Here is a 115,343-nt window from a genome sequence, read left to right as displayed (position 1 = left end):
TCGGCCACGCCCTTGTAGGTAGCGGCGTCTTTGCCGTTCATCACCCACAGGCTGGCCCCGCCGATGATGGCGTTCTGCGGCGCGTTTTTGGCGTCGGCGTCGTACGGCATCATGCCCACGCCGTAGTTGAACTTGGCGTAGTGCTTGATATCCGCCAGCGAACCGGACGACGCGGTAGTGATGGCGCAGTCGCCGCTGTAGAACTTCTCGGTGGACTCGTCTTTGCGGCCGAAGTAGGTGAAATCACCCTTCTTGTTCATGTCTTCCAGCAGCTGAATGTGCTTCACCTGCAGCGGCTGATTGAATTCCAGCTTGGCGTTGGCGCCGCCGAAGCCGTTGTTTTCGGTGGCGAACGGCACGCCGTGCCAGGCGCTGAAGTTCTCCAGCTGGATCCAGCCCTGCCAGCCGCTGGCATAGCCGCACTTCATGCCGGCCGCGCGCAGCCTGGCGGTATCCGCCGCCAGCTCCTGCCAGGTTTTCGGCGGTTGTTCCGGGTTCAGGCCGGCCTTCCTGAAGGCGTCCTTGTTGTAGTACAACACCGGGGTAGAGCTGTTGAACGGTTGAGACAGCAGGTGGCCGCTCTTGTTGTCGGTGTAATAGCCGGCCACCGTCGGCACGAACACCGACTCGTCGAAGTTGATGCCGGCGTCTTTAAACACCTCATACACCGGTTTGATCGCTTTGCTCGCCATCATGGTGGCGGTGCCCACTTCGTACACCTGTAGGATCGCCGGCGCCTTGCCGGAGCGGTAAGCGGCAATGCCCGCCGCCAGGCTCTGTTCGTAGTTGCCCTTATAAACCGGTACGATCTTGACGTCGCTGTGGGTCTGGTTGAAGCGGTCCGCCAGGGAATCCACTTCCTTACCCAGTTCGCCTTCCATTGAGTGCCAGAACGGGATCTCGGTCGCCGCCAGTGCCTGGGTGCTGACCGCCAGGGTCAACGCGACGCACAGCGTGGTTTTGCGAATAGCGTAGGTGAGCATGCCTAACTCCTGAAAAAAGCTGGTGTATCCCCTGCATCTCTCAAGCCGCAGCCGCCTTGCTGCAACGTGAAATCTATTGGGGCAATAAGCGCGTGAGCGAAAAGAATCAGTTTTTTGTTCGGAAGCTAACATGCCATGCGCGGATGACAGAAAAATAACCGTTAGATGACAGCCGGATGACGGGAGAGTGAAGTGCAGATTGCGTTTTGATGTCGACGGCGAGGCAGTGCGCCCCGCCGCCGTGGAAATTACAGCGAACGACGCAGGCGAGCGACCGCTTCCTGCATTTGCTGCTCGGTCGCGGTGGCGAACGACAGGCGGAAGGTCGAACGATCCGGGTTATCGGAGAAGAAATATTCCCCCGGCACGAACACTACGCCCTGCTGCAGAGTGGTGTTCAGCCACTCGGTGGCGTTGAACGGCTGACGGAAGCGCGCCCACAGGAACATGCCGCCCTTCGGCTGATCGAAGGTGATGTAGTCGCCCAGCTCTTTTTCTACCAGCCCGGCCAGGATCTCGCCTTTATGCTTGTAAGCGGCGCGGATCTTTTCGATCTGCGCCGGCAGGCGATCCAGCCCCAGGTAACATTCGACGATGCTCTGCGACAGCGCGCTGGCATGCAGATCCGCCGCCTGCTTGATGATCGCCACCTTGTGCAACAGGAACTCGGGCAGGATAGCCCAACCCAGGCGCAGGCCCGGCGCCAGGATCTTGGAGAAGGTCGAGGTGTAGATAATGTTATCGGTGTGGCCCAGCACCCGCTGCGAAACCTGATGCAGCGTGGCGTGGCGCTCATCGGTAAAGCGCAGCTCGCCGTACGGGTCGTCTTCGATGATCAGGAAGTTGTGCTCGGCCGCCAGCTTCACCAGCAGTTCGCGCCGCGCCGCGCTCAGGGTGATGCCGCTCGGGTTGCCGAAGTTCGGCACCACGTACACGCCCTTGATGCGCTGGGTTTTCAACAGCTCGGCCAGTTCTTCCACCACCATGCCGTCGCTGTCGGAGGAGACCGACAGGATGTTGGCTTCCGCCAGCTCCAGCGTCTGCAGCGCCGCCAGGTAGGTCGGGCGCTCCACCACAAACACGTCGCCCGGGTTGACGATGGCGCGCATCACCAGATCCAGCGCCTGCTGAGAGCCGGCGGTCACCATCACCTCTTCCGCGCGGGCGGAAACGCCGCGCTCGGCGCACAGCGCGCAGATACGCTCGCGCAGCAGCGGGCTGCCTTCGGTCAGGCCATACTGAAAGGCGCTTTTCGGCTGCTCGGTGATCGCCTGCTGGGTGGCGATGCTCAACCCTTCGAAGTCAAACAGGGCATCAGAGGGGATGCCGCCCGCCAGCGAAATGACGTTTTCCATCTTACTGTGCTTGAGCAATTCACGGATTGCCGAGCTTTTTACATTGACGATGCGCTGCGCGAGTAACCCTTCTGTCTTCATTTCTTATTCTCGTACCTGATTATTTTTTAATTCGTAGGGGGGCGGTTCACCCGCCCAGATACGCCGACCGTACTGCTTCGTTTGCTAACAATGCGGCACCCGTATCTTCCAACACCACGCGGCCGTTTTCCAGCACATAACCGCGATCCGCCAGTTTCAGCGCCTGATTGGCGTTTTGCTCCACCAGGAAGATGGTCATGCCCTCTTCCCGCAGCTGCTGGATGATGTCGAAGATCTGCTGAATGATGATCGGCGCCAGCCCCAGCGAGGGTTCGTCGAGCAGCAGCAGCTTCGGTTGGCTCATCAGCGCGCGGCCGATCGCCAGCATCTGCTGTTCGCCGCCGGACATGGTGCCGGAGCGCTGATTGCGGCGTTCCAGCAGGCGCGGGAACAGGTTAAATACCCGCTCGATGCGCTGCTGATACTGCTGACGATCGGCGAAGAAACCGCCCATCGCCAGGTTTTCTTCCACCGTCATGCGCGAGAACACCCGCCGCCCTTCCGGCACGATCGCCACCGCTTCGCGCATGATGCGCGAGGTTTGCCACTGGGTGATCTCCCGATCGAGGAAGGTGATGCTGCCTTCGGTAGCGCGCGGTTCGCCGCACAGCGTGCCGAGCAGCGTGGTTTTACCGGCGCCGTTGGCGCCGATCAGGGTGACTATTTCGCCCTGCTTGATGTTCAGGCTAACCTGATGCAACGCCTGAATTTTGCCGTAATGGGCGGAGACCTGATTAAATGACAGCATAAAGACTGTGCCCCATCATTGTGCGTGAGCATCGCTGGTGGTTATTTCGCTGCGCAGCAAGGCGCGAGCCGTGAGGTTTGGTGGGCCAAATAAACGGTGAGTAACGCAGCGGCGCGGCGAAATAGCCCCAGCCCAGTGGGTCGCGCCCCAAAAAACCCGCTCTCTGCGTTGTCAGATTTGAACATAGTCCCGCTATGTTCTTCATCTTCCGCCTTGATAGCGGGCTTTTGGGTCTGCGACGATGCCACGAACAATGATGGGACACAGTCTTAAGCCTCGCCCAGATAGGCCCGGATCACGTCCGGGTTGTTGCGGATTTCGTCCGGCGTGCCCTGCGCCAGCGGCGTTCCCTGATTCACCACGTAGATGCGGTCCGAAATGCCCATCACCAGCTTCATGTCGTGCTCAATCAACAGCACCGAAACCCGGTGCCGGTCGCGCAGCTCGACGATCAAATGGTCCAGCTCGTCGGTTTCTTTCGGGTTCAGGCCGGCGGCCGGTTCGTCCAGCATCAGCAGCTCCGGGCGGGTCACCATGCAGCGGGCGATCTCCAGCCGCCGCTGCTGGCCATAGGCCAGGTTGCCCGCCGAGCGGTTGGCCATCGCCAGCAGGCCGACGCGCTCCAGCCACACCGCCGCGCGCTCCAGCGCATCGGCTTCGGCGCGGCGGAAGGCCGGGGTTTTCAACAGCCCGGCGAACAGACCGCTTTTCAGGTGCTGGTGCTGCGCCACCAGCAGGTTCTCGATCACCGTCATTTCGCGGAACAGCCGCACGTGCTGGAAGGTGCGCACCACCCCCATGCGGGCGATGGCCTGCCCCGTCAGCCCTTCAAGGTGGCGATCGCGCAGCCTGATGGTGCCGCCGGTCGGGCGATAAAAACCGGTCAGGCAGTTGAACACCGTGGTCTTGCCGGCGCCGTTCGGGCCGATCAAAGAGACTATTTCGCCTTCGTTCAGCTGCAGCGCCACCTTGTTGACCGCCAGCAGCCCGCCGAAGCGCATCGACAGCCCTTCGACCTGCAGTAAAGGTTGAGCGCTCATGCCTGTTCTCCCTTGCCTGCATGGATATCCGCCGCCTTCAGCTTGAGCTGCGGCCGTTTCATCGGCAGCAGCCCCTGCGGCCGCCAGATCATCATCAGCACCATCAGCGCGCCCAGCAGCAACATGCTGTATTCGTTCAGGTCACGCATCAGCTCGCGCGACACCACCAGCAGGATCGCCGCCAGGATCACCGCAAACTGCGAGCCCATCCCCCCCAGCACCACGATCGCCAGCACGAAGGCCGACTCGACGAAGGTAAAGGATTCCGGGCTGACGAAGCCCTGGCGCGCGGCGAACAGCGTGCCGGCAAAGCCGGCGAAGGCGGCGCTGATGGTAAAGGCGGTCAGCTTGATGCGGGTCGGGCTAAGGCCCAGCGAACGGCAGGCGATTTCGTCTTCGCGCAGCGCTTCCCAGGCGCGCCCCAGCGGCATGCGCAGCAGGCGGTTGATGACGAACAGCGTCAGCACCACCAGCAGCAGCGCCACCAGGTAGAGGAACACGATGCGATCGCTCGGATCGTATTTCAGGCCAAAGAAGTTGTGGAAGGTGTCCCAGCCGCCGTCGCGCGCGCTGCGGTTGAACTCCAGGCCGAAGAAGGTCGGTTTCGGGATCTGGCTGATGCCGTTCGGCCCGCCGGTGATCTCGGTGTTGTTCAGCAACAGGATGCGCACGATTTCGCCGAAGCCGAGCGTGACTATCGCCAGGTAGTCGCCGCGCAACCGCAGCACCGGGAAACCGAGCAGGAAACCGAAAGCGGCGGTGACGATGCCCGCCAGCGGCAGGCTTTCCCAGAAGCCGAGGCCGTAATAGTGGTTCAGCAGCGCATAGGTGTAGGCGCCGATGGCGTAGAAGCCGCCGTAGCCCAGCACCAGCAGGCCGGACAGCCCGACCACCACGTTCAGGCCGAGGCCCAGCATCACGTAGATCAGCGTCAGGGTAGCGATATCCACCGTACCGCGCGACACCAGAAACGGCCAGGCGACCGCCGCCGCGATCAGCGCCGCCGCCAGCAGCTTTTGCCGCGGGGTGGTGCCGTCGAAGCTCGGCAGCACGAAAGCGGGGCCGGAAACCTTTTTCAGCCCCTGTTGCAGCAGCGGCCGCAGCAGCTGGAAGAAGAAGACGATGACGCAGCCGATGCCGATCCACATCCAGCGCACTTCCGCCGCGCCGTGCACCACCAGTTTGGTGCCGTCCAGGCTGAGCTGCATGCCCATCAGGAACGACGCCATCACGAACAGCACCGCGGTGGCGATCAATGCGTTAAGCAGATTGAGTTTCATACCTTCTCAACCTCCGGGCGCCCGAGAATGCCGGTCGGCATGATCAGCAGCACCACTATCAGCAGGGCGAACGACACCACGTCTTTATATTCGGTGCTCAGATAGGCCGAGGTCAGCGCCTCCGCCACGCCCAGCACCAGCCCGCCGATCATCGCGCCGGGGATGCTGCCGATGCCGCCCAGCACCGCGGCGGTGAAGGCTTTCATGCCGGCCATAAAGCCGATATAGGGATTGATGACGCCGTAGAACTGGCCGAGCAGCACGCCGGCCACCGCCGCCATCACCGCGCCGATCACGAAGGTCAGCGAGATCACCCGATCGGTGTTGATGCCCAGCAGGCTGGCCATCTTCAGATCTTCCGCGCAGGCGCGGCAGGCGCGGCCCATGCGCGAGTAACGAATGAACAGCGTCAGCGCCAGCATCGCCAGGAAGGTAACGCCCCAGATGATCAGCTGCATGGTGCTGATGGTGGCGGCGAAGCCGTTGCTTTCGCCCAGCACCCACTGGCCGGTGACCAGGCTGGGCAGCGCCAGATCGCGCGAACCCTGCGTCAGGCTGACGTAGTTTTGCAGGAATATCGACATGCCGATGGCGGAAATCAGCGCAATCAGGCGTTTGGAATTGCGCACCGGCTTGTAGGCCACCCGTTCGATGCTCCAGCCGTAGGCGCTGGCCATCACGATCGACACCAGGAAGGCGGCGCCGATCAGCAGCCAGCCGACGTCGATGCCCAGCATCATCAGGGCGGCGATCACGATAAAGGAGACATAGCTGCTGATCATGTACACCTCGCCGTGGGCGAAGTTGATCATGCCGATGATGCCGTAAACCATGGTGTAACCGATGGCGATCAAGGCATAGGTGCTGCCCAACGTCACGCCGTTGAACATCTGCTGCAGAAAATAGAGAACCTGCTCTGACATACTCTGACCCTTGGCTGCGAAACCTGAACGCAAAGCGCCTTCAGGTAAAGGGATACGGGGCCGGCAAGCCGGCCCGCGGGCGCAGAGGACTGCGCCCTACCCTGATGATTATGGCTTATTTAATCGGTGTTGATGTGCCGTTGGCATGCCATTCGAATACGCCGAACTCGAAGCCTTTCAGATCGCCCTTGTCATCCCAGCTCAGCGGCCCCATTACGGTGTCGACCGGCTTGCCGGTTTTCAGATCCTTGACGATATCTTCCGGTTCCTGGCTGCCGCTGCGTTCCATGCCGGTGGTCAGCGACTGCAGCGCGGCATAGGTGGTCCAGACGAAAGGCCCGGTCGGATCCAGCTTCTTGGCCTTCAGCGCGTCGACGATCGGCTGGTTGGCCGGCACCTGATCGTAGCGTTTCGGCAGGGTCACCAGCATGCCTTCAGAGGCGGCGCCGGCGATGTTGGACAGCGAGGAGTTGCCCACGCCTTCCGGCCCCATAAAGCGGGTGGTCAGGCCGGCCTGCTTGGCCTGGCGCAGGATTTGGCCCATTTCCGGGTAGTAGCCGCCGAAATAGACGAAGTCGATATTCTCTTTCTTCAGGCGCGCCACCAGGGTGGAGAAGTCCTTATCGCCGGCGGTGATGCCTTCAAACATCGCCACCTCGGTGCCCTGCTGCTTCAGGCTGTCGCGCACCGAGCGCGCCAGGCCTTCGCCATACTGTTGCTTGTCGTGCACCACGGCGATGCGCTTGGGCTTGATCTCGCCGAGGATGTATTTGGCGGCGGTCGGGCCCTGATCGGAATCCAGACCCGTGGTGCGCATAATCATTTTGTAGCCGCGGGTGGTCAGATCGGCGTTGGTGGCCGCCGGGGTAATCATGATCACCCCTTCATCCTCATAAATATCGGATGCCGGCTGGGTGGATGAGGAACACAGGTGGCCGATCACGTAGCGAATGCCGTCGTTGATCACCTTGTTGGCGACCGCCACCGCTTGTTTCGGGTCGCAGGCGTCGTCGTATTCCACGCCGACCAGCTTGTCGCCCTTGATGCCGCCCTTGGCGTTGATGTCGGCGATCGCCTGGCGCGCGCCGGTAAACTCCATATCGCCATACTGCGCGACCGGGCCGGACATCGCCCCGACGATCGCCACCTTGATGTCTTTCGCCATGGCCGAATGGCCGATAGCCATCGCGATACAACCCGCCAGCAATGCCTTACCTGTTGTTAATTTCATCCGCAAATTCCCCATCTGTCGTTGTGAACGTACCTGTTGTGTTTGCCTGCACCCGAGCGTTATTTACTGCTTTTATTCATAAGTAATAATGATTTAGGTGTTTTGATGGCAATATTTTCTAATAAGACTTTATTTTTCATGCCATTAAACAGGAATATTCTGCTGCAAATCAACTTCATCACTCAGAAACAAGCGGTGTAAACAGGATAAAACTCGGATTAAATCTGCGATGTTTGCCATCAGGCGTAGCGCGTTATGCTGGTTAACAATGCGTTTACTAACTGTTTGCTCGGAAAATGACCCATGCAAAAAACATTTTGCGCAGTAATCGTACAGAAAAACTTACACAACGCTCTGCGCAAGATCTATTACACTGTCGGCATCATTTAGCTGCGCGGAAATTCTGCATGAAATTGACCATCGAGCGCTTGAGTACGCTATCCCCGCAAGACCTTATCGACCTCGGCAAAATCTGGCCGCATCAGCAACCTGCGCAGTGGCAAAGCTGGCTGAGCGGCGGCAAAGCGCTGTTCGCCGCCCGTTTCAACGAGCGGCTGCTGGGCGCGGTGAAGGTGGTTTTGCAGGACGACCAGGCCGAATTGCAGGACCTGCTGGTGCGCGAAGTGACGCGCCGCCGCGGCGTCGGGCTGTATCTGGTGCAGGACACGCAGCGCCAGCTGCCGCAGGTGGCCCACTGGCGGCTGTCGACCGCCGGCCTGGCGCCGCGCGAACGCGGCGAGGTCGACAACTTTATGCGCGCCTGCGGCTTCGCGCCCCAGGGCGAACTCTGGCAGAAATGAAACGCCGGCTGGCGGCGCTGCTGCTGATCGCGCTGGCGCTGGCGGCCTGGTTCGCCGGGCGCCAGCAGGCTCTGCGGCTGCAGCAACCCTGGGATCGTCAGATCTACGTGTGGCAGCGGGTCTGGACGCCGCAGCACGCCGAGGCGCTGGCCGACAGCCGCGACCTGTTCTCCAGCCTGCGGGTGCTGGCGCTGCAGGTGCACCCGCGCGAGGGCTGGCGGGAAATTCCGATCAATCTCCCCTTGTTGCAACAGGATGGCCGCCCGCTGTGGCTGGTGGCGCGCCTCGACGGGCAACTGCCGCAGCGGGATCAAACCGCCATCGTTCAGCGCCTGCTGACGCTGGCGCAACGCTGGCAAGACGCCGGGCTGCAGGTCAGCGGCGTGGAAATCGACCACGACGCCGCCACCGCCCGGCTGCCGGACTACCAACGCTTCCTGCACCAGCTGCGCCAACGGCTGCCCGCCTCGCTGCAGCTCGGCATAACCGCCCTGCCGGCCTGGATCGGTTCACCGGCGCTGCCCGGCGTGCTGCAACAGGCCGACAGCTCGGTGCTGCAGGTGCACGCCGTACTCTCTCCTCGTCAGGGGCTGTTCGACGGCGCGCAGGCGCTGCGCTGGGTGCGGCAATATGCCGCCATCACCCCGAAGCCGTTCCGCGTGGCGCTGCCGGCCTACGGCATGGGGTTATTGGGGTTCGATGCGCAGGGCGCGCAGGTGGAAAGCGAATCGCCGCTGCGCGTGGCGGGCGGCGGGCGCGAACTGACGGTGGCGCCGCAGCGAATTGCCGACTTTCTGCAGCAGTTGGCCAGCCAGGCCACACCGCGGCTGCGCGGCATCATCTGGTTCCGCCTGCCGCTGGCGACCGATCGCCGCGCCTGGTCGCTCGCCACGCTGCGGGCGGTTATCGAGCGCCGGCCGCTGACCGTCGACTGGCAGGTAAAATTCAGGCCTCAGCCACGGCAAAACGGGTTGTATGATCTGACAATTCATAATAACGGGCCGGTTGACGCCCCGCTGCCCCGGGAGATCGTCATCACCGCCGGCGATTGCCTGGCGGCGGATGCGGTGGGCAATTACCGGCTGGAAACCACCCCTCAACGGCAGCGTTTTACCCGCATTGACGGTGACCAGCTGCGCGCCGGACAATCCCGGCCGCTCGGTTGGCTGCGCTGCAAAAACCTGACGCCAGGAGGCACCCTTGTCACACCTTGATACGCGCGCCGCACGGGACCCCCGCCGGTATCTTCCGCTGGCCGCGCTGATTGGCGCCGCGCTGGCGCTGCCGCTGAACGGCTACGCCTGCGGGCCGGATTTCCCCAATCGTTTGCTGACCGATCGCAACGGCACCCTGCTGTACATGCCGGAAGGCAACTTCGCCTTTGAGGCCGGCCGCCTGGTGGCGCCGGACAAACAGCTGCCGCAGTGGCAAGCGCCGCCGCCGCCAATGCCGCCGAAACCGATGCCGCTGTCGCCGGAGACCCTGATCATCGGCAAAATGCGCGCCGCCAAAACCGTCGAAGAAGCCGATGCGGTCAATACTCAGGGGCTGTCCGACGCCGCACGCCTGTATCAGTTGGGCGCCGTCGCCTTCGCCGTCGACGATCCGCGCGCGGCGGAATATTTCCGGCAGGTGCTGGCGCTGCCTGCGGCGCAACAGGCCGACTGGGGGCTGCGGGCGCAATATTCGCTCGGCAGGCTGCTGATGGGCGATCGCGGCACGCCGGAAAACGCATCCGGCGAACCGGCCCCGGCGGTGGAACATCCGCCCAAAGCGCAGCTCGAACAGGCGCGGGCGGCGTTTCAGCAGGCGATCGATCGGGTTAAGGGCGGCGCAGCCGATCCCGATCGGCTGGCGCTGAGCAGCCTCGGGCAGCAGGCGCGCATTGATCTGTGGCTGGGTGACGTCGCCGCGGCGGCGCGGCTGTATGCGCAGCAGGCGGCACAGGGCGACCCGGGCGGTGGCCTGTCGCTGCAGTACGTCTCCAGCTATCTGGTCAATCCTGACCATGTCGAAACCCTCAAGCAGGCTATCGACAATCCGCTCATTCAGCAGTTGGTCACCATCGAGCTGTTCGCCCGCAGCAGCAACCTGCAGCTGGCCGATACCGACGGCAGCGGCAGCCGCTCCGCGCAAACCATCAGTCAGATCCTGACGCTGCTGAACGCCTCGGTGAAGAGCGGCTTCGCCGGCAGCGATCGGCTGGCGGCGCTGGCTTACCGCGCCGGGCAATACCCGATGACGGCCAGCCTGCTGAAAAACGCCGGCGACAGCGGCCTGGCCTGGTGGCTGCGCGCCAAAATGGCGCTGCGCGACGGCGACGTCAAGGCCGCCACCGCCGCCTACGCCAAGGCGGCGAGCGCCTTCCCCGCCAACGAAAGCTGGGGCGAACAGCGCAATGCCGACTTTGTGGCGGAAACCATAGTGCCGGAGTGCCGGGTAGCCGGCGAGCAGGCGATACTGGCGCTGAACCGCGGCGATTATCTGCAGGCGATGGATCTGCTGTATCGCGGCAAGGCGCTCTACTGGGCCGACGTGGCGGACGTGGCCGAGCGGGTGCTGACCGTCGATGAGCTGAAAGGCTTCGTCGACCGCCATGCGCCGGCGCCGGCCACGCCGCTGCAGCCGGTCAATCCGGACGAATACGGCGGCCAGCAGATGACGCCGGAAGTGCAGCTGCGCGAGCTGCTGGCGCGGCGGCTGATGCGCGCCGGACGCGAACAGGAAGCGCTGGCCTATTTCGACATCCCCAACTACCGCCAGGCGGCCCAGCAGTACGCCGATGCGCTGAAAGCGGCGCAGGATAAAACCGCCAAGCCGCTGGCCCGCGCCACTGCCTACTACCGGGCCGCGAGCCTGCTGCGCGCCCAGGGGCTGACGTTCACCGGCTATGAAATGACGCCGGACTACGCCATTTACGGCGCCGGTTATTCTTATCTGGGGGATGCGTTCGATACCCGCGAGCTGAAGCACAAAAGCTGGATCGGCGGCGCGGAAGCGGCGCGCGCCAAGGCGGCGCTGCCGCCGCAGGACAACCGCTTCCTGCACTACCGCTGGCAGGCGGTCGATCTGGCCCGGCAGGCGGCCGATTTGCTGCCGCCGAAGAGCCAGGCCTACGCCGCGGTATTGTGCAACGCCGCCGGCTGGGTGATTAAACGCGACGCCAAAACCGGCCAGGCGCTGTACCAGCGCTACCTCAATACCGGCACCCGCTACGCCTGGGCCAGCAAGTTTGGCTATGACTGCCCGGCACCGGACTTCGCCGCTGTCACGCGATAACGGCGAATCGCAGGCACAAAAAAGCCCGGCTCGCCGGGCTTTTCTTCTTATGAAATGAACTTAGGCTTCGATCGCCATCTTCAGCTTCTTCATGGCGTTCTTTTCCAGCTGACGCACGCGCTCGGCGGAAACGCCGTACCGATCGGCCAGTTCCTGCAGCGTGGATTTGTTGTCGTCGTCCAGCCAGCGGGCGCGGATGATATGCTGGCTGCGTTCGTCCAGACCTTCCAGCGCATAGGCCAGTTTGTCCGCGGCGTTGCTTTCCCAGTTATCTTCCTCAATGCCTTCGGCGAAGTCGGAGCTTTTATCCTGCAGATACAGCACCGGCGCCATCGACTGACCGTCACGGGCTTCGTCGTCCGGGGTCGGGTCAAAGGTCATGTCCTGCGCCGCCATGCGGGACTCCATCTCGCGCACGTCTTTGCTGGTCACCCCCAGCTCGCGGGCCACCAGTTCCACTTCGTCCTGATTGAACCAGCCCAGACGCTGCTTGGTTTTGCGCAGGTTAAAGAACAGTTTGCGCTGCGCCTTGGTGGTGGCAACCTTGACGATGCGCCAGTTGCGCAGCACGTATTCGTGAATTTCCGCCTTAATCCAATGCACCGCAAAGGACACCAGACGCACGCCAACCTCCGGGTTGAAACGGCGAACGGCTTTCATCAGGCCGATGTTACCTTCCTGGATCAGATCCGCCTGCGGCAGACCATAGCCTGAATAGTTGCGGGCAATATGAGCGACAAAGCGCAGGTGAGACAGGATAAGCTGCTTAGCTGCTTCCAGATCGCCCTGATAATGCAGCCGTTCAGCCAGCTCCCGCTCTTCCTCTGCCGTCAGCATCGGATAGGCGTTGGCGGCCCGAATATAGGCTTCCAAGCTGCCTTGGGGTACTAAGGCTAAAGTTTGCATTTCTTTGGTCATTCAAACCCTCTCTATGAGAAAACAGATCATGCAGGTGATAATTACAGCGGGGAAATGATTGATTCTACGGCAGTTGCTGTTGCAAAAGCGGTTCCACACGCCGGGCACCTTAACATTTGCTGCAATTTTGGACCCTGTTCCGCCCTAAAAGTTCACTGTTTTTCGACAGCATTGCATCTGACAATACGTGATGAAAGTTAAGGCTGATAGGGAATTTGTGCGCTAAGCGAAGAGGAGCGGTGCTTGCTGTACTTAAGGTCACTCTTCTCCCGCAACGCGTTCAGAGCAGCAGGAGAAGAGTATACCAAAAAAATCTTACTGTGGTGTAAATCGGCGTAAATGTTGCACCGTCGCCAGCCAGGCGGCGATCCAGCCGATCATCGCCGAGATGAGCAGCAGCAGCAGCGCCTCGTCCCAGCCCAGGCCGTGCAGGGTGAAGGTGGTGCCGAACACCCTGGCCACGTCGGTCACCACCGACTCCAGCTTCCACACCAGGGCCCCGGACAACGCCAGCGACAGCAGCGCGCCGGTAAAGCCGAGCATCGCCCCGCCGTTGAGGAACGGCCGCAGGATAAAGCCGTCGGTGGCGCCGATCAGCTTCATCACGTTGATGGTGTCGCGGCGGCTGAAGATGCTCAGGCGCACGCTGTTGCCGATCACCAGGAACACCGCCACCACCATCAGCACGCCGATGATCGCCGCGACCTGGCCCACCAGCCCGGTCAGCGCCGCCAGGCGGGCAAACCAGCTGTCATCCATGCGCACTTCGTCCACGCCCTGCACCGCCGCCACGCGATCGCGCAGGGTGTTGAGGGTTTCGGAACTCTGGAAGCTCATCTTCGGCGTGATGATCGCCACCGCCGGCAGCGGGTTTTCTTCCAGCATGTCCAGCGCGCCGCCGAAGCCTGACCAGTTGCGGAATTCGCCCCGGGCCTCTTCGCGCGACAGGTAGTTCACCTTCTCTACGCCGGCTTCCGCCTTGATGGCGTCGAGCACTTTCACCGCGGCGTCGTCGTCCAGCGACTTGTCCAGGTAGACCGTCAGCTGCGGCGTCGGGTACCACTGGGTGGCCGCGGTGCTGACGTTTTTCCACACGATGTAGCACAGGCTAGGCAGCGTCAGGGAGATGGCGATCACCATCACCGTCAGCAGCGTCGCCAACGGCTGGCGCAGCATATCCTTGATGGCGTTCGCCCAGGCGTAGCGCCACTGTTCGCGCCAGCCGCCGCGCAGCGCCTTGCTCTTGGCGGTTTTTGCATTATTCGCCATGGTGCGCTCCTCCCAGCATGCGGCCCTGGCTCAGCGTCAGGATACGGTAATTGCGGCGGGCGATCAGCCCGGTGTCGTGGGTCGCCATCAGTACGGTGACGCCGACGCGGTTGAACTCTTCAAACAGGCGCAGGATGCCTTCCGACAGCGCGTCATCCAGGTTGCCGGTCGGCTCGTCCGCCAGCAGCACCGCCGGTTTGTTCACCACCGCGCGGGCGATGCCCACGCGCTGTTGCTCGCCGCCGGACAGCTGAATCGGGAAGTTTTTCGCTTTATCCAGCAGCCCGACCTTGTCCAGCGCGGCGGAAACGCGGCGGCGGATGTCTTCGGTGCTGGCGCCGGCGATGATCAACGGCATCGCCACGTTGTCATACACGGTGCGGTCCAGCAGCAGGTGGTGATCCTGGAAAATCATGCCGATCTGACGGCGCAGGAACGGCACCTCGCCGTTTTTCAGGCGGCTGATGTCGTGGCCGCCGAACCAGATATGGCCGGCGCTGGGGCGTTCAATGCCGCAAATCAGTTTCAGCAGGGTACTCTTACCCGCGCCGGAATGGCCGGTCAGAAACGCCATCTCCGCCGGGCGCAGATGGAAATCTACCCCCTGCAGCGCCTGCCGTCCGCCCAGATAAGCTTTACTGACCTGTTCAAAGCGAATCATCCGTTTTAATCCTCTCGGGCAAAAAGTGCCTCAATAAAATCGTCAGCCTTAAACGGCCGCAAATCTTCGATGCCTTCCCCGACGCCGATATAGCGAATCGGGATACCGAACTGATCGGCGATGGCGAAGATCACCCCGCCCTTGGCGGTACCGTCCAGTTTAGTCAGCGTGATGCCGGTTAAGCCCACGGCTTCATTAAACAATTTCGCCTGGCTGACCGCATTCTGGCCGGTGCTGGCATCAAGAGTCAGCATAACCTCATGGGGGGCCTGGTCGTCCAGTTTTTTCATGACGCGGACGATCTTCTTCAGCTCTTCCATCAGGTGCGCCTTGTTCTGCAGGCGGCCGGCGGTGTCGGCGATCAGCACGTCAACGCCGCGCGCCTTGGCGGCTTGCACCGCATCGAAAATCACCGAGGCGGAATCCGCGCCGGTATGCTGCGCCACCACCGGAATGCGGTTGCGTTCGCCCCACACCTGCAGCTGCTCGACCGCCGCCGCGCGGAAAGTATCCCCCGCGGCGAGCATCACCGATTTGCCTTCGGCCTGGAACTGGCGGGCCAGCTTGCCGATGGTGGTGGTCTTGCCCACGCCGTTGACGCCCACCATCAGGATGACATACGGGGTTTTGCCGCCAACATCCAGCGGTTGGTCAACCTTGGCCAGAATTTCGGACATTTCCTCCTTCAGTTTGCCGTACAGCGCTTCGGCGTCTTTCAGCTGTTTGCGGCTGGCGTGCTGAGTGAGGGAGGTAATGATCTTGCGCGTGGTTTCCACGCCGACGTCGGCGATCAACAGCTGCTCTTCCAGCTCGTCAAACAGATCGTCATCGATTTTCTTGCCGCGGAACAGGCCGATAAAGCCGGAGCCGAGGTTTTGTTTGGTCTTCACCAGGCTGCGCTTCAGGCGGGCGAAGAAGCCCTCTTTGGTCGGACGTTCCTGCTCTTGAGTGACCGCAGGCGCGGCCAGCTCGGCGGCGGCGTCTTCCTGCGCCGCAGCGATGACAATCGGTTCCAGCGCTACGCTGGCCGGCAGAACCTCAGGTTCTGGCTCAACCACTTCCGGCTCGGGTTCGACTACCGGCTCGGGTTCGACTACCGGCTCGGGTTCGACTACCGGCTCGGGTTCGACTTCCGGCTCGGGTTCGGCTACCGGCTCGGGTTCGGCTACCGGCTCGGGTTCGGCTACCGGCTCGGGTTCGACTTCCGGCTCGGGTTCGGCTACCGGCTCGGGTTCGGCTACCGGCTCGGGTTCGGCTACCGGCTCGGGTTCGGCTACCGGCTCGGGTTCGGCTACCGGCTCGGGTTCGGCTACCGGCTCGGCGATGTCTTCCTCCGCCGGGCGCTCGGCAACCGCCGGCACGCTTTCCGCAATCTGCTCGCCGGTCAGGCTGCTGTCCCATTCTCCCGGGGTGTCAACGGAGGCGGCAGGTTCAGATTCCTGGGTGGGGAGCTTATCGTCCAGCGTGGGGGCCGCCGGTTCAGCCGGTGTCTCCACGGCCTGATTTTCCGTCTGTTCTACCGACGGTTCAGGTTGCTGTTGCTCTTCTTCCTTCTGGCCGAAGCCCAGCCAGGAGAAAAACCCACGTTTCTTATCTTTTGCCATGTGATGACTCTACTCCGTACCTAAGGCTTGCTTGCCCTTCATACTTGAAGCTGCAATCAGCGTTGGCTGCGGGCGCTCGCCCCGGCCACTGACTTAAGTAAGCGCCTGAGGCCTCCCACTCTTGCCGCCTTGCTGCAACTCCAATTATTTTGGGTATATGCTGACAATTAATCCGCCGAGTCTATCACTTTCCCTCGCGCAGCAACACGCATCCGGCATGCTTTCCAGTGTGAAATCAGGCAACAAAGTTTTACCGTTTCCCCCGGAGCCCGTCACCGGTAGAATAGGGCAACTTTTCGTTAACCTGTGCGGCCCGCGCCGCAGAAAGAAATCAAGCAAAGCATATGACAAGACTATCGCCACGGGCGGCGGCAAAAAAACCGGCTCAGGCCGCAGCCGGGCAGATCCGCATCATCGGCGGCCAATGGCGTGGGCGCAAGCTGCCGGTGCCGAGCAGCCCGGGGCTGCGCCCGACCACCGATCGGGTGCGTGAAACCCTGTTCAACTGGCTGGCGCCGGTGATCCAGGGGGCGCGTTGCCTGGACTGTTTCGCCGGCAGCGGCGCGCTGGGGCTGGAGGCGCTGTCGCGCTATGCCGGCAGCGCCACGCTGCTGGAATATGAACGGCCGGTGGCGCAACAGCTGGAAAAAAACCTGGCGCTGCTGCAGGGCAAAGGAACGGTGGTCAATACCAATACGCTAAGCTGGCTGGCGGGCGGCGGCCAGCCGTTTGACGTGGTGTTTCTCGATCCGCCGTTCCGCAAAGGGCTGCTGGCGGAAACCGTCACGCTGCTGGAGCAGCGGGGCTGGCTGGCCGACGAGGCCTGGATCTACGTGGAGGCCGAAGCGGAAAGCGCCGCGGCCGATGTGCCGGCCAACTGGCAGTTGCACCGTGAGAAAGTCGCCGGTCAGGTGGCTTACCGTCTTTATATTCGTTCGCAAGAGAAAACCAATCATGCTGATTAACCTGGGCCGCCTGCTGATGCTGTGCGTATGGGGCTTCCTGCTCTCCAATCTGTTCCACCCGTTTCCCAAGCCGCTGAAATATTTCATCGACGTGGCGCTGTTCTTCATGGTGGTGATGCACGGCCTGCAGCTGGTGCTGCTGAAATCCACCCAGCCGAAAGATCAACCGATCAGCTACTGGCAGGAAGCCAAGATCTTCGTCTTTGGCGTGTTTGAGCTGCTGGCCTGGCAGAAAAAGCAGCCGCCGATCAAAAAGAAATAGCTTACCGGGCGGTAAAGGAGACGAAGCGCGCGCCCTGCATGTTCAACGTGCCCTGCGCGCCTTTTTCGATCGGGTTGTACTGCCACTGCTTCACCCGCAGCCGAATGTCCTCGCCGCCACCCTGCGGGCTGAATACCACCTCATAATGCATCGGCTCATTGGCCCAGTGTTCGCGCTGGCGCGAACGGGTGGCGGCGACGGGAAACTCGCGCTTGTCGCTGACCTTGACCTGCAGGCTGCGCAGCGGCGCGCGGTCGTTCTCCGCATCCATCCGGCGTTGGTTGAAATAGCGATGCGTCGCCAGCACGGCGATAAGCGCAATAACGGCGATAAAAAACAGCGGTGGTTTGCTCATCTTGGCTCCCTGGTATGCAGGATTTAACGCGGCCGGGCGTCTGTCGCAGCATCGCCGGCGGATTAAGATCGTTCAGCCGACTCGCACCGATCGCCACGTCGCACTGCCTCATTACTCTTTTTTATCAGAATGTTACTGTCTGTGCGAACCGAGTCAAAACGCTATCCCCGGGATGTTCTTTTTCTGTCGCCGAGTCTAAACATCATTACCGGTAAATAAAAGTCCGCGGCCGACTTAACCTGGCCGCCGGGCAACTAAAGTCCCTTTCTTGCCGCCGCAAATAGGTTACAGTCCATGCTGGCGTAAAGCATTGTCGATTGCCGACAGGCTACCTACACTGAAATCAAGAAGTGACGTTGGTGACAACTTGGAGCCGATTGCTGCGGCTCCCCTCATGAATAAGGAAGACATATGAGTTGGCCGTTCCTTGCCGTATTCTTTTCCGGTTGGCTGTTCGTCGACGCCTCCTACCGCGGGCCGCGCTGGCAGCGTTGGGTGTTCAAACCGCTGACGCTGCTGTTGCTGCTGTTGCTGGCCTGGCAGGCCCCGGTGCTCGGCCCCGCCGGCTATTTGATCGTGCTCGGCCTGCTGGCGACGCTGATCGCCGACGCCCTGCTGCTGCTGCCCCGCGAGCGAGTGCTGTATGCGCTCGGCGCATTTTTCCTTTCCCATCTGCTGTATACCCTGAGCTTCGCCAGCCAGATGACCTTCAGCCTGTTTTGGCCGCTGCCGCTGGCATTGCTGGCGATCGGCCTGCTGCTGCTGGCGACCGTCTGGACGCGGCTGGAGGAAATGCGCTGGCCGATCGCCACCTACGTGGCGATGACCCTGCTGATGGTCTGGCTGGCGGGTGAACAGTATTTCATGCGCAGCACCGACTTCGGCTTCTCGTTGCTGGCGGGCACTTCGCTGCTGCTGTTGGCCAACGTGGTGTGGTTGATCAACCGCTACCGCTTCACCTTCCGCGCGGCGGACGCCGTGGTGGCGTTTTGCTACTTCTCCGGCCACTTTCTGATCGTGCGCTCACTGTATCTGTAACGACGCGACGGGTTCGGGGTGCCGAACCCGTTGGTTCTAGGCCAAGGCTTTCAGCGTCAGGCCGTCATCGGCGCCAAGGCGGTTGCGGTACACCTCGCCGTCGCGCGAGAAGAACGCCAGCGTGCTGCCGTCCGCCTGCAGGAGGGCGATGCCGTCGGGCGCCGGGCGCCAGCCGACCACCTCGGCCGCAAACAGCTTGTTCAGGCAGCGTTGCCGATCCACCAGCCGGTAGCCGTTGGCTGCGCTCTGCTCGCTGGCCAGAAATTCGATCCGGCACTGCCGCTCGCGATCGGCAACCTGCCATTGTCCCGCCAGTGACTGCGCGGTGGGAAGAACCAGACTGCTGGCCATCACTGCCCCCGTAACCATCATGCCTCCCGCCGTCATGGCGGTGCGCGCTAACGTGTTTTTCATCTCGGCTCCCGCATAACGCCCGGCCAGGCTGCGCCGGGCGTTATGATGCTTTCAGTTACACGATAAAGTCGGTGGCGACGTCCACCTGACCGACAATTTTCACCAGGAAGTCCGGCGCCTGATGGCCGCCGATGTTCAGCGCCAGATCGCTGACGTTGCTCGATGCGTCATAGCTCAACAGCGCCTCGCCCACTGCGCCGCTGAAGTGATCGACGAAGTGGATCTGGTCGCCGGCCTGCGCGCCCTTGTTGAAGTAAGACAGATCGATCTTGTCGGTGCCCTTCTGGAAGTCGCGGATCCAGTCCGATGCGCCCGGCGCGGAATCGCTGACGGCGGAGAACACGAAGGTGTCCTTGCCGGCGCCGCCCCACAGCTCGTCCGCCCCGCCGCCACCGAACAGCACGTCGTTGCCCGCGCCGCCTTTCAGCACGTTGTTGGCCGCGTTGCCGACGATAACGTCGTCGCCGGAACCGCCAATGGCGTTTTCGATGGTCACGCCCGCCGCGATCGACACGTTGCCCTTCAGCCCGCCAACGTCGGAGAACGATTTCTCGTTCAGGTTGATGCGCTGGTTAGCGGTGTAGCCGGAGAAGTCGAAGGTGTCGTTGCCGCCCGCATCCCAGGCCGCAAAGATCACTTTCTGCGAGTTGCTGGCGGTGCTGAGGAAGTCGCGATCGGTATTGGAGTTGAAGCCATACACGGTATCGCCGGTGCGGGTGGACAGGTTGGCGCCGTACAGATGCTGAATGGCGGAAATGTCATCCAGCAGCGGGGCCGCGGCGTAGTGGCCGCCGTTGTCGCCGCCGGTGTTGGTTTCACTCCAGTAGCTCATCAGGCTGAACTCGCGGGTGTCTTCCGCATAGCTGGCGTCGCGATAGGTCGGGTTGCCTTCACCGGCGTTGTAGTCGCCCGGGTGGCTCAGGCCCAGCGCATGGCCAATCTCGTGAGTGAACGTCTGGCGGCCGTAATCTTCGGATGCCGGATGTTCCACGTTGGATTGGTTGACGTTGTACCAGGTCTGGCCGCCCAGATTCTGGCCCTGATAAATGGTGTTCGGCAGGAAAGCGTAAGCCTGGGTGTCGTAGTCATAATGACCGGGACGATCCTGGCTGTAGTTGCCGAAGGTGATGTTGGCCTTCTGGTTGGCCGCCACCTCGGTAAAGGTGATATTGGCCACGTCAGACCAGGATTGCAGCGACAGTTTGGCCTGCTGCTGCTGTTCCGCGCTGAATTTGCTCAGCCCGGTGTCGCCGGCGACGTTGGTGGAAGAGAACTTATAGTCCGGGAAGGAGAATGTCAGCTTGGCCGGCTGGCCAAAAACATTATGCCCATTCCAGGTTTGGTTCTCACGGGTAATAAACAGCCCAGCTTGTTCGGTAGAAAATGAATCCTTGCCATTAACCTGAATACCGTTGCCGCGCTCGTGATAATGCAACAGATCGTCTACAGCATCGTAGCCGGTCGTTGCAGCCGCGAGGCTGGATTCAGTAACTTCAATTGCCTTTTTAGTAGATTGCATTGGTTCGATTCCACTCATTACCTGATTGTTATCAATCAGACAGATAGACATAACCTCCCCGTAAGCGGCGGCCAACGTGACCCAGCGCTTGCTGGAAGGGGCTTATGCGCCGTTAACGGCAGTGTGTTAGATAGAATTAATGCATATATATCAGCAAATAAGATCACCACCAAAAATGGTAATCGATTCCAATTATAGGCAGGACCTTAAAACTGCACATAAAATAATCAACTATTTATTATCGTAACGAAAGATTGTTATGCTGCTTTTTTGGCAATCTTACAAAACAAAGGGAAGTCGCCTCCGATAAGTTGGCAACAAACTTCAACCGGAATGCGGCCTGCAGGCCCAAGCGAATCATGCTGGCTGTTTCGGGTAAAAAAGTTAAATTTGGTTAAAGCGTTATAGGTTAATAACTCTTTATTATTAGCCGGCGGGACTTTTTAGCTTCTATAGGAATAATATTTTCTTATTTCGACTAACGGTTATTCGCCATAGTGGCGAAATAGGTAATAAGGAAATTAAATAGATTTAATTTCTTATTATTAGCATCTGAATAAGTCATGCCTTTTCCCGTTAGCAATAATTCTCATCGCGCACTTGACTCTGGAGTTGACTCCAGGGTGTAGAGTCGGGCCATAAAGCTCATTAACTGCCCGGAGGGGGACGTTATGCATAACCATCAAAACCCTAATCATCAAGAACATAACCATACGGAAGGCGGCGGCTGCGGCTGCAATCACAGCCACGGTAAAACCCAGCACGGCTGCAGCAGCGACAAGCGAGAGCTTGCCGCACCTGCGGAACAGGCCCATGCGCACGATCATGGCGCCAGCTGCTGCAGCGCCGTCGACACTGACGATCCGGATGAGGAAAGCGACAGGCTGGCCGCCGCCCCTCCTTCCGGCAGCCGGCGCTTCAGCTGGAAAGTCACCGGCATGGATTGCCCCAGCTGCGCCAAGAAAATTGAGAATGCCGTCACCTCGATCCCCGGCGTCGACAGCGCGCGCGTGTTGTTCGCCACCGAAAAACTGGTGGTGGACGCACGGTCCGACGTCAGCCTGCGCATTCAGGATGCGGTCAAACAGGCCGGCTTCACCCTGCTCGGCGCTCAGGCCGCCAAAACCGCGCCGCAGGCTGCGCGTTTCGGTGAATTCGGCCCGCTGCTGCTGCTGACTACGCTCATGATCGTCAGCTGGGTGCTGGATCGCGTTAACCCGGAGCTGGGCCGCATCGCCTTTATCGCCACCACCCTGGTGGGCCTGGCGCCGGTCGCCACCAAGGCGCTGCGTCTGATCCGCTCAGGTACCCCGTTCGCCATTGAAACCCTGATGAGCGTAGCCGCCATCGGCGCGCTGTTTATCGGCGCCACCGCCGAGGCGGCGATGGTGCTGCTGCTGTTTATGGTCGGCGAGCTGCTGGAATCCTACGCCGCCAACCGGGCCAGACGCGGCGTGACCGCGCTGATGGCGCTGGTGCCGGAAGATGCGCTGCTGCTGCAGGGGACCACGCGCAAGCGCGTACCGGTCGCCGCTCTGCGCCCCGGCGACGTGATTGAAATCGTTCCCGGCGGCCGTTTGCCGGCCGATGCCGAGCTGCTCAACCCGTTCGCCAGCTTCGACGAAAGCGCCCTCACCGGCGAATCGCTGCCGGTTGAGCGCCAACAGGGCGAGAAAGTGGCCGCCGGCAGCCTGTCCGTCGATCAGGCGGCGCAGATGAAGGTGATGTCCGAACCCGGCAAGAACGCCATCGACCGCATTCTGCAGCTGATCGAAGAGGCCGAAGAGCGCCGCGCGCCGATCGAGCGTTTTCTCGACCGTTTCAGCCGCTACTACACCCCGGCCATCATGCTGCTGGCGGTGGCGGTGATCCTGGTGCCGCCGCTGCTGTTTTCGCAGCCGTGGGATACCTGGATCTATCGCGGCCTGACCCTGCTGCTGATCGGCTGCCCGTGCGCGCTGGTGATCTCTACCCCGGCGGCCATTACCTCCGGGCTGGCGGCGGCGACGCGGCGCGGCGCGTTGATTAAAGGCGGCGCGGCGCTGGAACAACTCGGCCAGGTGCAAACCATCGCCTTCGATAAAACCGGTACCCTGACGGAAGGCAAACCGACGGTGACCGACGTGCTGCCAATCGGCGACATCGACGAACGGCGGTTGTTGACGCTCGCCGCGGCGGTTGAGGCCGGCTCCCACCATCCGCTGGCGCAGGCGATCATCAACCGCGCCGCACAATACGGGCCGGACCTGCCGCTGGCGCAGGGGCGCCGCGCGCTGGCCGGGGTTGGCGTAGAAGGCAAGGTCGACGGCAAAACCCTGCTGATCAGCGCGCCGGGCAAGCTGGCGCCGGGGCTGCTGGGCGGCAAATGGCAGAGCCAGGTGGACAGCCTGGAAAGCGCCGGTAAAACGGCGGTGGTGGTGCTGGAGGACGGTGCGCCAATCGGCCTGCTGGCGCTGCGCGATACGCTGCGCAGCGACGCCAAACAGGCGATCGCCGAGCTGAACGCGCTGGGGATCCGCGGCGTAATGCTGACCGGCGACAACCCGCGCGCGGCGGCGGCGATCGCCAGTGAGCTGGGCCTGGATTATCGCGCCGGCCTGCTGCCGGAAGACAAGGTAAAGGCGATCACCGAGCTGAGCGAGCTGCGGCCGACGGCGATGATCGGCGACGGCATCAACGACGCTCCGGCGATGAAAGCCTCGAGCATCGGCATCGCCATGGGCAGCGGCACCGACGTGGCGCTGGAAACCGCAGACGCGGCCCTGACCCACAACCGGCTGCTGGGCGTGGCGGAGATGATCCGCATCTCGCGCGCCACCCACGCCAATATCCGGCAGAACATCACCATCGCGCTGGGGCTGAAGGGGGTATTTCTGGTAACCAGCCTGATGGGGTTGACCGGCCTGTGGCTGGCGGTGCTGGCGGATTCCGGCGCCACCGCGCTGGTGACCGCCAACGCGCTGCGCCTGTTGAAAAAACGCAGCTAGGCAACGGCATGCCAGGGGTGAAGGATTTGCCCCTGGTATCCATTTCAGCGGCTATACGCCCTTGCGCAACAGATAACGGTAAGGCGCCTGCTCGGTGTCCTGCGCCACCAGCGTATGCTCCATAAAGCGGCAGAACCCCGGGATATCGCGGGTAGTGGCCGGATCGTCGGCGATAATCAGCAGCGTTTCGCCGTTATCCATGTGGCGCACGGTTTTGCGCACCATCATCACCGGTTCAGGGCAGCGCAGCCCCAGCGCGTCGAGCGTCTGGTCTGCCTGGGCAAATAAGTCAGTCATGCAATTTTCTCGAAAAAAACGATCGGCGAACGCTCGCCGCATCTCATTAGCGCCTAGTTTACGCCGGTAGTTTTTCTGCGCAAGATGCGTTAACGTTTGCTCCAAATTTAACCGTTGCATTGGTTGCGCAAACGCGTATCATGCCGCCGCGCAGTCAATTCGGCTGCTCTGACAAGAATCAATGGGTTCCCTCACCCCACGACCAAAAAGGCTACATCATGTATTCGTTTACCGCTCAGCAGCGCTTCACCGCGTTGGTCTGGCTATCGTTGTTCCATATCGCCATCATTACCTCCAGCAACTATCTGGTGCAGCTGCCGATCACCGTTTTCGGCTTCCATACCACCTGGGGCGCCTTCACCTTCCCGTTTATCTTTCTGGCGACCGATCTGACGGTGCGCATTTTCGGCGCGCCGCTGGCGCGACGCATCATTTTGTCCGTCATGGTGCCGGCGCTGTTCATTTCCTACGTGATTTCCACCGTCACCTACCAGGGAGAGTGGCAGGGCTTCGCCGCGCTGGGCAGCTTTAACCTGTTTGTGGCGCGCATCGCCATCGCCAGCTTTATGGCCTACGTGCTCGGCCAGATCCTCGATGTGCACGTCTTCAACCGCCTGCGCCAGCGCAGCGCCTGGTGGGTGGCGCCCGCGGCGGCGATGTTCCTCGGCAACATCAGCGATACGCTGTCGTTCTTCTTCATCGCCTTCTACAAGAGCAGCGACGCCTTTATGGCCAACAACTGGGTGGAGATCGCCCTGGTGGATTACAGCTTCAAAGTGCTGATCTGCATGTTGTTCTTCCTGCCGATGTACGGCGTGTTGCTGAACATGCTGCTCAAGCGCATCGCGGCGCGCGCCGGCGGCCTGCAGCCGGGCTAAGCCGTGCTATCATTGGCGGCCCGCACCCTTTCGGAGGCCGCCGATGAGCTTGACCACCCGCAACGCCACCCTCGAAGAAATCCACCGTCTGTACCGCTGCATTCCCGAATTCGGCGGCCTGCACAGCCTGGCCGACCTGCGGCAGCGCATCGGCTCCGCGCCCGCCAGCCTGCTGATCGCCGAGATCGACGGCCGGCCGGCCGGTTTCAAACTGGGCTATCAACTGCGGGAAGGGGCATTTTACAGCTGGCTGGGCGGCGTGCTGCCGGCGTTTCGCCGCCACGGCGTGGCGCAGGCGCTGCTGACCGAACAGGAGCGCTGGGCGCGGGCGCAGGGCTACCGGCAACTGAGGGTAAAAACCCGCAATCGGTTCCGCGCCATGCTGATGATGCTGATCGTCAATCACTATCAGATTGTTCGACTGGAAAATAAAGGCGAAGTGGCTGATTATCGGCTATTACTTGAAAAAACCTTGTGACAACATCCGCCTTGCATTTCAACCTGGAATAGGTTGCGATACGGCAGTGAAATCCTACCGGAAAGGAAGAAGGAAGCCCGATGCGTAAAGTAGCAAAATTGATGGGTATCAGCCTGCTGGTGCTTGGCCTGGCGGCCTGCGACGGCGACACCAAAGACACCAAGGCGCCGGCGGACGGCGCGGCGGCCAGCGCCTCGGCCGGGCAACAGGTCAGCCTGCTCGACGGCAAGCTGGCGTTTACCCTGCCGGCCGGCATGGCGGATCAGAGCGGCAAGCTGGGCAACCAGGCGAACAACATGCACGTTTATGCGGACAGCACCGGCCAGCGCGCGGTGATCGTGATCCTCGGCGACAAGACCGCCGACAGCCTGGAAACCCTGGCCAAGCGCCTGGAAGACACCCAGCGCGCGCGTGACGCCAACCTGCAGGTGATCACCAACAAAGCCATCGACGTCAACGGCGTGCCGCTGCGTCAGCTGGACAGCATCATCACCAGCGGCGGCGAGAAAGCCTACTCGTCGATCCTGATCGGCACCCTGGACAACAACATGTTGACCATTCAGGTGACGCTGCCGGCGGACAACCAGCAGCAGGCGCAGAGCGAAGCCGAAGGCATCATCAGCACCCTGAAGCTGGGCAAGTAAGCCACCGGGGGCGCAGCTCGCTGCGCCCTACGCCAACGCCTGCGCCAGCAGGGCGATCGGATGTTCGCAGCGCTTGCCGGTCGACATTTCAATCTGCCATTTGCAGGTCTCGCAGTCGGTCACCACCAAATCCGCCCCGCTCTCTTCAATCTGCCGGAACAGCGCGGCGCCGATGCCCTGTGAGGTGGCGTAATTCTCCGTTTTGAAGCCGTAGGTGCCGGCGATGCCGCAGCACTGCGGATCCAGCGCCACCAGCTCCAGCCCCGGTATCTGTCGCAGCAGTTCCAGCGTGTAGGCGGTCCAGCCCATTTTCTCCATATGGCAAGGCGTATGATAGGCCACGCGCAGCGGCGTGCGCTTTAGCGGCAGGCTGCACCCCTGGTTGATCAGCCGATAAAGATAGCGCGTCGCCAGCTCCACCCGATCGCGCACCGCCGAGGTGTCCACCTCCAGCAGATGCGGATACTCGTCGCGCAGGGTAAAGGTGCAGCTCGACGAGGTGGCCACCACCGGGATGCCGCGTTCCAGCACGGCGTGACTCAGGGATCCGGCGTTGACCCTGGCCTGCTTTTTGGCCTGTGCGATAAAGCCGTTGGCGATCAGGGGCACGCCGCAGCATTTCTCGCGCTTCAGCAGCTGCACGCCGATATCCAGCGCGTTGAACACCCGAATCAAATCCTTGCCCAGCTGCGGATGGTTGTAATTGACGAAGCAGCCGTGGAAAAACGCCACCTGCTCGGCATAGCGCTGCTGGGCCTGCGCCTGCTGGCGATACCAGCGGCGGAAGGTGCCGAACGAATACTTCGGCAGCGCGCGGCGGTGATCGATTTTCAGCGCCTTATCCAGCAAGGCGCGCACCGGCTTCAGGCCGGTGGCGGCGTTGACCACCGGCGCAAACGGCGTCGACAGCGTCCCCATTATGTCGGTATGGCTGAGGATGGCGTCGCGCAGCGTGGGCTTGCTCTGGGCGTAGTCGGCGCGCGCGCGTTGAATGATGTCGCCGATTTTAACCTCGGACGGGCAGGCGACCTCGCAGCGCTTGCAGTTGGTGCAATACTTCAGCGCCTCGTCGTACAGCGCCGGATCCTTCAGCCGCAGGCGTTCGCCGTCCGGCCCCGCCTGCTTCGGCCCCGGGTACAGGGGGTTCACTCTGGCTACCGGGCAATAGGTGGTGCAGACGGTGCACTTGATGCAGCTCTCGAAGCTGTGGTCTTTATGCAGGCTCATGCGTTTTCCTCCGCGGCTATCTGCCGGGCGACGTACAGCGCTCCGATCAATGACACCCCGGCGCCGCAGCCCTGCTGCAGCGGATCGTAGCCGCCGGTCACCGCGCCGATGGCGTACAGGTTGTCAAACGCCTCCCCTTGCCGCAGCGCGCGCAGGCGGCCGTCGGTGCGCACGCCGAACTGCAGGTAAGGCTGCGGGGCGAACAGGTCAGGGTGGCTCCAGTCGGCGCGCTCCGCCCGGCTGTCGACATCCAGCCCAAACACCGGCTCGCGCACGCCGTCGAACCTCGCCGTCAGCCCGTTGCTGAAGAAGCTGCCGCTGGCCAGCACCACCTGCTGCGCGTTCAGCGGAATGTCGCCATGGTTGCGGGTATACAGACCGGCGACGCGGCCGCCGGCGATTTCCGCCCGCAGCACGCTGTCGCCCGGCATAAACACCCCGCCCAGCTGCTGAAAACGCCGACGCAGCGCCTGGTGCAGGCGCATGCCGGGCACCGAAGGCGGCAGCGTCGGCAGCAGGCGGATCGGTTTGCCGACCGCCGCCTGCAGCGCCGCCAGCGGCGCATCGTCCTCCAGCCCCAGGCAGGCCGGCAGGAATATCGCTTCGGCCTCGCCCGCCAGCCGTTGCAGCTCAGCGGCCATCGGCGCCAGGTTCTCCGCCAGATCCAGCACCCGGGCGATATTCACCGCGCGGAACTCGCTGGGGTTGTTGCGCAGCCGGTCCAGCGCCGGCAGGTGCAGCTCAGCCACCTCGGCCTGCACGCCCAGCTCACGCGCCAGAGAACTGGCGGCCAACTGCGGCTGAAAATCGAGGAAGCCTTCGATGCCGATCGCCGCGATGCGCCGCCACGGCAGCGCGCCGGCCAGCGGCAGCGTCGGCACCGCCTGCGGGCTGAGCCAGGTGGCGCGGCGCGTGCCGAGCGGCGTCACCCGCAGATGGTTGCGTTCGCCGTCGCCCTGCAGGTTGAGGCCGCAGCGTTGCAGCAGCCGCTGCGCCTCGGCCGACAAGGCCGCCACGCGCTCGGCGCCGATCAGCGCGTAGGGATGCCGCGGCGCCTGGCGCGCCAGTTCGGGCAGCGCCGCCAGCGGTGCGCCAACCGCGCTACCGTCGGGCAACTGCGCCAGCAAATCCAGCGAGCCGGACGAAAAATAGAGCGCGCTCTGGCCGGCGCTGACCACCGCGCAACGCTTGCCCCGTTCGGCCACCGCTATCGCGCAGCTCAGGCCAGCCAGGCCGCCGCCAATCACCACCACGTCATAGCGCATCATCCGCCTCCTGCTCCTGGTCGCCGCGGGCGTCGAGCCCGCACAGGCCCTGATAAACCCAACGGGTGAATTCACTTTCGCGCAGCGCATCGCCCCAGGCGATCGGCCGCACGCCTTTCCAGCGTTCGTTGAGGAAATGCGACAGCTGATCGAGAGATTGCTGCGGCGTGCTGACCCTGAAACGCGTCAGCAGACCGGCGGCGCGGCAGGCGCACAGCTCCCCCTGGCAGGGGCCCATGCCGACCCGGGTGCGCCGGCGCAGATCAACCAGGTTGTTGACGGTCAGCGAATTGACCGCATAGCACACCTCACCGACGGTCACCGCTTCGCATTCGCACACCAGGCCGTTGTCGAGCCGATCGCCGGCCGGCACCTGGCTAGCGAGATCGCCGTGGCGATATACCGCCGAACCGCGAATGCTGGCGGGCAGAGAAACCACGCGGCGCGCCGTTTCTTCCGCCGTCTGACGCGAACCGGGCAGCGCCGCCTGCGCGGTGGTGCAGGGGCTGTTCAGGCCCAATTTTTCACACAGCTTGTCGGTGGCCCACTGCGCCATCAGCCGATAGGTCATCAGCTTGCCGCCGGTAATGGTGATAAACCCCTCCAGCCCGTCGCGTTCGGCGTGGTCGAGCAGCACGATGCCGCGGCTGACGTTGCGCCCGTTCGGGTCGTCGTCGCTGGCCACCAGCGGCCGTACGCCGGCATAGGCGCGCAGAATGCGGGTCTGCGCCAGCTCGGGCGCCAGCAGCGCACCCTCGCGGATCAGGATGTCCACCTCCTGCGGCGTCACCTGCATGTTGTCGATCTGGTCGTAGTCGATATGGGTGGAGGTGGTGCCAATCAGCGAGATGGTGTCGCCCGGCACCAGAATGTCGGCGTCCGCCGGTTTGCGGCAGCGGTTGATCACCCGGTTGTTGATGCGATGGCCGAGGATCAGCAACGCCCCCTTGGCCGGGAACATGCGCACCCGCAGATCGGCGTATTCGGCAATCTGCTGGCCCCAAATGCCCGCCGCGTTGACCACCATGGCGGCGTGCAAATCGTACCTTCTCCGGTTTTGATGGTCGAAAACGCGCACGCCGGTCACGCGATCGCCCGCGCGCAACAAACCGACCACCTGATGATAGGTGAGGCTCCGCGCGCCGTGCTCACGGGCGTCCAGCATGTTGGCGGCGGTCAGGCGGAACGGATCGACGGTGCCGTCCGGCACGCGCACCGCGCCGATCAGCGCCGGATTGGCCGCCGGCTCCAGGCGCAGGGCCAGCTGTGGATCGATCGCCTCGGCGTCGATGCCCGCCGCGCGGCAGGCGGCGATAAACGGCTGCTGATAGTCCAGCGGATCCTGCGGCAGGGTGATGAACAGCCCCTCTGTCGCTTCGATGCAATGGTGGGCGATGCGTTTCAGGATGCGATTTTCTTCGATGCATTCACGCGCCGACTCGCCGTCGGTGACCGCATAGCGCGCGCCGCTGTGCAGCAGGCCATGATTGCGGCCGGTGGCGCCGGTGGCGATATCGTGGCGCTCCAGCAGGATGCAGCGCAGCCCCCGGCGCGCGCAGTCGCGCGCAATGCCGGCGCCGGTCGCGCCGCCGCCGATGATGATCACATCCGTTTCGTCGTCCGCCGAATGGCTGCTCATAACGTTCCCCCAGGATCCGTGGTGATGCTCCCTATTGGGCCACGGTTACTGAGGGTTTTGTTTGATAAGGAACAATAACGAACCTTAAACGAAAGAAAAATGTCCACAAAAAACCATGAATGTGATCATTGTCACGATTTTTGGCCCTTTTTCTATTTCATAACGTTAACGAATCGCTCAAAATCCGCCGTAGTTTCATAAAAGTGTAACATTTGCGCCATTCATCACAGCGACACCAGGCGTATTTGACTAGGATGGCGCTCGTTATGGAACAAAAAAACACCACATTCGATATCCGCTCAATCATCAAATGAACGTAAAAGGTCATATTGATGTGATAACAGATAAAGCCATCGGAGGCGCTCATGTTGAGTATTTTTAAGCCGGCAGCACACATTTCCCGTGTGCCGGTCGACAAGGTCGACCCGCTCTACCGTAAATTGCGCTGGCAAATTTTTATGGGGATCTTCTTCGGTTATGCCGCCTACTATCTGGTGCGCAAGAACTTCACCCTGGCAATGCCGTACCTGATCGATCAGGGTTTCAGCCGCGGCGACCTCGGTTTCGCGCTGTCGGGCATTTCCATCGCCTACGGTTTTTCCAAATTCATCATGGGTTCGGTCTCCGACCGCTCCAACCCGCGGGTATTCCTGCCCGCCGGCCTGATCCTCGCCGCGGCGGTGATGCTGTTCATGGGCTTCGTGCCATGGGCCACCTCCAGCATCGCGGTGATGTTCGTGCTGCTGTTCCTGTGCGGCTGGTTCCAGGGCATGGGTTGGCCGCCGTGCGGCCGCACCATGGTGCACTGGTGGTCGCAGAAAGAACGCGGCAGCATCGTTTCGGTGTGGAACTGCGCCCACAACGTGGGTGGCGGCCTGCCGCCGCTGCTGTTCCTGCTGGGCATGGCCTGGTTCAACGACTGGCACGCGGCGCTGTACATGCCGGCCTTCGGCGCCATTCTGGTGGCCCTGATCGCCTTCGGCCTGATGCGCGATACTCCGCAGTCCTGCGGCCTGCCGCCGATTGAAGAGTACAAGAACGACTATCCGGACGACTACAGCGAGAAAGCCGAAGAAGAGCTGACCGCCAAGCAGATCTTCATGCAGTACATCCTGCCGAACAAGCTGCTGTGGTACATCGCGGTCGCCAACGTGTTCGTTTACCTGCTGCGTTACGGCATCCTCGACTGGTCGCCGACCTACCTGAAAGAAGTGAAGCACTTCGCGCTGGACAAGTCCTCCTGGGCTTACTTCCTGTACGAATACGCCGGTATCCCGGGCACCCTGCTGTGCGGCTGGATGTCGGATAAAGTGTTCAAGGGCAACCGCGGCGCCACCGGTGTGTTCTTCATGACCCTGGTGACCATCGCCACCGTCGTTTACTGGCTCAACCCGGTCGGCAACCCTGGCATCGACATGGCCTGCATGATCACCATCGGCTTCCTGATTTACGGTCCGGTGATGCTGATCGGCCTGCACGCGCTGGAGCTGGCGCCGAAGAAAGCCGCCGGCACCGCCGCGGGCTTTACCGGCCTGTTCGGTTACCTGGGCGGCTCGGTCGCCGCCAGCGCCATCGTCGGCTACACCGTGGACTACTTCGGTTGGGACGGCGGCTTTATGGTGATGATCGGCGGCAGCGTCGGCGCAGTACTGCTGCTGTTGCTGACCATGCTGAGCGAGAAAAAACACCACGCGGAAATCGCCGCCGGCAAACGCGGCTAAGCATTATCGCATCATCTTTACCCTATGAATTTCGAGTTGCAGCTAGGCGGCCAGCTCACTCATCCCCAGGCGCTTACTTTAGTAAGTAACTGGGGTGAGTGAGCGCAGGTAACAACGCTGCAACTTGAAAGGCGACGGGTAAAAAGGCCGCACTGCGGCCTTTTTACTACCCTGCCCCCAACAACATGGAGAACCACAGAATGCGGACTCAAGTTAAAGCCCTGCTGACAGGGATTATCCTCGCCACCTCAATGGCCGGCGCCGCCCATGCCGCCGATGACAAGGTGGTGATCGCCCACCGCGGCGCCAGCGGCTACCTGCCGGAACACAGCCTGCCGGCGAAGGCGATGGCCTACGCGCAGGGTGCCGACTTCCTCGAGCAGGATCTGGTGATGACCAAGGATAACGAGCTGGTGGTGCTGCACGATCACTATCTCGATCGCGTGACCGACGTGGCCGAACGCTTCCCGGACCGCGCGCGCAAGGATGGCCGCTACTACGCCATCGACTTTACGCTGGCGGAAATCAAATCGCTGAAGTTCACCGAAGGCTTCGAGATTGAAAACGGCAAGAAGGTGCAGGGCTACCCTGGCCGCTTCCCGATGGGCAAATCCGACTTCCGCGTGCACACCTTCCAGGAAGAGATCGAGTTCGTGCAGGGCCTGAACCACTCGACCGGCAAGAACATCGGCATCTATCCGGAAATCAAGGCGCCGTGGTTCCATAAGCAGGAAGGCAAGGATATCTCCAGCAAGGTGCTGGCGGTGCTGAAACAGTACGGCTATACCGGCAAGGGCGACAATGTCTACCTGCAGTGCTTCGACGCCAACGAACTGAAGCGCATCAAAACCGAGCTGGAACCGAAAATGGGCATGGATCTGAAGCTGATCCAATTGATCGCCTATAACGACTGGCAGGAAACCTACGAGCAGAAGGCCGACGGCAAGTGGGTGGAATACGACTATGACTGGATGTTCAAGCCGGGCGCGATGAAGAAAATCGCGGCATACGCCGACGGCATCGGGCCGGACTACCACATGCTGGTGGCGGCGGACCAATCCAAGCCGGGCCACGTCGTGCTGACCGACATGGTGAAAGAGGCGCATGCCAGCAAGCTGGCGGTGCACCCGTTCACCATCCGCGCCGATGCGCTGCCGAAATACGTCACCGACGTGAATCAGCTGTATGACGTGATTTACAACCAGGCGGGCGTCGACGGCGTGTTCACCGACTTCCCTGACAAGGGCGTGCAGTTCCTGCAAAAGCAGGGCCAGCACAAGTAACGACAAGGGCGCCGCAGGGCGCCCCGATTCACCCACTGCTAACGCATCTTCTGCGCCAGCGCAGCAATAGACACCGCGTCAAAACCGTGGTGCTGACGCAGCCAGCTGCGATCGGCCGCCGCCGCATATTCGCCATCGGGAATACCCAGACGCCTAAGCGGAATGCCGACACTCGCTTCGGCCAGCACTTCCGCAACCAGGCTTCCCAACCCGCCATTGACGTTATGTTCTTCAACCGTTATCACCGCTTTGCAGGACTTCAACGCCACCAGCAACGCTGCGGTATCGCAAGGACGAATTGAAGGGACGCTGACCACTTTGGCCTGAATCCCCACGTCGACAAGCCTTTGCGCAGCATCGACAACTTCATGTACCGTCGATCCGGTTGCTACCAGCGCAATGTCTTCACCTTCGCGCAGCGTCACCACCGCCCCCGGCACAAACTGATAGCTTTCATCATACAACTCCGGCAGCGCCTTGCCATCCAGGCGAATATAAACCGGCCCCTGATAGCCAATGGCATAATCGATAATCTGCCGACATTCTCGCGGTGAAGAGGGCGCAAAAATCTGAATATTGCCGAAGCCGCGCATCACCGCCAGATCATCGATCGCATGGTGGGTACTCGCCAGCGGGCCATAGCTGGCCCCTGCGTTGAGACCGAACAGTTTGACGTTGGTATTGTTGTAACAAACGTCCACTTTAATTTGCTCATTGGCGCGGGAGATGAGGAAGGGCGCGGCGTTACAGGTCACCGCCACTTTCCCGCCCAACGCCAGACCGGCAGCCGTTCCGACCATGCTTTGCTCGGCGATCCCTACGTTAACCAAGCGGCCTGGGAATTGTTTAATGAAGGGGGCAATTTTTGCCGTCGACGTTGAGTCAGCCACCACCGGCACCAGATCAACACCGCTTTCAACTGCATCAATAAACGCTTGAACCATTACGCTCGCCAGGTGTTCTGCATTACTCATCTTTCAGTTCCTCCAGTGCCAGTGCAATTTCTTCGCCTTTCGGTACCCGGTGATGCCATTCCGGGCGCCCCTGGATAAAGGAAATACCGGCACCTTTCGTGGTGTTGGCGATAATAACGTTGGGTTTACCTTCCTGTTTTAGCCCTTCCAACGTCGCAACCACCGACGCCATGTCATTTCCCCGACACTCGGTTACCCTCATACCGAAGGCTTTCCATTTATCGGCCAGCGGATCGGTGTTCATAATTTCGTGGGTCGGCCCTGCCAACTGGAGGTTGTTCTTGTCATTTATGATGACGAGGTTATCTAGCCCGTAGTGCGCCGCAGCCAACGCAGCTTCCCAGTTACTGCCTTCTGTCAGTTCGCCATCGCCGGTAATTAGAAAGATACGGCGGGCGCTATTGCTTTTTTTCGCAGCCAGCGCCAACCCCACAGCAACAGGCAAACCGTGGCCCAGCGCTCCGGTGTTGAGTTCGATACCCGGGGTTTTCTGCCGTACCGGGTGGCCAGGAAGATGAGAGTTTGCATGCTGATAAGTCTCCAGCCAGTCAACGGGGAAGAAACCCGCTTCGGCCAGCACGCAGTAGTAGCAGCCCACCGCATGGCCTTTGGACTGGATGTAGATGTCGCGCTGGTCGTCAGCGATACGATCCGGCGCAACATTCAGAATGCGAAAGTAGAGTGCGGTGATCAGTTCAACCTGAGAAAGGTCGGCTCCGGTATGCCCACCGGCAGGGCTGTTGGCATTCAATCTGACGATGTGGCGACGTATCGCGCGAGCTTTACGCTCAAGTGCCTGGACATCATAGCTATAGGGATTCATTTAATACCTCTGAATTTATTTTCAAATCGGAATATTTATTCCAACAGGGACTAAAAAACCAGACATCCCCAGAAAAGGCATCGCAAGGCTTCCGCCGCTGCATCATACTCAGGAACATTCAGCCTCCTTACCACCAAGCCTATCTGCGCCTGGATACTTTTTCAGTTGACCTGAAAGCATCAATGAATATATATTCACTAATGACTCTTTATTCAATTATGCAATCGCTGCTCTGTTTTTGTCCATAGCTGATTTGGAGTATTGGCGAAAGTTAGATATCCATCACACTTAAATGTCTGTTCTTTTCGCGTATGATAAATGGCTCTAACATAATGGCTGCACGTAAATGATTTTCGGGGAAATATATGGCTAGGCAGGATGAACAACGGCTATTGATTAAGATTGCCACGCTCTACTATCTTGAAGGACGAAAGCAGTCCGATATTGCTCAACTTCTCTCGCTTTCTCAGTCATTTATCTCCCGCGCGATTACGCGTTGCCAAAAGGAAGGCGTGGTCAAAATTAGCGTTGTTCAGCCATCGAATATTTTCCTGAATCTTGAAAAAGGCCTGGAAGATCGCTACGGAATTAAACAGGCCATCGTGGTGGATACCGAAGAGGACGCCAGTGATCACACCATTAAGCGCGCCATCGGTTCCGCCGCCGCCCACTATCTGGAAACTCGCTTACGGCCGAAAGATCTGATTGGCGTCTCTTCGTGGAGCTCAACAATCCGCGCCATGGTTGATGAGGTTCACGCCCAGAATCTGAAGGCTAACGGCGTTATTCAACTGCTGGGCGGTGTGGGGCCTAACGGTAACGTGCAGGCAACCATACTCACCCAAACCCTGGCGCAACATCTGAACTGTGAAGCCTGGCTGCTGCCTTCCCAAAGCATTGAAGGTTCGACGGAGGAAAAGAATCGTCTCGTTGCCAGTAAAGATGTCGCCAATGTGATTGCTCGCTTCGATGAAGTCGATATTGCCATCGTCGGTATTGGCATCCTCGAACCCTCGCAACTGCTCAAAACGTCAGGAAACTACTACCACGAAGATATGCTTCAGGTGTTGGCGGAACGCGGAGCGGTCGGCGACATTTGTCTGCACTACTACGATAAAAACGGCCAGGCTGTGTTGCGCGATGATGAAGATCCTGTTATCGGCATGGCGCTGGAGAAAGTGAAAAAGTGCCCTAATGTGGTTGCCCTTGCCGGTGGCGCCGATAAGGTCGCCGCTATCAAAGGCGCGCTATCGGGTGGTTACATCGATGTTTTAATCACGGATTACCCAACCGCGCGCCTGCTTGTCGCCCGTTAACTCTCCCCAGCCAAACACTTTCTAAAAACCTTTACGCTTCACCCCGAGCGTAAAGGAATAAAAACAAATGTATTTCAATCAGATAGTCACGACCTCCTTCACTCTTTTTCACCAACATCCGTAAACTTCATCGATCGGATAAGTGTGATTGCCAGCACAATTGATGACTTTTCCTGTAGCCCGACGTGAAGTTTCTGGCTAAGGTGTTAAATAAATAATCACTATCGAATATATATTCAGTGATTAAATAAGTGAAAATGAATTGTCACATCATGGCCTGCCAGGCAGCAATGCGAGAAAGAGGAACACCTCCCCTTCCCCCCTCCGCGCCAGGACAAAGTGTGACTCAGGAGACGACCTAATGCAGGCAACACGTAAAGAGTTCATCATTGCACTGGACGAAGGCACCACTAACGCCAAAGCCGTCGTACTCGATAGCTGCGGCCACATTGTGGTGAAATTCTCTCAACCGCTGGCAATTCAAACGCCGCGCGACGGCTGGGTCGAACAGTCGGGCGAGCTATTGGTCGAAGCCTCCCTTGACGTTATCGCAAAAGCAGTCGAACACGTTGGCGCCGAAAACGTTGCCGCATTAGCTATCAGCAACCAGCGCGAGACCGCCATTGGCTGGTATCGCCAGAGCGGTAAACCGATTAACGCCGCCATCTCTTGGCAATGTACCCGCAGTGCCGCTTTTTGCGATGAACTGCGTCGCGAGAACAAAGAAGCGCAAATTAAAGCCACCACCGGACTGCCAATTGCTCCCCTGTTCTCTGCCTCAAAAATGCGCTGGTTGCTGGGGTCTGTTCCTGAAGGCCACCGGCTCGCAGAACGCGGTGAAATTTGCCTCGGCACCATTGATAGCTGGCTGCTGTGGAATTTAACCCAGGGCAAGGCATTCTATTGCGATCACTCTAATGCCGCACGCACCCAGTTGCTGAACCTGCAAACCGGGCAATGGGACAACGAGATGCTGGCGCTATTCCAGATCCCTCGCGCTGCGCTGCCGGATATTAAACCTTCCTGTGGACTATTTGGTTATACCCGCGGGCTAAACGCGATCCCGGATGGTATTCCGGTGATGGCGATGGTGGGGGATTCCCATGCCGCGCTGTTTGGTCACGCCCTCGGGGAATTAGGCTGCGTTAAAGCCACCTACGGGACAGGCTCCTCGGTGATGGCACCGGTGCAATCGGCAAAATGCGATATTGACGCACTGGCCACCACCATTGCCTGGCACGATGGCGATCGCATCACCTATGGGCTGGAGGGCAATATCCCACATACCGGTGATGCCGTTTCGTGGATGGCGGACAGCACGGGCTTAAGCGAACTTTCCGATGCCGAACTGGCTCATGAACTCAACACCCTGCCCGCCTCCGTGGGATCTACATTGAGCGTCTATTTTGTGCCCGCGTTAACCGGCCTTGGCGCTCCCTGGTGGGATGACAGCGCCCGCGGCGTTATTTGCGGCCTGAGCCGAGGTGTCAAACGTGCGCATCTGATCCGTGCGGCACTGGAGTCAATTACCTATCAAATCGCCGATGTGGTTGTCGCCATGCGCCAGCAGGATGATTTTCACTTAACGGCATTAATGGTCGACGGTGGGCCGACGAAAAACGACTGGTTAATGCAGTATCAGGCTGACCTGCTGGGTTGCCCGGTGATGCGCAGCGATGTTGCCGAACTTTCGGCGATTGGTGCCGCCCTGCTCGCCCGCAAAGCCCTCACTCCAGGATCGATTAGCGACCTGAAGGGCTTTTTAACCGAACACAGTGAATTTATCCCCGACATGGTCCGCCACCAGCGCCTGCAAAAAAGATGGCAGGAGTGGCGCCATGCGGTGAACAGAACATTATGGAAACCGGCATCGTCCACCTGACGCCCACCAGGGAATCTTCGTGCGCGACGAACCTTAATCATCAACCAAAGGAGCTCCTCGCCCATAAACTTGATATTCAGGTCATACGTTGTTTCACCGTACCCGACAATAACAACCAAGAGAGAACATTGTCATGAAATTACGTTTAACGCTTTTAACTGTCGCTGCCCTGACCGCTTTTTCTTTTACTGCTCAGGCCGTGGAAAAAGGTACCATAATGATCATGGTAAATTCGCTGGATAATCCGTATTACGCTTCTGAAGCCAAAGGCGCCAGCGATAAAGCAAAAGAACTGGGGTACCGAACCACAATCCTGTCACATGGTGAAGATGTAAAAAAACAGAATGAGCTGATTGATACCGCCATCGGTAAAAAAGTTCAGGGGATTATTCTTGATAATGCCGACTCAACCGCCAGCGTAGCGGCAATTGAGAAGGCGAAGAAAGCAGGCATTCCCGTGATCTTGATTAACAGGGAAATTCCCGTTGATGACATCGCTCTTGAACAAATTACCCATAATAACTTTCAGGCCGGTTCTGAAGTTGCCAACGTATTTGTTGAGAAGATGACGGAAAAAGGAAAATATGCCGAACTGACCTGTAACCTGGCAGATAAAAACTGTGTTACCCGCTCTAAATCTTTCCATCAGGTCATCGACCAATATCCGGATATGATCAGCGTCGCGAAACAAGATGCCAAAGGAACGTTAATCGACGGCAAACGCATTATGGACAGCATTTTGCAGGCGCATCCTGATGTGAAAGGCGTGATTTGCGGCAACGGCCCTGTCGCTCTGGGCGTTATTGCCGCGCTGAAAGCAGCGAATCGCACCGATGTTGTAGTTGTTGGTATTGATGGCAGCAACGATGAACGCGATGCCGTTAAAGCCGGAACCCTGCAGGCCACAGTGATGCTCCAGGCTCAGGCTATTGCCGCTCAGGGTGTTACCGACCTCGATAACTACCTGCAAAAAGGTGAAAAACCAGCGAAACAACGCGTTATGTTCCGCGGCATTCTGATCACCAAAGACAATGCAGACAAAGTTCAGGACTTCAATATCAAATCCTGAGTTCGGGTTGTTGCGCCTCTTCGGGGGCGTATAGGAGAGTTTATGTATAAAAAAACCTGGCTGGCACTGGCCGTTCTTGCGCTTGGAGGCTGTCGCATTGTCTCTGAGCAAGAGCTGGCCGATCTTAAATCCCCGCCCAATCCGCATATGGCGAATATCGATCAGACGTGGCAAGACAAAGTGGTTCCACAGGTCGTTTCTCAGGCCCGTTCCGTTGCCGAGCTAATGGCCGCCTTCCGCGCGGCGAAAGATATTGATAGCGCATGCAAAACATTGGGCTACCGCGCTCAGGATGAGAGTCCATGCGTTTTTTACGTCAAGGTTGAGGGCAATATCACCCATATTGACTCTGCTTCCCGTAGCGGAAAAATGACGATTCAGGATACCGGCGGCAGCAATGTTGTGGTGCAAATTGGCCCAACGCTGCGCGGTACGCTCTTACGCGACGCCTACCAGGGTACCAGTTATCAAGACTTTAACGACCAGGTTCTGTTTGGCGAATATGGCCAGGCCATTAACGAGCATGCGGTAAAAATGATTCAAGCGGCACAAATTAAAACGGGCGAAGTTACGCAAGTGTATGGCGTATTCTCGGCTTGGGATATTCCGCAAGCCATTCCTGATATTACGCCAGCGAAAATTGTCAGTTTGGGAGGGAAATAACATGCAACAGCAAGAACTCGTCACTCCCCAACCAGTCGAATCTGAAGTTATTATCGAAACCCGTGAGTTGTCGCGCATCTATCCAGGAGTCGTGGCCTTGGATAACGTGAACTATCGGGTCTATCGAAATAAAGTAAACGTTCTGATCGGAGAGAATGGTGCGGGTAAATCCACCATGATGAAAATGCTTGCTGGCGTTGAAACACCGTCCTCCGGTCAAATTATTCTTGATGGCACCCCGGTTATCCTCAGTTCGACTCACCAGGCCGAAAAGAAGGGGATAAGCATCATTTTTCAGGAATTGAATTTATTCCCGAACATGAACATCATGGATAACATATTTATGGCTAACGAATTCTTTCAGAAAGGGAAGATCAACGAAAAATATCAATATGAGTTAGCAAAAAAACTATTGGAAAGACTCGAGCTCAATGTCGATCCCTATACTCAGCTTGGCGAGTTAGGTATCGGCCACCAGCAGCTGGTCGAAATTGCACGTGCGCTTTCAAAGGATACTCGCGTATTAATCATGGATGAACCTACTTCTGCACTGAGCCAGTCGGAAGTCAAAATTTTGTTTAACGTTATTGAGCAACTTAAACGTCGCGGCATCACCATTATTTATATTTCCCATCGTCTGGAAGAGCTAATGGAAATTGGCGACCACATTACCATTTTCCGCGATGGGCGCTTTATCAGTGAACGCAATGTCAGTGATACCAGCATTCCCTGGATTATCGAACAAATGGTTGGCGATAAGAAAAAACATTTCGACTATCAGCCCGCGCAAAAGGGCGAAGCGGTACTGGCCGTTGAAGGTTTGACGGCGCTGCACCACAGCGGCGGATATAGGCTCAACAATGTGAGCTTCACGCTGAGTAAAGGGGAAGTGATTGGTATTTACGGCCTGCTGGGTGCCGGGCGCACGGAGCTGTTTAAAGGCCTGATAGGCCTGATGCCCTGCCAGAATGGCAGCGTCCATCTTGGTGGCGAGAATATTGGCAAAGCCCAGTTTCAAACCCGCCTTAAAAAAGGCCTGGCGTTAGTTCCCGAAGACCGACAGGGCGAAGGCGTGGTGCAGATTATGTCGATTCAATCGAATATGACCTTATCGGATTTTAGCCTGAAAGGTTTTCGCCAGGCTTGGAAATGGCTGAACACGCAAAAAGAACACGCCAGCGTCAAAGAGATGATTCGCGAGCTCGCTATCAAAGTCAGCGACCCTGAACTGCCGATTACGTCCTTAAGCGGTGGCAATCAACAAAAAGTGGTGTTAGGCAAAGCCCTGATGACACAACCAAAGGTTGTTTTTCTCGATGAACCCACTCGCGGCATCGACGTCGGCGCCAAAACTGACGTTTATCACCTGATTGGCAAAATGGCCCAACAGGGTCTGGCAGTGATGTTCTCTTCATCGGAACTCGATGAAGTCATGGCGCTGGCGGATCGAATTTTGGTGATGGCCGATGGCCGTATTACCGCCGATTTACCGCGTCATGCGGTTACCCGCGAAAAATTAATCGCGGCTTCAACACCTCAAGATTAATCAGGCTGGAATCCATCATGAACCAGAAATATATGATTTATATGTACCTGTTGAAGGCCAGAACTTTCATCGCTCTGCTGCTGGTTATCGCGTTCTTCAGCGTGATGGTACCGAATTTCCTGACCACATCTAACCTGCTGATTATGACTCAGCACGTGGCCATCACCGGCCTGCTGGCCATCGGCATGACGCTGGTTATCCTGACTGGCGGGATTGACCTTTCTGTCGGTGCCGTCGCCGGGATCTGCGGAATGGTCGCAGGGGCATTATTGACCAACGGTCTGCCCTTATGGAACGGCAACGTCATCTTCTTCAACGTCCCTGAAGTTATTCTGTGCGTGGCCATCTTCGGCATCGTCGTCGGCTTTATCAACGGTGCCGTGATCACCCGTTTCGGCGTGGCACCCTTTATCTGCACGCTGGGCATGATGTATGTCGCCAGGGGTTCTGCCTTGCTGTTCAATGACGGCAGCACCTATCCCAACCTCAACGGTATAGAAGCCCTGGGCAATACCGGTTTCGCCACGCTGGGTTCCGGTACGCTGATGGGTATTTATCTGCCTATCTGGCTGATGATCGGGTTCCTGCTGCTGGGCTACTGGCTGACGACAAAAACACCACTTGGTCGCTATATCTACGCTATTGGTGGTAACGAATCCGCTGCTCGCCTGGCAGGCGTCCCCATCGTTAAAGCAAAAGTATTCGTTTACGCCTTCTCTGGCCTGTGCTCCGCATTTGTTGGCCTGATCGTCGCTTCACAGCTGCAAACGGCCCACCCAATGACCGGCAATATGTTCGAAATGGACGCCATCGGAGCCACCGTGCTGGGCGGAACCGCGCTGGCGGGTGGGCGTGGGCGGGTGACGGGTTCAATTATTGGGGCTTTCGTCATCGTCTTCCTTGCTGACGGCATGGTGATGATGGGTGTCAGCGACTTCTGGCAAATGGTCATTAAGGGCGTGGTCATTGTCACCGCCGTCGTCGTCGACCAATTCCAACAGAAATTACAGAACAAAGTCATCCTGATGCGTCGCCATGAGGAAAAACATGCCGCAGCTCAGGTTGCCAGTTAATAGGCTTTCATTACCCCGCCGCACGCGTTTGCGTCCGGCATATAAAAGGGAAAAAACATGCAAAGAAATTTCCATAACAAAACGGTCGTTATCACCGGTGCATGCCGCGGGATCGGTGCGGGTATTGCTGAGCGCTTTGCTCGCGATGGTGCCAATCTGGTGATGGTCTCCAACGCCGAGCGCGTTCACGAAACGGCAGAAACCTTGTCCCGGAGTCACCAGACCGAGATCCTGTCATTGCAGGTGGATGTCACTGATGAAGCGCAGGTGCAATCGCTGTACGAACAAGCCGCAACCCGTTTCGGCACTATCGATGTCTCGATCCAGAACGCGGGCGTCATCACCATCGATTATTACGATCGCATGCCGAAAGCCGACTTTGAGAAAGTGTTGGCGGTTAACACCACCGGCGTCTGGCTCTGCTGTCGTGAAGCTGCCAAATACATGGTGAAGCAAAATCACGGTAGCCTGATTAATACGTCGTCAGGTCAGGGTCGTCAGGGCTTTATCTACACCCCGCATTACGCTGCCAGCAAAATGGGCGTGATCGGTATTACGCAAAGCCTGGCCCACGAACTGGCGCCGTGGAATATCACCGTCAACGCCTTCTGCCCAGGCATTATCGAAAGCGATATGTGGGATTACAACGATCGTGTGTGGGGTGAAGCCCTGAGCACCGAACAAAAACGCTATGGCAAAGGTGAACTGATGGCTGAATGGGTCGAAGGCATTCCGATGAAGCGCGCCGGTAAACCAGAGGATGTCGCCGGGTTGGTGGCCTTTCTCGCTTCAGACGATGCACGCTATCTTACCGGGCAAACCATCAACATCGACGGTGGCCTGATTATGTCGTAATGCCCGTCAGGGACGACAAAATCAGAATCGTAACCCGGATGGCGTTAACGTAATCGGGGCATCCCTTCCCGTCGGTTTACAGCGCACTGTGCCACGGGATACTAATTCAGAGAGTGATGGTTATGATCACAAAACATTTTGCTCAGCGGCTATTTAACCTGCAGGACCGCGTGGCCTTTGTGACCGGTGCAGGCAGCGGCATCGGTCAGATGATTGCTTACGGGCTCGCCAGCGCAGGGGCTCGGGTAGTCTGCTTTGATCTACGCGAAGACGGTGGCCTTACTGAAACCGTTAAAAATATCGAGGCGATTGGCGGGCAGGCCTGCTTTTATACCGGGGATGTGCGTCAGCTCAGCGATCTGCGTGCTGGCGTCGCCTTGGCCAAAAGCCGCTTCGGTCGACTCGATATCGCCGTTAACGCAGCCGGCATTGCCAATGCCAATCCGGCGCTTGAGATGGAAACTGAACAATGGCAGCGGGTTATCGATATTAACCTCACTGGCGTGTGGAACTCCTGTAAAGCGGAAGCCGAACTGATGCAGGAGTCAGGTGGAGGCTCGATTATTAATATCGCCTCCATGTCCGGCCTTATTGTTAATCGCGGTCTCGAGCAGGCGCATTATAACTGCTCCAAAGCGGGTGTTATTCACCTATCCAAAAGCCTTGCAATGGAGTGGGTCAGCAAAGGGATCCGCGTCAATTCCATCAGCCCGGGATACACCGCCACGCCTATGAACACACGCCCTGAGATGGTCCATCAGACCCGTGAATTTGAAAACCAGACGCCGATTCAGCGAATGGCAAAAGTGGAAGAGATGGCTGGCCCGGCACTCTTCCTCGCCAGTGATGCCGCGTCGTTCTGTACCGGTGTTGATCTGGTCGTCGATGGCGGTTTTGTCTGCTGGTAAAGCTTCATGTACTACATTAATGCAGGGCGCCAAAGGCGCCCTATTCAAATCAACCCAGGAACATCTTGCGCAGGTAGTGCGGCACCGCGTCGTCGACGTTGGAGCCGATCACTTCCAGGTTCGGCAGCTTGTCCTTCAGGCGCTGGTGGGCGTCGCGCATGATGCAGCCCTTGCCGGCCATCGACAGCATTTCCAGATCGTTCATGCCGTCGCCGAAGGCGATGCACTCTTTCAGCGTATAGCCGATGATCTTGGCCACTTCTTCCAGCGCATGCCCCTTCGACACCCCGCCGGCCATCACTTCCAGACAGGTCGGGAACGAGAAGCTGACGTTGACCCGGTCGCCCCAGCGCGCGTTGATGGCGTCTTCCAGCGGCAGCAGCTTTTCGTGGTCGTCGCAGGTGAAGTACACCTTGCAGACGCCGTCGGTTTCCAGCAGGCCCGGCTCGAACAGCCGGTACTGGAAGACGGATTCCTGGAAAAACTCTTTCTGCTCGGGGCTTTCACGGTTGATGAACCAGTCGTCGTTGCGGTAGACGTTGGTGGTGATGTCCGCATCGTCGTGCATCATGCCGTACAGGTCGCGGGCGATGTCCGCGTCGAGGTTGTGGCTGAAGATCAGCTCGCCGGCGGTGTTGTGCACCCGGGCGCCGTTGGAGGTGATCATGAAGGCGCTGATCTCCAGGTTGTCGCGGATCTGCGAAACGTCGATATGGTGGCGGCCGGTGGCGAAAACGAAGTGCACGTCGCGCTGGGTCAGCAGCTTCAACGTTGCTTTGGCGTACGGCGACAGAGTGTGGTCGGGAGACAGCAGCGTGCCATCTAAATCGGAAGCGACGACGTGATACATAGCGTTATGTTCTAACCTCTGATGGAGTTGTCGGCGGTAGGGTTACCACCTAAGTGTTGAGCAAAGAAGCGCAGGATTGCGTTCAGTGCTTCGGCGCGCATCGCGTCCCGCTCGAACAGGATCTCATGGCGTGCGCCTTCGATAACCCGCGGTTTTCCCCCTTCACAGGGATGCCCCGCGTCTGACAGTGCCTGACAAAAAGCCTGATGCGAACGGTTGTCGACCACCCGTTCCTCACCGGCCTGCAATAATAACAGCGGCGTGTTGATGTCGGCGGCCTGAGCGACGATCTCCCGCCCGGCCCGAATGCTTTCCCGCACCCAGTGGTAGGTCGGCCCGCCCACCTGCAGCTCGGGGTAATCGGCGTAATAACGCAGACAGCGGCGATAGCGCTCGCGGCTGTGGGTCAGTATGTTGACCACGTAGGGCAGCGGCCGCCACTGGCCGGTTCCCACCGCATAGTAATCTCGCATCAACGGGCGTTTCTCCGCCCAATCCAGAATGCGCTTGGCCATCCAGCCCGGCATCGGCAAATAGATGCCGAACATCGGCGCGCAAAACGCCGCCGCGTCGAACGCCTGCGGCTGCCGCAGCAGGAACTGCGCCAGGATCGCGCCGCCCATCGAATGCGCCAGCGCATAACGCTGCCGATAGCCGCGCGGCGCCACTTCGCGCTGATAGAACTGCTCGAAATCGTCAACGTAGTCGGCAAAGTTTACCACATGACCGCGGTGCGTATCTGCCAGTAAACGGCCCGAGCGCCCCTGGCCGCGGTGATCGACGATCATCACGTCGTAGCCGCAATGGAACAGATCGTAGGCCACCTCGGGGTATTTCACGTAGCTTTCGATGCGGCCGGGGCTGATCACCACCACCCGCCGGTGGCGCGTCGAAGTGAAACGCACGAAGCGGATCGGCACGCCGTCCACCCCGCTGAACTCGCCCTCTTCGCGCTGCCGCCAAAAAGCCAGCAGCGGCCCGGTGGCGAAGGCAGCGAACTGCGTTTCACGCGTTAACCAGTCATCGGTGCTGAGAGTGAACGAGGTCATCGAGAGCCTTTTCCCTGAGTGGCCGGCGGCAAAATGTGACCGCTGGCACAAGAAATAATACTAGCGTATGGTGATTCAATTCTGACAAAAATGGCGCCATAACGGCGCATTGTGGCACAAAACGACGCTTTCAGGGAGCTGTGCGATGACCTTGGACTGGTGGTTAACCTATCTGCTGACAACCCTCATTCTCAGCCTGTCCCCCGGCTCAGGCGCCATCAACACCATGAGCACCGGCATCAGCCACGGCTATCGCGGCGCGGCGGCGTCGATAGCCGGCCTGCAGCTCGGGCTGAGCCTGCATATCGTGCTGGTCGGCATTGGCCTCGGCGCGCTGGTTTCCCAATCGCTGCTGGCGTTCGAACTGCTGAAGTGGCTGGGCGCCGCCTATCTGGTGTGGCTCGGCATCCAGCAGTGGCGCGCCGCCGGGGCGCTGGATCTGCACGCGCTGGCGGGCAGCATGCCGCGCCGCCGTTTGTTCCGCCGCGCGGTGTTGGTCAACCTGACCAACCCGAAAAGCATCGTGTTCCTGGCCGCGCTGTTCCCGCAGTTCATCCTGCCCAATCAGCCGCAGGCCGAGCAGTATCTGGTGCTCGGCGCCACCACGGTGGCGGTGGATATCCTGGTGATGATCGGTTACGCCACGCTGGCCACGCGCATTGCCGGCTGGCTGAAGACCCCGCGCCAAATGCGGTTGCTGAACCGCATCTTCGGTTCGCTGTTTATTCTGGTGGCGGGGCTGTTGGCGACGGCCAGAAGGGCCTGAGAATTTGGTTTTGGCTGCCCGTGTGCGCCCGGGCAACCAAAATAGCCTAACGGGTAAAGATCAGGTGCAAACCGAACCCGGTGAACAGCACCCCCGCCAGCCCGTCGATCCATTTCGCCAACCGCCGGTAGCCGCGGCGCATCGCCGGCAAGGCGAAGACCATCGCCACCAGGCTGAACCAGACGAAGGTCTCGGCGACGATCAGCAGGAACAACCCCCAGCGCGCGCCGGCGCCGACGTCGTCGCCGACGAACAGCGAGAACACGCTGCCGAAGTAAATCACCGCTTTAGGGTTGGAGAGGTTGGTCAAGAAACCGCGGATAAAGCTGCGGCCGGCCTGCGGCAAGGCGACCTTCGCTTCCGCCTCCGGCGCCGGCCGAGCATGCTGCGCCCGCGCCGAGCGCAGCAGCTGCCAGCCCATCCAGCACAGGTAAATCCCGCCGCCGACCATGATCACCTGGTGCAGCCAGGCCATCTTCTGCAGGATCAGGTGCAGCCCCATCAGCGCCACGCCGGCCCATACCACGATGCCGAGCGAAATGCCGATCACCCCCATCATCGCCTCGCGGCGCGAACGGCTGGCGGCGGTTTGCGACACAAAAAAGAAGTCCGGCCCCGGGCTCATCAGCGCAATCAGGTGCACCAGCGCCACGGTCAAAAACAGCATCAGCATGATTTATTGCCCTTAGTCTTCATCATTGTCCAGGTGGTCGCGGATCATCGCCATAAAGGGCGCGCCGAAACGCTCCAGTTTGCGCTGGCCGACGCCGTTGACGCTCAGCAGATCGCCGGCCTTGATCGGCATCTGTTCGGCCATTTCCAGCAGCGTGGCGTCGTTGAACACCACGTATGGCGGAATGTTTTCTTCGTCGGCGATCGATTTACGCAGCTTGCGCAGCTTGGCGAACAGCTTGCGATCGTAATTGCCGCCGTAGGATTTCTGGTTGGCGCCGCTGCGCGGCTTCAGGCTCTGGATACGCGGCACCGCCAGCTGCAGCGCCACTTCGCCGCGCAATACCGGCCGCGCCGCCTCGGTCAGCTGCAGCGCCGAGTGCATGGCGATATTCTGGGTGATAAAGCCCAGGTGGATCAGCTGGCGCAGCACGCTGGTCCAGAATTCGGTGGTCTGATCGCGGCCGATGCCGTACACCGGCAGCTTGTCGTGGCCGTATTCGCGGATGCGCTGGTTATTGGAGCCGCGCAGCACCTCGACGATATAACCCAGGCCGAAACGCTGCCCGACGCGGTACACGCAGGACAGCGCCTTGCGCGCGTCCTCCAGCCCGTCATAACGCTTGGGCGGATCCAGACAGATGTCGCAGTTGCCGCAGTTCTCGTGCTTGCCCTCGCCGAAATAGTTGAGCAGCACCAGCCGGCGGCAGGTTTGCGCCTCGGCGAAGGCGCCCATGGCGTTCAGCTTGTGGCGTTCGATATCCAGCTGCTGCCCGGCGGGCTTCTCCTCCAGGCAACGGCGCAACCAGGCCATATCGGCCGGGTCGTACAGCAGTATGGCTTCGGCCGGCAGGCCGTCGCGCCCGGCGCGGCCGGTTTCCTGATAGTAGGACTCGATATTGCGCGGGATGTCGAAGTGCACCACAAACCGCACGTTGGGTTTGTTGATGCCCATGCCGAAGGCGACGGTAGCCACCACCACCTGCAGATCGTCGCGCTGGAACGCTTCCTGCACCTGCGCGCGCCGGTCGTTATCCAACCCGGCGTGATAGGCGCCTACGCTCAGCCCGCGGCTTTGCAGACGCGCCGCGGTATCTTCCACCTTGGCGCGGCTGTTGCAGTAAATAATGCCGCTCTTGCCGCGCTGGTCCTGCACGAAGCGCCACAGCTGGTCGAGCGGTTTGAATTTTTCCACCAGGGTATAGCGGATGTTCGGCCGGTCGAAGCTGCTGACCTGCACCAGCGGATCCTGCAGCGCCAGCAGGCGCACGATGTCGCCGCGGGTGGATTCGTCGGCGGTGGCGGTCAGGGCGATCACCGGCATGCGAGGGAAACGCTGCTTCAGCTGGCCCAGGGCGCGGTATTCCGGCCGGAAATCGTGGCCCCATTGCGAAATGCAGTGCGCCTCATCCACCGCCAGCATCGCCGGCGGACAGTGGTCGAGCAGGTCGAGGAAGCTGTCCATCATCAGCCGTTCCGGGGCGATGTACAGCATCTTGATCTGGCCGCTGCGGCAGCCCGCCATCACTTCCAGCTGCTGCTCGCGGCTCTGCGTCGAGTTGTAGCAGGCGGCGGAAACGCCGTAGGCCAGCAGCTGATCGACCTGATCCTTCATCAGCGAGATCAAGGGGGAAACCACCAGGGTCAGGCCATCCATCACCAGCGCCGGGATTTGATAGCACAACGATTTACCGCCGCCGGTCGGCATCACCACCAGGCAATCCTGCCCGCCGATCGCTGCGTTGATAATCGTTTGTTGGCCCGGACGGAACTGCTGGTAGCCGAAGGTATCGCGTAATACCTGCTCTGCCAGCAACTCTCGGTTTATCACTGCTGCGGTTGACACACACTTCCCCATTTTTTATTGGCACAAACCCACGAAGCGGCGACCGGCACGGCCGCCGCTGCACATAGCCGGGATATGATTACATAATATCGTTAAGCATGACACCAACACCCACCCGTGTCTGCCGGAAGTTGTAATCGATCAACGATTCACCGTAGCCGCTGAACACCTGGGTGTAGAAGCGCACGTGTTTGGTGATCGGATAACTCCAGCCCAACTCGGCGCCGCCGAAGCCGCTGTTCCAGTTGTAATGGCCGTCGACGCTGAACACGCTGTCGCCCCAGGCATAGCCGACCTTCAGCCGGTAATAGCCCATGTACTTGGTGATGTCCGGATTATCGTCGCTGCTGGCGCTTTCCGAGAAGCGGAACCAGGGTTTCAGATCCACCTGCCAGTTGCCGTTTTGCGCCATAAAGCGCGCGTAGCCGCGATTCCAGCTGCGCGACGTCGGCTCCGAGCGGCCGTTGGACTGGTGATTAAGGCCGACTTCGACATCGCGCAGCGTCCAGCCGGCGAAGCGGTAATCGGTCGCCCAGCCCAGGAACACCTGCGGCTCGTAGTTGGTTTCGCGAAACGGCGACGATTCGCCATGGTTGGACAGCTGCCACCAGGAGCGCTGAGTATAAGACGCGCCGAGCACCGAGTTGTCGCCAACGATGCCGCGCCACAGCGGGAACGCCAGGCTGAGCTGGAACTTCACCTCGTCCTTGCGCGCCTTGTCCGCCCAGTTGTAGCTGCTGATGGCCTCTTTATTGAGATCGCTGGTATCGGTATACAGCACATAGTTGGTTTCATAGGGATACAGCGTGAACGGATTGTCGTGATCCTGCAGCATGTTGGCGATAATGCTGCCGCGCACCGCCGGATTATCATGAATGTGCTGCTCTTTGGCCTCTTCAGCCAGCGCCAGCGCCGGCATCAGCAGCGTGGCAGAAACGAGCCCTGACAAAATGCGCATAACCTTTCCTCACTCCAAAAAAGACTAACCCCGAAATAAAAACAGGCCATTTTACACACAAAGCCCGGTTTACAGCAGCGCGCAGCGCTTTTATTGGAATAGTCTGGAAAGCAACAAAGGTTAAGCATAAAATCAACAACTCATTAACCTGGACTGACCAGTACGTTACCCTCAAGAAGAAGAACGAAAACTATGTCTACCGCACCGCTGACTCTTGCAGTCGCCCGCCAAAAGATTGGCGAAATCTTTGTTTATCACATGCCGTTTAACCGCGAACTGGGGCTGGAGCTGCGTCGCTTTGACGACGACTACGTCGAGCTGAGCTTCACCAATCAGCAGAAGCTGGTGGGCAACGCCGCGCAACAAATCCTGCACGGCGGGGTGATCGCCTCGGTGCTGGACGTCGCCGCCGGCCTGGCGTGCGCCGGCAGCGTGCTGATGCGTCTGGAGCCGCTTCTCGAAGAGGAAATCGCTTCGCGCCTGTCGCGCATGGGCACCATCGATCTGCGCGTCGACTACCTGCGCCCCGGCCGCGGCGAGCATTTCGTCGCCTCCGCCAGCGTGCTGCGCAGCGGCAATAAGGTCGCGGTGGCGCGCGCCGAGCTGCATAATCACGACGGCCTGCACCTCGCCAGCGCCACCGCCGCCTATCTGGTCGGGTGATTGTGCGCGGTGAGCGTCTTAAGTACACTCACCGCATCTTCTATTTCCCCATCAGAGTAACGTCATGGACGCACAACAAACGCGGCAGGGCATTTTCTTTGCCCTGGCGGCCTATTTCATTTGGGGCATCGCCCCGGCCTATTTCAAACTGATCCAGCAGGTGCCTGCGGATGAAATCCTCACCCACCGGGTGATTTGGTCATTCTTCTTCATGCTGGCGCTGATTTCGCTGGGCCGCAACTGGCCGCAGGTGCGCGCCGCCTGCCAGAACCGCAAACGGCTGCTGCTGCTGGCGGTCACCGCGCTGCTGGTGGGCGGCAACTGGCTGCTGTTTATCTGGGCGGTGAATAATCACCATATGCTGGAGGCCAGCCTGGGTTATTTCATCAACCCGCTGGTTAACGTGCTGTTGGGGATGCTGTTCCTGGGCGAACGTTTTCGCCGCATGCAGTGGCTGGCGGTGGCGCTGGCGTTCGCCGGCGTGCTGATCCAGCTGTGGCAGTTCGGTTCGCTGCCGATTATCGGCCTGGGGCTGGCGTTCAGCTTCGCCTTCTACGGCCTGCTGCGTAAAAAGATCGCCATCGACGCCCAGACCGGCATGCTGATCGAGACCCTGTGGCTGCTGCCGGTCGCGGCGGCTTATCTGTTCCTGATCGCCGACAGCCCGACCAGCCACCTGAGCGCCAATCCCTGGTCGCTGAACCTGCTGCTGATTGCCGCCGGCGTCGTCACTACCGTGCCGCTGCTGTTCTTCACCGCCGCGGCCACTCGCCTGCGCCTGTCGACGCTCGGCTTTTTCCAGTACCTCGGCCCGACGCTGATGTTCCTGTTGGCGGTCACCTTCTACGGCGAAACCGTCGGCCAGGACAAGCTGGTGACCTTCGGCTTTATCTGGGCGGCGCTGGTGCTGTTTACCCTCGACGCGCTCTACACCCAGCGCAAGCTACGTTGACGCCGGCGAGGCGCGGTTGGAAATAAACCGCGCCATCGCCGGGCCGGTCAGCAGGATGGTGAACAGCCGCAGCGTCTGCATCGCCATCACGAACGACATGTCCACCCGGCTGCCCGCCGCGATGATCGCCACGGTATCCAGCCCGCCCGGGCTGGTCGCCAGGTAGGCGGTCATCATATCCACCGGCAGGAAATGGGTCAGCATCCACGCCAGCAGCCCGCAGAACGCCATCAGCGCCACGATGGACACCAGCATCTGCGGCAAGGTGCGCAACGCCAGCAGGAAGATTGGCCGGGTGAAACGCAGCCCCACGCTCCAGCCGATCAGGGTGTAAGCCAGCGCCAGCAGCCATTCCGGCACCTGCAGCGCCATGGCGCCGCTCGAATGCAGCGCCGCGCCGAGGATCATCGGCAGCAGCAGCGCGCCGGAGGGGATGCGCAGCCGCGGCCCGAGCCAGGCGCCGGCGGCGGCGACGCCGAGGGTGGCGAGAAAGCGCCAGTCCAGCGGCGGAAACCACTGCAGCGCCGCGCTGCCCTGGCCGGCTTCATCCCCCAGGCCGATCCGCGCCACCACGGCGGCGGCGGTGGCGACAAACAGCACCCGCAGATACTGCATGAACGCCACCAGCCGCACGTCGGCGCCGAAGTCGCCGGCCATCGCCACCATGGCGGAAGCGCCGCCGGGCGAAGAACCCCAGGCGCCGGTCGGGCCGGGCAATCGGCTGAAGCGCACCAGGCACCAGCCGGAAATGCCGCTGGCCAACAGCGTGGCAGCCAGCACCAGCAGCACCAGCGGCCAGTCGTCGAGCAACGGGGTGAGAATCGAGGGGGAAAGGCTTTGGGCTATCATGCAGCCCAGCACCGCCTGTGCGGCGATAAACAGCGGTTTGGCAATGCGCACCGTGGCGCCCAGCAGCCCCATGGCGACGCCGACGATCATCGGCCCCAGCAGCAGCGCCGCCGGTATATGGAAGCTCTGCAGGCCAAATCCCAGCGCCAGCGAAGCCAGCAACAGAATCGACCATTGAATCAAACGGGGCAACCTCTCCATCAACACGCGCGCCTTACCAACAGAATGAGCCGAGGGGCTATTCTACCTCTAAGTTGGCAAAGCGCGTTTCGTTTAAAGCCAGTTCTTGCGTTTGAAGTACAGATAGGGCGCCAGCCCCGCCAGGATCATCAGGCTGATGGCGCCCGGGTAGCCGAACGACCACTTCAGCTCCGGCATAAACTCAAAGTTCATCCCGTAGCTGGACGCCACCAGCGTCGGCGGCAGGAACACCACCGACACCACCGAGAAGATCTTGATGATGCGGTTCTGTTCGATGTTGATAAAGCCCATCGCCGCCTGCATCAGGAAGTTCACCTTCTGGAACAGCGATTCGTTGTGCGGCAGCAGGGATTCGATGTCGCGCAGCACTTCGCGCGCCTGCTCCAGCTGGCCGGTCGGCAGGCGCGCCTTGCGCACCAGGAAGTTCAGCGCGCGCTGGGTATCCATCAGGCACAGGCGCACCTTCCAGCCGATATCCTCCAGCTCCGCCAGCGTCGACAGCGCTTCGTCGTATTCGTCGCCCTGGTGCCCTTCCATGATCACCCGGCTGAGCTTTTCCAGATCGCTGTAGATGTTTTCGATCTCGTCGGCCAGCTGTTCGATTTTGGTCTCGAACAGGTCCAGCAACAGCTCGTAGGCGTTGCCGTCGACCATGGTCAGGTTGCGGGCGCGCATGCGGTACAGCCGGAAGGCCGGCAGTTCGCGTTCGCGCAGGGTATACAGCCGGCCGTCGCGGATGGTGAATGCCACCGTCGAGTTGCCGGCGTGATCTTCCGCATCTTCAAAGTAGAAGAAGGAGTGAATATGCAGGCCGTCTTCGTCTTCGAAGAAGCGGGCGGAGGCTTCGATGTCGTCCAGTTCCGGACGCGTCGCCAGGCTTTGGCCCAGCTCGTTTTGCACGCGCTCGCGCTCGCCTTCTTCCGGCTCAACCAGGTCGACCCACAGCGACGTGGTGAGATCATCTGAGTCATCCAGCTCCAGACGGGACAAGCGGCTGTTATCTAATTTAAAAGCGCTTAGCATGTGCCAAAACTCCCTAATGGTGACGGGTGCAGACAACGCGTTGAAGCACAGAAACAGAGGGGGTGCGTATCACCGGCTTGTTTCAGACCATGAAGAGATCTGACTCATAGCGACACTTTGCGGAGTCGCCGACAACCACGAAGGCTATCAGCAGAATGGGATAGCCTTAGAAGTTGTACCTGCGGCGCAGGTCAGTGAGCCAGCATCTACTGGGTGTGTCCAAGGCGTATGTCCTCATTGATAATAGTGCGCGCATGTTACGCCGAGACGAAAAAGTCTGTCAACACGTTAGACAGGATAATTGCGCAACAATTCATCACCATGACAAATGGTGAAAAATGCGCGTAATCCGCGGGCGAGAAGACAGAAAAAGTCGCGGCGATCTCTGACCGCGGCGGCGAATATTGCTAAGCTTACGCCACCCCAAGGGACAATAAACATGCGGACTTTACCGATGAAACAGATTACCGCCCATGAACTGAGCGCGATGAGCGAACAGGCCGCCAACGTCGCCCGCCTGCGCGCGCACCGCACCCTGCACGACGAGTTAAGCGACCCGGTACAACGCCTGGCGATCGCCATGGAGCCCGGCACCTACATCCGCCCGCACCGCCACCCGCAGACCTGGGAGCTGCTGACGCCGCTGCGCGGCCGCTTTGTGGTGCTGCAATTCAACGATGACGGCATGGTGACGCAGCGCACCCTGCTCGGCGAAGAAACCAAAGTGCTGGAGATGCCGGCATTTACCTGGCATGCGGTGCTGTCGGTCGATCCGGGCGGCGTGGTGTTCGAGGTGAAACAGGGCCCTTATCAGGCGCTGACGGAAGAAGACTGCATGCACTGGGCGCCGCAGGAAGGCGGCGAAGGCACCGAAGCGGTGATGCGCTGGTATGCCACCGCGCAGATCGGCGACCGATTCCCTCACTGATCATGAACGATTGCAGGGGCTTGCCCCTGCAACTCACCCTCTTATACCGTTTCCAAACGAGCGTAGGCCGCCACCAGCCACTTGATGCCTTCGCCCGGGAAGGCTACCTGCAGCCGGCTGTGTTCGCCGCTGCCTTCCAGATTCACGATGGTGCCTTCGCCGAACTTGGCATGGCGCACGCGCTGGCCCAGCTTGTAGCCGGTGTCGTTTTCACTGATTGGCGTGCCCATGCGGCGGTGATTCACCGGGCGCGAAACGCTGGCGCGCAGGCGCACCTCTTCCACGCAGTCTTCCGGCAGCTCGCCGATAAAGCGCGACGGCCGGTGATACACCTCTTTGCCGTACAAACGGCGCGTTTCGGCGTAGGTCAGCGTCAGCTTCTGCATGGCGCGCGTCAGGCCCACGTAGGCCAGGCGGCGTTCCTCTTCCAGCCGGCCGCCTTCATCCAGCGACATCTGGCTCGGGAACATGCCCTCTTCCATGCCGACGATAAACACCAGCGGGAACTCCAGCCCCTTGGCGGAGTGCAGGGTCATCAGCTGCACCGCGTCCTGATAGGCGTCGGCCTGGCCTTCGCCCGCCTCCAGCGCCGCGTGCGACAGGAACGCCTGCAGCGGCATCAGATCCTGATCTTCTTCCTGATAGCTGAACTGGCGCGTCGCCGTCACCAGCTCCTCCAGGTTTTCGATGCGCGCCTGGCCCTTCTCGCCCTTCTCCTGCTCATACATGATGAACAGCCCGGAATCGCGGATCACCCGGTCGGTCTGCACGTGCAGCGGCATCTCGGCGGTTTCGTGCGCCAGCGAATCGACCAGTTCGGTAAAGCGCTGCAGCGCCGACGCGGCGCGGCCGGCCAGCACCTTGTCCTGCAGCAGCGCGCGGGTGGCCTGCCACAGCGTCAACTGACGGTCGCGCGCCGCCTGGCGCACCACGTCGAGGGTGCGATCGCCGATACCACGCGTCGGGGTGTTGACCACCCGCTCAAAGGCCGCGTCGTCGTTGCGGTTGGAGATCAACCGCAAATAGGCCAGCGCATCCTTGATTTCCTGACGCTCGAAGAAGCGTTGGCCGCCGTAGATGCGATACGGCATCGCGGTCTGCAGCAGCGCCTCTTCCAGCACCCGCGACTGGGCGTTGCTGCGGTACAGGATGGCGCAGTCGTTGAGCGCGCCGCCGTTGTCCTGCCAGGTTTTGATGCGGTTGACCACGAAGCGCGACTCGTCGAGCTCGTTGAAGGCGCAGTAGATCGAGATAGGCTCGCCTTCGCCGCCCTCGGTCCACAGGTTTTTGCCCATGCGCCCGTCGTTGTTGGCGATCAGAGTGTTGGCCGCCTTCAGAATGTTGCTGGTCGAACGGTAGTTCTGCTCCAGGCGGATGGTCTCCGCACCGGGGAAATCCTTCAGGAAGCGCTGGATGTTTTCCACCTGCGCACCGCGCCAGCCGTAGATCGACTGGTCATCGTCGCCGACGATCATCACGTTGCTGTTGTTGCCCGCCAGCAGGCGGATCCAGGCGTACTGGATGCTGTTGGTGTCCTGGAATTCGTCCACCAGCACGTTGGTGAAGCGCTCGCGGTAATGGTTGAGGATATGCGGTTTGTTCAGCCACAGTTCGTGGGCGCGCAGCAGCAGCTCGGCGAAGTCCACCAGCCCGGCGCGATCGCAGGCCTCCTGATAGGCCTGGTAGATGCGCAACCAGGTGGCTTCCACCGGGTTGTTGTAGGTTTCGACGTGCTGCGGGCGCAGGCCTTCGTCTTTCTTGCCGTTGATGTACCACATCGCCTGGCGCGGCGGCCACTGCTTCTCGTCGATGTTCAGCGCCTTGACGATGCGCTTGAGCAGCCGCAGCTGGTCGTCGCTGTCGAGGATCTGGAAGTCCTGCGGCAGGTTGGCTTCCATGTGGTGCGCGCGCAGCAGGCGGTGCGCCAGCCCGTGGAAGGTGCCGATCCACATGCCGCCCTGGCTGGTGCCGATCAGGTGCTCGATGCGGTGGCGCATTTCCGCCGCCGCCTTGTTGGTGAAGGTCACCGCCATGATCGAATACGGCGAGCAGTTCTCTACCGACAGCAGCCAGGCGATGCGATGCACCAGCACCCGGGTTTTGCCGCTGCCCGCACCGGCCAGAACCAACAGGTTGCAGCGCGGCGCCGCCACGGCTTCGCGTTGTTTTTCATTCAGGCTGTCGAGCAGATCGGAAACGTCCATAGGCACCATCATCGGTAAGGGAAAACGCAACCAAAACGCGTTTCCACTGGGAATTTATACAGAGTTCTGGCAGGGATTATAACAATGCTGTCAGCGATGCCAACTGCGAAATCTCAATATGCGGCAACAGGCGGCCGTCGGCGGCCTGCATCAGATCTCGCTGGCGATCGTTGATCCAGCAGGCCTGCAGGCCCGCGCGCAGCGCGCCGGCCACGTCCGTGGTCAGGTCGTCGCCCACGTGCAGGATCTGCCCGGGCGCCACGCCCAGCCGTTCGACGGCCAGCCGATACATGTCCTGATAGGGCTTGGCGCGCCCGTCCGGCCCGGAGCGCAGCACGAACTGGAAGTATCCGTCCAGCCCGCACAGCGCCGGATCGGCATTGCCGTTGGTGATCGCCACCAGCGGATAACGTTCACCCAGCGCTTTCAGGGTGGCATGGGTCGCTTCCGGCACGTCGATGCGGCTGCGCCACAGCGCAAAGTTCTGCATCGCCGCGTCGGCGCCGATCGCGGCCTCGGCGTCGCGCAGCCCCTGGCGGCTCAGCGCCAGATGGATGGCGCGCCAACGCCACTGGGTAACGTCGTGGTAAATCTCCGGATCCTGTTCGCGCAGCTCCTGCCGCAGGCGGTGAAAGTCCGCCGACTGGAAGCAGCTCAGTCCGGGATGGTAGCTTTGCAAAAAAGCCACCGACTGCTGCTCGGTTTGCCGGATCACCGGGCGGTTGTCGTACAGCGTATCGTCCAGATCGAAGGTCAGCGCCGCCAGCGGGCGCAGCGGGCGGTAAAAATGCATCAGGATTTTCCTCGTTTGGCGCGCGGATGCGCGGCATCGTACACGTTCGCCAGGTGTTGAAAGTCGAGGTGGGTATAAATTTGGGTGGTGGTCAGGTTGGCGTGGCCTAGCAACTCTTGCACCGCGCGCAGATCGCCGCTGGACTCCAGCATGTGGGTGGCGAACGAATGGCGCAGCTTGTGCGGGTGAATGTGGCTGTTGACGCCCTGCTTCACGCCCCACTCGGCGAAGCGTTTTTGCACGTTGCGGGTCGAAATGCGCCGCCCCTGATTGGACAGGAACATCGCGTCGTCCTCCGGCCCGAACAGCTCGCGCATCGCCAGCCAGTGCTCCAGCCAGGTGACGGCGGTGCGCCCCACCGGCAGCTTGCGTTCCTTGCTGCCTTTCCCCATCACCCAGATTTCACCGGCGGCCAGATCGACGTGGCGGCAGTCCAGCCCCACCAGTTCGGACAAGCGCAAACCGGCGCCGTACATCACCTCCAGCATGGCGCGATCGCGCACCGCCAGCGGATCGTTGAGGTCGATCTCCAGCAGCTGGTTCATTTCGTCGACGTCGATATTTTTCGGCAGGTGGCGGCCGCTGCGCGGCGTGCGAATGCCTTTGGCCGGATTGGCGTGCAGCACGCCCTGGCTGACCAGCCAATCGAGAAAGCTGCGCAGCGACGACAGCCGCAGCGCCAGGCTGGCGGATTGCAGGCCGGCGCGTTTGCTGCGCGCCGCCAGCATGCGCACCCGGGCGGCGTCTAGCGCCGTCCATTCGGTGACGCCGATGTCCTGCGCCAGCAGCATCAGCGCCTGCAGCTGGCGCGAATAGCTGATTTGCGTCAGCGGGCTAAGCTGGCGCTCCACCTTCAGATAACGCAGAAAAGCGTCCACCGGCTGCTGCAGGCTGGCCGCTATCGGGGTCATGCGCGTTCGATCCAGCGTTCCAGCAGCTCCGGCAGCATGCGCGCCAGCTGGTTGAGCATCACCGTGCCCATGCCCTGCTGATAGTGTTGCGTGTCGCGGCTGCTGAAGATCACCATGCCCAGTTCGCCTTCGTCGCCCAGCATCGACAGCGCCACCGAGCCGACCTGCTTGGCCTGCGGCAACAGCAGCAGCAGCTCGGGCCCATTCAGGCTGCCGAGAAAATGCTGCTCATTGCCCAGGCGCTGAATGCGCAGCGGCTCAAACGCCGAACGCGCCAGCGCCAGATGGGTAAAGTCGGAAGGCGCGCCGATGTTCCAGCGATCGGAAAACAGGCGGATATTGGCGCCGGCCAGGCCGAAGCCGCGCGCCCAGCGCTGCAGACGGTTGAGCATGTCTTGCAGGCTGTCGGCGGTGGCCAGGCTGGCCTGCAGGTGCAGCAGGCTGGCGAACAGCGTTTCATTGGCGCTGGCCTGCTCCATCAGCAGGGTGATTTCTTCTTCCAGTCGATTGATGTGGTTGCGCTGGCGGGCCAGGTGCCACTCAACCAGCGAAACGGTGCCGCGAACGGGATGAGGTACGCGCATCTGCTCAACCCTGCGCGCGTTGCGAATAAAGAAATCCGGGTTTTGCAGCAGATACTGCATTACGGTGTCGTCATCCAGCTCGACGCCTGCGACGCTCTGTTCTTCTACGCTTTTCATAGGTGAATAAATCCGTCATATACATGGGTTGCCGGACCGGTCATAAACAGCGGGCTGCCCGGTCCTTTCCAGCGAATATGCAGGCTGCCGCCCGGCAGTTCTACATGCACCTCTTCTGACAGCAATTCCTGTTGAATGCCCACCGCCACCGCCGCGCAGGCGCCGCTGCCGCAGGCCTGCGTCTCGCCGGCGCCGCGCTCGTAGACGCGCAGCTTGATATGCTCGCGGCTGACGATCTGCATAAAGCCGATGTTGGCCCGCTCCGGGAAGCGATCGTGCCCTTCCAGCACCGGGCCAAGCAGCTCTACCTTGGCGGTTTTTACATCATCTACCTGTAAAACACAATGCGGGTTGCCCATCGACACCACGCCGCACAGCACGGTATGTTCGGCGGCGCGCATGATGTACGTCTTCTCCGCCTTGGCGGCGCGGAACGGCACCGCCTGCGGATCGAAATTCGGCTCACCCATATTGACGCACACCAGGTCATCGTCGGTGACGCTGAGCACCATGCGCCCGGTTTGGGTACTGACGCGAATGTCGCGTTTGTTGGTCAGCCCTTTCAGCCGCACAAAGCGGGCGAAGCAGCGCGCGCCGTTGCCGCACTGCGCCACCTCGCTGCCGTCGGCGTTGAAGATGCGATAGTGGAAATCCAACTCGGGATCGTAAGGCGGTTCTACCACCAGCAGTTGGTCAAAGCCGATGCCCAGGTGCCGATCGGACAGCCTGCGGATCAGCTCAGGTGAAAAATAGACATTCTGTGTAACGGCATCGACCACCATAAAGTCGTTGCCCAGACCGTGCATTTTGGAGAACTGCATATCATACTCCGCTATCTGGACGCGCTACCCCCTTCATCCTTCAAGCTGCGCGCCGTTGGCGGCAACTTGAAATCTATTGGGTTCATCCGTCTTGGTTTTGCGGCGGCGCCCGCCACCGCAAACAAGGGGTTACTGGTCGGTCATCGACGGTTTCTGCTGAATGGCAGAAGGCTGCTGCTGATTTTTCTGCACCTGCTCCGTTTGCACCGGCGTCGCGGCCGGTTTTTTATCGGCGGGATCGGCGGGCGGGAAGTACAGCGGGCCCTTCAGGCCGCAGCCGGCAAGGCCGGTGAGCATAACGGTCAGCAGCGCATAGCGTAGTTTTTTTTTCATTTGCATTAATGCCTGTAATTCATGCGTCCAAGGTCTCTATAATCGCAGGTGGATCATGAAAAGCAATAGGAATTGAATATGAACGACAGTGAGTTTCACCAGTTGGCTGACCAGCTGATGCTGAATATTGAACAGACGCTGGACGATTTTGACGGCGATTCTGACATCGATTACGAAACCAATGGCGGCGTGATGACGCTAAGCTTCGAGAACGGCACAAAAATTGTCATCAACCGCCAGGAGCCGCTGCATCAGGTCTGGCTGGCCACCAAAACCGGCGGCTATCACTTCAACTACCGCGACGGCGTCTGGCTGTGCGATCGCAGCGGGCAGGCTTTTTACCCGTTGCTCAGCGAAGCGGCCAGCGCGCAGGCCGGCGAGGACGTCGTTTTTTCCTGAGGCGTTGCGGGGCTCGGTGCGCTGAGCCCCTGCGGCGTCAATGCAGCTGGAACTGCTGTTTCAGCGGCTGAGCGGCGCCATCGGCCAGGGTGACGCACAGGCTCGACAGCACGTTGCTGCGGAACGGGATCACCTGGGTGCGGCCGTCGAGCTGCACGATTTGGTAGAACTGCGGCAGGTTGAAGTTGATAAAGCTGGAGCCGTAGGTGAAGCGGTCGTGCGAAGAAGAGTAGAAGCGGCTGACGTCGCGCACCAGTTCCTCTTTGCTGCCCTCGCAATGGTGATAAACCTCGACCCGGTTCGACTCGTCCAGAATATAGATGTTGAAGCCCTTGTCGTCCGAGGTGTCTTCGAAGAAGAACTGAATAATCCCTTCGCTGGCGAAACCGTCCACCACCGGCGGCAGGTGCACCTGGTCGGTTTCCACTTTAATCGACAGGCCATGCAGCTTGTTGTTGGAGATGGCGCCGTAAAACTCCACCGCATTTTCCAACTTCTGCACCGATACGCTCAGGCGTTCGAAGAACAGGCCCCAGGTCTGGCCGGACACCCGCACCGCTTTGAAACGGCCCGGCTCCAGGCGGGTGCTGGACAGGCGCAGTTCAATGCACTCCGACACCAGTTGCTGGATGCGGGTGCGGATCAGGCCGCGCAAATGCTGGCTGTAGCAGAACACTTCCACCGATTCCGGCGGCGCGGCGTCCTGATGCATTTTGCCGAGGATGGTCTTCAGCGCTTCCAGCACCGACTGTTCGCCGCTGAAATGCAGGGTGCGCACCTCGTTCCACGAGTTGCGGTACAGCAGATCGATGCTGCCCACCAGGCACTGCTGCTGCTGGCCGAAGCTGAACACGTCGAGCTTGCGGAAATCGAAATGCACCACCTGATTGCGGAAGGCGGCGGTCGGATCGTTTTCCAGATTGACGATGATCGCCAGATGGCGAATTTCGCACGGGCTGTACAGCGCTTTCGGCGTCGGCGCCGCCAGCCGCAGCGGGAAATGATGGGACACGTCGGCCACCAGCTCCTGCAGCTTGGCGGTGTCGCACAGGTTGCCGCTCTTGATGTGCAGGCGGGTTTGCGGCGTCAGCAGGCCGTTGAAATAGGCCCAGGCCACCAGCTTGTTCAGATAGCGGTTATATTCCAGCGGCTGATGGCTGACGATCGAGTCCATGGCCGGCGCCTGGTTGTACAGGTACCAGCCGGTGCGGTTGGCGCGGCCAATCGGCACGTGGATAAAGGTTAAATCGTTTTCGGACAGGTCCGGCGAGATCTGCGGGTTCACCAGCGTCACCTTGCCGGGCAACGCCTCAAACGCCGCGTACAGCTTGCGGGTCAGCACGCCGATGTCCTGCGGACTGGCGCTGACGCTGAGGTTGTTGCGGCGGGCGAAGCGGATCAGGTTGCGATAGCTCTGCATCATCGCATCCAGCAGTTCGTTATGCGCTTCGCGCACCCGTTCAATCTTCCAGTTGGCGCGGTTGTCCAGCATCGCCAGCCGTGCTTCGTCCCAGCCCCATTCGCTCACCAGCTGGCTGAGGATCTCGCGACGCCAGCCGACGCAGGCCTTGGCCAGCGACAACTTTTCACAAACTTTCAGGTAGAAACAGCGGCGGACCAGATCGAGGCGGGTGGTGTCGTTGATTTGGGTCAGGTAGTGGGTGACCCGTTCGAGCATCATGCAGTAGGCATCAAGGCCGAAACAGACGATCTCCCCCTGGTGCAGGCGACTTTTGATGTCCATCGCCAGCAGTTGGGTATTGGGGTATTCCCAGGAGTAGGCCTCCAGCAGCAGGGTTTTCAGCACCGCCTTGTAAGGCGAATCGATGCTTTTATACAGCTGCCACAGGCTGGCGCCGAAATACTCTTCCGCCGACAGCGTGCTCAGGCCGCCGAGATCCAGCCATTCGTTCGGCGTCAACGCGCCCTGCGCGTACAGCGACAGCACGTATTCATCGTAATGCGCTTCTTCTTCGCCCGGCACCATGTTCCACAGGATGCGTTTACCGGCCAGGCGCACCGCGGTGCGGTAGAATTCGTCCAGCAGCAGGATATGTTGGGTGGAACCGCAATCCTCGCCGCCGAGGCTGCCGCTTTCGTTGTGGCGGAAGCGGTTTTCATCGATCAGGAAGAAGCTGACTTCCACCCCCATCGAGGCCGCCCACTTTTCCAGCAGGCTGCATTTTTGCTGCAGGCGGTTGCGTTCTTCGTTGTCCAGCCAGGACTGGTGGCATACCCAGATGTCGAGATCGGAGCTGCAGCTCTGGCCGATCGAAGAGGTGCTGCCCATCGAGTAAACGCCGGTAATCGGCAGCTCTCCGCTGGCCAGTTTGTCAAACGGGCTGCCCCATTTGTCTTCTAAATCATTAAGGTAATCTTGCTGGGTTTCATCAGGCGTGTAGAGGCAAACGCCGTGGGGAACGTTACCGTTCAGATAACCCGGCATCAGGGGGTGGTGGTGGTGCAGTAAGGTAGGCAGCAGACTGTATACCCGTTGAAACGCGGGCTTCATGGCCGCTAGGGCGCGATCGACTCGAAGTTGATTGATCGCATCCAGTCTCTGCTTCAATGTCTCGATGTAGAGGTACAAGACGTCTCGCCTGATTATCCCGGTGTTTAGAAAAAAACCCGTATTCCATAAGCGCCGTTAGTGTTGGAAGAATATTTGGCGACTTATTGCTGGAAACGTGATCAATTTAACACCTTGCTGATTGACCGTAAAGGAGGTAACGCTTCACTATTATTGTAGCGCTTCCCTAAACGATTTACCCGCAGTGTTAGCTGCCCCAAAACACATCACACGTCCCGTTGATTCCGTTGTCCTTTTTCCGCCCCCGGCTTCTTGCACTGACAGTATTGACTCGCAGTGGTAGGATGGATGGCGAATTATAAAAACGGTAACAAGCATGTTAGACAAAATTATTCGAATTGCCACCCGACAAAGCCCACTCGCGCTTTGGCAAGCACATTATGTGCAGCAACGTCTGATGGCCAGCCACCCCGGATTGCAGGTTGAGCTGGTGCCGATGGTGACGCGCGGCGACATTATTCTGGATACGCCGCTGGCGAAGGTCGGCGGTAAAGGACTGTTTGTTAAAGAGCTCGAGCTGGCGCTGCTGGAAGGCCGCGCGGACATCGCCGTTCACTCGATGAAAGACGTGCCGGTAGATTTCCCGGCCGGCCTGGGTTTGACCACCATTTGCGAACGCGACGATCCGCGCGACGCATTTGTATCCAATCGTTTCTCCTCGCTCGATCAACTGCCGCAGGGCAGCGTGGTCGGCACCTCCAGCCTGCGCCGCCAATGCCAGCTGCGCGAGCGCCGCCCCGATCTGATCGTGCGCGATCTGCGCGGCAACGTGGGCACCCGCCTGGCGAAGCTGGATAACGGCGACTACGACGCCATTATTCTGGCGGTGGCCGGGCTGAAGCGCCTGGGCCTGGAGCAACGCATTCGTTGCCCGCTGAGCGCCGAGGAATGCCTGCCGGCGGTCGGCCAGGGCGCCGTGGGCATTGAATGCCGCCTCGACGACGACGTGACGCGCGCGTTGCTGGCGCCGCTGAATCACGCCGCCACCGACACCCGCGTGCGCGCCGAACGGGCGATGAACACCCGGCTGGAAGGCGGCTGCCAGGTGCCGATCGGCAGCTATGCCGAACTGGACGGCGACAGCCTGTGGCTGCGCGCGCTGGTCGGCTCCCCGGACGGCAGCCGGATGGTGCGCGGCGAACGCCGCGGCCCGGCGGCCGACGCGGAACGCATGGGCGTCGAGCTGGCGGAAGACCTGCTGGCGCGCGGCGCGCGTGAGATCCTGCATGACGTTTATCAGGGAAATCCCCCGGCATGACGATCCTGGTAACCCGCCCTTCCCCCTCGGGAGAACTGTTGGTGAGCCGACTGCGCGCACTCGGCCGGGTTGCCTATCATGCCCCCTTGATTGATTTTGCCCCCGGCGGCGATTTGCCGAAGCTGCCGCCGGCGCTGCAGCAGCTCGGCCCCGGCGATCTGGTGTTCGTGCTGTCGCAGCACTCGGTGAACTACGCCGATTCGGTCATCGGCCGCGCCGGGCTGACATGGCCCGCCCATCTGGCCTATTATGCGATCGGCCGGGCCACCGGGCTGGCGCTGCACCGCATCAGCAGCCTGCCGGTGGAATACCCGCGCGAACGCGAAATCAGCGAAACGCTGCTGATGCTGCCGGCGCTGCAGAAGCTGGGCGGCAAGCGGGCGATGATCCTGCGCGGCAACGGCGGGCGCGAGCTGCTCGGCGATACTTTGCGCGAGCGGGGCGCCGACGTCAGCTATTATGAATGTTATCAACGCAGCCCGGTGCACTATGACGGCAGCGAACAAAGCGCCCACTGGCAGCGCGCCGGCGTCGATACGCTGGTGGTGACCAGCGGTGAAATGTTACAACAGTTGTATACTTTAGTTCCTGATTACTATCGCTCTTCGTGGCTGCTGCGCTGCCGCCTGGTAGTAGTGAGTGAACGTCTGGCTACCCTCGCCCGGGAATTGGGCTGGAGCACCATTCGGGTAGCTGATAACGCCGATAATGACGCGCTGATCCGCGCGCTAAAATAAACCTGACTATGGGATGTGCCACTATGACGGAACAAAATACCCCATCCGCCCCGGTTGAAGAACCAACCCCGGCGGTTGAGAGCCCCCAGCAGCCAGCCGCCGATCGCCGTAAAGGGAAAAATACCGGCCCGGTGCTCGGCGCCATCGCCATCATGCTGGTTATCGCACTGGGCGCGGGCGGCTATTACCACACCCACCGGCAGGCGCAGGCGCTGATCGCCGCCAACCAGTCGCTGCAGCAGCAGCTGGACGGGCTGAAACAGAGCCAACAGCAGGAAAGAAGCGCGCTGGAAGGCCTGCTGCAACAGCAGGGCAAAACCCTGGACGCCGCCGATCGCGAGCAGGCGACCCTGGCGCGCCAGCTGAATGAACTGCAGGAAAAAGTCGCGACCATCTCCGGCAGCGACGCCAAAACCTGGCTGCTGGCGCAGGCCGACTTCCTGGTGAAAATGGCCGGCCGCAAACTGTGGAGCGACCAGGACGCCACCAGCGCGGCAACGCTGCTGAAGAGCGCCGACGCCAGCCTGGCGGACATGAACGACCCGAGCCTGATCGACGTGCGCCGCGCCATCACCGATGACATCAGCACCCTCTCCACCCTGACCCAGGTGGACTTCGACGGCATTATCCTCAAGGTCAATCAGCTGTCCAACCAGGTGGATAACCTGCGCCTGGCGGACAACGACACCGACGAAGCGCCGATGGATCAGGACAGCAGCGAGCTTTCCAGCTCGATCGGCGAATGGCGGCAGAATCTGACCAAAAGCTGGCACAACTTTATGGCCGACTTTATTACCATTCGCCGCCGCGACGCCAGCGCCGAACCGCTGCTGGCGCCAAACCAGGATATCTACCTGCGCGAAAACATCCGCTCGCGCCTGCTGGTGGCCGCACAGGCGATCCCGCGCCACCAGAACGAAACCTACAAGCAGTCGCTGGAAACCATCTCCACCTGGGTTCGCGCCTACTTCGACACCACCGATCCGGCGACCAAGGCCTTCCTCGAAGAGCTGGACGCGCTGAGCCAGCAGTCGATCTCGATGGACGTGCCGGATCAGCTGAAAAGCCAGCCGCTGCTGGAAAAAGTGATGCAAACCCGGGTGCGTAATCTGCTGTCGCAGCCCCCTGCCGCTCACCAGGAGGGATAAGCCATGTTACGCGTGTTATTTCTGTTCCTGGTGCTGATCGCCAGCGTGGTGCTCGGGCCGATGTTGGCCGGGCATCAGGGTTACGTGCTGATCCAGACCGACAACTACAATATCGAAACCAGCGTCACCGGCCTGGTGATCATGGCGGTGCTGCTGTTTGTGGTGCTGCTGGCGATCGAATGGATCCTGCGTCGCATCTTCCGCACCGGCGCCCGTACCCGCGGCTGGTTTATCGGCCGCAAGCGCACCCGCGCGCGCAAACAAACCAAGGCCGCGCTGATCAAGCTGGCGGAAGGCGATTACAAGCAGGTTGAACAACTGCTGACGCGCAATGCCGACCATGCCGAACAGCCGGTGGTGAACTACCTGCTGGCCGCCGAAGCCGCCCAACAGCGCGGCGACGACTTCCGCACCAATCAATATCTGGAGCGCGCCGCCGAGGCCGCCGACACCGACCAGCTGCCGGTGGATATCACCCGGGTGCGCATTCAGCTGGCGCAGGGCGAGAACCATGCCGCGCGCCACGGCGTCGATCGCCTGCTGAATCAGGCGCCGCGCCATCCGGAAGTGCTGCGCCTGGCCGAACAGGCCTATCTGCGTACCGGCGCCTTCGCGTCGTTGCTGGAAATCCTGCCGTCGATGCGCAAAATCGATCTGCACAGCGAAAGCGAGCTGCAGGCGTTGCAACAGCAGGCCTATATCGGCCTGATGAACCAGGCGATGGCGGACGAAGGCAGCGACGGCCTGAAACGCTGGTGGAAAGATCAGAGCCGTAAAACCCGTCACGAAGTGCCGCTGCAAATCGCCATGGTGGAACACCTGATCGAATGCAACGACCACGAACTGGCGCAGGAAATCGTGCTGGACAGCCTGAAGCGCCAATACGACGAACGTCTGGTGTTGCTGATCCCACGGCTGAAATCCGGCAATCCGGAGCAGCTGGAGAAGGCGCTGCGCCAGCAGGTCAAACAACATGGCGCAACGCCGCTGCTGAACAGCACGCTGGGGCAGTTGCTGATGAAGCATGGCGAATGGCAGCAGGCGGCCGACGCCTTCCGCGAAGCGCTGAAACAGCGGCCGGATGCCTACGACTACGCCTGGTTGGGCGACGCGTTGGAAAAACTGCATCGCTCGGATGAGGCGGCGCAGGTGCGGCGCGAAGGGCTGATGCTGACGCTGAAGCAAAACGGCGAATAACGCGGCAGTGTATTGTCTTCAAGGCGTGCCCACTGGGCGCGCCTTTTTTATCCGCTTTATTCTCTGGCCAGGGCATACAAACGCAGCCAACACTGATACGGCTCCAAGTACGGCAATTATATATACCCAAAATAATTGGAGCTGAATCAAGGCGGCAAGTTTGTAAATCCCCAGGAGCTTACTCAGGTAAGTGACTGGGGTGCACAAACGCAGCCAACACAGATACAGCTTCAAGTATGAAGGGGATAGGCAAAAAAAAACACTTGCCGCGGTGGCAAGTGTATAAAGAAGCAATCAGGTCTAGGACAACAGGGGCGGTGCCTCACTCAACGTTATGCCCTGAGCGTGATGACGGCTTGTGTCATCGGTCTCTTGGGCAATAGGCACCCTAAATCGGCTCTGCGTCATTCCCAGGGTTTATGAAGCCTAAGGCGAACATAAGAGGTGGAATGAGCATCTACGATATAGATATTGCACTTGGCGTGCCAACTTTGGCGCTCGAGCCGCCACAACGTAAAAAAAACCGCACCACATTGAAATAAAAAGACTTTTATTTTCCGAGCGGTTTACCCCTCCTCCGCCCCTGCCTGCCGGCGAAGACCTGCCGCGGCAAAACGTGTCGCCTGATAACGACGACTTAAGTCAAAGTGATTTTTATCGAACAAAATCAAAAGATTATATGTCTCAAACTGACGACAAAGCCTGATGCGAGTGTCGCTGAAAACCAACGCCGGGCGCAAAAAACAAAAAGCCCGCTCATTGCCGAACGGGCTTTGCTTAAACTGCGGGCGTAAAAAAACCGACTTTCGTCGGTTTCTTTGAATGTGGTCGGCGAGAGAGGATGACGCGCATCTGCGATGCTTGCCCTGCGGGCCGTCGCTAAAGCAACGTGGTCTCGCTGCGCTCGGCTCAAACCTCCTTCGGAGGTTCTCATCCTCATAAACTGCAGGCGTAAAAAAACCGACTTTCGTCGGTTTCTTTGAATGTGGTCGGCGAGAGAGGATTCGAACCTCCGACCCACTGGTCCCAAACCAGTTGCGCTACCAAGCTGCGCTACTCGCCGATTTCTTGTTGCTGATACTACCGATTTATATCGCTTATGTCTATGTAAATATTATATTTATTAGACATTTTGTGTGTGGTGCGAAGAGAGGGACTTGAACCCTCACGTCCGTAAGAACACTAACACCTGAAGCTAGCGCGTCTACCAATTCCGCCACCTTCGCACAATCACAAAACAGCTTACAAACCTTCACTTCTCGCAGGAAGTGGGGTGGCTAATGGGACTCGAACCCACGACAACTGGAATCACAATCCAGGGCTCTACCAACTGAGCTATAGCCACCATTACTTCTAAACTTCACGCGGTAATACTACCACCGCAGCTCTTGCACACAAACTTAATGGTGCGCCCGACAGGATTCGAACCTGAGACCTCTGCCTCCGGAGGGCAGCGCTCTATCCAGCTGAGCTACGGGCGCGTAGCGCCGTTGCGGGAGGGGATACTACGGATTTACTCTAATCCTGTCTAGTGCTTTTTCGCAGAAATGTTGCGTTTGATTACGCTTTGCTCACTCCCGCGCAGGAAAGCGCTATCCGCAGCCCCTTTTCACCGCTTATTGCTGCGTTTCCGCCTGTTTTTCAGCCGGATGATGTTTCTTGTGCATCCCCAAAGCGAAGTAGCACAGGCTGACGCCCGCCAAGAAAATCGCCCCGACCAACAGAGAAACTCGCGTATCCGGGTTGATTCCCATGCCAACCAGCACGCACAGCAGAAAAGCGATGGTCAAATAGTTCACATAAGGGAACATGATCGACTTGAAGCCGTGAGTTTTGATCGCTTCTTTATGGGCGCGGCGGAAGTACAGCTGGCTGATCAGCACCACAAACCACGGCACCATGCCCGGCAGCACGCTGGCGCTGTAGACATAGACGAACACCTGCTGCGGATTGGGAATGATGTAGTTCAACCCGGACCCCGCCAGCAGGCAGCCGATGGTGACGGCGATGCAGTTCACCGGCACGCCGCTGGCGGACACTTTGGTCAACGCGGCCGGCAGCTGACGATTCTTGGCTAGGGCGTACAGCATGCGCCCGCCGCTGTACATGCCGCTGTTGCAGCCGGAGAGCGCGGCGGTCAGCACCACAAAGTTGATGATGCCGGCGGCGGCCACGATGCCAATCTTGGCGAAGGTCAGCACGAACGGGCTGCCGGCGGTGCCGATGCCGTTCCACGGGAAGATGGTGACGATGACGAAGATGGCGCCGACGTAGAAGATCAGAATGCGCCACAGGATATTATTGATCGCGCGCTTCAGCGTGATCTGCGGGTTCTTGGCCTCGCCGGCGGTGATGCCCACCAGCTCGACCCCCTGATAGGAGGCGACCACGATGCACAGCGCAAACAGGAAGCCTTTCCAGCCGCCGGCAAAGAAGCCGCCGTGGGCGGTCAGGTTGGCGAAACCGACGGGTTCGCCGCCGTTGCCGAAGCCGAAGAAAATCACCCCCAACCCCACCAGGATCATCACGATGATGGTGGTGACCTTGATCATGGCGAACCAGAACTCCAGCTCACCGTACAGCCGCACCGCCGCCAGGTTGGCCAGCGCCACCATCGCCACGGCGATCAGCGCCGGCACCCACTGCGGGATTTCCGGGAACCAGAACTGCACGTAAACCCCGATGGCGGTGATTTCGGATATGCCGACGGCGATCCACATAAACCAATATCCCCAGGCGGTCAGGTAACCGAAGTAGGGACTCATATACTTATGCGCATAAACGGCGAAGGAACCCGCCACCGGCTCGAGGAACAGCATTTCCCCCATCGAACGCATAATAAAGAACACGAACAGCCCGGCGATGATATAGGCCAGCAGCACCGACGGCCCCGCCCACTTCAGCGTACTCGCAGAGCCCATAAACAGGCCGACCCCGATGGTGCCCCCCAGAGCGATCAGCTCGATATGCCGGGCCTCGAGCCCCCGGTGTAGTCCTTGCGGTTTTTCTTTGTGTGCCATGAGTCCTCAATAATTTTTCGGGTTGTGCTTGCCTGCCGGCCGCCGCCGGTCGTTATTGTTGTTATGAAAAGAATAAATCATCCCCTGCCGATCGGGTTGGCATCAACGGGTAGTCGGAGCGATCTTGCGGCGAGAAGAACCTCGTTCAGCGCCGTCGCAGCAGGCGCCAGCGGCCAGGGATAATTTCCGGGCGGTATCGTTTCGCATTTTGCCGCTATAAGCAAACCGCAATTTAAAACTTTATGGAATAAATGAGGGAGTGTTTAGGGCCGGGGGTTATAGATATGCGGGTAAAACGTTTAAAAAGCAGATTATTTATCCCGTTGGGCCTGCCGGAGCGGCACTTTCCGCCCCGGCCGCCGCTTACATCTTGCCGCGGTAGTAGTAGCCGACAAACTTCAGCAGTTTCAGCTGGCGGCCAATGCGGCTGGGCTGGCTGAGCAGCCGATAAAGCCACTCCAGGCCCAGATTCTGCCAGACCTTGGGCGCACGCTTCACATGGCCGGTAAACACGTCGTAGGTGCCGCCGACGCCCATATACAGCGCCTGCGGATGCACCCTGCGGCAGTCGCGCATCAACATCTCCTGCTTCGGCGACCCCATCGCCACGGTGACGATAGCCGCCCCGCTGGCGCGAATGCGTTCAAACAGCGCCTGGCGCTGTTCCGGTTGGAAGTAACCGTCCTGGCTGCCCACCAGGTTGACGTTCCACTGGCTGCGCAGCTTCTGTTCGGTTTCCGCCAGCACCTGCGGCTTGCCGCCGATCAAAAACACCGGCGTGCCTTCGCGGCCGGCACGCTGCATCAGCGCTTCCCACAGATCGGCGCCCGCCACGCGAGACACTTCGGCGCCCGGGTACTTGCGGCGGATGGATCGCACCATGCTGATGCCGTCGGCATATTTGAATTCCGCCTCATCCAGCAGTGCGCGCAGCGCCTGGTCTTCCTCCGCCTTGAGGATTTTTTCGGCATTCATCGCCACCAGCGTGCCCTGCTTTACCCGCCCGCCGTCGAACAAAAAGTCCATGCAGTGCGCCATATCGCGGAAGCCCCACAGGCTGAAACTGCGCAGCTCATACTTCGGGACCTCAATCTTTGCTTCCATCTTGATCATTACCCTTACAAAAGACCGTTGGCCTGCGGAGGCGGCGCTGCCAAGGAGCGCGAGCGCCGCGCCCGGGCCTTGATCAGCCCGGCGGTATCAAACAGCCAGTACAGCAATTTCGCCAGCACCAGACAGGCGCCAAAAATAATGCAGAAGAACACCACGCGTGAGACGAATGAATCGACGCCCTCACGCGCCAGCACGATCATGTTGAACACCGCCCCAAAGCAGAAGCCCTGCAAAATGGCCGCCTTGTAGCGGTTCGGTTCGGTTTTGCCCAGCTCATACAGCCAGTCGAACCACTTGATGATCATGCCGACCAGCACCGCGCCAAGCGGGATAAACAGCGCGCCGCCCATCACCACCAGCGAGCCGATCAGCGTCGGGGAAATCGCCAGGCCGGAATGGTTGTTCAGCACTTCCCAGGTAAAGTAGTTGGCGGAGTTCAGCACCACGTCCGGCCGCCCCGGCCACAGCCAGGACGGTATGAATACGTAGAAATCACGCAGGATCGGCGCCAGGCCCTGGAAATCAATCTTGTCGTAGTTTTGCAGCAGCAGCGCCAGGTTCTCCCACGGCGAGAAGGTGTCGCGCGTCAGGTAGAGGAAGGTGTAAAACGCCTCGGCGCCGCTGACGTCCAGGCTGTAGCGTTTCAACGCCAGCCAGAACATGCCGACGATGCCGAAAATGCCCGCCGCCGCCAGCATCCACAGCGTGATCCAGCCGCGGACGATGCCGATAAACAGGAACAGCGCGAAGGCGATGATGATGTTGGCGCGGGTGCCGCCGACGATCACGTAGGTCAGAATGCCAAACGCCACCGTCGCCACCAGGAAGAAGAACCAGGCGCGCAGGTCCTGCCGCAGGAAATACACCACCAGCATCGCCGGGATAAAGAAGTAAAAGAAGCGTTTGAGCGCCACGCCGGACACGTCGCTGGAGAAAATCTGGCTGTAAGAGTTCAGCTTGAACAGCAGGAAACCGTTCTGCATAAAGAAAATGCCTACGGTGCCAATCGCCACCAGCGCCAGCAGCACCCAGGTCAGGTGGGTCTCCACCCGATTCATGGTAAACAACGGCGCTCGCGGCTGGGCACTGCGCGTGCGCAGCCGGGTTTTATAGCTGACGTAATAGATGGCGTAGAACGCCGTGGCGGACAAAATGGCGTACAGCAGAAACTCGACCGGCACCACCTCGACGTCGAACTGAAACACCAGCAGGCAGGTCAGCGGAAAGCCGAAGTAAAACGTCAGCAAATACAGCACCGAAAAGAACACGTTGAAGTTAAAGCGAATGCGCCGGAACTCCTGATAGGTCAGCGTCAGGATAAACAGCACGCTGACCAGGTAGACCGCGAACAGGCCGCCAAACTGCGCCAGCGTCATGAGGCTTCTCCCGCCGCCAGCGCCAATGCCTGTTGCCAGCCATCGATGAAGTTCGGATTAAAGAAAGCGATGGCCTGCTGATCCACCGACGCCAGCTGGCGCTGCGCCTCGCGCACCACCGCTTCGTCCAGCGAATCGCCGTAAAACAGCACCGGCAGATGCTGTTCCGCTAGATCCTGCCAGAACGGGTTTTGTCGGCTGAGCACAAAAGGCACGCCGAACTGGATCAGCAGGCACAGCGTACCTATGCCCTGCTGGCGGTTGAAGATGAAGTAGCCGAGATCGCATTCGCGCAGGATATTCAGGTAATCCTCGAACGCCACCTGCTGCGTCAGCAGCTGCAGGTTCTTTTCGCTGAACAGCTGCAGCCCGGCGGCGCGCACCTGCTCAATGTAGGCGTCGTTGTTGGCCGGATAACCCATCGGCAGGATCACGCGCACCTCGGCGCCGAACTGCTGATGAATCGCCTTCAGCGCCTCGATATGCCGGTTGGTGCGATCGCCGGAGTTGCCCACCAGAATGGTCATCGGGCCGGCCAGGTTTTTCTCCACGCCGATCCCGGTCAGCGCCGGATCCATCCGCGTCGGGAAATACAGCAGCGAAGCCGGCACGCGCGCATGGCGCTGCTGGTAATGGGCCACATCGCCGCGGGTGGCGAACACGTTGGCCACCCGCCCCTGCGCGATGCGGCGCAGCAGATAGAACAGCCGGTATTTCCAGCTGGTGGCGTCTTCATACAGATCGGCGCCCCAGATATGCCAACTGACCTGCCGCGCTTTGATCTTGCCGCTCAGCAACGCCAGCCACAGCCCGGGGTTGAACTGGCCGTGCAGAAAGAAGCGCGCGTCGCGATCGGCCTGGGCGCGGGCGATCACCGCCTCCGCCAGGCTTTTCTTATCCGCAAACGGCTCGATGCTCAGCGCGGGGAAATCGCCCAGCGCCGCAACGTCTTTAGCCGCCACCATAAAATGGCGCGTCTGTTCCGCCGGCAGGCGCGGTGCCAGCACGTCGTTGAAGAAGCGCAGCACCGTCTGATTGTGATGCGGGATGTCAGATCCCAGTACGTGAATCAGTGTGGTCATACTCGTCTACGATAAATAAGGAATACGCAGCTACAGAGCGTGAAATACGCGATGTAGGTTGCCATATAGGCCTGAGCCGCGCCGAGCGCGCCGTGCAACGGTATCAGCCAGTGCGAGAACAGCGTCAGCAGCAGGAACTGGCTGACCTCCGTCAGGATATAAAAACGCAGCGACGCCTTGGCGATGACCAGATAGCCGAACACGTAAGCGCCGACTTTCAGCACGTCGCCGACCAATTGCCAGGCGAACAGGTCGCGCATCGCCACAAACCGATCGGAAAACAACAGCCAGATGGCGAAATCGCGCAGCAGCCACACCGTAAAGCTCGCCGCCGCCACCGCCGGCAGCACAAACTTCAGCGAACGCACGATCTCCTGCGAGATGGCGCCCTTATCCGTCAGCCGCGACAGCGTCGGCAGCAAATACACGGTGAACGAGGCGGTGATAAACTGCAGGTAAGCGTCGGAGATGCTGCTGACGCCCTGCCAAATGCCCACTTCATCCCAGCTGTAATGCGCCGCCAGCAGGTTTCGCATCATCACATAGGCCACCGGCAGCGTCATCGAGGTGATCAGCGCCATGATGGTGAACTTGCCGAGATTGCCGGCGACCGCTTTATCCCACGCCAGCGCCAGGTAACGCAGCGGCAGGGTTTTGCGCCGCCACAGCATCAGCCCGGCCGGCAGCACCACCAGCGCAGGCACCAGCGCCAACCCGGCCAACGCGCCTTCATAGCCGCCCAGCTTAAAGCACAGGTAATAGGCCACCACGCCAATCAGGCTGCCGCCGATCACCGCCAGCGCGTTGCCCAGCGCATCGCGATAGCCTTTCAGCACCGCCATAAACAGGTTGGCGTAGGCGATGCCCATCTGGATAAACGCCACCGCTCGCACCACGCCGACGTAATCGGCATGGCCGAACAGAGCCACGCCGATCGGCTCGGCGGCGAACAGAAATACCAGCGCCAGCAGCGTCGAAAAGCCCAGTACGATGCTCGATGCGGTGCCCACCGCCAGCCGCAGCCGCTGCGGATCCTGGTGATACTCCGCCACATACTTGGTGATGCCGTTAAAAATACCGGCGCCGGACAACACGCCCAGCACGGTGATCAACTGGCGGAAGTTGCCCGCCTGCCCCACGCCGCTGGGGCCAAACGCCACCGCCAGCAGTTTCACCACCAACAGCCCCACGCCAATTTTGATCAGCGTGGAACCGGCGGTCCATATCGATGCTTTTGCCAACGACATATCAGGCGAAGAAGCTCAAAATAGTATTGATCACCGTACGCTGATTGACATCGGACATATTGTAGAACAGCGGCAGCCGCACCAGGCGTTCGCTGTCTTTACTGGTATGACGATCTTCGCCGGCAAAGCGGCCGAACCGTTCGCCCGCCGGGCAGGCGTGCAGCGGGATATAGTGGAACACCGACATAATCTCGGCCTCTTTCAGATAGTTGATAAAGGCCGTACGGTCCTGCATATCGCGCAGTTTGATATAAAACATATGGGCGTTGTGCACGCAATCCGCCGGGACGCTCGGCAGCTCGATGCGGCCGGCCTTGGCCAGCGGCAGGAAGCTGTCGTAGTATTTTTTCCACAGCGACAGGCGGCGCTGATTAATCGCGTCGGCCGCTTCCAACTGGCCCCACAGATAGGCCGCCTGCAGATCGGCCATCAGATAGCTGGAACCGATATCGCGCCAGGTGTACTTGTCTACCTGGCCACGGAAAAACTGGCTGCGGTTGGTGCCTTTTTCGCGAATGATCTCCGCCCGGTCGATCAGCGCCGGGTCATTCACCAACGTCGCGCCGCCTTCGCCGCCGGCGGTATAGTTTTTGGTTTCATGGAAGCTGAAACAGCCGATATGGCCGATGGTGCCCAACGCTTTGCCTTTGTAGGTCGACATCACGCCCTGAGCGGCGTCTTCCACCACGAACAGGTTATATTTCTTCGCCAGCGCCATGATGGTGTCCATCTCGCAGGCGACGCCGGCGTAATGCACCGGCACGATGGCGCGGGTTTTATCGGTGATCGCCGCTTCGATTTTGCTTTCATCGATGTTCATGGTGTCCGGCCGCACGTCGACAAACACCGCTTTGGCGCCGCGCAGCACGAAGGCGTTGGCGGTGGAGACAAAGGTGAAGCTCGGCATGATCACTTCATCACCCGGCTTGATGTCCAGCAGAATGGCCGCCATCTCCAGCGAAGCGGTGCAAGACGGCGTCAACAGCACCTTCGGGCTGCCGAAGCGTTGTTCCATCCACTGCTGGCAGCGGCGGGTAAAGCCGCCGTCGCCGCACAGCTTGCCGCTGCCCATGGCAGCCTGCATATAGTCAAGTTCAGTGCCAACAACCGGTGGTGCGTTAAATGGAATCATGTCTACCTCTGTATAACCAATACGCGGTGCTTTCTATGGCGGCACCGTGCCTTTGATAAAGCCGTAACGCGGCGATATTGCCGGTCTGGGTCGCAACCCGCAGATGCCGCAATTGACGCTGCGCGCACCAGGCGATGGCCGCATTCATCAGCCGCGAACCTATGCCCTTTCCTTCCGCCCCCGGGAATGCGGCCAATAAGCCAATCCGCGCCTCTCGATCGCCGGTGTCCCGCAGGCTGACAAACCCGGCGGGCCGCCCATGCTCATCAAGCGCCAGCAAACATTGATGATCAAACGTCCCCAGCACGGCTTTTTCGATCCACAGCGCATAAAAACGGCCGCTGTCCTCAATCCGATACCAGGGGGAGCGAAAACGGCTGGCGGCGAAAACCTTGCCCGCCGCAGCGCGCAAGGCGGGTATATCTGCCTGGATCGCAGGGCGAATCGCCGTCAGGGGGGCGTCATCAGATAAAGCACTTTCCATGCCAACCGGCAGTTTCAGGTCGATTTCCCCCTCCGCCAGTTGAAAGCCCACGCCCGCTAACGCATCGATTAAATCCAGCCGCTGGGCCGGGATCTTGGCCTGAACCAGCGAAAAGGCGTCCAGCTCAGCGACGGTCAACGCCGGCGCGGATGCGTTAATGTCGAGCTTGGCGCTATTCAGCCTGAAAAACTCACTTTCCCAAGCCAGCGGTTCAACTGAAGCATGCAGATGCATATGATTAATCCCCGGCGTCGCCATCGGACCGAATATCGCGGCAGCAGGCGCCTCTCGATAACGCCTTGCGCCGCTCGCGCAATGGGCTGAAATCAGCGCCAAACGCCCTTGGTGTCCACCACCCAGGTTTGTTTTATCTCTTCCGGCCGAATGGCCTTGAACTGCTGGTGATCGACCAGCATCACGATCACGTCCGCCTGCCGCAGCGCATCGGCGATGCTTTTCAGCGTCACCTGCCCGGCCAGCGTTTTCGGCAGTTGCTCAACATTCGGCTCAACCGCCAGCGTCTCCCCAACGTGCCAGTCGGCGATCAGGTGAGCGACTTCCACCGCCGGGCTTTCGCGCAGATCGTCGATATTCGGCTTGAACGCCAGGCCGAAGCAGGCGATCTTCACTTCAGACGCGCGCTTGTCGGTAGCCGCCAGGCAGTCCGCCACCGCCGCCTTGACGCGATCGACCACCCACAGCGGTTTGCCGTCATTCACCAGCCGCGCGGTGTGGATCAGGCGCGCCTGCTGCGGATTCTGCGCCACGATAAACCAGGGATCGACGGCGATGCAGTGGCCGCCGACGCCAGGGCCCGGCTGCAGGATATTGACCCGCGGATGGCGATTCGCCAGGCGGATGAGTTCCCAGACGTTGATGCCCTGATCGGCGCAAATCAACGACAGCTCATTGGCAAAGGCGATGTTCACGTCGCGGAAGCTGTTTTCCGTCAGCTTGCACATCTCTGCGGTGCGGGAGTTGGTGATCACGCACTCGCCTTCGAGGAAAATCTTGTACAGCGCGCTGGCGCGCTCGGAGCATCTCGGCGTCATGCCGCCGATCACCCGGTCGTTCTGGATCAGTTCAACCATCACCTGGCCAGGCAGTACGCGCTCCGGGCAGTAGGCGATATTCACATCGGCCGCTTCGCCGGCCTGCTGCGGGAAGCTGAGATCGCTGCGCGCTTGCGCCAGCCATTCCGCCATCTGTTCGGTGGCGCCCACCGGCGAGGTAGACTCGAGGATCACCAGATCGCCGCGCTTCAGCACCGGCGCCAGTGATTTGGCCGCCGCCTCGACATAGGCCAGATCCGGTTCATGGTCGCCTTTGAACGGCGTCGGCACCGCGATCAGAAACGCATCCGCCGGCAGGGGTTGGCTCACCGCCTGCAGATAACCGCCGTCGACCGCATCCTTCACCACTTTATCCAGATCCGGCTCAACGATATGGATCGCGCCGCGATTGATGGTGTCGACCGCATGTTGGTTAACATCTACGCCCACCACTTTTTTCTTGCGGGAAGCAAACGCCGCCGCCGTTGGCAGACCGATATAACCCAGGCCGATAACCGAAATAGTGTTAAAACTCATAGTGTCACCTGATGATTCTTTAAAGCTTCGAGGATACGCTGGCAGGCATTGCCATCACCGTAGGGGTTATGCGCCCGGCTCATCGCATGGTATTCATTCTTGTCGGTCAGCAGCCGGGTCACCTCATCGACGATTTTAGTCACGTCGGTGCCCACCAGGCGTACCGTGCCCGCATCGACCGCTTCCGGACGTTCGGTGGTGTCGCGCATCACCAGCACCGGCTTGCCCAGCGACGGCGCCTCTTCCTGAATGCCGCCGGAGTCGGTCAGGATCATATAAGCGTTGGCCATCAGATAGACGAACGGCAAGTAATCCTGTGGGTCGATCAACATGATGTTGTCGATGCCTTTCAGGATGCGGTTGACCGGCTCGCTGACGTTCGGGTTAAGGTGCACCGGATACACCACCTGCACATCCGGATGGTTGCGGGCGATCTCCGCCAGCGCGCTGCAAATGCGTTCAAACCCGCCGCCAAAGCTTTCGCGACGGTGGCCGGTTACCAGGATCAGCTTCTTGTTGGCATCGAGGAACGGGTAGCGCTGCGCCAGGCTCGCACGCAATTCGGCATCGCCCATCACCCGATCGCGCACCCAGAACAGCGCGTCGATCACCGTATTGCCGGTCACGAAGATATGATCGTCCGGCAGCAGCTCACGCAGCAGGTTCTGGCGCGAGTTTTCCGTCGGCGCGAAGTGATACATCGCCAGATGGCCGGTCAGTTTGCGGTTGGCCTCTTCCGGCCACGGCGAGTAAAGATCGCCGGTGCGCAGCCCCGCCTCCACGTGCCCGACCGGAATGCGTTGATAGAACGCCGCCAGGCTGGTCGCCAGCGTGGTGGTGGTATCACCGTGCACTAACACCACGTCCGGTTTGAACTCTTCCAGTACGCCTTTCAACCCTTCCAGAATGCGGCAGGTGATCTCACTCAAGCCCTGCCCGGGCTTCATGATGTTCAGATCGTAATCCGGCACGATTTCAAATAGCCGTAATACCTGATCCAGCATCTCCCGATGCTGCGCCGTTACGCAGACTCTTGATTCAAAGGCTTCATCCTGAGCCAGGGCATGTACCAGCGGCGCCATTTTGATGGCTTCAGGTCTGGTGCCGAAAACAGTCAACACTTTCACAGCGAATCTCTTTTGGTCGGTTAACCGCAGGCGTACCTGCGAATTGGGCGCTTACGCGCCCATCAGCGAATTATTATATTATTTTTAATTACGCGGCCGACGCGCCAGGGCAATGCCTGCGCCAACCAAAGCGCCCATCGCGCCCCACAGAATCAGCCAAAATACCCGTCGTGGGCTGTCGCGTTTTACCGGTTCTTCCGGCGTGCGCAAATAGCGGTAAGTCTGAAACTTCTCGTCCAGCGTCGGGCCAACGTTCAGCGTCGCCAGCATCGCGCGGTTCTGATCGTAATCCAGGTCGTAGGTCGGGCCGGAGGCCTGCAGGCCTTCCAGGCGCGCCTGCAGCATCGGCTTGCCCAGCAGGAACAAGTCGGAGTCCGGCAGCTGCTCCGCCGGCGTGTCGGTTTGCGTGCGGCTGATGCCCTGGGTTTCGGCGATTTTCAGCGCCTGCTGGATGGTATTGAGCTCACGCTTGTAGACCGCTTCCGCTACCGCTTCCTGACGCTTGACCTGCGCCTTCATCGAGGTGGTCCGGGCCGCCCAGGCCCCCTGGATCTCTTCGTTCAAATGCAGGGCCGCGCGGTGGCTGGCGAAGGCGACATACTGGCGCAGCAGACGGTTGGCGTCCGCCGCCGTTTCGGCCGTCAGCCTTACGCCGTCGTTTGGCGCCTTTTTGTCGTCGCGCGGGGTAAATTGAATATTGTTGATCAGCTCGTCGAGCATGGCCGCATCGGCGCGGGCATCCCCTTCCTGGCGCTGCCGGTAATAATCGCTCTGCAGCCAAAAATCACGACGCGTATCGTAAGCCGCCAGCTGCATGATGAATTCATTATAGGCTTCGTCGGCGATGCCCGGCTGCTCGCTGGCGACCGCCGGCAGGGTCCGCACGTCCAGATTGCGCAGGAACTGCTGCTGCGAATAATAACCGCCCAGCGCATTGACCGTCGGCCTGTCGGTAATCGCGGCCGCGCTCCACTCCTGCTTGACCAGATAGGACACGACAAGCGCCACCGCGGCGAACAGCACCGCAATGCCGATAATCCAGGGCTTGCCGCGCCACAGGGTACGGAACAGGCCGCGGATATCGAGTTCGTTATCCACCGCCGGGGTATTCTTGTCAGACGTTGTTTCTGGATTCATCACTGCCCAAAAGCCTCTGGTTAAGATACTTGCTTATTGTCGGTCGAACGCCGCAGGCGGCGCTTGATACGCTTAATGTAACGGGCGACGCGCCAGGCGCGCTTGATGCAATAACCGTACAGGAAGAAAGCAAGCAAAAATAATGCCAACATCACCCATTCAGGAATAAAGGTCAGCCGCTCGCCAATGACGCCAATGGCCGCCAGCAGCGCCGCCGCCAGGGTAATCAGGACAAACGCCTGCCGCGGCGTAAAGCCGGCGCGCATGATCAGGTGGTGAATATGTTGACGATCGGGGGAGAAGGGGCTCATCCCCTTGCGTAAACGACGATACATGATAGCAATCATGTCCATCAGCGGAATGGCGATAATCCACAGGGCGGTCACCGGGTTGATCGAGTGAACCTTCCCCTGCGAGCTCTGCAACAGCAGCCAGATGGCGGTAAAGCCGATCAGCGTGCTGCCGGCGTCCCCCATAAAGACCTTATAGCGGCGGCCGAGGATACCGAGATTAAGCAGGATATAGGGAACTATGGTGGCGATCATCGCAAAGCACCAGAACGCCAGCTCGGAATGGCCGCTCAGATACAGCAGAATGCCCAACGCGCCGAAGGACACGCACGACAGACCGCCCAGCAGGCCGTCGATGCCGTCCACCATGTTGAAGGCGTTGATTGCCGCCCATACCGCAAACAGCGTCACCAGGTAGCCGAACGGCCCCAGCAGCATTTCCCAATCGCCCAGCACGTGGCCGAAGCTGCGCAGGTAAAGCCCGGCGAACGCCATCATCGCAATGCCGACCAGCGCCTGTACCAGCGCGCGGATCTTGACGCTGATGTCGAAGCGGTCGTCCAGAGCGCCGACAAACACTAAAATCCCCGCGCAGGTGAGATAAAGTTTGCCGTGCGCGATGGTTTGTTCAGAGATCAGGAAAGCGAAGCACAGCCCGGCATAAACGGAAATACCGCCGACCAAGGGAATCAGCCCCTGGTGACGTTTGCGGTAATTAGGTTTATCAACCAGACCAATACGTTTTGCTGCTTTACGGGCAACAAAGAGAAAAGCCAAGGAAAACAGGAAAACAAATAGAATTTCAGTACTCATAGTGAGTAAGTTCACAGTTAACAGATCTCTGTAGAAGATAAGGCAGCTTAACATGGGCGACAGCTTGCGCCATGGGCCCCCGCTACCTTTCAGTCATTTCCTATGACAACAGTGATTCATTCTCATTTCCGTTGTTGCCGGCTAAATCGGCAGCGACAAGATGCGAACGGCAAAGGCCGACCGCAAACAAGATGAATTCCCAATAAGTCGCAGAAACAACTTACTTTTCCATTACTGCTACTTATCGTATCTGCCAGAAGCGAAAAACGCCACGGCTAGGCGTGGCGTTCTGCGAATTTTTTACTGAATTATGAGCGTTTCATCATATCGAAGAATTCATCGTTGGTTTTAGTCATCGCCAACTTATTAATGAGGAACTCCATCGCGTCGATCTCACCCATCGGATGAATGATTTTGCGCAGGATCCACATTTTTTGCAGTTCTTCAGAGGTGGTGAGCAACTCTTCTTTACGGGTACCGGAGCGATTGTAATCGATGGCAGGGAATACGCGCTTCTCGGCGATTTTACGCGCCAGGTGCAATTCCATGTTGCCGGTACCTTTAAATTCTTCGTAGATAACCTCGTCCATTTTCGACCCGGTATCCACCAGCGCGGTAGCGATGATGGTCAGGCTGCCGCCTTCTTCAACGTTACGCGCCGCGCCGAAGAAACGCTTCGGACGGTGCAGGGCGTTGGCGTCCACACCGCCGGTCAGCACCTTGCCCGAGGCCGGCACCACGGTGTTGTAGGCGCGCGCCAGACGGGTGATGGAGTCGAGCAGGATGATCACGTCTTTTTTGTGCTCAACCAGGCGCTTGGCCTTCTCGATGACCATTTCCGCTACCTGCACGTGACGGGAAGCCGGTTCGTCGAAGGTCGAGGCGATCACTTCGCCTTTCACCAGACGCTGCATCTCGGTAACTTCTTCCGGACGTTCGTCGATCAGCAGCACCATCAGCACGCAGTCTGGGTGGTTGTAGGCGATGCTCTGCGCGATGTTCTGCAGCAGCATGGTTTTACCGGCTTTCGGCGGCGCGACGATCAGGCCACGCTGGCCGCGACCGATCGGCGATGCCAGATCCAGCACGCGCGCCGTCAGGTCTTCGGTAGAGCCGTTGCCGCGCTCCATGCGCAGACGGGAATTGGCGTGCAGCGGGGTCAAGTTCTCGAACAGGATCTTGCTGCGGGCGTTTTCCGGTTTGTCATAGTTAACTTCGTTAACTTTCAACAGGGCAAAATAGCGCTCGCCTTCTTTTGGCGGTCGAATCTTACCGGAAATGGTGTCACCTGTACGGAGGTTGAAACGGCGGATTTGGCTAGGGGATACATAGATGTCGTCGGGGCCGGCGAGGTAGGAACTGTCTCCGGAACGGAGGAAACCAAATCCATCCTGCAATATCTCGAGCACGCCGTCGCCGAAGATGTCTTCTCCGCTTTTCGCATGCTGCTTCAGAATGGAGAAGATGATGTCCTGCTTGCGCATGCGGGCAAGGTTTTCCAGCCCCATATTTTCGCCGAGAGTAATCAGCTCAGAAACCGGCGTATTCTTTAATTCGGTAAGATTCATAGTGGTGGGTTCTTAAACTCGGGGTATGTCTCGAACTTGTATCGTGAATGGTATGGCAGCGTGATACGTGCCTGTTTACTGGACGTTCGATCACCGGGCGCTGAGCCGTCGCGGTAAGAAATGGCTTACATCGGGCGTGCGCATTGACGGTTTAAGATCGAAGGTACCTTAAAATTGATTTTGCAAAACCGTTTGATTGCTAAAACGCGGGTTGAGTTCAATTTACTTGCAACGCCAGCGGTTCAACACAGAGTAAAGCTTAGATTCAAACTCTTTAGATTTAAAACTTCGGGCAAGTTCTATATGCAGTGTGGTTAAACTTAACACGCTTCTTGGCAGGCGTCTAGCGGTGAATTGAACATCGCCGCCAGACGCCGCTGCTTGGGCTTCCCGCCCGATTACAGATTCGCGTTCAGGAAATCTTTGAGCTGACCTTTGGACAACGCGCCCACCTTGGTCGCGGCCACTTCACCGTTCTTGAACAGCAACAGCGTAGGGATACCGCGGATACCGTACTTGGGAGCGGTCGCCGGGTTTTGATCGATGTTCAGCTTGGTGATGGTCAGTTTGCCTGCGAATTCTTCGGCAATCTCGTCCAGAATCGGAGCAATCATCTTGCACGGTCCACACCATTCAGCCCAGAAATCGACCAGGATTGGCCCTTCAGCTTTCAGCACGTCGGTGTCGAAGCTGCCGTCAGTCAGGTGAATAATTTTATCGCTCATGTTCTACTCCACAGGATTATGTCTACCTTGTTGGTGTAGCATTAACCAACTCAAGGTGATTTTATTTCACCGCGTTTATTTCAACGGATGTGCTTTCGTAAAGCAATAGTTAGCTGATATTCTACCACACTATGAGCAAAACACACTTGACCGAACAGAAGTTTTCCGACTTCGCCCTGCACCCGTTAGTCCTTGAAGCCCTTGAGAAAAAAGGGTTTCACCATTGCACGCCTATCCAGGCGTTAGCATTGCCGCTCACGCTCTCCGGGCGTGACGTTGCAGGTCAGGCGCAAACCGGTACCGGAAAGACGCTGGCATTTTTGGCGTCTACTTTTCACTATTTGCTTAACCACCCGGCGAAACAGGATCGCCAGACCAACCAGCCGCGCGCCTTGATCATGGCGCCAACGCGTGAACTGGCGGTGCAGATCCACTCCGATGCGGAACCCCTGTCCCAGTCCACCGGCCTGAAGCTGGGCCTGGCTTACGGCGGCGACGGCTACGACAAGCAGCTGAAAGTGCTGGAAAGCGGCGTGGATATCCTGATCGGCACCACCGGTCGCTTAATCGACTACGCCAAGCAAAACTACATCGATCTGGGCGCCATCCAGGTCGTGGTGCTGGATGAAGCCGATCGCATGTACGATCTGGGCTTTATCAAAGACATCCGCTGGCTGTTCCGCCGCATGCCCGCGGTCGACCAACGCCTGAACATGCTGTTCTCTGCCACCCTGTCCTATCGCGTTCGCGAACTGGCCTTCGAGCAGATGAACAACGCCGAATATGTTGAAGTGGAACCGGAACAGAAAACCGGCCACCGCATTAAAGAAGAGCTGTTCTACCCGTCCAACGAAGAAAAAATGCGCCTGCTGCAGACGCTGATCGAAGAAGAATGGCCGGATCGCGCCATCGTCTTCGCCAACACCAAGCACCGCTGTGAAGACATTTGGGGCCACCTGGCCGCCGACGGTCACCGCGTCGGCCTGCTGACCGGCGACGTGGCGCAGAAAAAACGCCTGCGCATTCTCGACGACTTCACCAAGGGCAACCTCGACATTCTGGTCGCCACCGACGTCGCCGCGCGCGGCCTGCACATCCCGTTGGTCACCCACGTGTTCAACTACGATCTGCCTGACGACTGCGAAGACTACGTGCACCGCATCGGCCGTACCGGCCGCGCGGGTGAAAGCGGCCACTCCATCAGCCTGGCCTGCGAAGAGTACGCGCTCAACCTGCCGGCGATCGAGACCTACACCGGCCACAGCATTCCGGTGAGCAAGTACAACAGCGATGCATTGCTGACCGGCCTGCCTGCGCCGAAACGCCTGTCGCGTCCGCGCGGCGGCAACGGCCCACGCCGCAACTCCGCGCCACGCCGCGGCGGCGCGCCGCGCAGCAACCGTAAACGCTCGGGCTGATGCGCCAATGAAGTACCCGCCGCATCCCGGCGCCAAGCACGCAAGCCCTCCGTCACTTACCCCGGTAAGCGGCGGAGGGCGGCGAATGCGGCCAACCACGATGCGGCTTGAAAGGCAAAGGGGATAACATGCTCAGTTCCAGCACGCTCTATGCCGCCATCGATCTCGGCTCCAACAGCTTTCACATGCTGGTGGTGCGCGAGGTGGCCGGCAGCATTCAGACCCTGGCACGCATCAAGCGCAAAGTGCGCCTGGCCGCCGGGCTGGATCAGAACAATCACCTGTCGCATGACGCCATGCAGCGCGGCTGGCAGTGCCTTAAGCTGTTCTCCGAACGCCTGCAGGATATTCCCCGGGAACAAATCCGCGTAGTGGCCACCGCCACCCTGCGCCTGGCCTGCAATGCCGAGGCGTTCCTGCAGACCGCCGAGCAAATCCTCGGCTGCCCGATCCAGGTGATCAGCGGCGAGGAAGAGGCGCGCCTGATTTATCATGGCGTCGCGCACACCACCGGCGGGCCGGACCAACGTCTGGTGGTCGATATCGGCGGCGGCAGCACCGAGCTGGTCACCGGTACCGGCGCTCAGGCGGCCCAGCTGTACAGCCTGTCGATGGGCTGCGTCACCTGGCTGGAACGCTTCTTCAGCGATCGCAATCTCGGGCAGGAAAACTTCGAGCGCGCCGAACAGGCCGCGCGCGACATGGTGCGGCCGATCGCGCCGCAGCTGCGCCAGCACGGCTGGCAAATCTGCGTCGGCGCTTCCGGCACCGTGCAGGCGCTGCAGGAAATCATGGTGGCGCAGGGCATGGATGAACGCATTACCCTGGCCAAGCTGCGTCAGCTGAAACAGCGCGCCATTCAGTGCGGCAAGCTGGAAGAATTGGAAATTGAGGGCCTGACGCTGGAGCGCGCGCTGGTATTCCCCAGCGGATTGTCCATTCTGCTGGCGATATTCCAGGAGCTGGGCATTGAAAGCATGATGCTGGCCGGCGGCGCGTTGCGCGAAGGGCTGGTGTACGGCATGCTGCATTTGCCGGTGGAGCAGGATATTCGCAATCGCACCATCCGCAACCTGCAGCGCCGCTACCTGCTCGATACCGAGCAGGCCGAACGCGTCGGCCAGCTGGCCGCCAATTTCTCGCAACAGGTCGCCGGCGAATGGCAGCTGGATACGCGATGTCGCGAACTGCTGCACAACGCCTGCCTGATCCACGAACTCGGCCTCAGCGTCGATTTCAAACAGGCGCCGCAACACGCCGCCTACCTGATCCGCCATCAGGATCTGCCCGGTTTCACCCCGGCGCAGAAAAAATTGCTGGCCACCCTGCTGCAAAACCAGAGCAACACCCTCGACCTGCCGCTGCTGAGCCAGCAAAACGCCCTGCCGCCGCGCATGGCGCAGCGTTTATGCCGCATCCTGCGTCTGGCCATCATCTTCGCCAGCCGCCGCCGCGACGACACGCTGCCGGCGGTGCGGCTGCGCGCGAACAAGGACGATGAACTGACGGTGATCCTGCCGCCGGGCTGGCTGGAGCAGCATCCGCTGCGCGCCGAGGCGCTGGAGCAGGAAAGCCATTGGCAAAGCTATGCCCACTGGCCGCTGCAGCTGGAAGAACAACGTTGATATGACAAGGGCGCAAACCGCGCCCTTTGTTTTACCCTTCGCCTTTGGCCTTGGCCAGCTGGGCGCGAATATTGGCCAGATGGCTCTGGCCCTTCTGCATCCGTTCCTGCGGGCTGACCACCTTGCGCTCGCTTTCCCAGGCCAGGTCGTCCTGCGGCAGCTCCAGCAGGAAACGGCTCGGCTCCGGCCGCACCAGTTCGCCATACTGGCGGCGTTCCCGGCACAGGGTGAAAATCAGCTCTTTCTGGGCGCGGGTGATCCCCACATAGGCCAGGCGCCGCTCTTCGTCGACGTTGTCCTCATCGATGCTGCTCTGATGCGGCAATAATCCTTCCTCCATCCCCACCAGGAACACATAGGGGAATTCCAGACCCTTGGAGGCGTGCAGCGTCATCAGCTGCACCTGGTCCAGCTCTTCTTCGCTTTCGCCTCGCTCCATCATATCGCGCAGGGTGAAGCGCGTGACCACCTGGGTCAGCGTCATCGGCTCATCCAGCTCGCTGCCCTCCAGCATCTCCGTCATCCAGCCAAACAGCGTGTTGACGTTTTTCATGCGCATTTCCGCGGCTTTCGGGCTGGGGGAGGTTTCAAACAGCCAGCTTTCGTAATCGACGCCGCGGATCAAATCGCGCACCGCCGCCACCGGCTCGCGTTCGGCCAGCTGCGCGATGCCGTCCAGCCAGTGGGTAAAGCGCTGCAGCGACTCCAGCCCGCGGCCGGTGAGGTGCTGGCCGAGGCCCAGATCGAAGCTGGCGCGGAACAGGCTCTTGTTGCGCTGATTGGCCCATTCGCCCAGTTTCTGCAGCGTCGCCGGCCCGATCTCGCGCTTGGGCGTATTGACGATGCGCAGGAAGGCGCTGTCGTCGTCCGCGTTGGTCAGCACCCGCAGATAGGCCAACAGATCCTTGATCTCCGGCCGTGAGAAGAACGAGGTGCCGCCGGAAATTTTGTACGGGATGCGGTTCTGCATCAGCATCTTTTCAAACAGCCGCGACTGGTGGTTGCCGCGGTAGAGGATCGCGTAATCGCTGTAATTAGTCTTCTTCACGAAGTGATGGGCGATCAGTTCGCCGACCACCCGTTCGGCCTCGTGGTCTTCGTTATTGGCGGTGACCACCTTCAGCTCTTCGCCGTAGCCGAGCTCGGAAAACAGCCGCTTTTCAAATACGTGCGGGTTATTGGCGATCAGGATATTGGCCGCTTTCAGGATGCGCTCGCTGGAGCGATAGTTCTGCTCCAGCTTGATCACCTGCAGCGCCGGGAAATCCTCTTTCAGCAGCACCAGGTTCTGCGGCCGCGCGCCGCGCCAGGAGTAGATAGACTGGTCATCGTCGCCCACCACGGTAAAGCGCGCGCGGTTGCCCACCAACAGCTTCACCAGCTCATACTGGCTGGTGTTGGTATCCTGATATTCGTCCACCAGCAGGTAACGAATGCGGTTTTGCCAGCGTTCGCGCACCTCTTCATTGCGCTGCAGCAGCAGGGTCGGCAGCAGGATTAAATCGTCGAAGTCCAGCACGTTGCAGGCCCGCATATGGGCGTGGTACAGGCCGTAGCAGTGGGCGAACAGCTTGTCGCGTTCGGAGCGCGCCAGCTCCATCGCCCGTTTGGGATCGACCAGGTCGTTTTTCCAGTTGGAAATGGTGGAAATAAGCTGCGCCACCAGCGTTTTGTCGCTTTCCAGCCATTTCTCGGTCAGCTCTTTCAGCAGCGCCAGCTGATCCTGATCGTCGAACAGCGAGAAGTTGGACTTCATCTCCAGCGCCGCATACTCCCGCTTGATGATCTCCAGCCCCAGGGTATGGAAGGTGGAAATCATCAGCCCGCGCGCCTCTTTGCGCCCCATGGTTTGCGCCACACGCTCTTTCATCTCGCGCGCGGCCTTGTTGGTAAAGGTCACGGCGGCGATGTGCCGCGCCTGATAACCGCAATGGTGGATCAGGTGGGCAATCTTGTTGGTGATGACGCGCGTCTTGCCGGAACCTGCACCGGCCAGCACCAGGCAGGGCCCGGTAACGAATTCGACGGCTTGTTGTTGGCTGGGGTTTAATCGCATGGCGCTTTATTGCTCGACTTTATAACGTGGATGGGGATTGTAGCAGAAAGCGCCGCCGAGATTTAACGGGTATAATCGGCGCAATTTCGCATTGATAAAGGCAATACCATGGCAAAGACGGCGTGCGCCCTGCACATACTGGTGGATAATGAAAAGCTGGCCAACGAACTGCTGGCCAAGCTAAAGCGCGGCGTCAGCTTCGATACGCTGGCGCGCAAATACTCGAGCTGCCCGTCGAAACGCAACGGCGGCTCATTGGGTGAATTCAACAAGGGCACCATGGTGGCCGCCTTCGACAAGGCGGTATTCAGCATTCCGCTGCTGAAACCCTACGGCCCGGTCAAAACCCAGTTCGGTTACCACATCATCAAGGTACTGTACCGCAATTGAGGGGGCCGCAGCCCCCTCAAGGCTACTGCGTGCCGGCGTCGGCCGGCCTGGCCTCTTCCGTCACCACGGCGGGCGCCGGCGACATGATGCCGTTGTAGGTTTCCTGCAGCTGCTTCATGCTCATTTCCGGCTCGCCTTTCGGCTGCATCAGCACCAGGGTCGCGTCCTGAGAAAGCTGCAGCTTCAGCTCCTGATTCAGCGATTCCAGCGTCAGGCCGGACAGGAACTCCTGGCGCAGCTTCTGGTACTGCTCGGGCGCGATATCCACCACCCCGCTCTGCTGGGAACGCAGGCGCTGGCTCATCAGCACGTCGGTATCGGTGCGCGCATAGGTGGCGAACAGCTTGCTCAGCTGATCGTTTTTCTGCGCCAGCAGGCCGTCGAACTCTTCCTGCGACAGCCCGTTGTCGCGGACGTTGACCAATTCGCGGGCGATAAAGCCCAGGCTGCCGTTCAGGTTGTTATTCGGCGTATCCAGGTGAATGGCGCACTGCGCGCGCTGATATTGCACCCGGCAGTCAAAGCCCAAATGCAGGTTCTTCTGATCGCTCTTTTCCAGGGTTTGCTGGAGGTGCCAGAACAGCGCTTCGCGCGCCAGATCGCTGCGCCAGTAACGGCTCAGGCTCTGCGAGTCGCGGATCGGGTGCCAGGGCGCATCCCACATGATCGACAGCGTGTCCTGCTTCACCTGCTCGCTGAGCAGGCTCACCGGCTGCGGCGGCAACGGCGTCAGCGTCGGCATGGTGGCCGGGGTCTCGCGCTTGCCTTTCAGCGGCGAGAAGGCTTTGCCGATCTGCTCACCGAGGCTGCGGCTGTCGACCTTGCCGACCACGTACAGCGTCATGGCGTCCGGGGTGTACCACTGCTGGTAGAATTTTTTCAGCTGATCGATATTGACCGGCCGTTTCACCGGCTGCGCGGGATCGTGCGCCAGCAAGGTCGAGCCCTTCAGGCGGTAGCGCCACCAGGCGTCTTGCGGGTTTGGCGGGAAGGTGCCGATCGGATCCACGCTGGAATTCATCACCGCATGCACCGTATGCTCGTCGATCGCCAGCCTGCCGGTGGTGTCGGACAGCCACGCCAGCGCTTCTTTCAGCAGATCGGGGCGGTTGTTCGGCAGGCTGAGGTTGTAGAGGGTGAAGTCGTAAGAGCTGATGGCCGGCGGCAGCGGCCGATCATTGTCCACGCTCTGCTGCCACAGCGAACGAAGCTGCGGCGCGGTAAAGCTTTCGCTGCGCGCCAGCGCCAGGCGCGGCAACAGATGGGCGAAGCCGATCTGTTGGGAAGACTCCACCAGGGAGCCGGTATTGACCATCAGCCGCAGTTCGACGCGATCGCTCGGCCGCTGGGGCGTATCCAGGATCTGCCATGCAAACCCGTTGTCCAGTTTGCCCTGCTGCCAGGCGGGATCGGGTTGTAGTGCTTCAGCCTGCACGCTGCCGTTGGCTGCAGCCAATAGCAGCCCACCAACTATAAGATGAATTCTGGTGCCCTGCATGTGAACCCCTACTTAATTACTATCCAATTTCTTTATGCAAATACGGATATTCCATTCAATGGAATCATAAAAATACGCCCTGAGTTTCACAGTGGGGCGGAAAGCAGAAAGTGTACCATCCTGTTAGACCGCGCGCCTTTGCGGATGTCACTCATCGGAGTGAAAAATAATGGATAGCAGGATTTTTAATGCAAGAATTCGTTACGCGGGGGAATAAAACGTCACCGGCCGCCGCAGCAGCCGGTGATTCAGGGGAGGATCAGGCGGAAGGCAGCGTTTTGTCGGCGCCGGCTTTTTTGTTGTTCAGCGTATCCTTCAGCTGCTTTTCATCCAGCTGGTTACACCACTTCGCCACCACCACGGTGGCCACGCCGTTGCCCACCAGGTTGGTCAGCGCGCGCGCCTCCGACATAAACCGATCGATGCCTAAAATCAGCGCCAGGCCCGCCAGCGGCAAATGCCCTACGGCGGAAATGGTGGCGGCCAGCACGATAAAGCCGCTGCCGGTCACCCCGGCCGCGCCTTTGGAAGACAGCAGCAGCACCACCAGCAGGGTAATCTGGTGCATGATGTCCATATGGGTGTTGGTGGCCTGGGCGATAAACACCGCCGCCATGGTCAGGTAAATCGATGTGCCGTCGAGGTTGAACGAATAGCCGGTCGGGATCACCAGCCCCACCACCGATTTCTTGCAGCCCAGCCTCTCCATCTTGTCCAGCATGCGCGGCAGCGCGGATTCGGAGGACGAGGTGCCGAGCACGATCAGCAGCTCTTCCTTGATGTAATTGACGAACTTGAAGATGCTGAAGCCGTTGGCGCGGGCTATCGACCCCAGCACCACCACCACGAACAGGATGCAGGTGATGTAGAAGCACAGGATCAGCTGGCCGAGCTGCACCAGGGTGCCGACGCCGTATTTGCCGATGGTGAACGCCATGGCGCCGAAGGCGCCCAGCGGCGCCAGGCGCATGATCATGTTGATGATGCCGAAAATCACCCGCGAGAAGCTGTCGATCACGTTGAAGATCAGCTGCCCTTTCTCCCCCAGGCGATGCAGGGCGAAACCGAACAGCACCGCAAACAGCAGCACCTGCAGAATGTTGCCGCTGGCGAACGCGCCGATCACGCTGCCGGGGATGATGTCCAGCAGGAACGGAATGATGCCCTGCTGCTGCGCCTGCTCGGCATAAACCGCCACCGCCTTGGCGTCCAGCGTGCCGGGATCGACGTTCATGCCGGCCCCCGGCTGCATCAGGTTGACGATCACCAGGCCGATGATCAGCGCAATGGTGCTGACGATTTCAAAATACAGCAGCGCGATGGCGCCGGTGCGCCCCACCGCTTTCATGCTTTCCATGCCGGCGATGCCGGTCACCACGGTGCAGAAGATCACCGGGGCGATAATCATCTTGATCAGTTTGACGAAGCCATCGCCCAGCGGTTTCATCTGGGCGCCGATGTCAGGGTAGAAGTGACCAAGCAGGATACCCAGCGTAATCGCCGTCAGTACCTGAAAATAGAGGCTTTTAAAGATAGTTATTTTCATATGGACATCCTATGGGGGAGACACGCACCAGGCGGCACCGCCTGTTCATCGCTTGCGCGGAAAATAACACCCACATAACAACATGGAAATAATTTGTTGCACCCCGACAGCGAGGTTGATGTGATTTTAAGAGCTGAAACGCGTCAGTCGGGATGCAAGGCTGAGAATTTCGTAAGCCTTTGTTTGCACTAACGCCAAAGAGGTAGGGGATGCGCGCGATTTTTTGAACGCGGCCGCAGCGCGGCCACTCAATCCGCAGCGCGGCAGAACTGGGCTTCAAACGCCTCGCGCGGCAGCGGGCGCGCAAACAGGAACCCCTGGCCGCTGCGGATGCCATGTTCCAGCAGCCAGTCGCGCTGCGCGGCATTTTCGACGCCCTCGGCCATGACCGGCAGGTTGAGCACTTCGGAGATGGCGCTGACGATGCGCGCCATGGCGTCATCGTTCGGCAATCCCTGAATAAAGCTTTTATCGATTTTAATCAGATCGATCGGCAAGGATTTCAGCCGGTTCAGGTATTCCAGGCTGGAATAGCCCATGCCGAAATCATCCAGGGCGATCGACAGCCCCAGGCCGTGCAGTTCGCGCAGCAAGGTCAGCGCCCGATCGAGATCGTCGATGCGTACCGTTTCGGTAATCTCCAGCAGCAGCTTGCGCGGATCGATCCGATACTGCGCCAGGATGCTCTTCAGGTGCGGCACAAAGCCCTCGTGCTGCATCTGGATGCCGGAGATATTGACCGCCAACGGCAGCTGGATGCCCTGCCGCTGCCAGTCCGCCAGAATGCGGCAGGATTCCTCAAGCACCCAGTTGCCGAGCGGCACTATCACCCCCAGCTCTTCCGCCAGGGGGATAACGTCTGCCGGCAGGGTGAAGCTGCCGTCATACTGCTGCCAGCGCAGCAGCGCCTCGGCGCCGATCACCGCGCCGGACGCCATGTCCAGCTGCGGCTGCAGGAACAGCGTGAAGTGACGCTGCTCGATGGCGTGCAGGATCTCGCTTTCCTGCGTCAGCCGCTTCTGGGTTCTTTCCGTCAGGCTGGGTTCAAAAAACCGGATCTGATTCTTGCCTTCGCGATGCGCGGACATCATCGCCGAGGTGGCGCTGCGCAGCAGCTGCTCGGCGCTCTGTTCCTGATGCAGATAGTGGGCGATGCCGACGCTGGCGTTCGGCCGCAGCGCCAACCCTTCCAGGCTCAACGGCGCGTTGATCTCCGCCATGATGCGCCGCGCCAGCTGCATGGCGTGGAAGGGACGCTCGACCCCTTTGGCCAGAATGGCGAACTCGGTGTTGCTCAGCTGCGCCAGCACGCCGTTTTCATCGACGCAGCCGCGCAATTTTTTCGCCAGCGCCAGCAGCAAGGTTTCGCGCATCGCCGGGCTGAGCACGCCGGAGGCCTCATGCAGCGTCTCGATGCCCACCACCAGCAGGTTGAAGCGCTCCGGCCGCAGGCTGGAGGCGATATGCTGCTCCAGCAGGGCGGTGAACAGCGCCTGGTTCGGTAGGTCGGTCACCGGGTGGCGGGTGCTGAGGCGGCTCATGTCGGCATGGGCCTTGGCCAGCGTCTGCTGATTGCGGTTGTAGTTGCGCACCAGCAGGCCGAGCTCGTCGTCCTGATGCAGCGCCGGCAGCCTCAGCTGATGATAGGGCGCCTCCTCCTGCGAAATGTCTTCCAGCTCTTTGGCTATCGCGCGCAGCGGATGCACCATCAGCCGGTTCATGCACCAGGTGATGGATATCGACAGGATCAGCGCCAGCAGCAGGTAGGTCGAGAGCATGGTCGACAGCATGCTGAGGATAAACTGGTACATGCGGAACGAATCGGCCTGCAGCACCAGATAAGCCAGCGGCTGCGGATTGGCCGGCACCCGTTCCAGCGAATAGAGCGGGACGGAAATCTGGATCGGCAGCTCGAACAGCCGGGCGATCGGCGTCGGCACCGGGCGTTCCGGCGGGAAATTGGCGTGCAGCGCCTGAAACTCGTTGGGCAGCACGATATCCGCGCGGGTGAGGATCCCCACCGGCAGCAGTTGATTCAGCACCCTTTTGGTTTCCGGCACGTCCATGCGCAATACGGCTTCCGCCAGCGGCTGCCGCACCGAATGAGCGATATTTTCCAGTTGCTGGGCGTAGTCATCCCTGCGCTGCTGCACAAAATGGAATAACTGAATCACGATAAATATGCAGATAGTCACCAGCGCCACGCCGGACACCGTCGCCATCTGTTTAATCGTTAATGAACGCCTGACCCGCAAACCTGCTCTCCGTGAAATCGGGCTGAAATAAAAAAGGGGGCTGAATAATACCCTCCCCCTCGGACCGGTCTGAGTATACTCGATCGTCTGGTGTTTTTATCTTGCCATACCGCTGGCAGAACCAAGAAAACCGCGGGTTTCAGTCTTTTCCTAATGGGAATAAACACAGGGTAGCAAAACTACCCTGTGTCCGACACTCCGAATCTTGCCGATTACGGTTACTTGAAGTCTGCGTAAGGGGTCAGCGGCTGCGGCGGCAGATCGAGATCCCCCTGCCAGCCGGCCAGAGAATAACGCAGATAAATCAACGCGTGGCTCGGCGTATAGTCTTTCGCCTGCTGGATGTCGATGCCGGCGCCGAGCGTCCAGTGCGCCCCGAGACGCCGCTCGACGATCGCCCGCAGGGTGTAACCGACGCCGGTGGAGGAACCGCCGTCCTCGACCGCAAACTTGTCGGGCAGCGAATCGGGGATCAGCCCCTGCAGCGGGTAGCGGCGCTGGCTGTCGGTTTTCGAATGGGAAAGCGAAACCGAACCGCCCAGCTCCCACGACCAGTTCTCGGTGCGCTGGCGATAGTTGACCGGCAGCGACAGCGACATGTATTGCTGCGGGCTGTAATAACCGCCCTGGCCCAGGGAATAGCCGCTCAAATCCTTCTGATAGTGCCACAACATGCTATTCAGACCGACGGTCACGCGGCGGTTGTCTTCGTTGATCAGCTTGTAGTAATACCCGGCCATCAAGCGTTCGCGCTGGTTATCCGCCACGTTTTTACCGGTGATCCGGTGCGCGCTGAGGTCGGCCCAGACGCCGTGCGCCTCACCGCGATCGTAGCTGCCGCTCAGGCTGACGCCGGTGGCGCGCACCCCGCCCCAGGTGGTGCCGGTATTCGGGTCTTTCGCGCCGCCGAACGCCAGCAGCGAGCTGGAGATCGGCCGCCGCGAAGCCGCCAGCGTCCAGCCGATATGGCGCCAGTCGCCGCTGTAAGCCAGGCCGCCGGTCCAGTCGACCACCTCGAACCCCATCGGCGTGGTGCCGATATCCCCGGCCCAGCGATCGTTTTTCCAGCCCGCCGCCACGCTGGTGCCGGTGGTTTTCTGCTGCTCATCGCCGCTGCAGCCCCGGGTGTCGCAGGTGCCGAAGGTTTCGTAGTATCTGCCGCTGCCGTCGTCGGAAAAACTGCCGGCGTCCAGCCGCACGGTGTCGGTGCGGAAAAACGCCCGTCCGTCGTACAGCGGCATATCCACCTGCAGCATGGTGTCGTGCGCATGGTAATCGGAGATGCCGCCGCTGCCGCTGGAGCGCCAATAGTCGTGATCGAGCGTGACGTTTACGTCCTGCTGGCGATACAAATCCGCCGCATCCGATCGAATGCCCCGCTTCAGCCAGTCATCGCCCGGGTGGTTGCGCGTCAGGTAGGTATAGCCGTCATTATCCTGCGGCAGGCTCGGCGTAATGCCGCTGGCCACCATCGCCTGGCGGTAATCCTGCTGCGCCGGCGCCGGTTGCCGCCGGTCGCGTTCCAGCCGGGCGGCGTCGCGATACACCAGCGCCTTCGCCTGGCCGGCGGGTTCCCGTGCCGCCGCGGTTTTCAAACGCTGGAAGATGGCGCTCGCCCGCTGCGGCTCGCCGACGGCGCTCCAGGCGTTGGCGACCCGCCGTTCCGTGTTGATCGTCCGCGCCTGTTGCGGCGGCTCGGTTTGCAGCCGCCGGCGCGCCTCGCTCAGGCGCCCCTGCGCCACATAAGCTTCAACTTCGCCCAGGCGCGCGTCGGGGTTGTTCGGTTCGCGCTGCCGCACCCGCTGGTAGTCGGCCAGCGCCGCCGCATATTCTCCGCGCGCCAGCGCCCAGTCGGCCAGCAGCAGATCGATGCGGGTATCCGCCGGCTGCCGCCGCAGATAGGCCACCGCCGCCGGCTCATCGCCCGCGGCGCGCAGCCGTTCGGCGTGCTCGAGCGTCGCCTGCATTTTCAGCCGCTGCGCCAGCTCGCGCATATTGTCGTTCCACTGCGCGGCGGGCAGCGTATGCAACTGCGCCAGCGCCTGCGGGTCGCGGTCGCTGCCGGAGAGATAGAGCGCGTAGGCATAGGCCTGCTGGGGATTGGCGCGCTGCCGCTGCGCCAGCCGGCGGAACAGCGCGTCCGCCTGCTGCGGCTGCCCGGCCTGGCGCAAAGTCTGGGCGTAACGGTAGGTCAGCCAGACATCGTCGGGATCCCTCTGCTGGGCGCGGCGGTACTTTTCCGCCGCCTGGTGCCACTGCCGTTGTTCCGCCAACGCCTCCGCCTGTCGCTTGAGCATATCGAGCTGCAGGCCGTCGAGGGTGCTGCGCAGCTTGTTTTGCTGACTGCGCGGCAGGCCGTTGAGATAGGCCAGCGCCTTCTCCGGCGACTGACGCTGATAAATATTCACCAGCCCGCGCAGCGCGCTGCCGTTGCCGGGATCGCGCCGCAGCGCCTGCCGATAGAAACCTTCCGCCGCCGCGTCGTCGTTGCTCGCCACCGCCACGTCGCCCAGGCCAATCAAGGCGTCGCCGTCGGTGCCGTCAATCTGCCGCGCCTGCTGGTACTTCTGGCGCGCCAGCGCCAGATTGCCGGCCTGCAGCGCCTTGTCGCCTTCGTCGATCGCCAGCCAGTAGCCGGTGCTCTTGATCAGGCTGCGCCATTTGCCGCTGCTGTAACCGTCCTTGTCGGCCTCCAGCGCCTGACGATACAGCTTCAGCGCCTGCGGGCGATTGCCGGCCCGCGAATAGGCCTGCCCCAGCGCCCCCAGCACTTCGCCGTCGTTCGGCGCGGCCGCCAGCGCTTTTTTCAGCGCCGGGATCGCCGCCCGGCTGCCGCCCTTGTCCACCTGCGCCAGCCCGCGCACCCGCGCCTGATAGGCCGGATCGGCCAACAGCTTCTGCTGCCGGGCCAGCTCTTCGCGGGCGTCGGTCGCCCGATCGCCGGTATAGAACACGCCGAGAAAACGGTTGAGCGCCGCCACGCTTTGCGGGCTGACCGGCATCGCCTTGACCTTATCCAGCCACAGGTCGGCGGCGTCGCCGCGTCCGGCCGGATCGGCGGCGATTTTTTGCAGCAGGTCATAGGCCTGCGCATCGCGATCCTGGCTGAACAACATGCGCGCCAGCGACATGCGCAGCGCCACGTTGCCGGAATACTGTTGGTCCAGCGCCTGCAGCTGTTTCAGCGCCTTCGCCTCTTGCCCCGGCAGACGCGCCACCAGCCGCCAGTACTCCACCGCCAGGTCGAGCGTCGGCGGCTCGCCGCGGAACAGCGCATCGTACTGCGCCTTCGCCTCCGGCAAGCGCCCGGCGGTGGCCATCAGCCGCGCCTGCTGCAGTTTCTGGCGGGTCTCCGGCTGGGTCAGCAGCATGTTCATTTCCGCCTGACGGTAGGCGCCGGACTGCGGCGCGAGGCGCTTCAGCTTGTCCAGCTGCTGCTGCGCCAGCGCCTGATTGCCCTGGCGCAACGCCAGCCGCATGCGCGCGGCGATCACCTCGGGGTTGTTCGGATCCATCATTTCGAGCCGGTACAGCGACTGGCGCACCAGCTCTTCCTTATTGCCGGCCTCGCCAATGCGCACCTGCTCCAGCAGCCACTGCTCCGGCGCTACGGCCTCCGCGGCGCGCGCCTGCGGCAGCATCGCCAGACTCAATGGGATCAAACCCAGCCAGGTTATTTTGAAGTTGCGCATTGGCCGTCCCAGGAGGGTTGAAGTTCACCCTGACGATTAAAACGATAACGTTGTTGATCCCATCCCTGACCGAACAGCGTCAGCGAGGCGCTGAAATAGGCGTCGTCGCCCGGCGGGCGATCGCTGATGCGTTGGCGCTGCGCCGCCAGCGCCTCGGGCTGCGCGGCCAGCATCGGCAGCATCGAGGCGGCGAAGCCCACCGGGCCATCGCCGGTGGTTTTGCCGCTGGCGGTATCGGTTTTTTCCGGCGGAACGCCCCGCTGCGCGGTCAGCTGCGCCATCGGTTGGAACCGTTTGAGCAGCGCCGCCTTGTGGTCATCGTCGTCCGCCAGCATGCCGGCCCACAGATAAACCCGAATGGCGTCATAGCTGCCGACGTTGGGTTTGACGGTATCCGGCTGCCAGCCTTTGCCGACCTGCCATACCGCCCAGTCCGGCGAGAAGCCGTGCGGCGCGGTTTCCAGCCACAGCCGCTGATTGGTCTGGCGCATCGCCCGCCACGGGCCGTTCAGCGCGGCGAAGCGCGCCAGCAGCTGCGGCGGCAGGTAGCTTGGGTTCAACCGCCAGCGATCTTCCGCCGCAAACCCCACCTTGCCCGGCAGCAGCATCAGCCCCAGCCCCGGAATATCGGCCACTTCCTCGCGGCCGATGCGCTGCAGCAGCAGGGTGCCCAGCGTTTGGTAACGCCGGCTCTGCCACAGGCGGCCGGCCTCGAGCAGGTTATAGGCGATCCACAGATCGGCGTCCGACGCCGAGTTGGCGTCCAGCACCTTCCACTGCTTGTCGTCGGCCTCGCCCCATAGCCAGGCGGGCAAACGGGCGCTGAGATCGCCCGCCGCCAGGTTGTTCTCCGTCCAGCTCAACAGCCGATCGAAGGTCGGCCGATCGTTGGCCACCAGCGCGAAAAACAGGCCGTAGCTCTGGCCTTCCGAGGTGGTGATTTTATTGGGGCTGCTCGGATCGATCACCCGCCCCTGTTCGCTGATATAAAACTGCTTGTACTCTTGCCAGCCCGGCCACTCGCAGGCCGCCGCCGCGCCGAAGGCGCACAGCAGCAGCATGCTCAGCGACAGGCGTTGCAGCATCGCGCTCACCGCCGTCAATCCCGGTCTTCAGGCGCCAGACGACGACGGCTGAAGGCTTTCAGACCGCGCCACAGCATCAGCGCCAGGATCACCACCAGGATCGCCGCGATCGCCGCCAGCAGCACCGGATGAGTGGACAGCGCATGCCAGATGCGTTCCCACCACGGCAAATGGCCGACGTAGTAAATATCGCCGACCCGCAGGCTGTTGACCCCCGATTCGCGGATCACCGCCACCGAGCCGAACACCGCGGCGCGCTTGCCGCTGTCCAGCAGGGCATTGTTCAGCAATTCATAACCGCGCGGGCTGTCGGCCAGCAGCGCCACTATGCTGCGCTGATCGTTAAACGGCGACTGCACGCCGATGATCGCCGACATCGCGCCTTCGGAGCTGACGGTGGTTTTGCTGTCCGGCCGGGCGTCATCCGCCAGCACCTCCATGCTCGGCAACGCCGGTTGGCGGGTGGGTTGTTTCACCCAGCTCTGGGTAGCGTCCACCAACAGGCTGATTTTCTGGTCGTCACGCAGCTCCGGCGGGATGGTGCCGACCATCAGAATATCGGCGTCGCGCTCCCGGGCCTGCGACCAGTCGTCGCTCAGCGTCATCGCCAGCGCCGGGTAACCGGTCTGGGCGCCGATCACCCCCAGCGCATTCAGCAACGCGCTAACCTGCGCCGGCTGCGGCTTCTGATTCACCAGCACCAGCGTTTGCGACAGGTCCGCCAGGCGGCTGAACGGGAAGCCGGCGTTGGCGAAGGCGCGCAGATCCGGCATCGCCATGAAGTGACGGTAACCGGAGAAATCGATGGTCGACGCGCCGTCGATCACCGCATGGTTCTGGGTGAAGGAATAGGTTTCACAGCGCCCCTCGGCGCCGCTGGCCAGCAGCGTGGTGTAATCGAAGTCGAAACGCAGCTGGTTGGTGGCCCCCAGCCGCAACGCCGGGATATTGACGTTCTTGTCGGAGTCGAGCAGCCCCTGGGTCAGCGGCAAGCGCAGCAGTTGCGCACCCTGTTCGTGTTCCGGCACCAGCGAGTAGGCCTGCACGAACTGGTTGTTCAGGCTCACGCTCAGACGCGAACCGTCCTGAATGCGCGGCGCGGTGTAGCGGTATTTCAGGTGCATGTCGATGCCGGCGCTGCGGATCAGGAACAGGTCCGGCGGCAGGTTCATGGTCAACGAGATCGGGCTAGGCTCAATGCCGCTGGTCTGCAGCTGTTCGGCATATTGCTGCAGCTCGGCGAAGGTCATCGGCCGATCGGTGCGCACCCAGTTCGGCGCGTCATACGGTTGGCGCGGCGCCAGCTGCTCCACCTTGTCCACCGTGACATTCTGGCCGCGGAACAGGATGTTGCCCTGCGCGATGCCTTTCACCGCGGTGACCAAATCGTCGTCATCGCGGCCCTGCACCAGCAGCAGCTTGATGTACGGGTTATCCGGGTGGCTGATCATCTCCACCGTCGGCCCGTCGACCGGCGGGTAGTCGCGCAGGAAATCCGGGCGCTGCCGATTGGTGGCGAATACGATGGCGTGCTGCTCGGGCAGCTTGTTGTACAGCGTCGGGAATGACTGGCCGCGCCACTGCGCCTTGCTGCCGAACCAGGAAGCCAGCATGCCCGCCGCGCGCTGCTGGGTGAGATCCGGCTGGCCGGCGAACACCATCGGCAGCGTCAACGGCCGGTTGTCGCGGCTGTCGAAAAACGGCTCGGGGAAGTGCGAAAGTTCATTCTTCACCGGCAGCGTCTGGAAGCGCAGCTTCAATGCGCTGGACTTGCTGACGTCCAGCCACAGCACGGTGCTGGCCGGGTTTTCGCAGATATTTTGATAGTGGCCGACGAACACCAGCCGCACGCGGTTAAAATCGGTGATGTAGCGCGGATCGATCGGTATCTGGATGCGATTGGGTTTACCCAACTGCTCTTTGGCGAGGGTGGTCACCCCCATCAGCTCATCGTTCAGGTACACCTTGACGTGGGATTCGACCGGGATCAGCGCCGGCGACGGCGTAAACTCCAGATCGAGCAGCGCCTGCGACACCACCTCGTCGCTGCGCACGCCGAATTCTATCTGCCCGTCCGGCCGGGTGCCGCGCAGGGTAAAGGTGCCCGGCGGCGGCGCAATCTGCGCAAACGGCAGCTGCACGTCGCGCACCGGCGCGTTCGGATCCTGCGGCGCGCTGATGCCCAGCGGCGCGGTGACCGCCGCATCGGCGGGTGCGGCGACCGGCGCGGCGGCGGTTTCGGCCTGCGACAAGGTACTGATGCCTAAGGCCAGAGCGGTAAACCAGGTTATTTTTCTCGTCATCGTATCATCATCAATGTTGGAGCCTGTTCACCGGGCAAGTGAGCGGGCGGTTTGAACTCGCAGCTAACCCACTGTCTCTTTTTGAGAGAATGCCGGATCGCGACCGACGCCATGCGGAATAAATGACGCCAGCCAGGCGATCAGCGACGTCAAGCCGACCAGCAGACCACGCACCATCGGCGGGGCGTAATCCGCCATACGCACATACCCCCGGAAACCCAGCGCCAGCACGTCGCGCAGGCTTTCGATCGGCTTGTCCTCAGGGAACCCGTCCTGCCACAGCGCCCAGGTATCGGCGCGGGCAAAGGTGCACTGAATAAAATCAATGTGTTCGCGGGTGGACAGCTCGACCAGGCGCACCCCCACCTTGCTGCCGAAGGCGCGCGTCACCACGCACGGGAAGCTGTATTCCTGCTGGCCGCGCTTGAGCAGCAGCGAAACCTTGTCGCCGTCTTGCAGGGCGTCCGCCACCCGCATCTCGATCCCCACGCCGCCATCGGAGTAATCGCGCAGCGTACAGGGGAACAGGTGCCCGTCGCCGCGCGCCACCGCGGCCGGCATGGCGATCTCCACGCGGTGCGACTGCCGCACCTGCTTGGCTTCGACCGCCACCGCCACCGCGCCGCCGAGAATGGTCATGTTATACAGCACCCACACCAGGCTGATGATCACCGTCATCACTTCATCGGCCGGGCCATAGCCCAGCCGCCAGATGCCGAACGCCAGCCCGGCCAGGTTCAGCACCACCAGGAACATGTAGGGCCGGGTGATCACCCAGTCGACGTGCTCCTCCTCCACCAGTCCGCCTTTGGCGGTGACGTTGAACTTGCCCTTGTGCGGGTTGAACAGCGCCACCGTGGTCGGGCGGGCGATATACCACGCCAGCACCGTTTCGTAGATTTCACTCCAGAACGAGTGGCGGTATTTGCCCTGGATGCGCGAGTTGGTCAGGCTGGCGTGGATCATGTGCGGCAGCACGTAGAGCGCGATCGCCAGCGCCGGCGCAAAGATGATGTAGGCGTGCAGCAACAGAAACGCCAGCGGCGCCGTCAGGAAGATCAAGCGCGGAATGCCCGACAGGAAATGCAGCATGGCGTTGGCGTAACACAGGCGCTGCGCCAGCTTCAGCCCCTTGCCCAGCAGCGGGTTGTCCAGCCGGAAGATCTGCACCATGCCGCGCGCCCAGCGAATGCGCTGGCCGATGTGCGCCGACAGGCTCTCGGTGGCCAGCCCGGCGGCTTGCGGAATGCGGATATAGGCCGAGGTGTGCCCGCGCCGGTGCAGGCGCAGCGAGGTATGGGCGTCTTCGGTCACGGTTTCCACCGCGATGCCGCCGATCTCGTCCAGCGCGCTGCGGCGCAGAATGGCGCAGGAGCCGCAGAAGAAGGTGGCGTCCCACATATCGTTGCCGTCCTGCACCAGGCCGTAAAACAGCGTGCCTTCGTTCGGCGTCTGGCGGAATCGCCCGAGGTTGCGTTCGAACGGGTCAGGCGAGAAGAAATGGTGCGGCGTCTGCAGCATCGCCAGCTTTTTGTCCTTGAAGAACCAGCCCATGGTCAGCTGCAGGAAAGAACGCGTCGGCACGTGGTCGCAGTCGAAAATCGCCACGAATTCGCCGGTCGCCTGCTTCAACGCATGGTTGATGTTGCCGGCCTTGGCGTGCTCATGGGTCGGCCGGGCGATGTACTTCACGCCGATCTCTTCGGCAAACGCCCGAAACTCCGGGCGATTGCCGTCGTCGAGCAGGTAAATGCCGATCTTGTCTTTCGGCCAGTCGATGCCCAGCGCCGCATAGAGGGTGGGTTTCACCACCGCCAGATCCTCGTTGTAGGTCGGCACCAGCAGATCGACGGTCGGCCAGTTTGCGCTGTCGGCAGGCAGCGGCACCGGCTGGCGGTTGAGCGGCCAGAGGGTCTGGAAATAGCCCAGCACCAGCACCACCCAGGCATAGGTTTCCGCCGCCAGCAGCAGCAGGCCGCAGGTCAGGCTCAGCGGATCATCCCAGTTGAGCGTGGCGGTGTAGCGCCACCACAGGTAGCGGCAGGAGACGGTCAGCGACAGCACGATCAGCATCAGGCCCGGCAGGCGCCCCGGCACGCGCCGCACCACCATCGCTATCCCCCACAGCAGCAGCACAAACACCAATTGCGCCGACAGGTCGAACGGCTGGGAGATGCACAGCAGGGCGAGGATCGCCGCCAGCACGCTCACCAGGACAAACAGCGCGCGCCGCATGCCGCGGCTCAGGCGGCTCAGGCGCTCCACCGAGCGTTGCTCGACGCCGGCGCCGGCCAAACGCTGCGGAATGCTTTGCAGCCAGTGGGCGTAGCGCAGCTGCAGCCGACGCCAGCCGGCAAAATAATGGCGCCCCATCGGCGCGCGGCCGCTGCGAAACAGCAGCAGCCACAGGCCCTGCAGCAAATAGCGTACCCCGTCCGCCGGTCGCGGCCGTTCGGCGGACAAATGCGGGAACCAATAGGCGCGGCCGGCGCGCACGCGCCGCCAGGCCGGGGATTCAAACCGCAGGAACAGCCAGCCGAGCGCCGCCAGCAGCGCGGTGAAAAAGGCGGTCGGCGCCGACGAGCCCTGGCGGCGATAGCCGCGATAGCGCGCCTGCACCGCCTGACGGACCGGCGGCACCAGCAGCAGGCTCAGCACCCGGCTCATGGCGCCTCGCCCTTCAGGTTGATCAGACACCAGTTGGCCAGCGTCAGCACTTCGTCCGCCGCCAGGCTTTCGGGGCGGTATTCTCCCAGCGGCTGCTTCACCGCCAGCGCTTCCGCCAGCGCCTCATCGCGATGGATCACCACCGGCAGCAGGCCGCTCAGGGTTTGCAGCCACAACTGGTGCAGATCCTGCTGCAGCCGGCTGGCCGAGGAATAATGATTGATCAGGAAGCGGCAGCCTTCCGGCAGCGCCTGTTGATGAAGGCGCACCTGGCAGTTGGCATCGGGGTTAAGCAGCACGAACACGCAGTCGGCAAGCCGCAGCGCCTGCTGCGCCAGCACGCCGTCTCCGGCGGGCGCGTCCAGCAGGATCCAGCGGTGCCGCGCGCCGGCAACCAGCTGCGCCAGGTTGTCTCGCCAGCGGCCGGGGTTATCCAGACACTGTTGCTGCACATCCAGCCGTTCCGCTGGGTTTAGGCGGCCAAAGGGCAAAAAATCGAGGTTTTCATCATAGCGCATCGCGCCTGCGGCCCAGCTTTCGCCGTCCCGCTCCGCGCGGGCCCAGCCGCGCGCCAGCTCGAATGGCGTATTGAAATGCAGACGCAGCAGGTTGTCCGGCGAGAAATCGATCGCCAGCACCGACTCCCCCAGCTGCCGCAGCGCCCAGGCGAGCGCCGCCGTGACCGACGTCGTGCCCATTCCGCCCCGCACCCCTTGCAGCGCAATCACCGGCATAGGTCAGCGGCTCCCCGTGGTCTGGGCCAATTCGGCCAACAGCGGCCAGCGCGTCATCATTTGCGACAAACGCTCCTGACGCGAAATATCGACGTAGCTTAATTTGGGTAAGGAAAAAGCCTGACCGAGGGCCAATAGATCGTCCTGAGTTTCCGGCGGTGCCACTGCGTGAAAGTGCGTCAGCGAATTATTCATTTTTCCGCCTTTAAAAAAATAGGCTAATGTTAATTAACTATAGCAACGTTAGAAAAAGATATAGCCAATAAGATGATTCCTAAGCGATATTATTACACAGATTGGCGTATTTGTTATTATTGATGTCAATGTTACAATTATTGAATAGCCATACCGAGTTGGCCCGCAACGACACTTTCAACGAAAGTAGAAAATATCCTATGGCGCAATCTTTTTCTTTAGGCATTCGGCAGATTTGGGAAGAGCTGTCTGTTATGCAGTCCCCGGGCCTTTATTGGGTCAATATCGACCGGCAAACCGACGCCGGTCTGCTCTGTCAGCAAACCCTGGCCGCCCAGGCCGCCACCAGCAAGGCCGCGCTGATTTGCAGCGGCGAGAAGCCCGACCGGCTGCTGGCTGAGCTCGCCTCTCCCGCCCTGAAAAAGCTGCCGCTCTACCAACTGCCGGAGAAAAAGGCCGCGCTGATGCACCTCAGCGACGACCTGATGCGCGCGCTGAAACCACGCAACCGCCTGTTAATCCTGCTGGCCCACGCCAGCCTGTGGCAAACCTTCACCACCGAAGAGCTGCGCGACTGGTCGCGCGCCATCGCCGGCTGGCTGCGGCGGCAAGGCTGCACGCTGCTGATCCTCAGCCACGGCAGCGGCGTCAATAAACTCAAAGGGCAGCTCAGCGCCCAGCACCGCATACTGAACGGCCTGTCCAGCCTGCAGTGGCAGCAGGACAGCGCCCAGTATCTGGTGAACTGGTGGAGCACCGAAAACGGCATCAACGCCAACCAGCTGCTGACGCTGTATGCCGGCGAGCGCGGCTGGCAGGGCGATGAGGACGGCAAAAAGCCCTCGCCCACCGCCATCCGCAGCGATGAAGGCCACTATCTGGCCGAACGCAGCATTCTGGAGGGCGCGCCGCCGCTGTCGGCCAACTGGCAGCTGCTGGACAGCAACGCCCAGCTGGCGCAGCACGGCATGCTGACGCTGTCGGCGACGCTGATTTTCGCGCTGTACCAGAGCGATCAGATCGACGCACTGGCGCACCAAATTCACGGCCTGCGCCGCAGCCGCGGCAGCGGCCTGAAAATCGCGGTGCGCGAAATGAGCGCCAGCCTGCGTTACAGCGACGAACGCCTGCTGCTGGCCTGCGGCGCCAACCTGATCGTGCCGCACGTCGCGCCGCTGTCCCGCTTCCTGACCATGCTCGAAGGCATTCAGGGGCAACGCTTCGCGCGCCACGTTCCCGCCGACATCGACGTCCTGCTGGCCGGCCTGCGCCCGCTGCAGCTGAAAGGCTATATGCGGCCGCACGACTTCAGCCAGGCGGTGAGCTCGCTGATGGGCAATACGCTGCTGCCGGAAGACGGCAAAGGGGTGATGGTCGCGCTGCGCCCGGCGCCGGGGCTGCGCGCCGAACAGGCGATGACCCTGTGCCATCTGCGGCGCTTCGGCGACGTGATGACCGTGGTGCAGGGCAGGCTGGTGCTGTTCCTCTCCACCTGCCGGATCAACGATCTGGATACCGCGCTGAAGTTCATCTTCCGCCTGCCGGTGGACGAAGCCTTCAGCAACCGGGTGGTGTGGCATCAGGATGTCGACATTATCTCGGAAATCAAACGCATGGCGCACGGCGGCGGGCCAGCCCCGGCGACGGAAGCCGTCGTCGCCGCGCCGCGCCAGAAGGCGGCCGCCGCCGAAGACGCGCCGGAGCGGCGCCAACCGGTCGCCTTCACGCTGGCGACCGGCGCACAGGAGGAAAAACATGCTGAACCTTAACGACATCGTGCAGCTGATCGTCCTGTGCGCCCTGGTGTTCATCCCGCTGGGCTACGCCTTTCACCGGCGTTTCCCGCACTGGCGGCAATACTGGCAAAACCTGTTGTTATCACCGCGCTATTTAAAATCTGCCGGGTTATGGGTGCGCGAAGGATCTTCATCTCAGATAAAAAGTAAGAAGCAGCCATGAAGCCAAACACGAATACGCAACCCGATCACTCCCTGTGGCGCTATTGGCGCGGCCTGGGCGGCTGGAACTACTATTTTCTGGCGAAATTCGCCCTGCTGTGGTTCGGCTACCTGAACTTCCACGCGTTGCCGAACCTGGTGTTCATGGCGTTCCTGGTGATGCCGATACCCGCGATGCGCCTGCACCGCTGGCGGCATTATGTGGCGATCCCCATAGGTATCGCGCTGTTTTATCACGACACCTGGCTGCCCGGCATCAACAGCATTCTCAGCCAGGGTTCGCAGCTGACCGGCTTCAGCGCCCAGTACCTGCTGGAACTGGTCAACCGCTTTATCAACTGGCAGATGATCGGCGCCGCCTTCGTGCTGCTGATCGCCTATCTGTTCGTGGCCCAATGGGTGCGCGTCACGGTGTTTACCGTGGCGGCGCTGGTATGGCTCAACCTGCTGAACATCGCCGGCCCGGCCATCTCGCTGTTGCCGGCCGCGACCGCCCCTGCGGCCCCCGCCGCATCGGCGACGCCGGCGGCGGCGGCGGTCGATAACGCGCCGGCCGACAGCCTGCCGCCGACCAGCGCCAACCTGACGGCCTATCTGAATCAGTTCTACGATCGGGAAAAAACCCGCGCCACCGCCTTCCCGGCGGCGCTGCCCGCCGACGCGCAGCCGTTTGACCTGCTGGTGATCAACATCTGTTCGCTGGCCTGGGCCGACATGGAAGCGAGCAACCTGCAAAATCATCCGCTGTGGTCGAAGATGGACATCATGTTCGACAACTTCAATTCCGCGACCGCCTACAGCGGCCCGGCGGCCATTCGCCTGCTGCGCGCCAGCTGCGGCCAGCCGTCGCACCACGATCTGTATCAGCCGGTGAATCAGCAGTGCTATCTGTTTGATAACCTGGCCAAGCTGGGCTTCAAGGAACAGCTGATGCTGGATCACTCCGGGGTATTCGGCAACTTCCTGAAAGAGCTGCGCGAGCAGGGCGACATGCAGGCGCCGCTGATGTCGCAGGCCGGCATCGGCAACGAACTGGCCTCGTTCGACGGCGAACCCGTTTACAACGATTTGGAGCTGCTCACCCGCTGGCTGGATCAGCAACAGAAGGCCGGCGACGGCGCCCGCAGCGCCACCTTCTTCAACATCATCCCGCTGCACGACGGCAACCGCTTCGTCGGCTCCAACAAGAGCGCCGACTACGCGCCGCGGGCGCAGAAGCTGTTCGATCAGTTGAACACCTTCCTCGACCAGCTGGAGAAATCCGGCCGCAAGGTGATGGTGGTGATCGTGCCGGAACACGGCGCGGCGTTGGTGGGCGACAAGATGCAGATGTCCGGCCTGCGCGATATCCCCAGCCCGAACATCACCCATACCCCGGTCGGCATCAAGCTGGTGGGCATGGCCGCGCCGCACCAGGGCGGCCCGCTGCAGGTCAAAACGCCGAGCAGCTATCTGGCGCTGTCGGAACTGGTGTCGCGGCTGGTGGACGGCAAGGCGTTCACCGCCCCCGGCGTCGACTGGCAGGCGTTGACCCAGGGATTGCCGCAAACGCCGGTCATTTCTGAAAATGATAACGCCATCGTGATGAAATATCAGGACAAGACCTATATTCGGCTGAACGGCGGCGACTGGGTGCCTTATCCGCAATAACCCCATCGGGCAATAAGCGAAGCGCGCCGCCGGCGCGCTTTTTTATTTGCTGAGCCGCCAGTTAAATAACCTGCTTATTATTTCCATGTAAATCTTATTTCAAATAAGCCGCCGTCGGCATGTGATTAGGCACAGCGCCCAGATAAATATAATCAACCAGGTCGCGGCAATAACCCGTTGATAAAAACCGAATAAAAAAAACGCCGGCATCGCGCCGGCGTTTGCATAGGGCATCGGCGGGGCCGTCAGGCGCCGGGATGCTCGTCCTGATCGACCGCGAAACAGGCCACCATCTGGTCGCCATACCGCTTCAGCTGCGGCTGCAGCTGGGTGCAGGTGCCGAAGGCGCGACGGCAGCGGGCGTTGAACGCACAGCCCGGCGGCGGGTTCATCGGGCTCGGCAGCTCGCCGGTCAGCTTGATGCGCTCGCGGCGCATATCCGGGTTCAGCCGCGGCGTCGCCGACAGCAGCGCCTGGGTGTAGGGGTGGCGCGGGTTGTTGAAGATCGCGTCTTTGCTGCCCTTCTCCACGCAGCGGCCCAGGTACATCACCATCACTTCGTCGGCGATATGCTCCACCACCGACAGGTCGTGCGAGATGAACACGTAAGACAGCCCCAGCTCCTGCTGCAGGTCCATCATCAGGTTCAGCACCTGCGCGCGCACCGAGACGTCCAGCGCCGACACCGGCTCATCGGCGATCACCACGTCCGGGTTCAGCATCAACCCGCGGGCGATGGCGATGCGCTGGCGCTGGCCGCCGGAGAACATGTGCGGATAGCGGTCGTAGTGCTCGGTCTTCAGGCCGACCTTCGCCATCATCGCCAGCGCCTTCTCGCGCCGTTCGGCGCCGCTCAGCGAGGTGTTGATCAACAGCGGCTCCTCGAGGATCTGCCCGACCTTCTTGCGCGGGTTGAGCGATCCGTAAGGATTCTGGAACACGATTTGGATCTTCTGCCGCCGCAGCTTCTCGGCGGTGACGTCCGGCTTCAGCAGATCTTGCCCCTGATAATACAGCTCGCCGCCGGTCGGCACTTCGATCATCGTCAACAGACGGCCGAGGGTCGACTTGCCGCAGCCGGACTCGCCGACCACCGCCAGCGTCTTGCCGCGCTCCAGGGTAAAGGAGACGCCGTCCAATGCCTTGACCAGCCGTTCCGGCGCGAACATGCCCTTTTTGACCGGGTAATGCTTCTTCAGGTCGATCGCCTGCAGTAAAGGTTGATTCTGGCTCATACGGTCGGCCTCCCCGCATCATCCAGCGGTGTGTGACATTTAACCTGACGGCCGGGAATGCTGCGCAGTTCCGGCTCCTCATTACGGCAGCGCTCATTGGCGTACGGACAACGCGGATTGAGCAGGCAGCCGGTCGGGCGATCGTATTTGCCCGGCACCACGCCCGGCAGCGAAGCCAGCCGCGCCTTGTCGGCGGCGAACTCCGGCAGCGCGCGCAGCAGCGCCTGGGTATAAGGATGGCGCGGCGCGCGGAAAATTTCCGCCGCCTTGCCGGATTCCACCACCTGGCCGGCGTACATCACGATGATGTGGTGCGCGGCCTCGGCGACCAGCGCCAGGTCATGAGTGATCAGCAACAGCGCCATATTTTCGCGCTGCTGCAGATCCAGCAGCAGCTCGATGATCTGCGCCTGGATGGTCACGTCGAGCGCGGTGGTCGGTTCATCGGCGATCAGCAGCTTGGGCCGGCAGGCGATCGCCATGGCGATCATCACGCGCTGGCTCATGCCGCCGGACAGCTGATGCGGGTAAACGTCCAGCCGCGAGGCCGGATCGGGAATGCCCACCTGGTTCAGCAGGTCAATGGCCCGCTGGCGGCGGGTGCGGCGATTGCCGCCCTGATGCACCTTCAGCGCCTCCATGATCTGGAAGCCGACGGTATAGCACGGGTTCAGGCTGGTCATCGGGTCCTGGAAGATCATCGCCACTTCGGAGCCGACCAGCTGGCGACGTTCCTTCTCGGAAATTTTGCGCAGGTCCTGGCCGTTGAACTCCAGCTTGTCGGCCATCACCTTGCCGGGGAAATCGATCAGCCCCATGATCGCCAGCGAGCTGACGGACTTGCCGGAGCCGGACTCGCCGACAATGCCGACCACCTGCCCTTGATCCACGCTGTAACTGATGCGGTCTACCGCGCGGAACGGGGTGCCTTCGTCACCGAAGTGCACCGAAAGCTTGTCTACATTCAATAACGCCATCTCTCTCGTCCTCTGTTACTGCTTGAGTTTGGGGTCGAGAGCGTCACGCAAGCCGTCCCCCATCAGGTTAAATGCCAGCACCGTCAGCAGGATCGCCAGGCCGGGGAAGGTCACCACCCACCAGGCGCTTTGCGCGAACTGCAGTACGTCGGAGAGCATGGTGCCCCACTCCGGCGTCGGCGGCTGCGCGCCCATGCCGAGAAAGCCGAGGGCGGCCATGTCCAGAATGGCGTTCGAGAAACCGAGAGAGGCCTGAACGATCAAGGGCGCCAGGCAGTTTGGCAGTATATTGATGAACATTTGGCGCAGCGCGCCGGCGCCCGCCACCCGCGAAGCGGTGACGTAGTCGCGGTTCACTTCCACCAGCACCGCCGCGCGCGTCAGGCGCACGTAGTGCGGCAGGGCGACGAAGGTCAGCGCCAGCGAGGCGTTGACGATCGACGGCCCGAATACCGCCACCAGCACCAGCGCCAGCAGCAGGCTCGGCAGCGCCAGCATGATGTCGACGACGCGCATGATAACCGCGTCCACCACGCCGCCGAAGTAGCCGGCCAACAGGCCGAAGATCACGCCCATGATCAGCGACAGCACCACCACCAGGCAACCGACCAGCAGCGATAGCCGCGCGCCGTACATCAGGCGCGACAGCACGTCGCGGCCCACGTCGTCGGTGCCGAGAATATATTGCCAGCTGCCGCCGTCCTGCCAGACCGGCGGCTTGAGCAGCGCGTCGCGGAACTGATCCGCCGGCGCGTGCGGCGCCAGCACGCCGGCGCCGAGGGCGATCACCAGCATGATGACGATATACACCAGGCCGACCACGGCCCCTTTATTGCGCTTGAAATAGTGCCAAAACTCCTGGAACGGGGTCATCGGCTTCGGCGCACCTTTAACTGCAGACTCAGTGATTTGAGACATGAGAGCGCCCCTTATTTCTTGTGGCGAATACGCGGGTTGACCACGCCGTAGAGCACGTCTACCAGCAGGTTAACCAGAATGATCATACAGGCGACCAGCAACACCCCGCCCTGCACCACCGGGTAATCGCGGCGCTGCAACGCATCGATCAGCCAGCGCCCCAGGCCCGGCCAGGAGAAGATGGTTTCGGTCAGAATGGCGCCGGCCAGCATGGTGCCGACCTGCAGCCCAATCACCGTCACCACCGGCAGCAGCGCGTTGCGCAGCGCATGCACCACGATCACCCGCATGCGGCTCACGCCCTTGGCGCGCGCGGTGCGAATGTAGTCTTCGCCCAGCACTTCCAGCATCGAGGAGCGGGTCATGCGCACAATCACCGCCAGCGGGATGGTGCCCAGCACGATGGCCGGCAGGATCATGTGCATCACCGCGTCGGCGAAGTCGCCCGGCTCGCCCCAGATCAGGGTGTCGATCAGCATAAAGCCGGTCAGCGGCAGCGTATCGTCCAGGAACACCGTGTCGCTGATGCGCCCCGACACCGGCGTCAGGTTAAGCTGCACCGACACCAGCATGATCAGCATCATGCCCCACCAGAAAATCGGCATCGAATAGCCGGTCAGCGAGATGCCCACCGCGGTGTGATCGAATATCGAACCCCGCTTGACCGCCGCCAGCACGCCGACCGGAATGCCGACCAGCACGGCGAAGATCATCGCGCAAAAGCCCAGCTCCAGGGTGGCCTGGAAACGCGGAACGAATTCGCTCCAGACGGAGATGCGGCTTTTCAGTGAGGTGCCCAGATCGCCCTGCAGCACATTGGACACGTAGGAGAAATACTGTTGGTAGAGCGGCTTGTCCAGCCCCATTTCCGCCATCAACTGCGCATGGCGTTCTGCGGAGATCCCGCGTTCCCCGGCCATGATGGTCACCGGGTCGCCGGGGATCATATGGACGAATGCAAAAGTCAGCAACGTTATGCCGATAAACGTTGGGATAACTAACCCCAAACGTCGGAGTATGAACTGCAACATATCCCGAACTCTCTGTATCAATGCCCGGCAGCTCATCGTCCGCCAGGCTTATTAAAGCTCACACACTATGAACAATCCTGGTGCCATACGCCGGAGACTGGCCAGCAGGGGCGCAACCTGTTGCGCCCCTGCAAGTCCATTCGTGCGTCTCCGGTTTAACGGTCAGAATCAGTCTAAAGAGACATTCTCAAAGTGATGCTTACCAAGCGGATCCACGACGTAGCCCTTCACTTCCTTACGAACAGGTTCGTACACGGTGGAGTGAGCGACAATCAGCGCCGGAGCCTGATCGTGCATCACCACCTGAGCCTGCTTGTACAGTTCGATGCGTTTGTCGTGGTTGGATTCGGCGCGCGCCGGTTGGATCAGATCCTCGAACGGCTTGTAGCACCAGCGGGAATAGTTGGAGCCGTCTTTCGCCGCGGCGCAGCTGAACAGCGTGGCGAAGAAGTTATCCGGATCCCCGTTGTCGCCGGTCCAGCCCATCATCACCGTCTGATGTTCGCCCGCCTTGGCGCGCTTGAGGTATTCACCCCACTCATAGGTCACGATTTTAGCCTTCACGCCGATCTTGGCCCAATCGTTCTGGATCATTTCCGCCATGCGGCGAGCGTTCGGGTTGTAGGGACGCTGTACCGGCATCGCCCACAGGTCGATGCTGAAACCGTCGGCCATGCCCGCTTCTTTCAGCAGTTCTTTGGCCTTGGCCGGATCGTAAGCGTAATCCTGCACCGCGTCGTTATAGCCCCACATGGTCGGCGGGATCAGGTTTTTGGCCGCCTGGCCCGCCCCCTGATACACCGCGTCGATGATCGCCTGCTTGTTGACCGCCATGGTCAACGCCTGGCGCACCTTCAGGTTATCCAGCGGTTTTTTCTCGACGTTGAACGACAGATAACCCACGTTCAGCCCCGGCTGTTCCATCAGGTTGATGGTTTTGTCCTGCTTCATGCGGGCGATATCGGCCGGGTTCGGGTACGGCATCACCTGACATTCGTTTTTCTGCAGCTTGGCGTAACGCACCGAGGCGTCCGGCGTGATGGAGAACACCAGGCGGTCGATCTTCGGCTTGGTGCCCCAGAAACCGTCAAACGCCTTGTAGAGGATCTTGGAGTCTTTCTGGTATTGCAGCAGCTGGAACGGACCGGTGCCGATCGGGTTCAGGTCCACCTTCTCCGGCGTGCCGGCCTTCATCATCGCGTCGGCGTATTCGGCGGACAGGATAGAGGCGAAGTCCATGCCCAGGTCGGCCAGGAACGGCGCCTCCGGACGGGTCAGCACGAAGCGCACGGTGTTGTCGTCCAC

The 115,343-nt window shown here is 60.7% G+C and carries 97 protein-coding genes, 4 tRNA genes and 1 other RNA gene (2 of these 102 only partly in view); 35 read left to right on the top strand and 67 right to left on the bottom strand.

What is annotated here, in order from left to right; all coding sequences use genetic code 11:
- The 7 genes from ugpB to CKW09_RS01000 form a co-directional block, all read right to left on the bottom strand.
- Positions 1-983 carry the 5' portion of a sn-glycerol-3-phosphate ABC transporter substrate-binding protein UgpB gene (gene ugpB, locus CKW09_RS01030; protein WP_095095075.1) on the bottom strand. 337 nt of this gene lie to the left of the window's left edge, so 983 of the gene's 1,320 nt are visible here — the first part of the coding sequence; its start codon is at positions 981-983; its stop codon lies off the left edge, out of view.
- A gap of 248 nt (positions 984-1,231) precedes the next feature.
- Entirely contained in the window at positions 1,232-2,419 is a 1,188-nt protein-coding gene (locus tag CKW09_RS01025) for an aminotransferase-like domain-containing protein (protein ID WP_061798766.1), read from the bottom strand.
- A gap of 46 nt (positions 2,420-2,465) precedes the next feature.
- On the bottom strand, positions 2,466-3,167 hold the full coding sequence (gene livF, locus CKW09_RS01020) for a high-affinity branched-chain amino acid ABC transporter ATP-binding protein LivF (RefSeq protein WP_061798767.1): 702 nt from the start codon (positions 3,165-3,167) through the stop codon (positions 2,466-2,468).
- A 269-nt stretch (positions 3,168-3,436) separates the two neighbouring features.
- The gene (livG, locus tag CKW09_RS01015; RefSeq protein WP_061798769.1) at positions 3,437-4,207 is read right to left on the bottom strand and encodes a high-affinity branched-chain amino acid ABC transporter ATP-binding protein LivG; all 771 of its coding nucleotides are present in this window, start codon (positions 4,205-4,207) and stop codon (positions 3,437-3,439) included.
- A complete protein-coding gene (locus tag CKW09_RS01010; RefSeq protein WP_061798770.1) occupies positions 4,204-5,487 on the bottom strand; it encodes a high-affinity branched-chain amino acid ABC transporter permease LivM in 1,284 nt (427 codons plus the stop codon). The genes livG and CKW09_RS01010 overlap by 4 nt, the downstream gene beginning before the upstream one ends.
- Positions 5,484-6,410, bottom strand: a complete 927-nt coding sequence (gene livH, locus CKW09_RS01005; protein WP_061798771.1) for a high-affinity branched-chain amino acid ABC transporter permease LivH — start codon at positions 6,408-6,410, stop codon at positions 5,484-5,486. Before livH ends, CKW09_RS01010 begins: the two co-directional genes overlap by 4 nt.
- 115 nt (positions 6,411-6,525) lie before the next feature.
- A complete protein-coding gene (locus CKW09_RS01000; RefSeq protein ID WP_061798773.1) occupies positions 6,526-7,641 on the bottom strand; it encodes a branched-chain amino acid ABC transporter substrate-binding protein in 1,116 nt (371 codons plus the stop codon).
- A 407-nt stretch (positions 7,642-8,048) separates the two neighbouring features.
- Between CKW09_RS01000 and panM the strand changes: the two genes are divergently transcribed.
- Genes panM through CKW09_RS00985 form a run of 3 tightly spaced genes read left to right on the top strand, consistent with a single transcriptional unit; the run spans position 8,049 to position 11,720 of the window.
- On the top strand, positions 8,049-8,441 hold the full coding sequence (gene panM / locus CKW09_RS00995; RefSeq protein ID WP_061798774.1) for an aspartate 1-decarboxylase autocleavage activator PanM: 393 nt from the start codon (positions 8,049-8,051) through the stop codon (positions 8,439-8,441).
- Positions 8,438-9,655 (top strand): DUF3142 domain-containing protein, encoded by a 1,218-nt coding sequence (locus CKW09_RS00990; RefSeq protein ID WP_095095073.1) that lies wholly within the window; start codon positions 8,438-8,440, stop codon positions 9,653-9,655. Before panM ends, CKW09_RS00990 begins: the two co-directional genes overlap by 4 nt.
- Positions 9,642-11,720 carry a hypothetical protein gene (locus CKW09_RS00985; RefSeq protein WP_095095070.1) on the top strand — a complete coding sequence of 693 codons (2,079 nt, stop codon included), beginning with the start codon at positions 9,642-9,644 and terminating at the stop codon, positions 11,718-11,720. The genes CKW09_RS00990 and CKW09_RS00985 overlap by 14 nt, the downstream gene beginning before the upstream one ends.
- 60 nt (positions 11,721-11,780) lie before the next feature.
- On the opposite strand, the gene rpoH is transcribed toward CKW09_RS00985, so the two are convergent.
- The 4 genes from rpoH to ftsY all read right to left on the bottom strand — a co-directional run bounded on the left by rpoH (position 11,781) and on the right by ftsY (position 16,172).
- Positions 11,781-12,638, bottom strand: coding sequence for an RNA polymerase sigma factor RpoH (rpoH, locus tag CKW09_RS00980; RefSeq protein ID WP_061798778.1), 858 nt, complete (start codon positions 12,636-12,638; stop codon positions 11,781-11,783).
- Positions 12,639-12,953: 315 nt separating this feature from the next.
- Entirely contained in the window at positions 12,954-13,907 is a 954-nt protein-coding gene (gene ftsX / locus CKW09_RS00975; protein ID WP_061798779.1) for a permease-like cell division protein FtsX, read from the bottom strand.
- Complete coding sequence (ftsE, locus tag CKW09_RS00970; protein ID WP_061798780.1) at positions 13,897-14,568, bottom strand: cell division ATP-binding protein FtsE; 672 nt, start codon at positions 14,566-14,568, stop codon at positions 13,897-13,899. The genes ftsX and ftsE overlap by 11 nt, the downstream gene beginning before the upstream one ends.
- Before the next feature lie 5 nt (positions 14,569-14,573).
- Positions 14,574-16,172, bottom strand: coding sequence for a signal recognition particle-docking protein FtsY (gene ftsY / locus CKW09_RS00965; protein ID WP_095095067.1), 1,599 nt, complete (start codon positions 16,170-16,172; stop codon positions 14,574-14,576).
- A gap of 344 nt (positions 16,173-16,516) precedes the next feature.
- Between ftsY and rsmD the strand changes: the two genes are divergently transcribed.
- Positions 16,517-17,137 (top strand): 16S rRNA (guanine(966)-N(2))-methyltransferase, encoded by a 621-nt coding sequence (gene rsmD, locus CKW09_RS00960; RefSeq protein ID WP_061798783.1) that lies wholly within the window; start codon positions 16,517-16,519, stop codon positions 17,135-17,137.
- Positions 17,127-17,399 (top strand): DUF1145 family protein, encoded by a 273-nt coding sequence (locus tag CKW09_RS00955; RefSeq protein ID WP_061798784.1) that lies wholly within the window; start codon positions 17,127-17,129, stop codon positions 17,397-17,399. The genes rsmD and CKW09_RS00955 overlap by 11 nt, the downstream gene beginning before the upstream one ends.
- Before the next feature lies 1 nt (position 17,400).
- Here the strand turns inward: CKW09_RS00955 and CKW09_RS00950 are convergent, their stop codons facing one another.
- On the bottom strand, positions 17,401-17,754 hold the full coding sequence (locus CKW09_RS00950; RefSeq protein WP_061798786.1) for a DUF2500 domain-containing protein: 354 nt from the start codon (positions 17,752-17,754) through the stop codon (positions 17,401-17,403).
- A 411-nt stretch (positions 17,755-18,165) separates the two neighbouring features.
- On the opposite strand from CKW09_RS00950, the gene CKW09_RS00945 reads away from it, so the two are divergent.
- A complete protein-coding gene (locus tag CKW09_RS00945; RefSeq protein WP_061798788.1) occupies positions 18,166-18,792 on the top strand; it encodes a lysoplasmalogenase in 627 nt (208 codons plus the stop codon).
- A gap of 36 nt (positions 18,793-18,828) precedes the next feature.
- On the opposite strand, the gene CKW09_RS00940 is transcribed toward CKW09_RS00945, so the two are convergent.
- Together CKW09_RS00940 and CKW09_RS00935 are read right to left on the bottom strand one after the other, a co-directional pair.
- A complete protein-coding gene (locus tag CKW09_RS00940) occupies positions 18,829-19,206 on the bottom strand; it encodes an AprI/Inh family metalloprotease inhibitor (RefSeq protein WP_061798790.1) in 378 nt (125 codons plus the stop codon).
- A 55-nt stretch (positions 19,207-19,261) separates the two neighbouring features.
- Entirely contained in the window at positions 19,262-20,725 is a 1,464-nt protein-coding gene (locus CKW09_RS00935) for a serralysin family metalloprotease (RefSeq protein ID WP_061798792.1), read from the bottom strand.
- 671 nt (positions 20,726-21,396) lie between these two features.
- Here CKW09_RS00935 and CKW09_RS00930 point away from each other — a divergent pair.
- Positions 21,397-23,712 carry a zinc/cadmium/mercury/lead-transporting ATPase gene (locus tag CKW09_RS00930; protein WP_095095064.1) on the top strand — a complete coding sequence of 772 codons (2,316 nt, stop codon included), beginning with the start codon at positions 21,397-21,399 and terminating at the stop codon, positions 23,710-23,712.
- A 51-nt stretch (positions 23,713-23,763) separates the two neighbouring features.
- Here CKW09_RS00930 and tusA read toward each other — a convergent pair whose 3' ends face one another.
- Positions 23,764-24,009 (bottom strand): sulfurtransferase TusA, encoded by a 246-nt coding sequence (gene tusA, locus CKW09_RS00925; protein ID WP_061798796.1) that lies wholly within the window; start codon positions 24,007-24,009, stop codon positions 23,764-23,766.
- 218 nt (positions 24,010-24,227) lie between these two features.
- On the opposite strand from tusA, the gene CKW09_RS00920 reads away from it, so the two are divergent.
- From CKW09_RS00920 to CKW09_RS00910, 3 genes are all read left to right on the top strand, one after another.
- Positions 24,228-24,887: a 7-cyano-7-deazaguanine/7-aminomethyl-7-deazaguanine transporter gene (locus tag CKW09_RS00920; RefSeq protein WP_061798800.1), complete on the top strand. Its 660-nt coding sequence runs from the start codon at positions 24,228-24,230 to the stop codon at positions 24,885-24,887.
- 43 nt (positions 24,888-24,930) lie between these two features.
- A complete protein-coding gene (locus CKW09_RS00915; RefSeq protein ID WP_095095061.1) occupies positions 24,931-25,365 on the top strand; it encodes a GNAT family N-acetyltransferase in 435 nt (144 codons plus the stop codon).
- Positions 25,366-25,445: 80 nt separating this feature from the next.
- Positions 25,446-26,009 carry a DcrB family lipoprotein gene (locus CKW09_RS00910; protein WP_061798804.1) on the top strand — a complete coding sequence of 188 codons (564 nt, stop codon included), beginning with the start codon at positions 25,446-25,448 and terminating at the stop codon, positions 26,007-26,009.
- A gap of 27 nt (positions 26,010-26,036) precedes the next feature.
- Here CKW09_RS00910 and glpC read toward each other — a convergent pair whose 3' ends face one another.
- The 3 genes from glpC to glpA are packed head-to-tail and all read right to left on the bottom strand — an operon-like array spanning position 26,037 to position 30,140.
- Entirely contained in the window at positions 26,037-27,236 is a 1,200-nt protein-coding gene (gene glpC / locus CKW09_RS00905; protein ID WP_095095058.1) for an anaerobic glycerol-3-phosphate dehydrogenase subunit GlpC, read from the bottom strand.
- The gene (glpB, locus tag CKW09_RS00900) at positions 27,233-28,501 is read right to left on the bottom strand and encodes a glycerol-3-phosphate dehydrogenase subunit GlpB (RefSeq protein WP_061798851.1); all 1,269 of its coding nucleotides are present in this window, start codon (positions 28,499-28,501) and stop codon (positions 27,233-27,235) included. Before glpB ends, glpC begins: the two co-directional genes overlap by 4 nt.
- Positions 28,491-30,140, bottom strand: a complete 1,650-nt coding sequence (gene glpA / locus CKW09_RS00895) for an anaerobic glycerol-3-phosphate dehydrogenase subunit A (protein ID WP_095095055.1) — start codon at positions 30,138-30,140, stop codon at positions 28,491-28,493. Before glpA ends, glpB begins: the two co-directional genes overlap by 11 nt.
- A 365-nt stretch (positions 30,141-30,505) precedes the next feature.
- Between glpA and glpT the strand changes: the two genes are divergently transcribed.
- Together glpT and glpQ are read left to right on the top strand one after the other, a co-directional pair.
- On the top strand, positions 30,506-31,861 hold the full coding sequence (gene glpT, locus CKW09_RS00885; protein ID WP_061798809.1) for a glycerol-3-phosphate transporter: 1,356 nt from the start codon (positions 30,506-30,508) through the stop codon (positions 31,859-31,861).
- A 200-nt stretch (positions 31,862-32,061) separates the two neighbouring features.
- A complete protein-coding gene (gene glpQ, locus CKW09_RS00880) occupies positions 32,062-33,144 on the top strand; it encodes a glycerophosphodiester phosphodiesterase (RefSeq protein ID WP_095095053.1) in 1,083 nt (360 codons plus the stop codon).
- 38 nt (positions 33,145-33,182) lie between these two features.
- On the opposite strand, the gene CKW09_RS00875 is transcribed toward glpQ, so the two are convergent.
- On the bottom strand, positions 33,183-34,118 hold the full coding sequence (locus CKW09_RS00875) for a transketolase family protein (RefSeq protein WP_095095050.1): 936 nt from the start codon (positions 34,116-34,118) through the stop codon (positions 33,183-33,185).
- Positions 34,111-34,941 (bottom strand): transketolase, encoded by an 831-nt coding sequence (locus tag CKW09_RS00870; RefSeq protein ID WP_095095047.1) that lies wholly within the window; start codon positions 34,939-34,941, stop codon positions 34,111-34,113. The genes CKW09_RS00875 and CKW09_RS00870 overlap by 8 nt, the downstream gene beginning before the upstream one ends.
- Before the next feature lie 365 nt (positions 34,942-35,306).
- On the opposite strand from CKW09_RS00870, the gene CKW09_RS00865 reads away from it, so the two are divergent.
- From CKW09_RS00865 to CKW09_RS00830, 8 genes are all read left to right on the top strand, one after another.
- Positions 35,307-36,257, top strand: coding sequence for a sugar-binding transcriptional regulator (locus tag CKW09_RS00865; RefSeq protein ID WP_095095045.1), 951 nt, complete (start codon positions 35,307-35,309; stop codon positions 36,255-36,257).
- A gap of 361 nt (positions 36,258-36,618) precedes the next feature.
- On the top strand, positions 36,619-38,139 hold the full coding sequence (locus tag CKW09_RS00860) for an FGGY family carbohydrate kinase (protein WP_095095042.1): 1,521 nt from the start codon (positions 36,619-36,621) through the stop codon (positions 38,137-38,139).
- A 133-nt stretch (positions 38,140-38,272) separates the two neighbouring features.
- Positions 38,273-39,208, top strand: a complete 936-nt coding sequence (locus CKW09_RS00855; protein WP_095095038.1) for a D-ribose ABC transporter substrate-binding protein — start codon at positions 38,273-38,275, stop codon at positions 39,206-39,208.
- A gap of 42 nt (positions 39,209-39,250) precedes the next feature.
- The gene (locus tag CKW09_RS00850; protein WP_095095035.1) at positions 39,251-39,871 is read left to right on the top strand and encodes a DUF2291 family protein; all 621 of its coding nucleotides are present in this window, start codon (positions 39,251-39,253) and stop codon (positions 39,869-39,871) included.
- Between the two features lies 1 nt (position 39,872).
- On the top strand, positions 39,873-41,417 hold the full coding sequence (locus CKW09_RS00845) for a sugar ABC transporter ATP-binding protein (RefSeq protein ID WP_095095032.1): 1,545 nt from the start codon (positions 39,873-39,875) through the stop codon (positions 41,415-41,417).
- Between the two features lie 17 nt (positions 41,418-41,434).
- Complete coding sequence (locus tag CKW09_RS00840; RefSeq protein ID WP_095095029.1) at positions 41,435-42,490, top strand: ABC transporter permease; 1,056 nt, start codon at positions 41,435-41,437, stop codon at positions 42,488-42,490.
- Positions 42,491-42,547: 57 nt separating this feature from the next.
- A complete protein-coding gene (locus tag CKW09_RS00835) occupies positions 42,548-43,345 on the top strand; it encodes an SDR family oxidoreductase (protein ID WP_095095027.1) in 798 nt (265 codons plus the stop codon).
- Positions 43,346-43,467: 122 nt separating this feature from the next.
- Complete coding sequence (locus CKW09_RS00830) at positions 43,468-44,253, top strand: SDR family oxidoreductase (RefSeq protein WP_095099951.1); 786 nt, start codon at positions 43,468-43,470, stop codon at positions 44,251-44,253.
- 49 nt (positions 44,254-44,302) lie between these two features.
- Here CKW09_RS00830 and yigL read toward each other — a convergent pair whose 3' ends face one another.
- Together yigL and pldB are read right to left on the bottom strand one after the other, a co-directional pair.
- On the bottom strand, positions 44,303-45,103 hold the full coding sequence (gene yigL, locus CKW09_RS00825; RefSeq protein ID WP_095095024.1) for a sugar/pyridoxal phosphate phosphatase YigL: 801 nt from the start codon (positions 45,101-45,103) through the stop codon (positions 44,303-44,305).
- Between the two features lie 11 nt (positions 45,104-45,114).
- Positions 45,115-46,152, bottom strand: coding sequence for a lysophospholipase L2 (gene pldB / locus CKW09_RS00820; RefSeq protein WP_095095021.1), 1,038 nt, complete (start codon positions 46,150-46,152; stop codon positions 45,115-45,117).
- A 145-nt stretch (positions 46,153-46,297) separates the two neighbouring features.
- On the opposite strand from pldB, the gene rhtB reads away from it, so the two are divergent.
- Complete coding sequence (rhtB, locus tag CKW09_RS00815) at positions 46,298-46,918, top strand: homoserine/homoserine lactone efflux protein (protein WP_095095018.1); 621 nt, start codon at positions 46,298-46,300, stop codon at positions 46,916-46,918.
- A gap of 46 nt (positions 46,919-46,964) precedes the next feature.
- Here the strand turns inward: rhtB and rhtC are convergent, their stop codons facing one another.
- From rhtC to pldA, 3 genes are all read right to left on the bottom strand, one after another.
- On the bottom strand, positions 46,965-47,591 hold the full coding sequence (gene rhtC, locus CKW09_RS00810) for a threonine export protein RhtC (RefSeq protein ID WP_095095016.1): 627 nt from the start codon (positions 47,589-47,591) through the stop codon (positions 46,965-46,967).
- Positions 47,592-47,603: 12 nt separating this feature from the next.
- On the bottom strand, positions 47,604-49,436 hold the full coding sequence (recQ, locus tag CKW09_RS00805) for an ATP-dependent DNA helicase RecQ (RefSeq protein WP_095095013.1): 1,833 nt from the start codon (positions 49,434-49,436) through the stop codon (positions 47,604-47,606).
- Between the two features lie 79 nt (positions 49,437-49,515).
- The gene (gene pldA, locus CKW09_RS00800; protein WP_061798820.1) at positions 49,516-50,394 is read right to left on the bottom strand and encodes a phospholipase A; all 879 of its coding nucleotides are present in this window, start codon (positions 50,392-50,394) and stop codon (positions 49,516-49,518) included.
- Positions 50,395-50,586: 192 nt separating this feature from the next.
- On the opposite strand from pldA, the gene CKW09_RS00795 reads away from it, so the two are divergent.
- Together CKW09_RS00795 and rarD are read left to right on the top strand one after the other, a co-directional pair.
- Positions 50,587-51,057: a thioesterase family protein gene (locus tag CKW09_RS00795; RefSeq protein WP_061798822.1), complete on the top strand. Its 471-nt coding sequence runs from the start codon at positions 50,587-50,589 to the stop codon at positions 51,055-51,057.
- Between the two features lie 64 nt (positions 51,058-51,121).
- Positions 51,122-52,009: an EamA family transporter RarD gene (rarD, locus tag CKW09_RS00790; protein WP_095095010.1), complete on the top strand. Its 888-nt coding sequence runs from the start codon at positions 51,122-51,124 to the stop codon at positions 52,007-52,009.
- On the opposite strand, the gene CKW09_RS00785 is transcribed toward rarD, so the two are convergent.
- Together CKW09_RS00785 and corA are read right to left on the bottom strand one after the other, a co-directional pair.
- Positions 52,001-53,059, bottom strand: coding sequence for an AbrB family transcriptional regulator (locus CKW09_RS00785; protein WP_061798826.1), 1,059 nt, complete (start codon positions 53,057-53,059; stop codon positions 52,001-52,003). The two genes, rarD and CKW09_RS00785, sit on opposite strands and share 9 nt — an antisense overlap.
- A 72-nt stretch (positions 53,060-53,131) precedes the next feature.
- A complete protein-coding gene (corA, locus tag CKW09_RS00780) occupies positions 53,132-54,082 on the bottom strand; it encodes a magnesium/cobalt transporter CorA (RefSeq protein WP_061798827.1) in 951 nt (316 codons plus the stop codon).
- 454 nt (positions 54,083-54,536) lie between these two features.
- On the opposite strand from corA, the gene CKW09_RS00775 reads away from it, so the two are divergent.
- Positions 54,537-55,010 (top strand): WbuC family cupin fold metalloprotein, encoded by a 474-nt coding sequence (locus CKW09_RS00775; RefSeq protein WP_095095008.1) that lies wholly within the window; start codon positions 54,537-54,539, stop codon positions 55,008-55,010.
- A gap of 41 nt (positions 55,011-55,051) precedes the next feature.
- On the opposite strand, the gene uvrD is transcribed toward CKW09_RS00775, so the two are convergent.
- The 6 genes from uvrD to lptM form a co-directional block, all read right to left on the bottom strand.
- A complete protein-coding gene (uvrD, locus tag CKW09_RS00770; RefSeq protein WP_061798854.1) occupies positions 55,052-57,214 on the bottom strand; it encodes a DNA helicase II in 2,163 nt (720 codons plus the stop codon).
- Positions 57,215-57,290: 76 nt separating this feature from the next.
- Positions 57,291-58,007 carry a 5-amino-6-(5-phospho-D-ribitylamino)uracil phosphatase YigB gene (gene yigB, locus CKW09_RS00765; RefSeq protein WP_061798830.1) on the bottom strand — a complete coding sequence of 239 codons (717 nt, stop codon included), beginning with the start codon at positions 58,005-58,007 and terminating at the stop codon, positions 57,291-57,293.
- Positions 58,007-58,918, bottom strand: coding sequence for a tyrosine recombinase XerC (xerC, locus tag CKW09_RS00760; RefSeq protein WP_095095005.1), 912 nt, complete (start codon positions 58,916-58,918; stop codon positions 58,007-58,009). Before xerC ends, yigB begins: the two co-directional genes overlap by 1 nt.
- The gene (locus tag CKW09_RS00755; protein ID WP_061798833.1) at positions 58,915-59,619 is read right to left on the bottom strand and encodes a DUF484 domain-containing protein; all 705 of its coding nucleotides are present in this window, start codon (positions 59,617-59,619) and stop codon (positions 58,915-58,917) included. Before CKW09_RS00755 ends, xerC begins: the two co-directional genes overlap by 4 nt.
- Entirely contained in the window at positions 59,616-60,440 is an 825-nt protein-coding gene (dapF, locus tag CKW09_RS00750; protein WP_061798835.1) for a diaminopimelate epimerase, read from the bottom strand. Before dapF ends, CKW09_RS00755 begins: the two co-directional genes overlap by 4 nt.
- A gap of 129 nt (positions 60,441-60,569) precedes the next feature.
- On the bottom strand, positions 60,570-60,773 hold the full coding sequence (gene lptM / locus CKW09_RS00745) for an LPS translocon maturation chaperone LptM (protein WP_083950381.1): 204 nt from the start codon (positions 60,771-60,773) through the stop codon (positions 60,570-60,572).
- A gap of 78 nt (positions 60,774-60,851) precedes the next feature.
- Here lptM and cyaY point away from each other — a divergent pair, with 78 nt between their 5' ends.
- Complete coding sequence (cyaY, locus tag CKW09_RS00740; RefSeq protein ID WP_061798838.1) at positions 60,852-61,172, top strand: iron donor protein CyaY; 321 nt, start codon at positions 60,852-60,854, stop codon at positions 61,170-61,172.
- 37 nt (positions 61,173-61,209) lie between these two features.
- On the opposite strand, the gene CKW09_RS00735 is transcribed toward cyaY, so the two are convergent.
- Positions 61,210-63,762, bottom strand: a complete 2,553-nt coding sequence (locus CKW09_RS00735; protein WP_061798840.1) for a class I adenylate cyclase — start codon at positions 63,760-63,762, stop codon at positions 61,210-61,212.
- Between the two features lie 316 nt (positions 63,763-64,078).
- Here CKW09_RS00735 and hemC point away from each other — a divergent pair, with 316 nt between their 5' ends.
- The 4 genes from hemC to hemY are packed head-to-tail and all read left to right on the top strand — an operon-like array spanning position 64,079 to position 68,102.
- Complete coding sequence (hemC, locus tag CKW09_RS00730) at positions 64,079-65,020, top strand: hydroxymethylbilane synthase (protein ID WP_061798842.1); 942 nt, start codon at positions 64,079-64,081, stop codon at positions 65,018-65,020.
- Entirely contained in the window at positions 65,017-65,757 is a 741-nt protein-coding gene (hemD, locus tag CKW09_RS00725) for a uroporphyrinogen-III synthase (protein ID WP_061798843.1), read from the top strand. The genes hemC and hemD overlap by 4 nt, the downstream gene beginning before the upstream one ends.
- A gap of 23 nt (positions 65,758-65,780) precedes the next feature.
- Positions 65,781-66,905: a uroporphyrinogen-III C-methyltransferase gene (gene hemX, locus CKW09_RS00720; protein ID WP_095095001.1), complete on the top strand. Its 1,125-nt coding sequence runs from the start codon at positions 65,781-65,783 to the stop codon at positions 66,903-66,905.
- Positions 66,906-66,908: 3 nt separating this feature from the next.
- On the top strand, positions 66,909-68,102 hold the full coding sequence (gene hemY / locus CKW09_RS00715; protein ID WP_095094998.1) for a protoheme IX biogenesis protein HemY: 1,194 nt from the start codon (positions 66,909-66,911) through the stop codon (positions 68,100-68,102).
- Positions 68,103-68,927: 825 nt separating this feature from the next.
- On the opposite strand, the gene CKW09_RS00705 is transcribed toward hemY, so the two are convergent.
- The 18 genes from CKW09_RS00705 to trxA form a co-directional block, all read right to left on the bottom strand.
- Positions 68,928-69,056, bottom strand: a non-coding RNA gene (locus CKW09_RS00705) — RtT sRNA.
- Positions 69,057-69,088: 32 nt separating this feature from the next.
- Positions 69,089-69,165 (bottom strand) — tRNA-Pro (locus tag CKW09_RS00700).
- A gap of 76 nt (positions 69,166-69,241) precedes the next feature.
- Positions 69,242-69,328 (bottom strand) — tRNA-Leu (locus CKW09_RS00695).
- 43 nt (positions 69,329-69,371) lie between these two features.
- Positions 69,372-69,447 (bottom strand) — tRNA-His (locus CKW09_RS00690).
- Positions 69,448-69,506: 59 nt separating this feature from the next.
- Positions 69,507-69,583, bottom strand: a tRNA-Arg gene (locus CKW09_RS00685).
- 135 nt (positions 69,584-69,718) lie between these two features.
- Complete coding sequence (gene thrP, locus CKW09_RS00680) at positions 69,719-71,122, bottom strand: bifunctional threonine/serine APC transporter ThrP (protein ID WP_095094992.1); 1,404 nt, start codon at positions 71,120-71,122, stop codon at positions 69,719-69,721.
- 363 nt (positions 71,123-71,485) lie between these two features.
- The gene (wecG, locus tag CKW09_RS00675) at positions 71,486-72,226 is read right to left on the bottom strand and encodes a lipopolysaccharide N-acetylmannosaminouronosyltransferase (RefSeq protein ID WP_061797976.1); all 741 of its coding nucleotides are present in this window, start codon (positions 72,224-72,226) and stop codon (positions 71,486-71,488) included.
- Between the two features lie 14 nt (positions 72,227-72,240).
- On the bottom strand, positions 72,241-73,611 hold the full coding sequence (gene wzyE, locus CKW09_RS00670; RefSeq protein WP_061797957.1) for an ECA oligosaccharide polymerase: 1,371 nt from the start codon (positions 73,609-73,611) through the stop codon (positions 72,241-72,243).
- Positions 73,608-74,693, bottom strand: coding sequence for a TDP-N-acetylfucosamine:lipid II N-acetylfucosaminyltransferase (locus tag CKW09_RS00665; RefSeq protein WP_095094989.1), 1,086 nt, complete (start codon positions 74,691-74,693; stop codon positions 73,608-73,610). The genes wzyE and CKW09_RS00665 overlap by 4 nt, the downstream gene beginning before the upstream one ends.
- On the bottom strand, positions 74,690-75,940 hold the full coding sequence (gene wzxE / locus CKW09_RS00660) for a lipid III flippase WzxE (protein ID WP_095094987.1): 1,251 nt from the start codon (positions 75,938-75,940) through the stop codon (positions 74,690-74,692). The genes CKW09_RS00665 and wzxE overlap by 4 nt, the downstream gene beginning before the upstream one ends.
- Before the next feature lies 1 nt (position 75,941).
- Positions 75,942-77,072 carry a dTDP-4-amino-4,6-dideoxygalactose transaminase gene (gene rffA, locus CKW09_RS00655; RefSeq protein WP_061797954.1) on the bottom strand — a complete coding sequence of 377 codons (1,131 nt, stop codon included), beginning with the start codon at positions 77,070-77,072 and terminating at the stop codon, positions 75,942-75,944.
- A complete protein-coding gene (rffC, locus tag CKW09_RS00650; protein WP_061797953.1) occupies positions 77,059-77,790 on the bottom strand; it encodes a dTDP-4-amino-4,6-dideoxy-D-galactose acyltransferase in 732 nt (243 codons plus the stop codon). Before rffC ends, rffA begins: the two co-directional genes overlap by 14 nt.
- Before the next feature lie 92 nt (positions 77,791-77,882).
- On the bottom strand, positions 77,883-79,145 hold the full coding sequence (wecC, locus tag CKW09_RS00645; RefSeq protein ID WP_061797951.1) for a UDP-N-acetyl-D-mannosamine dehydrogenase: 1,263 nt from the start codon (positions 79,143-79,145) through the stop codon (positions 77,883-77,885).
- Positions 79,142-80,272 (bottom strand): non-hydrolyzing UDP-N-acetylglucosamine 2-epimerase, encoded by a 1,131-nt coding sequence (gene wecB / locus CKW09_RS00640; RefSeq protein ID WP_061797950.1) that lies wholly within the window; start codon positions 80,270-80,272, stop codon positions 79,142-79,144. The genes wecC and wecB overlap by 4 nt, the downstream gene beginning before the upstream one ends.
- 84 nt (positions 80,273-80,356) lie before the next feature.
- Positions 80,357-81,409, bottom strand: a complete 1,053-nt coding sequence (gene wzzE / locus CKW09_RS00635; RefSeq protein ID WP_061797949.1) for an ECA polysaccharide chain length modulation protein — start codon at positions 81,407-81,409, stop codon at positions 80,357-80,359.
- A gap of 20 nt (positions 81,410-81,429) precedes the next feature.
- Entirely contained in the window at positions 81,430-82,527 is a 1,098-nt protein-coding gene (wecA, locus tag CKW09_RS00630) for a UDP-N-acetylglucosamine--undecaprenyl-phosphate N-acetylglucosaminephosphotransferase (RefSeq protein ID WP_095099948.1), read from the bottom strand.
- A gap of 293 nt (positions 82,528-82,820) precedes the next feature.
- Positions 82,821-84,080 (bottom strand): transcription termination factor Rho, encoded by a 1,260-nt coding sequence (gene rho, locus CKW09_RS00625; RefSeq protein WP_037422810.1) that lies wholly within the window; start codon positions 84,078-84,080, stop codon positions 82,821-82,823.
- 398 nt (positions 84,081-84,478) lie between these two features.
- Entirely contained in the window at positions 84,479-84,805 is a 327-nt protein-coding gene (trxA, locus tag CKW09_RS00620) for a thioredoxin TrxA (protein WP_061797947.1), read from the bottom strand.
- Between the two features lie 131 nt (positions 84,806-84,936).
- Here trxA and rhlB point away from each other — a divergent pair, with 131 nt between their 5' ends.
- Positions 84,937-86,223: an ATP-dependent RNA helicase RhlB gene (gene rhlB, locus CKW09_RS00615; RefSeq protein ID WP_095094984.1), complete on the top strand. Its 1,287-nt coding sequence runs from the start codon at positions 84,937-84,939 to the stop codon at positions 86,221-86,223.
- Between the two features lie 128 nt (positions 86,224-86,351).
- Positions 86,352-87,848 (top strand): exopolyphosphatase, encoded by a 1,497-nt coding sequence (gene ppx, locus CKW09_RS00610; RefSeq protein WP_095099945.1) that lies wholly within the window; start codon positions 86,352-86,354, stop codon positions 87,846-87,848.
- A 31-nt stretch (positions 87,849-87,879) separates the two neighbouring features.
- Here the strand turns inward: ppx and rep are convergent, their stop codons facing one another.
- Positions 87,880-89,904, bottom strand: a complete 2,025-nt coding sequence (gene rep / locus CKW09_RS00605) for a DNA helicase Rep (protein ID WP_061797944.1) — start codon at positions 89,902-89,904, stop codon at positions 87,880-87,882.
- A gap of 108 nt (positions 89,905-90,012) precedes the next feature.
- Here rep and ppiC point away from each other — a divergent pair, with 108 nt between their 5' ends.
- A complete protein-coding gene (ppiC, locus tag CKW09_RS00600; RefSeq protein ID WP_037401326.1) occupies positions 90,013-90,294 on the top strand; it encodes a peptidylprolyl isomerase PpiC in 282 nt (93 codons plus the stop codon).
- A 22-nt stretch (positions 90,295-90,316) separates the two neighbouring features.
- Here the strand turns inward: ppiC and CKW09_RS00595 are convergent, their stop codons facing one another.
- From CKW09_RS00595 to bcsR, 9 genes are all read right to left on the bottom strand, one after another.
- Positions 90,317-91,792, bottom strand: coding sequence for a M16 family metallopeptidase (locus CKW09_RS00595; protein WP_061797943.1), 1,476 nt, complete (start codon positions 91,790-91,792; stop codon positions 90,317-90,319).
- Between the two features lie 259 nt (positions 91,793-92,051).
- Positions 92,052-93,338, bottom strand: a complete 1,287-nt coding sequence (locus tag CKW09_RS00590; RefSeq protein WP_095094981.1) for a dicarboxylate/amino acid:cation symporter — start codon at positions 93,336-93,338, stop codon at positions 92,052-92,054.
- Positions 93,339-93,586: 248 nt separating this feature from the next.
- Positions 93,587-95,593 (bottom strand): biofilm formation regulator HmsP, encoded by a 2,007-nt coding sequence (gene hmsP / locus CKW09_RS00585; protein ID WP_207205556.1) that lies wholly within the window; start codon positions 95,591-95,593, stop codon positions 93,587-93,589.
- 218 nt (positions 95,594-95,811) lie between these two features.
- Entirely contained in the window at positions 95,812-99,285 is a 3,474-nt protein-coding gene (bcsC, locus tag CKW09_RS00580; protein ID WP_095094975.1) for a cellulose synthase complex outer membrane protein BcsC, read from the bottom strand.
- Entirely contained in the window at positions 99,267-100,379 is a 1,113-nt protein-coding gene (gene bcsZ, locus CKW09_RS00575; RefSeq protein WP_061797973.1) for a cellulose synthase complex periplasmic endoglucanase BcsZ, read from the bottom strand. Before bcsZ ends, bcsC begins: the two co-directional genes overlap by 19 nt.
- A 5-nt stretch (positions 100,380-100,384) precedes the next feature.
- Positions 100,385-102,673, bottom strand: coding sequence for a cellulose biosynthesis cyclic di-GMP-binding regulatory protein BcsB (gene bcsB, locus CKW09_RS00570; protein WP_095094972.1), 2,289 nt, complete (start codon positions 102,671-102,673; stop codon positions 100,385-100,387).
- Between the two features lie 63 nt (positions 102,674-102,736).
- Complete coding sequence (bcsA, locus tag CKW09_RS00565; protein ID WP_095094969.1) at positions 102,737-105,340, bottom strand: UDP-forming cellulose synthase catalytic subunit; 2,604 nt, start codon at positions 105,338-105,340, stop codon at positions 102,737-102,739.
- Positions 105,337-106,074 (bottom strand): cellulose biosynthesis protein BcsQ, encoded by a 738-nt coding sequence (gene bcsQ, locus CKW09_RS00560; protein ID WP_061797930.1) that lies wholly within the window; start codon positions 106,072-106,074, stop codon positions 105,337-105,339. The genes bcsA and bcsQ overlap by 4 nt, the downstream gene beginning before the upstream one ends.
- A 3-nt stretch (positions 106,075-106,077) precedes the next feature.
- The gene (gene bcsR / locus CKW09_RS00555) at positions 106,078-106,269 is read right to left on the bottom strand and encodes a cellulose biosynthesis protein BcsR (RefSeq protein WP_061797929.1); all 192 of its coding nucleotides are present in this window, start codon (positions 106,267-106,269) and stop codon (positions 106,078-106,080) included.
- Positions 106,270-106,469: 200 nt separating this feature from the next.
- Between bcsR and bcsE the strand changes: the two genes are divergently transcribed.
- From bcsE to bcsG, 3 genes are read left to right on the top strand one after another with little or no spacing between them, the layout of a single operon-like run.
- Complete coding sequence (gene bcsE / locus CKW09_RS00550; protein ID WP_095094966.1) at positions 106,470-108,038, top strand: cellulose biosynthesis protein BcsE; 1,569 nt, start codon at positions 106,470-106,472, stop codon at positions 108,036-108,038.
- Positions 108,025-108,228 (top strand): cellulose biosynthesis protein BcsF, encoded by a 204-nt coding sequence (bcsF, locus tag CKW09_RS00545; RefSeq protein ID WP_061797927.1) that lies wholly within the window; start codon positions 108,025-108,027, stop codon positions 108,226-108,228. The genes bcsE and bcsF overlap by 14 nt, the downstream gene beginning before the upstream one ends.
- The gene (gene bcsG, locus CKW09_RS00540; RefSeq protein WP_061797926.1) at positions 108,225-109,877 is read left to right on the top strand and encodes a cellulose biosynthesis protein BcsG; all 1,653 of its coding nucleotides are present in this window, start codon (positions 108,225-108,227) and stop codon (positions 109,875-109,877) included. The genes bcsF and bcsG overlap by 4 nt, the downstream gene beginning before the upstream one ends.
- A 245-nt stretch (positions 109,878-110,122) precedes the next feature.
- On the opposite strand, the gene dppF is transcribed toward bcsG, so the two are convergent.
- From dppF to dppA, 5 genes are all read right to left on the bottom strand, one after another.
- The gene (gene dppF / locus CKW09_RS00535; RefSeq protein ID WP_061797925.1) at positions 110,123-111,112 is read right to left on the bottom strand and encodes a dipeptide ABC transporter ATP-binding subunit DppF; all 990 of its coding nucleotides are present in this window, start codon (positions 111,110-111,112) and stop codon (positions 110,123-110,125) included.
- Complete coding sequence (gene dppD, locus CKW09_RS00530) at positions 111,109-112,089, bottom strand: dipeptide ABC transporter ATP-binding protein (protein WP_061797923.1); 981 nt, start codon at positions 112,087-112,089, stop codon at positions 111,109-111,111. The genes dppF and dppD overlap by 4 nt, the downstream gene beginning before the upstream one ends.
- 15 nt (positions 112,090-112,104) lie before the next feature.
- Entirely contained in the window at positions 112,105-113,007 is a 903-nt protein-coding gene (dppC, locus tag CKW09_RS00525) for a dipeptide ABC transporter permease DppC (RefSeq protein ID WP_061797922.1), read from the bottom strand.
- 11 nt (positions 113,008-113,018) lie between these two features.
- Positions 113,019-114,038, bottom strand: coding sequence for a dipeptide ABC transporter permease DppB (dppB, locus tag CKW09_RS00520; RefSeq protein ID WP_061797921.1), 1,020 nt, complete (start codon positions 114,036-114,038; stop codon positions 113,019-113,021).
- Positions 114,039-114,206: 168 nt separating this feature from the next.
- Positions 114,207-115,343, bottom strand: partial view of a dipeptide ABC transporter periplasmic-binding protein DppA gene (gene dppA / locus CKW09_RS00515; RefSeq protein WP_061797920.1) — the 3' portion only. The gene runs 471 nt beyond the window's last position; the window shows 1,137 of its 1,608 coding nt (coding positions 472-1,608); the start codon falls outside the window, past its right edge — the gene reads right to left on this strand; it ends in the stop codon at positions 114,207-114,209.

This window comes from Serratia ficaria (genome assembly GCF_900187015.1).
Taxonomy (GTDB): Bacteria; Pseudomonadota; Gammaproteobacteria; order Enterobacterales; family Enterobacteriaceae; genus Serratia; species Serratia ficaria.
Note: the sequence above shows the minus strand (reverse complement) of the source record. Positions and strands in the feature narration are given on the sequence as shown.

Excerpts from the sequence above, each read along its gene's own strand:
- bcsF (WP_061797927.1), top strand. The coding sequence starts at position 108,025 with ATGCTGAACCTTAACGACATCGTGCAGCTGATCGTCCTGTGCGCCCTG.
- corA (WP_061798827.1), bottom strand. The coding sequence starts at position 54,082 with ATGCTAAGCGCTTTTAAATTAGATAACAGCCGCTTGTCCCGTCTGGAG.
- wzxE (WP_095094987.1), bottom strand. The coding sequence starts at position 75,940 with ATGTCGTTGGCAAAAGCATCGATATGGACCGCCGGTTCCACGCTGATC.
- pldB (WP_095095021.1), bottom strand. The coding sequence starts at position 46,152 with ATGACCTCGTTCACTCTCAGCACCGATGACTGGTTAACGCGTGAAACG.
- rhlB (WP_095094984.1), top strand. The coding sequence starts at position 84,937 with ATGAGCAAAACACACTTGACCGAACAGAAGTTTTCCGACTTCGCCCTG.
- dppC (WP_061797922.1), bottom strand. The coding sequence starts at position 113,007 with ATGTCTCAAATCACTGAGTCTGCAGTTAAAGGTGCGCCGAAGCCGATG.
- CKW09_RS00910 (WP_061798804.1), top strand. The coding sequence starts at position 25,446 with ATGCGTAAAGTAGCAAAATTGATGGGTATCAGCCTGCTGGTGCTTGGC.
- CKW09_RS00860 (WP_095095042.1), top strand. The coding sequence starts at position 36,619 with ATGCAGGCAACACGTAAAGAGTTCATCATTGCACTGGACGAAGGCACC.
- CKW09_RS00850 (WP_095095035.1), top strand. The coding sequence starts at position 39,251 with ATGTATAAAAAAACCTGGCTGGCACTGGCCGTTCTTGCGCTTGGAGGC.
- wecG (WP_061797976.1), bottom strand. The coding sequence starts at position 72,226 with ATGGAAGCAAAGATTGAGGTCCCGAAGTATGAGCTGCGCAGTTTCAGC.
- CKW09_RS00920 (WP_061798800.1), top strand. The coding sequence starts at position 24,228 with ATGTATTCGTTTACCGCTCAGCAGCGCTTCACCGCGTTGGTCTGGCTA.
- CKW09_RS00775 (WP_095095008.1), top strand. The coding sequence starts at position 54,537 with ATGAAACAGATTACCGCCCATGAACTGAGCGCGATGAGCGAACAGGCC.
- dapF (WP_061798835.1), bottom strand. The coding sequence starts at position 60,440 with ATGCAGTTCTCCAAAATGCACGGTCTGGGCAACGACTTTATGGTGGTC.
- ppiC (WP_037401326.1), top strand. The coding sequence starts at position 90,013 with ATGGCAAAGACGGCGTGCGCCCTGCACATACTGGTGGATAATGAAAAG.
- wzyE (WP_061797957.1), bottom strand. The coding sequence starts at position 73,611 with ATGACGCTGGCGCAGTTTGGCGGCCTGTTCGCGGTCTACCTGGTCAGC.
- CKW09_RS00990 (WP_095095073.1), top strand. The coding sequence starts at position 8,438 with ATGAAACGCCGGCTGGCGGCGCTGCTGCTGATCGCGCTGGCGCTGGCG.
- CKW09_RS00665 (WP_095094989.1), bottom strand. The coding sequence starts at position 74,693 with ATGACCACACTGATTCACGTACTGGGATCTGACATCCCGCATCACAAT.
- CKW09_RS00930 (WP_095095064.1), top strand. The coding sequence starts at position 21,397 with ATGCATAACCATCAAAACCCTAATCATCAAGAACATAACCATACGGAA.
- ppx (WP_095099945.1), top strand. The coding sequence starts at position 86,352 with ATGCTCAGTTCCAGCACGCTCTATGCCGCCATCGATCTCGGCTCCAAC.
- ftsE (WP_061798780.1), bottom strand. The coding sequence starts at position 14,568 with ATGATTCGCTTTGAACAGGTCAGTAAAGCTTATCTGGGCGGACGGCAG.
- CKW09_RS00940 (WP_061798790.1), bottom strand. The coding sequence starts at position 19,206 with ATGAAAAACACGTTAGCGCGCACCGCCATGACGGCGGGAGGCATGATG.
- dppD (WP_061797923.1), bottom strand. The coding sequence starts at position 112,089 with ATGGCGTTATTGAATGTAGACAAGCTTTCGGTGCACTTCGGTGACGAA.
- CKW09_RS01025 (WP_061798766.1), bottom strand. The coding sequence starts at position 2,419 with ATGAAGACAGAAGGGTTACTCGCGCAGCGCATCGTCAATGTAAAAAGC.
- CKW09_RS00755 (WP_061798833.1), bottom strand. The coding sequence starts at position 59,619 with ATGAAAAGCGTAGAAGAACAGAGCGTCGCAGGCGTCGAGCTGGATGAC.
- CKW09_RS00595 (WP_061797943.1), bottom strand. The coding sequence starts at position 91,792 with ATGCAGGGCACCAGAATTCATCTTATAGTTGGTGGGCTGCTATTGGCT.
- bcsB (WP_095094972.1), bottom strand. The coding sequence starts at position 102,673 with ATGACGAGAAAAATAACCTGGTTTACCGCTCTGGCCTTAGGCATCAGT.
- CKW09_RS01010 (WP_061798770.1), bottom strand. The coding sequence starts at position 5,487 with ATGAAACTCAATCTGCTTAACGCATTGATCGCCACCGCGGTGCTGTTC.
- CKW09_RS01000 (WP_061798773.1), bottom strand. The coding sequence starts at position 7,641 with ATGAAATTAACAACAGGTAAGGCATTGCTGGCGGGTTGTATCGCGATG.
- rhtB (WP_095095018.1), top strand. The coding sequence starts at position 46,298 with ATGACCTTGGACTGGTGGTTAACCTATCTGCTGACAACCCTCATTCTC.
- CKW09_RS00870 (WP_095095047.1), bottom strand. The coding sequence starts at position 34,941 with ATGAATCCCTATAGCTATGATGTCCAGGCACTTGAGCGTAAAGCTCGC.
- rarD (WP_095095010.1), top strand. The coding sequence starts at position 51,122 with ATGGACGCACAACAAACGCGGCAGGGCATTTTCTTTGCCCTGGCGGCC.
- glpB (WP_061798851.1), bottom strand. The coding sequence starts at position 28,501 with ATGCGCTATGACGTGGTGGTGATTGGCGGCGGCCTGGCTGGCCTGAGC.
- CKW09_RS00785 (WP_061798826.1), bottom strand. The coding sequence starts at position 53,059 with ATGGAGAGGTTGCCCCGTTTGATTCAATGGTCGATTCTGTTGCTGGCT.
- glpT (WP_061798809.1), top strand. The coding sequence starts at position 30,506 with ATGTTGAGTATTTTTAAGCCGGCAGCACACATTTCCCGTGTGCCGGTC.
- CKW09_RS00945 (WP_061798788.1), top strand. The coding sequence starts at position 18,166 with ATGAGTTGGCCGTTCCTTGCCGTATTCTTTTCCGGTTGGCTGTTCGTC.
- rho (WP_037422810.1), bottom strand. The coding sequence starts at position 84,080 with ATGAATCTTACCGAATTAAAGAATACGCCGGTTTCTGAGCTGATTACT.
- CKW09_RS00950 (WP_061798786.1), bottom strand. The coding sequence starts at position 17,754 with ATGAGCAAACCACCGCTGTTTTTTATCGCCGTTATTGCGCTTATCGCC.
- rpoH (WP_061798778.1), bottom strand. The coding sequence starts at position 12,638 with ATGACCAAAGAAATGCAAACTTTAGCCTTAGTACCCCAAGGCAGCTTG.
- rep (WP_061797944.1), bottom strand. The coding sequence starts at position 89,904 with ATGCGATTAAACCCCAGCCAACAACAAGCCGTCGAATTCGTTACCGGG.
- wecC (WP_061797951.1), bottom strand. The coding sequence starts at position 79,145 with ATGAGTTTTAACACTATTTCGGTTATCGGCCTGGGTTATATCGGTCTG.
- tusA (WP_061798796.1), bottom strand. The coding sequence starts at position 24,009 with ATGACTGACTTATTTGCCCAGGCAGACCAGACGCTCGACGCGCTGGGG.
- CKW09_RS00845 (WP_095095032.1), top strand. The coding sequence starts at position 39,873 with ATGCAACAGCAAGAACTCGTCACTCCCCAACCAGTCGAATCTGAAGTT.
- hemC (WP_061798842.1), top strand. The coding sequence starts at position 64,079 with ATGTTAGACAAAATTATTCGAATTGCCACCCGACAAAGCCCACTCGCG.
- CKW09_RS00935 (WP_061798792.1), bottom strand. The coding sequence starts at position 20,725 with ATGCAATCTACTAAAAAGGCAATTGAAGTTACTGAATCCAGCCTCGCG.
- rsmD (WP_061798783.1), top strand. The coding sequence starts at position 16,517 with ATGACAAGACTATCGCCACGGGCGGCGGCAAAAAAACCGGCTCAGGCC.
- xerC (WP_095095005.1), bottom strand. The coding sequence starts at position 58,918 with ATGACCCCGATAGCGGCCAGCCTGCAGCAGCCGGTGGACGCTTTTCTG.
- livH (WP_061798771.1), bottom strand. The coding sequence starts at position 6,410 with ATGTCAGAGCAGGTTCTCTATTTTCTGCAGCAGATGTTCAACGGCGTG.
- CKW09_RS00590 (WP_095094981.1), bottom strand. The coding sequence starts at position 93,338 with ATGAAAATAACTATCTTTAAAAGCCTCTATTTTCAGGTACTGACGGCG.
- uvrD (WP_061798854.1), bottom strand. The coding sequence starts at position 57,214 with ATGGACGTTTCCGATCTGCTCGACAGCCTGAATGAAAAACAACGCGAA.
- thrP (WP_095094992.1), bottom strand. The coding sequence starts at position 71,122 with ATGGCACACAAAGAAAAACCGCAAGGACTACACCGGGGGCTCGAGGCC.
- hemD (WP_061798843.1), top strand. The coding sequence starts at position 65,017 with ATGACGATCCTGGTAACCCGCCCTTCCCCCTCGGGAGAACTGTTGGTG.
- CKW09_RS00955 (WP_061798784.1), top strand. The coding sequence starts at position 17,127 with ATGCTGATTAACCTGGGCCGCCTGCTGATGCTGTGCGTATGGGGCTTC.
- CKW09_RS00865 (WP_095095045.1), top strand. The coding sequence starts at position 35,307 with ATGGCTAGGCAGGATGAACAACGGCTATTGATTAAGATTGCCACGCTC.
- glpQ (WP_095095053.1), top strand. The coding sequence starts at position 32,062 with ATGCGGACTCAAGTTAAAGCCCTGCTGACAGGGATTATCCTCGCCACC.
- bcsA (WP_095094969.1), bottom strand. The coding sequence starts at position 105,340 with ATGAGCCGGGTGCTGAGCCTGCTGCTGGTGCCGCCGGTCCGTCAGGCG.
- livF (WP_061798767.1), bottom strand. The coding sequence starts at position 3,167 with ATGCTGTCATTTAATCAGGTCTCCGCCCATTACGGCAAAATTCAGGCG.
- bcsQ (WP_061797930.1), bottom strand. The coding sequence starts at position 106,074 with ATGCCGGTGATTGCGCTGCAAGGGGTGCGGGGCGGAATGGGCACGACG.
- pldA (WP_061798820.1), bottom strand. The coding sequence starts at position 50,394 with ATGCGCATTTTGTCAGGGCTCGTTTCTGCCACGCTGCTGATGCCGGCG.
- CKW09_RS00855 (WP_095095038.1), top strand. The coding sequence starts at position 38,273 with ATGAAATTACGTTTAACGCTTTTAACTGTCGCTGCCCTGACCGCTTTT.
- ftsX (WP_061798779.1), bottom strand. The coding sequence starts at position 13,907 with ATGGCGAATAATGCAAAAACCGCCAAGAGCAAGGCGCTGCGCGGCGGC.
- dppB (WP_061797921.1), bottom strand. The coding sequence starts at position 114,038 with ATGTTGCAGTTCATACTCCGACGTTTGGGGTTAGTTATCCCAACGTTT.
- wzzE (WP_061797949.1), bottom strand. The coding sequence starts at position 81,409 with ATGAATCCAGAAACAACGTCTGACAAGAATACCCCGGCGGTGGATAAC.
- glpA (WP_095095055.1), bottom strand. The coding sequence starts at position 30,140 with ATGAGCAGCCATTCGGCGGACGACGAAACGGATGTGATCATCATCGGC.
- rffA (WP_061797954.1), bottom strand. The coding sequence starts at position 77,072 with ATGATTCCATTTAACGCACCACCGGTTGTTGGCACTGAACTTGACTAT.
- CKW09_RS00830 (WP_095099951.1), top strand. The coding sequence starts at position 43,468 with ATGATCACAAAACATTTTGCTCAGCGGCTATTTAACCTGCAGGACCGC.
- dppF (WP_061797925.1), bottom strand. The coding sequence starts at position 111,112 with ATGAGCCAGAATCAACCTTTACTGCAGGCGATCGACCTGAAGAAGCAT.
- bcsR (WP_061797929.1), bottom strand. The coding sequence starts at position 106,269 with ATGAATAATTCGCTGACGCACTTTCACGCAGTGGCACCGCCGGAAACT.
- cyaY (WP_061798838.1), top strand. The coding sequence starts at position 60,852 with ATGAACGACAGTGAGTTTCACCAGTTGGCTGACCAGCTGATGCTGAAT.
- lptM (WP_083950381.1), bottom strand. The coding sequence starts at position 60,773 with ATGAAAAAAAAACTACGCTATGCGCTGCTGACCGTTATGCTCACCGGC.
- panM (WP_061798774.1), top strand. The coding sequence starts at position 8,049 with ATGAAATTGACCATCGAGCGCTTGAGTACGCTATCCCCGCAAGACCTT.
- yigL (WP_095095024.1), bottom strand. The coding sequence starts at position 45,103 with ATGTATCACGTCGTCGCTTCCGATTTAGATGGCACGCTGCTGTCTCCC.
- CKW09_RS00915 (WP_095095061.1), top strand. The coding sequence starts at position 24,931 with ATGAGCTTGACCACCCGCAACGCCACCCTCGAAGAAATCCACCGTCTG.
- CKW09_RS00835 (WP_095095027.1), top strand. The coding sequence starts at position 42,548 with ATGCAAAGAAATTTCCATAACAAAACGGTCGTTATCACCGGTGCATGC.
- rhtC (WP_095095016.1), bottom strand. The coding sequence starts at position 47,591 with ATGCTGATGCTGTTTTTGACCGTGGCGCTGGTGCACCTGATTGCGCTG.
- bcsC (WP_095094975.1), bottom strand. The coding sequence starts at position 99,285 with ATGCGCAACTTCAAAATAACCTGGCTGGGTTTGATCCCATTGAGTCTG.
- livG (WP_061798769.1), bottom strand. The coding sequence starts at position 4,207 with ATGAGCGCTCAACCTTTACTGCAGGTCGAAGGGCTGTCGATGCGCTTC.
- yigB (WP_061798830.1), bottom strand. The coding sequence starts at position 58,007 with ATGCATTTTTACCGCCCGCTGCGCCCGCTGGCGGCGCTGACCTTCGAT.
- glpC (WP_095095058.1), bottom strand. The coding sequence starts at position 27,236 with ATGAGCCTGCATAAAGACCACAGCTTCGAGAGCTGCATCAAGTGCACC.
- CKW09_RS00840 (WP_095095029.1), top strand. The coding sequence starts at position 41,435 with ATGAACCAGAAATATATGATTTATATGTACCTGTTGAAGGCCAGAACT.
- hemY (WP_095094998.1), top strand. The coding sequence starts at position 66,909 with ATGTTACGCGTGTTATTTCTGTTCCTGGTGCTGATCGCCAGCGTGGTG.
- trxA (WP_061797947.1), bottom strand. The coding sequence starts at position 84,805 with ATGAGCGATAAAATTATTCACCTGACTGACGGCAGCTTCGACACCGAC.
- bcsE (WP_095094966.1), top strand. The coding sequence starts at position 106,470 with ATGGCGCAATCTTTTTCTTTAGGCATTCGGCAGATTTGGGAAGAGCTG.
- bcsG (WP_061797926.1), top strand. The coding sequence starts at position 108,225 with ATGAAGCCAAACACGAATACGCAACCCGATCACTCCCTGTGGCGCTAT.
- rffC (WP_061797953.1), bottom strand. The coding sequence starts at position 77,790 with ATGCATCTGCATGCTTCAGTTGAACCGCTGGCTTGGGAAAGTGAGTTT.
- CKW09_RS00795 (WP_061798822.1), top strand. The coding sequence starts at position 50,587 with ATGTCTACCGCACCGCTGACTCTTGCAGTCGCCCGCCAAAAGATTGGC.
- CKW09_RS00875 (WP_095095050.1), bottom strand. The coding sequence starts at position 34,118 with ATGAGTAATGCAGAACACCTGGCGAGCGTAATGGTTCAAGCGTTTATT.
- ftsY (WP_095095067.1), bottom strand. The coding sequence starts at position 16,172 with ATGGCAAAAGATAAGAAACGTGGGTTTTTCTCCTGGCTGGGCTTCGGC.
- hemX (WP_095095001.1), top strand. The coding sequence starts at position 65,781 with ATGACGGAACAAAATACCCCATCCGCCCCGGTTGAAGAACCAACCCCG.